This is a genomic window from Mesorhizobium sp. WSM3626, from assembly GCF_000513935.1.
GTDB lineage: Bacteria > Pseudomonadota > Alphaproteobacteria > Rhizobiales > Rhizobiaceae > Mesorhizobium > Mesorhizobium salmacidum.
Window position 1 is genome coordinate 57345 of sequence record NZ_AZUY01000008.1, and the last position, 110101, is coordinate 167445.

The following is a 110101-nucleotide window of genomic DNA, read 5'->3' on the forward strand; positions in this document are numbered from 1 at the left end:
CTTCGGAATCTCCGGCAAACGAGAAGCCTGATAGGCGTCGCCGACGAAAGGCTTCTGCAATTCCAGCTTCTCGTCGATGCCGGCAAGGCCGGCCGCGATCAGCGCCGCGAAGGCCAAATAAGGATTGAGGTCGGCGCCGCCGATGCGGCATTCCATGCGGATGCCCTTGGTGCCCTCGCCGCACAGGCGGAAGCCGGCGGTGCGGTTGTCCTCGCTCCACATGATCTTGGTCGGCGCGAAGGTGCCGGCCTGGAAGCGCTTGTAGGAGTTGATGTAGGGCGCCAGGAACCAGGTGAAGTCCTTGGCGTATTTCAATTGTCCGGCCGCCCATTGCTGGCCGAGCGTCGACAAGGTCCAGTTGGCCTTCTTGTCGAAGAACAGCGGCGTCTTGCCATCGGCGCTCCACAGCGAGTTGTGGATGTGGCTGGAATTGCCGGCGAGCCCGTAATTGTACTTCGACATGAAGGAGATCGCCTTGCCTTCGGACTCGGCGATTTCCTTGGCGCCGTTCTTCAGGATGACGTGGCGGTCGGCCATGTCGAGCGCTTCGGCATAGCGCACATTGATCTCTTCCTGGCCCGGGCCCCACTCGCCCTTGGAATTCTCGATCGGAATGCCGGCCGCTTCCATCTCGTTGCGAAGCCGGCGCATGACGCCTTCTTCCTTGGTGGTGATGCCGATCTGGTAATCGCCGATATAGGGCGAAGCGGTGTCGAGACCTTGCCAGTGCTTCTTGCGGGCGGAATCATAGGTCTCGTTGAACAGGTAGAATTCGAGCTCGGAAGCGAAATAGCCGATATAGCCGCGCTCGCTCAGCCGCTTGACCTGTTTCTTCAGGATGGCGCGCGGCGAATGCGGCAGGTCGTCATGGGTGTGGTGGTCGAGCACGTCGCAGATCACCAGCGCCGTCTTCTCCAGCCATGGAATGCGCCGCAGCGTCGCCAGGTCCGGCTTCATGACGAAATCGCCATAGCCCTTCGACCAGCTTGCCGCCTTGTAACCCGGCACCGGTTCCATATCGATGTCGGCCGCCAGCAGATAGTTGCAGCCATGCGTCTCGTCATGCGCGGAATCGACGAAATATTGCGCCAGGAACCGTTTTCCCGCCAGTCGGCCCTGCATGTCGACGATGCAGGCCAGCACCGTGTCGATCTCGCCATTGGAGACCGCTTTCTTCAACTGATCGAACGAGAAATTTCCGGCCATTCCTTTGGCACTCCAGTGCTTGGTCGTTGAAAGGGAGAAACAAAACCATGGCCGGCGCGATGCCGGCCATGGCCATGATGGCGGATGTCAGTGGCCCGTTTCGCCGACCGCCTGCTCCGCTGCTTTGATCGCCGCCTGGCGCGCCGCGATGATGTCGCCGAGCGGCGGACCCTGGAAGCGGTTGCGCTCGAAAGCGAACCAGACGATCGCAGTCAGGATGAAGAAGCCGACAGTGATGTAGAGCGCCCAGTCATTCGGCGGCTGGATGCCGATGATGAAGATCAGGACCATCGACACAATCGACAGGAAGCCGAACAGCATGAACACGCCGCGCCCCATGTTCCACGGCCCCATCTTGTCCCACTTCGGTGTGCCCCAGGCCAGCATGCCGAGCACGATCGGCACGATGAAGGATAGGAACAGGAAGATGACGGTGCAGGACACGACGATGGTGTAGGCCGAGGTGCCGGCGACCGAAACCAGCGTCGAGCCCCAGACGAACAGCACCGACAGGATCGACGCCGTCCAGATCGCCGCCACCGGCGTTCGGTAAGTCGGGCTGACCTTGGCAAGGGCCGATGAACCGGGCAGGCCGCCGTCGCGCGAGAAGGCGAAGATCATGCGCGAGGCCGACGTGACGGTGGCAAGGCCGCACAGCAGCTGAGCGACGAAAACGACGAGATAGACGAATTCCTTGATGCCGGGGCTGACGCGCTGGTCGAAGGCCCAGAAGAACACGTTCCAGCCCTGCTTGGCGGCGTCGTCCATGTTGGGGATCATCAGCACGAAGGCGACGAGGAACAGATAGCCGAACAGTGCCGACCAGATCACCGACATGACCATGGCGCGCGGCACCGAGGAAGCCGCCTTGATGGTTTCCTCGGAAGTGTGCGCCGAAGCGTCGTAGCCGGTGATCGTGTAGATCGGGAGCAAGAGCCCGAGCGCGAACACCCAAGCGTTCGAAACCTGCGGCCAGACGCCGCCGCCGGCATCGCCGGAGTAATTGTGGAACGTAAACAGCCGGCCGAAATCCCAATGTTCCGCCGAGATCAGGCAGACCACCGCGATCAGGATGGCGCCGAAGAAGATCAGATAGCCCGAGAAATCAGTCAGCTTCGCCGTCAGCTTGATGCCGAGATGGTTGATCAGGGCCTGGGCGCCGGTGATGATGATCAGGAAGATCATCTGGTTGGTCAGCGTGCCCTCGATGCCAAGCGCTGGCCCGAAGGCGCCGACGAAGAACGTCCAGGTGCCGACATTGATGGCACCGAGCACGGTGATCAGGCCGAGCAGATTCAACCAGGCTGTCACCCAGCCGGTGCCACGGTTGCCGAGGATGGAACCCCAGTGATAGAGGCCGCCGGCGGTCGGATAGGCCGAGCTGATCTGCGACATGGCGACGGCGAAGGTCAGCGAGACAAAACAGCCGACCAGCCAACCGATGCCGATGCCGATGCCGCCGGCGCCTGAGGTGCCTTGCGCCAGCGAATTGATGCCGCCCGACAGGATGCAGATAATGGAGAAGGAAACCGCGAAATTCGAAAAGCGGCTGAGGCGCCGCTCCAGTTCCTGGGCGTAGCCCATGCTGTGGAGGGCCTTTACGTCCTCCGCTTTGTCAACGTCTGTATAGCCCGGTGCTGTCATTGGAAGTCCCCTGTTTGTTTCTCAGCTGGCCGATTGGACTGACTTTCTGACTGAATGCGATCTGGGCCGCGTGGCCTCCTCTGGCTCCAGATTGGAAAAAATGCCGGTGAGCAGATCCGCCCATTTCCGCTGCCCGGTCTCGCCGGAGATTTCGTCGTTGCGGATCTCGATCATCGCACAGGGCAAGCCGCGCGAACGTGCGTGCCGTTCCAGCGTGAAATAGACGCGGTCGGCCGGCGAATAGGGCTCGTTGACGCCGACGGTTACGCCGGCAAGCCGCTTGAGTGCCGCGATCAGCGGCGCCGCCAGGCGGCGATCCTCGTCATGGATAATGCCGATGTGCCAGGGCCGGTTTTTGGACTTGTAGACCGGCGTGAAGGAATGGACGGAGACCAGCCGCGTCTCCTGGCCGCGCGCCAGCCGCTCCTCGACGATGCGCCCGATCGTGCTGTGAAATGGCTGCCATGACAGGGCCACCCGCGCCGCGAGCTGCTTCTGGGACAGGCCGGTATTGCCCGGTATGGCTGTCGTTTCGCTGACCTGCGGCACCAGGTCCGGCGCGTCGAGCGGCCGATTGCAGTCGACGACCAACCGCGAAATCCGGGTTTCGACCAGCGTGGCATCGAGTGCCTGCGCCATCCGCGACGCAACCGGCAGCGCACCGGGATCCCAGGCGATGTGGCGCGTCAGGTCCTCGGCGGCGAGGCCGAGCGTGCCGAATTCGGTCGGCAGGAAATTGGAAGCGTGGTCGCAGGTCAGTACGAAAGGGCTCGATCCGCCGGCGTTCATCACCCGCACGGTATCAGACGATGCAAGGCTGGCGGGCCGTGCTTTCTCCATAGTCTGCCGTCCCCGGGGAGCGCTGTATCGTATGTTACGTATTTTGCCTCATTGCGTCCCTACGGATGATTTCATACAGTTTGTTTGGCTTTGTCAAATGCGATCTGGGGAAAAGATCGTCGACGGCCAGGGTGGGAGAAGATGATTTCCAACATTGCCGAATTGATCGCCGACCGCATCGGCGCGATGCCCGCCGGCGAACGGCGAGCGGCGCAGACGCTGATCGCGAACTATCCGATGATCGGCCTGAAGACGGTCGCCGAATTCTCATCCGCGGCCGGCGTCTCCTCGCCGACAATCCTGCGTTTTGTCGCCCGGCTCGGCTTCCAGAACTATCCCGAGTTCCAGTCGGGCCTGCAGGACGAACTGGCGGCGCAATTGCAGTCGCCGGCGATACGAACGCTCAATCCGCCCTCGCCCAATGGCGGCACGGTGTCGCCCATGCTGGAAGCGACGCTCGACAACATGCGCGAGACCTTCAGGCATCTATCCGACAGGCAGCTTGCCGACATTGCCACCAGGCTGGCCGAGCGGCGCGGCAAGACCTTCCTCATCGGCGGCCGCTTCACCGATCCGCTGGCGCGCTACATGGCAGCCCATCTGGCCGTCATCCAGCCCGATGTCTTTCACCTCGCCGGCCAGGAGAGCATGTGGCGCGACAGGCTGATCGACATGGGCAAGCGCGACGTGCTGGTGATCTTCGACATCAGGCGCTACCAGGGCAGCCTCCTCCGCTTTGCCGAGAAGGCGCATCAGCGCGGCGTGCAGATCGTGCTGTTCACCGACCAGTGGCTGTCGCCGATCGCCCGCTTTGCCCGCCACGTCATCGCCGGACGAACCGCAGTGCCTTCCGCATGGGACTCCTCGGCGGCGCTTTTTGTCGTCGCCGAAACGCTGATCGGCGCCGTCACAAGACAACTCGAGGCCGACGGTGCCCGGCGCATCCGCGAGATGGAAGGCCTGCGATAAGCAGATCCCCCGGGGGCATCGCATCGGCTCCGCTGCAGCGTCCCGAATTCACGTTACCGAGATTTAATGTGCACGATTGCGTGATAATTGCCATAAACCGATGATATCGGGGCGTGGCCGGTTGTTGCCGCCAGCCCGCATCGTCGCTGCATCCGCTTCCACCTGGAACCCAGCGGACGATTGTTGCCGCTGGAGTATCGATGTCGAGCTGGAAACAGATTGTCCTTGCATTTGTGATCGTGGTCGCCGCCGTGGCTGCGTGGGCGCGTTTCTACCCCGGCGCTCCCGAAGTGCTGTCACGCTGGGGGATTGACTGGGCATATGGCGCGATGCCTCCAGCAAAGGACACCGCAGCGGCTGGCGCCCGGCAGACGGAGCGCACCCGGATTGCCACGATCGTCGCGTCGCCAGCCAGCATGGCCACGATCAACGACCGCTTGCAGGCGATCGGCACCGGCCGCGCCAACGCCTCGGTGACCGTCAATCCCTATAGTTCCGGCCGCCTTGCCGAACTGCTGGTCGAATCCGGCAGCCACGTCGATAAGGGGCAGATCATCGCATCGCTCGATTCCGATACGGAGATCATCGCCCAGAACCGGGCCAAGCTCGCTTTGCAGGATGCCCAGTCCAAGCTCGACCGCGTCAAGTCGTTGCGTGCCTCAAACGCCGCGACGCCGGTCGCGGTCGCCGATGCCGAAGTGGTGCTGGCCGGCGCCAAGCTGGCGCTTCAGGATGCCGAGCTTGCGCTGCAGCGCCGCTCGATCCTGGCGCCTATCGCCGGTACCGTTGGCATCCTGCCGATCTCGGCCGGCAACTATGTGACCAACCAGTCGGCGATCGCCACGCTTGACGACCGCTCCTCGATCCTGGTCGATTTCCAGGTGCCCGAGCGCTTCGCCGCCGCCGTCAAGGTCGGCGCGCAACTGACGGCGACGCCGATCGCCAATCCGAGCAACGCCTATACCGGAACGGTGTCGGCGATCGACAACCACATCGACGAAAAGAGCCGTACCCTGCTGGTCAAGGCCAAGATCGCCAACCCGGCCGATTCGCTGCGCGCCGGCATGTCGTTCTCCATCACCATGAAATTCCCCGGCGAGACTTATCCGGCCGTCAGCCCGCTGGCGATCCTGTGGGGATCGGAGGGCGCCTATGTCTGGCAGATCGAGGACGGCAAGGCCAGGCGGTTGCCGGTTCGCATCATCCAGCGCAACACCGAAACCGTATTGATCGACGCGAAGATCGACAGCGGCGACATGGTGGTCATCGAAGGCACCCAAAGTGTCAGCGAAGGCGGCGAGGTTCGCATCGCCGGCCAGGACCAGCGCGCCGCCAACGCCGCGGAAGGCTCATGACCGGCTCCGCCAACGCCTCCAGCGACACCGGCTTCACCGCGCTGTTCATCCGCAGGCCGGTCATGGCCTTCGTGCTGAACACCCTTATTGCCGTTGCCGGCCTCGCTGCCTTTTACGGTGTCGAGATCCGCGAATTGCCCGACGTCGACCGTGCCGTCGTCACGGTCTCCACCACCTTCGAAGGGGCCGCCGCCGAAACCGTCGATCGCGAATTGACCGACACGATCGAGGGCGCCGTCGCCCGCGTCTCCGGTGTCAAGTCGATCTCGTCATCCTCGTCCTTCGGCTCGAGCCGTGTCACCATCGAGTTCAACGACGGGGTCGATCTCAACGTCGCCGCCTCGGACGTGCGTGACGCGGTCGGCCGCGTCGCCAACCAGATGCCGGACACGGCCGATCCGCCGCGCATCGTCAAGGCCGACGCCAATTCCGACGCGGTGATGCGCCTGGCGGTGACCTCCGACACCATGTCGATCCAGGACATGACGGTGGTGGTCCAGGACCAGATCGAGGACGAACTGGCCGCCGTGCCTGGTGTCGCCGACGTCCAGGTCTATGGCGATCGCGACAAGATCTTCCGCATCGACGTCGACCAGAACAAGCTGGCCAGCCTTGGCTTCACGGTCGCCGATCTCCGGGCGGCGCTTGCCTCCGTCGCCTTCGATTCCCCGGCCGGGTCGATCACCACGACCAACCAGGACCTGATCGTCCGCACCACGGCCGACGTGACGACGCCTGAGGAATTCGAGAACATCATCATCGGCGGCACGACGCGCATCCGCGATGTCGCGACCGTCACGCTCGGCCCCGATATCGGCCAGACGACGCTGCGCTCGGACGGCAAGACCGGCATCGGCATCGGCATCATCCGGCAGGCGGAATCGAACACGCTGGACATTTCGACCGGCGTCCAGGCCGCCGTCGCCAAGCTGCAGGAGAACCTGCCCAAGGGCATGTCGATCAAGATCACCAGCGACGACGCTGTCTTCGTCAAGGGTGCGGTGCACGAGGTCGAGATCGCGCTTGGCCTGTCGGTCACCATGGTGCTGATCGTGATTTATGTCTTCCTGCTCGACTGGCGCGCCACGCTGATCCCGGGCTTGTCGATGCCGGTCGCCATGATCGGCACCATAGCCGCCATCTATCTGGCCGGCTTCTCCGTCAACATCCTGACGCTGCTTGCTTTGGTGCTGGCCACCGGCCTTGTCGTCGATGACGCCATCGTGGTGCTGGAAAACATCGTGCGACGGCGCAACGAAGGCATGGGCCCGCGCGCGGCCGCCGTGCTCGGTGCACAGGAAGTGTTCTTCGCCGTCGTCGCCACGACGCTGACTCTGGTCGCCGTCTTCGTGCCGATCTCGTTCCTGCCGGGCCAGACCGGCGGCCTGTTCCGCGAATTCGGCTTCGTGCTTGCGATGTCGGTGCTTCTGTCCTGCGTGGTGGCGCTGACGCTTTGTCCGATGCTTGCCTCACGCATGCTGACCAGCGCGTCGCTCCACCACGAAGGCGGTCACGGCATTGGCGCACGCATCGGCGGCGTCCTGAATGCCGGCTACAAGCGTGCGCTCCATGCATGTCTCGACGCGCCGTGGATCGTGGTTCTGGTCGCGGTGCTGTTTGCCGGCATTGCGTTTGCGCTGTTCGGCACCATCCGCCAGGAGCTGACGCCAACCGAGGACCGCGCCGCCGTGCTGTTGCGCATCAACGCCCCGCAAGGCGTCAGTCTCGACTATACGACGCAGCAGATGCAGAGAATCGAGCGCCTGATCCAGCCCATGCGCGATTCCGGCGAGATCCGCTCGACCTTCGAAAACGCCGGCCAGAACGGCTCCTACAACTCCGGTTTCATGGTGATGACGCTGGCGCCGTGGGACGAGCGCAGCCGCAGCCAGCAGGAGATCATGGCCGAGATCAGCCAGTTGACCAGGCAGGTGCCCAGCGTGCGCATCTTCCCGGTCCAGCCCAACAGCCTCGGCATCCGCGGCGCCGGCAATGGCCTGCAATTCGCGCTGGTCGGCAACGACCGCAAGGCGCTTGGCGACGCGGCGGTCAAGATCATCGCCGAGATGCAGAAGGATCAGCGTTTCCAGACGCCGCGCCTGTCGATCGACCCGACGCAGCCGCAGCTCGCCGTGGCCATCGACCGCGAGCGCGCTTCCGATCTCGGCATCGACATCACCGGGCTCGCCAACACCATGCAAGCCATGCTCGACGGCAACGACGTCGTCGATATTTACATCGCCGACCGTAGCTACGGCGTGAAGCTGGTCTCGACCACCAACCCGATCAACGACCCGACCGATCTGGAAAATGTCTTTCTCAAGACGGCGGATGGCCGCTTCGTGCCGATGTCGACCATCGCCACGCTGACCGAGCGCGCCGTGCCGCCGTCGCTCTCGCGCGAACAGCAGCAGCCTTCGGTGGCAATTACCTCGAACCTCTCAGGCAATTTCGCGCTTGGGGACGCGCTGACACGCGCGCAGGAGATCGCCGCGCCGCTTCTGCCGCCCGGCAGCCGCATCCTGCCGCTGGCCGAAGCCGCGACTTTGGGCGAAACCAACAGCGCCATGGTCACCATCTTCGGCTTCGCGCTGGTCATCATCCTCTTGGTGCTAGCCGCCCAGTTCGAGAGTTTCGTCAGCGCCGTCATCATCATGGCGACGGTGCCGCTCGGCCTTGCCTGCGCCATTTTCGCCTTGCTGCTCTCGGGCACCAGCCTCAACGCCTACAGCCAGATCGGCCTGGTGCTTCTGGTCGGCGTCATGGCCAAGAACGGCATCCTGATCGTCGAATTCGCCAACCAGCTGCGTGATCGCGGCCTCGGCGTGCGCGAAGCGATCGAGCAGGCTTCCACCATTCGCCTGCGGCCGGTGATGATGACGATGATCTGCACAATTCTCGGCGGTGTGCCGCTTGTGCTGGCCGCCGGCGCGGGCGCCGAGGCACGCGTGGCGCTCGGCTGGGTCATCGTCGGCGGGCTTGGCCTGGCCACCGTCTCGACGCTGTTCCTGACACCGGTCGCCTATCTCCTGCTTGGCCGCTTCGTCACCCCGAAGACCCACGAGGAAGCACGGCTGAAGCGCGAACTCGAGGAAGCCGTCTACACCAATGTGGAACCGGCGCAATAGAGATAGTTATTTCAGCAGCCGGCCTTCGATCGACCAGCGGGCGGCAAGGAAGTTCAACACAGCCGCTACGATGACGCCGCCGATCTTTGCCGGCCACACACCGGTGATACCGGCGAAGAGTGCGATCGACAGGCTGGAAACGCCGAGCGAAATCAACGCCCCAGCCGTGACAAACCGCAGGAAGGCGTCATGCAGCCGGATGGCGTGATTGCGCTCGAACGACCAGAAGCCATTCGCCACGAAAGAGAAGATCACGGCGATCGACCACGAGACGACATTGGCGGACAGCGGCGGGACGTGCAGCTTGAGCAGCAGGGAAAAGCCGGCAAGATCGATGGCCGTGTTCGCCAGTCCGACAAGCGCAAAGCGGACGATCTTGCTGCCGGTCGAACGCTGGGGCTGTTTGCCGCCGCTCATCCCATGCCGTCCATGATCTCGACACCGGCGCGGGCCAGGTGTGCGCCGAACGCATCCGAGGCCAGAACCCCAAATTCCACTTCGCGCACGCTTTGCATCGGGTCGCGCGCGCACAGTGTTTCGTCGACATGGCCAGGGTGGCACATGAACAGTCCATGGTCCGGCAGCGCTTCGACCGCAGCCTCCAGCAATGGGGCAAATTTTTCGGGTTGCCGCCAGTCATAGATGCCGGCGAGCGGCTTCCAAACGGCAAAGCCGGCGCGCTGCATCGATCGGTTGAAGCCGGCGGCCACGGCAGCGATTGCCGCGATCTTCGGTGCGACGGCGGCATCACCCAGCGCGGGAGCGCCGCGCAACACCGGCCTGCCCGCAGCTTCACGAAAATTCGCCCGCAGCCATCCGCGCACGACGGGCAGGAAATGCACGTGCTGATGTCCATCGATGAAGTCGGGCTTGCGGCCCAGCGCCTCGACGAAATGACTATATTGCGCGCCGAGTTCGGCATGGACGTCGCGCTCATCGATCCGGCTGCGCAAGACCGGCAGGGCCAGCGAACGAAGCGGCGGCAGCCGGCCCTCAGGCGCCAGGCTCGATTTGCCCGTGACGGCTGGCTGGTCCGTAAGGGTCAGGTGCAGTCCGATCGCCGCGTGACCGCACAGTGGCCTTATACGCGCCGCTGCCCCGGCCCATTCCGGAAAACCGGTCATGCAGCTGGTGCCGGTCAGGCGTCGCCGGTCGAGCAGGTCGAGAATCCCGGCGCAAACCCCTGGCGCCAGGCCGTAGTCATCGGCGATCAGGCGAATGCGCCGCGTCATCCGCGGGACGCGCCCGCGGCGCCGTCCGAAACGTCGCTGCGCACGACATCGCGCACGATATACACCGGACGGTCCTTGCTCTCCGACAGCGTGACCCAGACATATTCGCCGATCAGGCCAAGGAGGGTGAGGTTGAGGCCACCGAGCAGGACGACGGCGACCATCAGGCTGGGATAGCCAGGCACTGCAATGCCGTAGAACATCACTTCGAAGAACACCTTGGCGCCATAAACGACGCCCGCCAGCGCCGCCAGCATGCCGCTCAAGCTGATGATGCGCAGCGGGATGACGGAAAACGACGTAAAGCCTTCCAGCGAAAAGGCGATCAGGTTGAGCCGGCTCCATTTCGATGTGCCGATGGCACGGTTTTCCGGCGAATAGGGTATGGCTTTCTGGCGGAAGCCGGCCCAGGCGAACAGGCCCTTGTTGAAGCGCCGCTTGTCGCGCAAGCTTGTCAGCGCGCGCGCCACGGTACCGCGCATGACGCGAAAGTCTCCCGCATTCTCGGGGATATCGAAACGCTGGCTGCTGTTGATCAGGCTATAGAACAGCTTCGCCAGCTGGCTGCGCCGCCAACTGGCCTCGCGCCGGTCGTTCTGGGCGTAGACGACGTCGATATCGGGGTGTTCCACCAACTCGGCAATCATCTGCAGGCTGACATCCATGGAATGCTGAAGGTCGGAGTCCATGATCAGCACCATGTCGCCGCGCGAATGGTCGAGGCCGGCGAGCACCGCGACCTCCTTGCCGAAATTGCGGCTGAGCCGCACGACCTCCCAGGAACCCGACAGCGCCAGCGAAAACCGCTCGGCGCCATCGTCGCGACTGCCATCGTCGATCAGGATCTTATGGACGGCCATGCCGAAACGGCTTGATACCGCTTCCTCGAGCCTCTCGAGCAGCCCGGCAAAGGCCGACGCCGACTGCGCCTCGTTGAAGAAGGGCGCTACGATATCAAGTTTCTGCCGCGACTCAGCCATGTGCAACGGGTCCGACATTCACCGCCTTGTCGCGCGCCTTGGCCCAGAACCACCAGATCAGCGAACAGGCGATGAAGGTGACCGCGAGCGGCCGGAACCAAGGGTAGAAGAAATTATGCATGTGGCGCTCGACGCTGGTCAAACCTGTGAGGAACAATACCGTCGACAGCACCGAAGCCAAGACGCCACTACGCTCCTCCCGCCACAGTGTGGCGATAGCGAGACCGGCAGGCACGGCGATCATGGCATAGGTATTTGGCTCGACGCGCGGATTGAAGACGCACATGTAGAAGGCGGCCGTCAGTAAGATCGCCAGTCCGGCCATCCCGGGCTGGAGCTTGCGGTCGAACCAGAGGACGATCGATAGCGTAAGCAGTGCCACGACGACGCGCACGATCGTGGCGGCGAATTCAGGCATGGGCACTCCTGCCGAGGTGAAAGGCGCCGTGAAGTCGGTGGGGACAAAGTGGCCGGACTGGTCGACGGCCATCGAGGTCAGCATGCGGGCGAAATCACCGTACTGCGCGTTGAGATAGCCGGCAGGTGCGAAGGCATACGGTATGGCGAGCACGAACAGCACCGCCAGCACGAGCATGGGTATCAGCCGTAGGCGCAGGGCTCCCACCAGCAAAAGCATGATGATCGCGGTCGGTTTGGCAATGATGGCGACCGAAGCCCAGAAGAAGGTCTCGGCGCGCCGCCCTTCGAGCGCCGACAGGGTCAGGAGCCAGCAGGCGCCGGTCAAGAGGATCGTCGCCTGGCCGTTGCGGATCGCACCCAGCGCCATCGGCAGGGCAAGGAAGAGCCCGAAGGAAAGCAGCCACGGCAATTCCCCGCCGCCGATTTTGCGCACTTGCCGCATCGCCGCGAAGGTGAGCGCCGCGAAGCCCACCGCATGCCACACCACGCCGCCCAGATACGGTCCAAGCTTCAGCACCGGAATGTAGAGTGCGGCAAAGGCCGGCGCGTAGAGATAGCCCATCTCCGACTGGAGATTGTACAGCGGCTGGCCGCTGAGGAATGCCTCGCTGCCATATCCGTAGGCCTGCATCACCGTGCGCGTGTGGGGCGACCATAGCACCAGGCCGAGAACGACCAGGAACGCCCCGACCCACATGCCCAGCCCCAAACGGTCGAAAACCGGCTTGGAAATCGTCATCAACACACCCCGCACGCCATCGCGGAAGACGCCCCAGCCTGGCGTCGTCCCGGCATTCGATGGCGGCGGCATATCACGGACAAAGCGACCAGGCATAGGGGGGCACAATGGCGCAAACGGCGATCCGGCCGTTCCGATAGCGCCGGACACGTGATTGTGTCGAGCGTCGAGAGCAAGGTCACCGCTTCAAGGCCGGATGAAGACCTTGCCGTTGGGCTTGGCCAGTTCCGCCGGCACGCGTGCCATTGCCTCGGCCAGCGGAATGACCGCCGTCACGTCGGTCGACCAGCGTCCATCGGAAAAACGCTTCTGCGCCTCGAGGATCGCCGGACCACGCCGATCCCTAGATTGCCGCATCCATTCGCTCAGCCAGAAGCCCTCTATGTGCTTGTGCTGGAAGATCAGTTGGCCGGGTTCGCGGATGACCGTGGCCTCGGGATCGAGCCGGCCATAGATGATCCAGCGCGCCCGTTTCGGCATTGCATTGAAGATGGCTGAAGCCAGCGGGCCCGTGACAGCATCGAGGAAGATGCGCGGCTGTTCGACCTTCATCACCTCGCGCAGCGTGGCCTCGAAATCCGGTGCCTTCTCGTTGAGGACATGCGCCGCGCCAAGCTCTTTAAGCATGGCGATCTGCTCTTCGCGGCGCACGGTGACAACAGGCCGGAACCCTTCCTCGCTGGCAAGGCCGATGATCAGCTTGCAGAGCTGGCTGGCGCCGGCGGTCATGACGAAGGCCTTCTCGCCTTCCTGTTTGACGATGTCGAACATGGCGATCGCGGTCAGCGGATTGACGATCATCGCGGCGCCGTCCTCGTCACGAACCGTATCGAGCAACGGAATGCAGGCCGCCGCCTCTGCGACTGCATATTCGGCCCACGAGCCCCAATTGCTGAGACCAGTGGCGAAAGCGACACGCTTGCCGACGAGGCTTTTGGGATAGGCCTCCTCGCCAGCCGCGACGACCGTGCCGACGCCCTCGAAGCCGGCCGGCTGACCCTTGGCGCGAGGCTGGCCATACTGGCCCTTGATGAAGGCGACATCCGATGGATTGATCGAAGCCAGGCTGACCTTGATCAGCACCTGGGTCGGTCCGGGCGCAGGCACGGCGATGCTGCCCCGCTCGAGATAGGGCTCCATCGCCTCGAGCGCACTGCCGCTCGGCGTCCTGGTATAGCCGTCACCGACCAAGAGCAGCGCCTTCATTTCGGAGGGGATGGTCATCACTGACACTCCTTGGTTGCCGCGGGAAAACCCGTATGTGGCCAGCCGAACTGCCGCTCAGAGCTTCTCCTGCGTGTATTTCTTCAACTCCGTACGCGCCACCTGGCGGCGATGGACTGCGTCAGGCCCGTCGGCGAGACGCAGCGTCCTCAGATGCGTCCACGAGCGCGCCAGTGGCGTATCCTGGCTGATGCCCTGGGCGCCGAACATCTGCACCGCCTCGTCGGTGACCTTGAGCGCCACGCGTGGCGCGACGACCTTGATCTGGCTGATCCAGGGAGCGGCGGCCCGCGCGTCTCCCTGGTCGATCATCCATGCCGCCTTGAGGCAGAGCAGGCGGGCCATCTCGATCTCCATGCGGCATTCGGCGATGATGTCGAAATTGGCGCCAAGCTTCGCCAGCTTCTGGCCGAAGGCCTCGCGGCGCACGGAACGCTGGCACAGCATCTCCAGCGCCATCTCGGCTTGGCCGATGGCGCGCATGCAGTGATGGATGCGGCCGGGGCCGAGCCGGCCTTGCGCGATCTCGAAGCCCCTGCCCTCGCCCAGGATCAGGTTCGAGGCCGGTACCCGGACATTGTCGAAGCGAAGATGCATATGGCCATGCGGCGCGTCATCGTCGCCATAGACCTGCATGGCGCGGACCTTGGTCACGCCTTTCGTGATCGAGGGTACCAGGACCATCGAGTGGCGGCGGTGCTGCGGCTCGTCATCGCCGCCGGTCCGCACCATGACGATGTAGATGGCGCAGCGCGGATCGCCAGCGCCCGACGCCCACCATTTCTCGCCGTTGAGCACATAGTCGCCGCCCTGCCGCCCGCAGCGCATGGAAATGTTGGTGGCGTCGGAGGAAGCGACATCCGGCTCCGTCATCAGATAGGCCGAGCGGATTTTTCCGTCCAGCAACGGCTCGAGCCATTCCCGTTTGTGCTCGGCCGAGCCGTAACGTTGCAGAACCTCCATATTGCCGGTATCCGGTGCCGAGCAGTTGAATGTTTCGGCGCCGAGATGCGCCTTGCCCATCTCCTCGGCCAGATAGGCGTATTCGACAGTGGACAGGCCGTAGCCACGTTCCGAGCCGGTCAACCAGAAGTTCCACAGGCCGCGCTCCCGTGCGGTCTTCTTCAGCCCTTCGAGGATCTCGCTCTGGCGTTTGCTGTAGACCCAGCGGTCGCCGGCCTTGCCGACTTCGCCCAGGAACTCCTTGTCGAGCGGCATGATCTCGTCGCGCACCATGGCCGCGACGCGTGCGTGGATCGGCTTCAGCCGCTCGGTCATGCCGAGATTCATCTGCGTCATCGGTCGCTAACCCTTCATGCAGGCCGGGCATTTTATCCGTGGCAAGGATGACCGTACTTCGGATAGCCTTGTCAACGCGAACTGTTTTGCCCGCGGGCGAAGGCGCGGAGATTTGGATGAGCTATCTGGATGAGCTGTTTTCGGTTGCCGGCAAGACCGCGCTGGTGACGGGAGCGGCGACCGGCATCGGCCGCATGGCGGCAACCGCGCTGGTCAAGGCCGGCGCTAGCGTCATGATCGCCTCGCGTAAGGGCGAGGACTGCATCAAGGTCGCCAGCGAGTTGAACGGACTTGGCGCCCCGGGCCGGGCGGAAGGCTTTGCCGCCGACGTTTCGAGCGAGGCTGGCATTGCCGCCCTGGTCGGTGAGGTCAAGGCACGGACCGAAAGACTGCATATTCTGGTCAACAATGCCGGCGTGTCCTGGGGCGCGCCGCTGGAGAGCTTTCCCTATCACGCCTGGGCCAAGGTGTTCGGCGTCAATGTCACCGCGGTCTTCCATCTGACACGCGAATTGCTGCCGCTGCTTGATGCTGCCGCAAGCGAAGCCGATCCGGCCCGGGTGATCAATCTGGGATCGGTGATGGGCACGCAGCCGCTGGCCGACGATGCCTATTCCTACACCGCCTCCAAGGCCGCCGTGCATCATCTGACACGCACGCTGGCGTTCGAATTCGCTGACCGCCGCATCACCGTCAACGCCTTCGCACCAGGCCCATTCCAGAGCCGCATGACCGCATTCGCCACCGGCACGGACGAACAGGCCAGGCATGTCGGCGTCCATGTCCCGATCGGCCGCATCGGCACGCCGGATGACATTGCCGGCGCAACGCTCTATTTGTGCAGCCGTGCAGGCAGCTATGTCACCGGCGCCATCCTGCCGATCGACGGCGGGCAGTCGGTGCAGCATGGGTTGACCTTATTCAAGGAATGACATTCTCCGGCCGCAGAAGCCGGGAGTGAAACAGGAGGACATGAGCGTGGAACCGATCAGTCTCGATGTGCTTCTGGCCAGTGTCGGCAAGGAGGTCGGCGTTTCGCCCTGGCGCGTGGTCACGCAACGCATGATCGACCAGTTCGCCGACGCCACCGATGATCACCAGTTCATCCACTGCGATCCGGAGCGGGCCAAGCGCGAAACGCCGTTCGGTGGCACCATCGCGCACGGCTTCCTGTCGCTGTCGCTGTTGTCGGCGATGACGTTCGAGACCATGCCGCCGCTGGAAAACGGCAAGATGGGTGTCAACCATGGCTTCGATTCGCTGCGCTTCCTGGCGCCGGTGAAGACCGGCGCGCGCATCCGCACCCGTTTCGTGCTGGCCGACGTCAAGGTCAGGCCATCGGGCTGGGTGCAGACGGCGCATGACGTGACCATCGAGATTGAAGGTTCCAAAAAGCCGGCGCTGACCGCCCGCTGGCTGACGCTGACCTTACTTGAACGTCAGCCCGAGACGGTATGAGCGACCCGAACGCGCTCGATCAGGCGGCGCTTGCGCCTTACCTCGAGGCGCACATCCCGGGCTTTTCCGGGCTCGCGGCAATCGAAAAATTCAAATCCGGCCAATCCAATCCGACCTATCTCCTGACAGCGGCAAGCGGCCGTTACGTGCTGCGCGCCAAGCCGCCAGGCCAACTCTTGAAATCGGCGCACCAGGTCGACCGCGAATTCCGGGTGATGGAGGCGCTTTCGGGCACCGCCGTGCCGGTGCCCAAAATGCTGCATCTGTCGGCAGAGGGCTCGCCGATCGGCCGTATGTTCTACGTCATGGATTTCCTCGATGGCCGCATCTTCTGGGATCCGGCGCTGCCTGTGATGCGCGGCAACGATGAGCGCGCCGCGATCTACGATGCCATGAACGGCACGCTTGCTGCCCTGCACGATGTCGATGTCGAGGCCGTGGGTCTCAGCGATTTCGGCCGCCCCGGCAATTACTTCGAGCGGCAGCTGGCACGCTGGACCAGCCAGTACCGTGCCTCCGAAACCGGCACCATTGCCGACATGGATCAGCTGATTGCCTGGCTGGAGATGGATATGCCGGCCGATGATATCAGGGCCTCGCTGGTGCATGGCGACTATCGGCTGGACAATCTGATCTTCGCGCCGGACCAGCCGAGGGTACTGGCGGTGCTCGACTGGGAATTGTCGACATCAGGCCACCCCTTCGCCGACATCGCCTATCAATGCATGCAATGGCGCCTGCCGCATGCATCCGGCTTTCGCGGCCTGGGCGGCATCGATCGCTCGGCACTCGGCCTGCCTTCCGAGGAAGACTATGTCGCCGCCTATTGCCGGCGACGTGGGCTGACCGGCATCGGCAATTGGACATTCTTCCTCGCCTTCTCCTTCTTCCGCCTGGCTGCAATCTGCCAAGGTGTCTACAAGCGGGCGCTCGACGGCAACGCTTCCAACCCGGAGAAGGCCAGAACCTATGGCGAGGCGGTGAAATTGCTCTCGCACCTCGCCGCTCAACTGATCAACAAGCAGGCGTAAGGGGAGACGGGATGGGTCGCTTCTGACGCCTGCCGCTTGGGAACCCACGGCGCCCTTGTTCGTTTCCGTACAGCGTATATAATTTAGCCGAGGCACCAACCAGACAAGGGCAACGGACTTGCCGCTGAGCGTCCAGAAACGCCGCGAGAAACAAAAGGCCGAACTGCGCTCGGAGCTTGTCGCGGCCGCACACAAGCTCGTCCAGGAAGAAGGCTATGAAGGCCTGACCATCCGCAAGCTGGCCAAGCGGGTCGGCTATGCGCCGATGTCGGTCTATTCCTACTTCGCCGACAAGCAGGACATCCTCTTCGCGCTGGCCGAGGACGCATTTGAAACGCTCGCCCGGCGCATCGAGGAGCACCCGTCCGACGATCCGATCGAGGCCTTGCAGGCGGTGATGACCGAATATGCGGCCTTCGGGCTCGGCAATCCCAATGAATACCGCACTGTCTTCATGACCGAAAAGACCAAGCTGCCGGAAGGCAGGAGCTACGAGGACATGGAGGAAGGCAACCCGGCGATGAAGGTGCTGATCAGCAGGGTCGAGGCCTGCGTCGCCGCCGGCAAATTGCGTGGCGATCCGCGCGCCATCGCCACCATGCTGTGGGCGGTCGGCCATGGCACGATCTCGCTGCTGATCACATTCCCCTTCTATCCCTTCGGCGACGCGCAGGCTTTCGTGAAGCGGATGTGCGATTTCACCCTTGCCACGCTCAGCACGCAAGATGTGCCGCCGTTGACCGAAACACCGGTCAACTGCTGAGCGCGACCTCTTCGTTTTTCCAGATTTCCTCACCGCCTCTCCCAGCCAGAATGGGGCGGATTTCTTGGTTAACAAAAAGTCTACCGTACGTGTACAATTTCTCTTGAACTTCGCGATCGACGGACGTATTTGTACAGAGCAACGTACATGTACGGAACAAATTCACCCCGTCGAACACGGAGACTGACCATGAAAAAGACACTCCTCACCCTCGCCGCCGTCCTGGCGCTTTCGGGTTCGGCCTTTGCCGCCAACAACACCCCCCACGCGGTCAAGCATTCGACTGCAGCGACCTGCGTCGACACCAAGACCAATGTGAAGCTCGATTGCGCTTCGACCGGATCGGTCGACAAGAAGGCTTCCACGGGAGCCACGACCGACGGCAAGGGTCCCAGGCTCGGGATCACGGTGAACCCGTGGATTATGCCGAGCGCCTACTGAGATTTTCCGAAAGTCTGGCCGGCTCAGCCGGCCAGATGGTGATTTCAGGCGATCAAGACCGGCAGCTTGGCCGCTGAACTTTCGAAGGCCGCGTCGATCAGCTTCTGCATGTCGGCGGCGCGCCGGAACGACGGATCGCCGTTCCGTCCCGTGTCCAGCGCATCGGCGAAGCGCCGGGCATTGTGCTTGACGTCAGGCGGCGTCAGCATCCGCCAACGGTGCTGATCGACGTCGTCACCCAGGCAGGCCGACAGCCGCGAAACCTTGCCGTCGGTCTCGACCTTGATCGCGCCCTTGGTGCCGTGCAGGGCCAGCGACAAATCATTGCCATGGCCCGTCGTGTAGCGGCTGGCCATGATCGTGGCCAGCGCGCCTGAGCTGAGCCGCGCCGTTACCGCCAAACTGTCATTGACGTCGAGCACATAGTCACCGATGCGGTCGCCCTCCGCCTTCGGAAACGTCACCAGATCGGCATGCAGCGAGACGATATCCTGGGCCGCGCCATAGGTCGCGAAGTCGAGGATATGGATGCCGACATCGCCCAGAACACCCGTCGAACCGTGCCGGCTCGACAGGCGCCACAGCCATTTGTCGTCGACCCGCCAGTCACCCCAGAACTTGCTGACCAGCCAGCTTTGCCGGTAGTTCGCCTCGACATGGCGCAGCTCGCCGATCTCGCCGGCCTCCACCATGCGCCGCGCCTCGTGGATCACCGGCGTGTTACGATAGGTCAGGTTGACCATGTTGACGAGCCCGGCCGCCTCGGCGGCTTCGCTCATCGCAAGCGCATCGGCATGGTTCGGCGCCAGTGGCTTCTCGCAGAACACATGTTTCCCGGCGGCCAGCAGGGCGAGCGTCGTCGCCTTGTGGACCTGGTCCGGCGTCGCGTTGATGGCGGCATCGAACTCGCCCCAAGCGATCGCAGCTTCGAGGCTTTCGAAGAAATTGCCTATTTTGTTGGCGGCGGCGAACGCCGCCGCGCGGCCCGGCAGATGATCGACGCAAGCGACGATGGTACAGCTCGGAACCTGACCGAACTCCTCGATATGATGTGCCGCGATCCAGCCGGTGCCGAGCAAAAGCAGGCGATGCATCAGCTCAGCCCCCTCTCACCGTCGGCATGCAGACGCAGGCCTTTCTGGACGATCTTCTCCTTGGCCTTGTCCGTCGGCACATTCGGCGCGTTGGTGATGCCGGACCATGCCGGGGCGGGGTTGTGCGCCCAGTGCACGGCGTTGCGCAGCACCTGCTGCACGCCTTCATTGTGATAGATCGGATAGGTCTCGTGGCCCGGTGAGAAATAGAAGATTTTTCCCGCTCCCCGCTGATAGGTCAGGCCGGAGCGGAACACCTCGCCGCCCTCGTACCAGGAGATAAACACCGTCTCCAGCGGCTCCGGCACCGCGAACGGCTCGCCATACATTTCCGTCTCGCCGATCTCGAGGCATTCGCCGATGCCTTGCGCGATCGGGTGGCCGCGATTGATCGCCCAGACACGCTCGCGCTCGCCCGCCTCGCGCCATTTCAGCGAACAGGGCGTGCCCATCAGCCGCTTGAAAATCTTCGAGTAGTGGCCAGAATGAAGCACGATCAGCCCCATGCCTTCCCAGACCCGCTTCTGGACGCGCTCGACGATCTCGTCCTTGACCTCGCCATGGGCGGCATGGCCCCACCATAGAAGCACGTCGGTGGCCGCCAGGCGCGTGTCGCTCAGGCCGTGCTCGGGTTCCTGCAAGGTGGCGGTGGTCGCTTCGATGCGCTTGTCCTGGTTGAGCGCGGCGGCGATGGTACCGTGCATGCCCAAGGGATAGAGGTCGCGCACGGCGGCATTGGTCTGTTCATGGACGTTCTCGCCCCAGACAACGGCTTTAACAGGCATTTTTCCTCCCCAAAGCGCTTTGAGTACCGTATCCGATGAGGTCTTGGGAAGATGTCTGTCAACCAAAATTTGTGAAATCAGGGCTTCCGCGTTTTCCGTCCGGCGACGATCTTGGCTTTGCCAGGCCTGGCGGGCGCGCCGGGGATTGCCGATCCGGTGATGGACACCGGGTCGCTAGCCGGAAACGTGTCCTCGAGGCCTTCCTCGAGTTCCTCTTCGGCGTAGGCCTCGTGATGCCGCTCATGTTCGAGCGAACGGACCGCCGCGGTTTTCGGCGATTTCGGCGCGGACTTCGACGGCATCGGCAGTTCTCCCTCGATTTGTCGCCGCACAATGGACGCGGGCGGCAAACGTTCCGGGGTCAGCCGGCGGCGTCGCGGGCTCCCTCGGACAGGAAAGTAAAGACATAATCTGAGAAAGAACGCCAGCACTCGACCCTGAAGGCCTCGTCGGCCGTGCGCAACAGCACGATCTCGGCCTTGCCCAAAATGGTGCGCGAAGCGGCGCCCACCGGGAAGGCTTCGAGCGACAGATCCTGCGGGCAGCCCGAATTGATCGCCGCTTCCGCCGCCGGGCCGGTGACGGAAATCGCGATGTTGCGATGCGAGATGCCGACCGACGAGTGCAAGGCTGAAACCTTCGCGCAATTGGCGAGCGGGTCCTTGCCGGCCTCATCGATGACAAGCCACTCGTCCGGCCCAAGCCACAGCGCCGTACGGCCGGCTTTCGACGCCGAGGTTTTCGGCTGCTTCGGCAGGGTCACACCGAGCGCCTTCGACAAAGCGGCGACCGAAGCTTCCGGCGCGCGCAGCGAAATGCGCAGGGCCGGCGGCAGCACTTCGACCTTGACACCCGTTGCGGAGACAGTGCGCCCGGCCAATGCCGGACGCCGCTCCGCCGAGGGCGAAGCCGTCGCGGCCGTCTTTGCAGCAGCTTTAGCCATTGAGGCGCCCTCCCGTCTCGTCGAAGAACACCATGCCGGCAACCTCCACTTCAATCACCCCGTCCGGCATCGGCACGTAGAGCGTATCGCCCATCCGGTCACGCCCGCCGGCGACCAGCGCCAGGGCGATGGAACGGCCGCAATTCTGCGACCAGTAGCTCGAGGTGACGTGGCCGATCATCTTCATCGGGATTGCCTGCTTCGGGTCCTCGACGATCTGAGCGCCTTCTTCCAGCACCACCTTGGGGTCCTTGGTCTTCAAGCCGACCAGTTGCTTGCGGCCCTTGGCGACCAGGTCCGGCCGCGCCATGCCCCTGATACCGACGAAGTCGGCCTTCTTCTTGCCGACCGCCCAGTCGAGGCCGGCATCGTTTGGCGTCACCGTGCCGTCCGTATCCTGGCCGACGATGATGTAGCCCTTCTCGGCGCGCAGCACGTGCATCGCCTCGGTGCCGTAAGCGGTGGCGCCATGCTTCTGGCCCTCGGCCCACAATACTTCCCAGACGGCCTGGCCATAGTCGGCCGGGACATTGACTTCGAAACCGCGCTCGCCGGTGAACGACATGCGGAACAGCCGTGTCGGCACGCCACAGATCTTGCCTTCGCGCACCGACATGTGCGGCAGCGCTTCATCAGACATGTCGATGCCTTCGACCAGCGGCGCGATGATGTCGCGGGATTTCGGACCCTGCACGGCAATGACCGCCCACTGCTCGGTGATCGAGGTCAGCCAGACATTGAGATGCGGGAACTCGGTCTGGAGGTAATCCTCCATGTGGTTCATGACGCGCGGCGCGCCGCCCGTCGTCGTCGTGACATGGAAGCGGTCCGGCGCCAGCCTGCCCACGACACCGTCATCATAGATGAAGCCATCCTCGCGCAGCATGATGCCATAGCGGCAGCGGCCTGGCTCCAGCTTCTCCCACGGATTGGTGTAGAGCAGTTCCATGAACTTGGCCGCGTCCGGGCCGACCACTTCGATCTTGCCCAGCGTCGAGGCATCGAACAGGCCGGCTTGATTGCGGACCCCAACGCATTCGCGGTCGACCGCCGCATGCATGTCCTCGCCGGCTTGCGGGAAATACCAGGCGCGCTTCCACTGGCCGACATCCTCGAACACCGCGCCTTGCGCCTCGGCCCACGGATGGATCGCGGTTCTGCGTGTCGGGTCGAACAGCGGCCCACGCGCATGGCTGACAATCGCGCCGAAGGTGACAGGCGTGTAGGGCGCGCGGAACGTGGTCAGGCCGACCTCCGGGATCGGCTTGCCCAGCGTTTCGGCGGCAATCGCCAGGCCGTGCATGTTGGAGGTCTTGCCCTGGTCGGTCGCCATGCCGTTGGTGGTGAAGCGCTTGACATGCTCGATCGAGCGCATGCCTTCATGCACCGCCTGGCGGATGTCCTTGGCGGTCACGTCGTTCTGGAAATCGACGAAGGCTTTAACCGTCGTGTCCGGTCCGGCGCCGGGCGCCGCACCCAGCATGCCGCGCGACCAGCTCTCCGAGGCGTCCACCTTCGGCTTCACACCCTTGGCGGCTTTCGCGCCGGCATCCTTGGCCGCCCTGGCGCCCGCCGCATAGGCCTCGTCGACCGTCGCCGCCAGTCCGTCGGTGCCGTTGCAGGCGCCGACCGAGACGCAGTCCTGCGCGTAGGTGCCGGGCACGAACCGCTTGGTCTCGTCGTTAAAGGCGACCTTGCCGCGCGACTGCGAGAACAGATGCACCGACGGTGTCCAGCCGGCCGACATCAGGATCGCATCGACCGGAATTGTGCGTTCGCCCCCACCATTCTTCGGCTGCACCGTCATCGACGACACGCGCAGCTTGCCGCCGGCGCGGATCACAGCACGCCCGGAATTGATCTCGATGCCGAGCGCCCTCGCCTCGTCGATCACAGGGCCGGTCGGGTTGTCGCGCAAATCGACGATCGCCGCCACGTTGACGCCGGCCTTCTTCAGGTCGATCGCGGCGCCGTAGGCCGAGTCATTGGCGGTGTAGATACCGACATTTTTTCCGACCGCGACACCATAATGGTTGAGGAAGGTGCGCGCCGCGGCCGCCAGCATGACGCCTGGCCGGTCGTTATTGGCGAACACCATGTGGCGCTCGATGGCGCCGGAGGCCAGCACCACGCGCTTGGCTCGGACCTGCCATAGCCGTTCGCGCGGCAGGTCATGGCCGGGAGCCTTCAGGTGATCGCTGACGCGCTCGACCAGGCCGACGAAATTCTGCGCGTAATAGCCGAACGCCGTGGTGCGCGGCAGCACGCGAACATTGTCCATCGCACCCAGCCTGGCGATCGCCGCTTGCGCCCAGGCAAAGCCGTCCTTGCCGTCGATCTTCGCGCCAGACTCGAAGCGCAGGCTGCCGCCGAACTCGGCCTGCTCGTCCGCAAGGATGACACGCACGCCGGTCTCCGCCGCGGCAAGCGCCGCCGCGATACCAGCCGCACCGCCGCCCAGTACCAGAACGTCGCAATGGGCGTAGCGCGAGGAATAATGGTCGGGATCCGGCCTGTCGGGGGAAACGCCAAGACCGGCTGCTTCGCGGATCTTCGGTTCGTAGAGGCTCTTCCAGGCCGCCTTCGGCCACATGAAGGTCTTGTAGTAGAAACCGGCCGAGAACAGCGGTGATGCCAAATCGTTGACCGCGCCGACGTCGAAGGACAGCGACGGCCAGCGGTTCTGCGAATTGGCGGCAAGCCCGTCATAGAGCTCCTGCACGGTGGCGCGCACGTTGGGCGTCTTGCGCGCGTCATCACGCACGATCTGCACCAGGGCGTTGGGCTCTTCCGCGCCGGCCGAGAGGATGCCGCGCGGGCGGTGGTACTTGAACGAACGGCCGACCAGATGCACGCCGTTGGCAAGCAGCGCCGAAGCCAATGTGTCGCCCTCGATGCCGGCATAGGACTGGCCATCGAAGCTGAAGCGGGCGGTCTTGGCCTGGCTGAGGCGTCCGGCGCCGGGAATGCGCAACGCGCCGCTCATTTGGCAAGCCCTTCGTTGGAGTTTTTGGGCAGCTTGGAAGGTTTCGGCTCGCCGGCCCTGTAGGTCATGACGAACTTGTCGGTGACGGTGTCGCGCACCGCGTTGAAGAAGCGCGCGCAGCCATGCATGTGCCGCCAGCGCTCATAAATGATGCCCTTGGGATTCGAGCGGATGAAAAAGAACTTCTCGAAATCGTCGTCGCTCTCGCCGACCATGTTGGCCGAACGCGCGACATGCGCCTCGCCGGCGTTGCGGAATTCGAGTTCCGGGCGCTCTTCCTCGCAATAGGGGCAGCGGATGAGAAGCATCGTGTTTGTTCCTACAATTCGCCGTGGCCGACGCGCGCGCCGGGGAGTTGGTCGCAAAGCTTCTGGCCCATAGTCATGAAGGGAGCGACGAGTCGCAGCCGCTCCTCGACGCTCGTCGCCGCACTGAAGAGATCGCGGTTGGCCATGTTGCCGAGCGTCAGCTGCATCGGATCGGTCGTAATGATGACGCCACGCGGTTGGAAATCCTCGTCCTCATCCAGCCCATGCGGCCTGCCCTCGAAGAACATCACCACTTTCTGGCCGACACTCCAGACGCAGGCGAGCATTCCCTCGTCGACGGAAAACGGCCAGCCGGCCTCGTTTCCGGCACGGCTGATCGGCTGTAGCCGCACCTCCTGCGCCGTGGGAACATGGAACATGCCTTGTTCCCCCGCCAGCATCAGCGGCATCGCGACTGCCACTTCGGCCATCATCAGTGCGCCACCGCCGCCGCCGCTGCCTCGTCGATGAGGCGGCCGGTGCGGAAGCGCTCGATGGTGAAGGGCGCGTTGATCGGATGCGGATCGTCCTTGGCGATGGTGTGGGCGAAGACATGGCCCGAGCCAGGTGTCGCCTTGAAGCCGCCCGTGCCCCAGCCGCAATTGACGTAGAGGCCGGACACCGGCGTCTTGGCCAGGATCGGCGAGCGGTCGGGCGTCACGTCGACGATGCCGCCCCACGAACGCAGCATCTTCATGCGCGTGAAGATCGGGAACATCTCGCAGATGGCGTCCAGCGTATGCTGAAGAATGTGAAGTCCGCCGGTCTGCGAATAGGAGACATACTGGTCGGTGCCGGCGCCGATCACCAGTTCGCCCTTGTCGGACTGCGAGATATAGGCGTGCACCGTGTTCGACATCACAACGCAAGGCACGACCGGCTTGACCGGCTCCGATACCAGCGCCTGCAGCGGATAGCTCTCCAGCGGCATGCGCACGCCGGCCATGTTCATGATGACCGAGGAATGGCCGGCGGCGACGACGCCAACCTTCTTGGCGCCGATGAAACCGCGCGTCGTGTCTACACCCATGACCGCGCCATTGGCCGCCCGCTTGACGCCGGTGACCTCGCAATTCTGGATGATGTGGACGCCGCGCGCCGAGGCGCCGCGCGCATAACCCCAGGCAACCGCGTCGTGGCGCGCCGTGCCGCCGCGGCGCTGCAAGGCAGCCCCGACGACCGGATAGCGCGCGTCTTTCGAGGTGTTGAGCGGCGGACAGAATTCCTTGGCCTGCTCCGGCGTCAGCCATTCATTGTCGATGCCGTTCAGCCGGTTGGCATGGACATGGCGCTTCAGCACCTGGATGTCGTGCACATTGTGGGCGAGCATCATGACGCCGCGCGCCGAATACATGACGTTGTAGTTGAGCTCCTGGGAGAGCCCGTCCCACAGCTTCAGCGCATGGTCGTAAATCCCTGCGCTCTCGTCATAGAGATAGTTGGATCGGATGATGGTGGTGTTGCGGCCGGTATTGCCGCCGCCCAGCCAGCCCTTTTCCAGCACCGCGACATTGGTGATGCCGTGCACGGTTGCGAGATAATAGGCCGTCGCCAGGCCATGACCGCCGGCGCCGACGATGATGACGTCGTATTCCTTCCTGGGCTCAGGCGAGGACCATTGTTCCTCCCAGCCCTTGTGGCCGCGCATGGCCTCGCGGGCGATGGCGAATACAGAGTATTTCTTCACGGTCCAGCCTCGCGCCAAAAGGTCTCGCGGATTGCAGCCGGGTCTTCCTTCGGCCCAGCGCGCGAGGTGTATCACTAGCGAAACGGCGCTGCCATCCTTGCGCTGTTTGCGACGGCGCTTGCCGTTTTGCGCCGTGCTGAAAAAGAGCTATCCGGTCTGGCCCCTGTGATTGGCTTCAGTCACACTTCCCGGCGTCGGGGATTCGGAGGATGATGGTGGGCAACGCCTGGTGGAATCTCACATTGCGCTTCCTGCTGGAGCTGGCGGCCTTGCTTGGCCTCGGCATGGCGGGCTGGAGCCTTTTCGAGGGCTGGTGGCACTGGATCCTGGCCCTTGCCTTGCCACTCATCGCTGCAGCGTTGTGGGGGATTTTTGCCGTGCCCGGCGATCCGAGCCGTTCAGGGAATGCACCGGTACCGGTGCCCGGCGCTGTCAGGCTGGCGCTGGAATTCGTCGTCCTGTTCGGCGGCGCGGCGGGTTTCCATGTGGCGGGCCATGCCGCCACGGGCACCATCATGGCCGTGCTGATCGTCATCAGCTACGCGTTCTCGCTGGACCGATTGGCTTGGCTGCTGCGGCAATAGTTGGTGCGAGCCTCTGCGGCTTTCGGGTGGCTCTCGCACCGCCGACCTGCGACCAAGCATCCGGTCGCCGGCAAAGCTGGCGCGAAGGACAAGGATGCCAGACATGCTCGCACTCGCCAACAAGATCGCCATCGTCACCGGTGCCAGTTCCGGCATCGGCCGCGCCACCGCCAAACTGTTCGCGGAGGAAGGCGCCAAGCTGGTCATTTCCGCTCGCCGCCAAGCGGAGCTTGATGCACTCACCGTTGAAATCGAGGATGCCGGCGGCACGGCCGTCGCTCTCGCGGGGGATGTCACCGACGAGACCTACGCGAAAGCTCTCGTCGAACTGGCGGTCGGCAGCTTCGGTGGACTCGACATCGCGTTGAACAATGCCGGCTCCGTCGGACCGATGGGTCCTGTCCCCGACGTGTCGGCACAGACATGGCACGGGACGGTGGACACCAATCTGACCAGCGCCTTTCTCGGTGCGAAGTATCAGATACCGGCCATGCTCGAGCACGGCGGCGGCTCGCTGATCTTCACGTCGAGCTTTGTCGGTTACACAGCCGGCATGCCGGGCATGGCCGCCTACGCCGCGGCCAAGGCCGGCCTGATCGGATTGACGCAGGTGCTGGCCGCCGAATACGGACCGAAGGGGCTGCGCGTCAACGCGCTGCTGCCCGGCGGGACCGACACGCCAGGCGCGACGACGACCACGCCTGAGGCCCGCGCCTTCGTCGAGGGCCTCCACGCCCTGAAGCGCATGGCGCAGCCGCAAGAGATCGCCCGCTCCGCGCTTTACCTCGCCTCCGACGCCTCGAGCTTCACCACGGGAACCGCGCTGTTTGCGGATGGCGGCGTGTCGATCAACCGGACGTGAAGGATTTTTTGCGGGGACAGGCCTGTTCGTCGTTGTGACGCAGGCCGCCGGTCTTGCTTTTTCGGCGCGATTTGGCGATTCCGTTTCTATCTAAACGGGTCTTCTTGCCAAGACGGGTCCTGGAACCATGATGCTGATCCGAACCTATGTCGCCCAGAGTGCAATCGAAGGCGTCGGAATGTTCGCCGCCGAGCCCATCCGGAAGGGCGCCTCGATCTGGCGCCTGGATCCGGATTTCGATCGGCTGATCCCGATGGACAAATACGAGACGGCGCCGCAACCCCTGAAGGAATTGCTCGACCGTTATGCCTATCCGAGCCCGGACAAGCCCGGCTTCATCGTCTATGAGGTCGACAATGGCCGCTTCATGAACCATTCGGCGACCCCGAACACCGATTTTTCGCAATATGGCGGCGCCACCGCGACCCGGGATATCGCCGTCGGCGAGGAGATCACCTGCGATTACGGTGAGTTCTTCGAGGATTTCGAGCGGCTGCACCTGGCCACGGCGTAACAGGCACACTATCTCCAGGCGACCGTGGCAATTTGGCTGTCGTCCGTCATTTCGACTGTGGACAGCGAGGCTTGATTCTGCTATCAGCCGCCACAATTCGTGGTGTCGAGCGCCGCGGAGGCTTGTGGCTATGGCTACTTGCCTGTTGATATCAAACCCGAAAGACAGGATTGCCCGTGCAGGTACTCGTCCGCGACAATAACGTTGATCAGGCGCTTCGCGCGCTGAAGAAGAAGATGCAGCGCGAAGGCATTTTCCGCGAAATGAAGATGCGCGGCCACTACGAGAAGCCTTCCGAGAAGCGCGCCCGTGAAAAGGCCGAAGCCGTTCGCCGCGCCCGCAAGCTGGCTCGCAAGCGCGCACAGCGCGAAGGCCTGCTGCCGATGACCCCGCGTCCGGTTGCTGCTGGCGGTGCCGCCGGTGCAGCGCGTCCGCCGCGCTGATTATCGCCAATATTTCGTCCTTTTCGAAGGATACCAGGGTGGCGCGATGCGGAATCGCCGCCACCCTTTTATTTTGATTGTGACCCGGCCCGGAGGGGGGAACCGGACCTGAACGACGGCGCAAGTGAGGACAGGGCAGACATGAACGCAACAAGCGTGGAGCGCGGGACCGCATTGCGTGGTTTCGCCCTGACAGCGGCCCTGCTTTCCGGACTGGTGCTTGCGGGCTGCCAGACATCGGGCCCGGCCGGCGAGTTCAACAACATCGACAAGGCGCAAGGGTCGAGCGAGAACATCTCCTCGCTATCGGCGGTCATCCAGCGCAATCCCCAGGATCCTGAAGGCTACAATGTGCGCGGTTCGGCCTATGGCCGCGGCGGCCAGTACCAGCAGGCGCTCAAGGATTTCAACCAGGCCATCCAGCTCAATCCGAATTTCTATCAGGCCTATTCGAACCGGGCCCTCATCCAGCGCTTCCTCGGCAACCAGGAAGCCGCACTCGCGGACTACAATCGCTCGATCCAGATCAACGGCAATTACGACGCCGCCTATATCGGCCGCGGCAATCTCTACCGCAAGGCGGGCCGCACCCAGGATGCCTTCACCGACTTCCAGAAGGCGATCCAGCTCGACACGACGGATGCCCGCGCATACCACAATCGCGGCCTGATCTATCAGAGCCAGGGCCAGCACAAATTCGCCATCGAGGACTTCTCGACCGCCATCTCGCTGGCCCCTGACGCCGCCGAGCCCTACAACGGCCGTGGCCTCTCCTATCTTGCGACCGGCGACGAGGACAACGCCTTCTCCGACTTCAACATGGCCATCAAGCTCGACGGCCAGAACGCCGAGGCCTGGGCCAACCAGGCGCTGATCTACGAACGGCGCGGCGACAAGGCAAAGGCGGCGAAGGCCTATCGCGAGGCCGTGCGCCTCAACCCCACCTATCAGCCGGCCAAGGACGGCCTCGCCCGCGTCAGCTGACATCGGCTTCCTCAAGCCCGCGCCAAGCGCCCCATTGCATCGTGCGTGTCCGAAAGGACACGCGGCGCGGCGGATCGCCGCCAATCCGGCAACCCTGTGTTAACCCCCGCGACAAGCCGTTAACCCCTGCCTTGTTCGCGCCAAGTTTTCGGCGGAACGGTCGCGGCGCCCGAGACGTTACTGAAGACTGATTGCGAAAGGACCCTCCCCATGATCAAGAAACTCGTCTGCGCCGCTGCTCTTGCAACGACCGTTTTCGCTGCCGCCCCGGCCAGCGCCGGCAGGCTGCAACTCGGCACGCTCGACTGCACCATCGATGGCGGCACCGGCTATATCGTGACGTCCAACAAGGGCGTGTCCTGCGTCTTCCGGCCCCATCATCACGGGCCGTCGGAAATCTATACAGGTGTCATCTCGAAGCTCGGTGTCGATGTCGGCAAGACGCATCAGGGCCAGCTCATCTGGGCGGTTTTTGCCGCGACGCGCGACCGTGACGCGGGCGACCTTGCCGGCAGCTACTACGGCGTCAACGCCGAGGCGAGCGTCGTGACTGGCGGCGGCGCCAACCTGCTGGTCGGAGGCTTCGACAGCGCCTTCATGCTGGAGCCGCTCAGCGTCCAGGCGCAGACCGGCGTCAATCTCGCCGTGGCGGTGACTTCGCTGGAGCTGATCCACTCGCTCAAATAAGCGGTTTGGGGCCTCGGCTCCAGACCCTTCACTCTGCGGCGCGGAACCGGATAGGATGGTTCCGCGCCGTCTGTTTTTTGGGGACGCCATGCCGAGGACAGCTATCGCCGCTGCCATGATTGCAAATCATGCTTGCCGGCAAGCGGTGCATCCAGGACGACGCTGGTCCAAACATATCTCGAAAAAATCGCTTGAGCTCAATCGCGGTTGAGGTTCTACAAACCCGTCCCGAGCAAAACAGCATCTCGACGCCGCGCGCATGGTCCTGCCGGACGCCTCGCGCTGGCTTCTGGTGCCGTGCGGCTGCATCAAGATATGCAAAGCAGGGATGACATGACCGAGATCAGCACAAACAGGGTAGACTGGCGCGCATTGTGGGCAAGCGGCGACCTGGCGCGCTTCTGCTTCATCAGCCTCGGCATCCTGCTTCATGCCACCAATGAGACGATGGTGGCGACCGTCATGCCGGCCATGGTCGGCGAACTGGCCGGCGTGCAGCTCGTCGGCTGGTCGCTGGCGATCTACGAACTCGGCGCCATCGTCGCCGGTGCCGCGGCGGGACGGCTGGTGAGCTATGTGGCGCTGCGCACCAACATGATGGTCGCCGCCCTGCTTTACGCCGCCGGGGCGCTGATCTGCGCCACCTCGCCTTCGATGCAATTGTTCCTGGCCGGCCGGCTGATCGAGGGGCTGGGCGGTGGCGCGCTGGTGTCGCTGGCCTTCGTCTCGGTCGAGCGGCTGTTTTCGCGTGCCATCTGGCCGCAGCTTTTCGGCATCATGTCGGCGATCTGGGGCGTCGCGGCGTTCAGCGGCCCGCTCCTCGGCGCTGTTATGACCGAATTGCTGTCGTGGCGCTGGGCCTTCGGCGTCTTCACTCTCGGCGGCACCGCCATGGCGCTGGCAAGCTTCCTCGTACTCGACACGCCGGAAGCGACAAGACCCAGCACGAGCGCCGGCAAGGCGCCGCCTTTTCCGTTCATGGCGCTTGGCTGCCTTGCTATTGCCGTGGTGCTGATCGCCTCGGCCGGCGTCGACATCGCCCTGCTGCGTTCCTCGCTGCTGATCGTGCTGGGGCTGGCAGGTCTCGCGCTGTTCTTCTACATCGATGCGCTGAAGCCGCGCTCCCGGCTTTTCCCGGCGCGGCTGTTCTCATGGCGCACGCCGGTCGGCGCCGGCATGACCATGGTGGCCGCCTTTTCCATCGCGACCTGCTCCTTCGGCGTCTACGGGCCGCTGCTGCTGACCAGCCTGCACGACATTCCGCTGCTGACCACCGGCTACATCATCGCCGCCGAATCGATCGCCTGGTCGATCCTGTCGATCCTCGTCGCCAACGCGCCGCCGCGGCGCGAAAGGCTGATCATCGTCTGCGGCGCACTGATGATCGCGGCGGGCATCGCCGGCTTCGCGTACACGATACCACTGGGCTCGATCGCGCTGATCCTGGTCTGCGCCCTGTTGCAGGGCGGCGGCTTCGGCATTGCCTGGCCGTTCCTCACCCGCGTCATCGTCGCCTCCGCCCCGGACGACGAACAGACCATCGCCTCGGCCGCGGTGCCGACCATGCAGCGCATCGGCTATGCCGTGGGCGCCGCCCTTGCCGGCATCGTCGCCAATGCCAGCGGTTTTTCGCAAGGCCTGAACCATGACGCGGCCGCTGGTGTCGCGAGCTGGCTGTTCCTTGCCTTCGTGCCGCTCGGCGTTCTCGGCTGCCTCGCCGCCTTGCGGATATCGGCGGCGGCAAATCGGCCGCTCGCAGCCATCGGCTGACGCAGGTTCTATCGGACGGCTAATTCACTCGACACGCAGGCGGTAGCCGACACCGGTCTCGGTGGTGATGTAGCGCGGCTGGTCGGGGGTTTTTTCGATCTTCTGCCTGAGCTGGCGCACATAGACCCTGAGATACTGCACGTCGGTCGAATCGTCCCAGATCTGCTTCAGGATGAAGTGGTGGGTCAGCACCTTGCCGGCGTGCTGCACCAAGATGCGCAGTATGTCGTACTCCTTCGGAGAGAGCTTCACCTCCCTGTCCTCGACCTTGACGATGCGCTTGACCAGATCAACGCTGAGGTCGCCGCTCTGGAAAACCGGCTTTTCGCCCTGTTGCTGGAACTTGTGGCGCAGCGCAACGCGGATGCGCGCCACCAGTTCGTTCATACCGAACGGCTTGGTGACATAATCGTCGGCGCCGAGTTCGAGCGCGCTGACGATACCGGCCTCGTCGGTGCGGCTGGAAAGGATGACGACGGGAATGTCGACGCCCTCGTCACGCCATTTGCGCAGCAGGTCGTGGCCCCCTATGCCGGGCAGGCCGAGATCGAGCAACACCAGGTCGGGCTTTTCCTGTTCCATCAGCTCGATCGCCACCTTGGCGTTGGGCGCCTCGCTGACCGTGTAGCCTTGGCTGGCAAGGCCGACCCGAAGCAGCTTGCGGATCGGCGGCTCGTCATCGACAACCAGTATCCTGACATTCGAATTGGTCATCGAGGCTGGTCCACGCCGGGTTCGTCGCCGCGGTTGCCGACACCGCGCGCTTGCGCCGGCACTGGCATCCTGATGGTGAAGGCGGCACCGGGGCGGTCGGTCCGGTTGGCGGCCGCGATCGTGCCGCCCATCGCCTCGACGAAGCCACGGCAGATCGACAGGCCGAGCCCGGTGCCGGCGCGCACCTGATCGCCCTTGCGCACCCGGTAGAAGGTGTCGAACACGCGTTCCAGGTCCTGCGCCGGAATGCCCGGCCCCTCATCCATGATCTGCACGACGACAGAGCCATTGTCGGCCCAAGCCTGGACGCGGATCGCCGAGCCCGGCGGCGAATATTTCGACGCATTGTCCAGAAGGTTGAACAGCACCTGCTCGAACAACACGGGATCGAGCTTCAGCATCGGCAGGTCGGGCGGAATATCGACCTCGATCTTGTGTTCACTGGCGATCTTGCGGGCACGATCGAGTGCCGTACCGACGATATCTCCAAGATAGTGAAGGGCGTAGTTCGGCTCCATCGCACCGGACTCGATCTTGGTCATGTCGAGCAGATTGGCGATGAAGCGGTTCAGCCGTTCCGATTCGTCGATCACCGTCGACAGAAGCTCCGCCCTGTCCTGCTCGGGCAGGTCGGGCGCGAACTCCTTGAGTGTGCCGGCCGCCCCCATGATGGCCGCGAGCGGCGTCTTCAGGTCATGCGAAATCGATGTCAGCAGCGCCGAGCGCAGCCGGTCGGCTTCGGCGGCCAGCTTGGCGCGGTCGACATCGGCGACGAGCTGGACGCGTTCGATCGCCACCGCCGCCTGGTCTGCCAGCGCGTCGAGCAGCCGCTGTTGCTCGGGCGTCAAAAGCGGGCCCTGCTTGTCATTGTCGAGACCGACGACGCCGATTGCCGTGCGTCCCGTGCGCAAGGGAAGATAGAGGCGCTTGGCGCCGGGCAGCGTGTCGGCGCCGCGTCCGGCGGCACGGTTGTGCTCCCAGGCCCAGCGGGCGGCGGCGATGTCGGCCTCGGCCAGCGTGTCGTCGGGCGGATAGCCTGCCTTGACGGTGATGGTGCCGTCTTCCGGCAGCAGCAGCACCACGCGCAGCTTCAGCATGGAGGCTATCTGGAAAGCGGTGGCCCAGAGCACGTCATCGAGCGTGCCGGCGCCGGCGAGCTTCTTGGAGAACAGATAGATGTCCTCGGTTGCCCGCGCCCGTGAGCGGGCGGCGGCGGCCTGACGCTGGACGCGCGCCGTCAGGTTGCTGGCGATGACGGCAACGGCGACGAAGACGGCAATCGCGACGATGCTCTCGGGATCCCGGATCGTCAGCGTGTAGCGCGGCTCGAGGAAAAAATAGTTGAAGGCAAGGACACTGAGGAAACAGGCGTAAAGCGCCGGCCAGAGACCACCGGCCACCGCCGATGTCAGCACGGAGAGCAGGAAGACGATCGCCAGGTTGCGAACGTCGAGGAACTGGTCGAGAACAGTGCTGAGGGCCAATGATCCGGCAACGTAAGCCGTGGCGAGCAAATACGGCTTGGCCTGAAACTGCCTCTGCTCGGCTGCCGCGCTCACTCTCCTGGAAGGCGTCTCGGTGTCCCGCTCCGTTCCGGAGATGACATGGACGCTGATGTCGCCGGCATTGCGGATCAGATCATAGGTGAGCGATCCCTCGATCAGTTCCCGCCAGCGCGACCGGGTCGGCCTGCCGACCACGATGTGGGTGAAATTGTTCGCCGTCGCATGGCGAACGATGTCCTGCGCCACGCTCTGGCCCGGAATGGTCGTCACCTCGGCGCCGAGCTGCTCGGCCAGGCGCAGGAGTGTGGCGAGCCTGTCCTTGTCGTCCTCGGACATGCCGGCCGAGCGAGGCGTGTCGACATGAAGTGCCGTCCATGGCGCACGAAGCCTGTCGGCCAGCCTGCGTGCGTAGCGAATGCGGGCCGCCCCGCCCGGACGCGCATCGACGCAGACGAGAACCCGTTCCCCGGCAGCCCAAGGACCCTGGATGGCGTGGGACTGCATGTGGTTGAGCAACTGCTCGTCGACGCGCTGGGCGGTACGCCGCAGCGCCAGTTCCCGTAACGCCGTCAGATTGCCCGGCGAAAAATAGTTCTCTACGGCACGCTGCGCCGTGTTGGGGAAATAGACCTTCCCCTCCTCCAGCCGCTTGATCAGGTCGTCGGGCGTCAGATCGATGATTTCGACATCGTCGGCCTGGTCGATAATGGAATCGGGCACCGTCTCGCGCACCCTGACCCGCGTGATCTGGGCGACGATGTCGTTCAGGCTTTCGACATGCTGGATGTTGAGCGTCGTATAGACGTCGATGCCCCGCGCCAGGATTTCCTGGACGTCGAGATAGCGCTTGGGGTGGCGGCTGCCGGGCGCGTTGGTGTGCGCGAGTTCGTCGACCAGGACCAGCGCCGGACGCCGGGCAAGGATGGCATCTATATCCATCTCGTCGAGGACACGCCCCCTGTAATCGACCTTGCGGCGGGCAATGACTTCATAGCCCTCGACCAGGGCCCGGGTTTCCTTGCGGCCATGCGTCTCGACCACGCCGATCACCACGTCGACGCCGTCGGCCAGCCTGGCGCGGCCCGACATCAGCATCTCGTAGGTTTTGCCGACACCCGGTGCCGCGCCCAGGAATATGCGCAGACGGCCGTGCCCTTCCCGCCCGGCATGCTCTAGCAGCGCGTCGGGAGATGGTCTGTTTTCGACGTAGCTTCTGTTGTCCGGCATCGGGTCCGATCATGAATGGCGCCGGGGACCGTGTCGATCCCCGGCGCCGGCCATCACCTATTTCGCGGCATCCAGCGCCAGGTTGAGAGCCAGCACATTGACCGCCGGCTCGCCGAGCACGCCCAACTCCCGGTCCACGACCTGGCTGTCGACGAGCGCCTTGACCTTGGCTTCGTCGATGCCCCTTGCCTTGGCCACGCGCGGAACCTGGAAATAAGCGGCCTCGGGGCTGATCTGCGGATCAAGGCCGCTGCCGGATGTGGTCATCAGGTCCATCGGCACCGGCGCATTCGGATTTTCCGCCTTCAGCTTCGCGGCATCGCCCTTGATGCGCTCGATCAACTTCGGATTGGTCGGGCCAAGATTGGAGCCGCCCGAGGCGCCGGCATCATAGCCATTGCCCGCCGCCGAAGGTCGTCCGTGAAAATACTTGTCGCTGGCGAAGGCCTGGCCGATCAGTTCGGAGCCGACCACCTTGCCGTCCTTCTCGATCAGGCTGCCATTGGCCTGGCGCGGGAACAGCGCCTGGGCGATGCTGGTCATGCCGATGGGATAGACGAGCCCGGTCAGCACGGTGAAGAAGATGATCATGATGATCGCGGGTCTGATTTGCTTGAGCATCGGAATGATCCTTATGCAAGGCCGAGGGCCGTGATGGCCATGTCGATTATCTTGATGCCGACGAACGGCACGACGATGCCGCCGAGGCCGTAGACGAGAAGGTTGCGGCTGAGCAGCGCACCGGCGCCGATCGCCCGGTATTTCACGCCGCGCAGCGACAGCGGGATCAGCGCGATGATGATCAGCGCGTTGAAGATGATGGCCGACAGGATGGCGCTCTGCGGTGTCGCAAGGTGCATGATGTTGAGCGCCTGCAACGGGCCCGTCCTTTGGCCTGGCGCGATGTAGAAGATGGCGAACATGGCCGGAATGATGGCGAAGTACTTGGCGACGTCATTGGCGATCGAGAAGGTGGTCAGCGATCCGCGCGTCATCAACAGCGCCTTGCCGATCTCGACGATCTCGATGAGCTTGGTCGGATCACTGTCGAGGTCGACCATGTTGCCGGCCTCGCGGGCGGCGACCGTGCCGGTGTTCATGGCCACGCCGACATCGGCCTGCGCAAGGGCTGGCGCGTCGTTGGTGCCGTCGCCGCACATGGCGACCAGCTTGCCCTTGGCCTGTTCGTCGCGGATCAGCTTCAGCTTGTCCTCGGGCGTTGCCTGGGCGAGGAAGTCGTCGACGCCGGCTTCCGCCGCGATGGCTGCCGCCGTCATCGGATTGTCGCCCGTGATCATCACCGTGCGGATGCCCATGCTGCGCAGTTCGGCGAAGCGCTCGCGGATGCCGCCCTTGACGATGTCCTTGAGGTGGACGACGCCGAGCAGCCGCCCGTCCCTCTCGACCGCCAGCGGCGTGCCGCCCGATTTGGCGACCTCGTCGGCGATCGCCTGCAGGTCGCGCACGGTATCGCTTCCGGGCCGTGTGCCATGCGTGGCTGATGTCGGCTGGCTGACATAGGTCAGAATCGAATCGACCGCGCCCTTGCGCACCGAAGAGCCGTCTACGTCGACGCCGCTCATGCGGGTCTGTGCCGTGAAGGGCACGAACGTGGCGTGCAATGTCGCCATGTCGCGGGCACGGATGGCATATTTCTCCTTGGCCAGCACCACGATCGAGCGGCCTTCCGGCGTCTCGTCGGCGAGCGAGGCAAGCTGTGCCGCGTCGGCCAGTTCCTGCTCGCTGACGCCCTTGACCGGGCGGAACTCGGTCGCCTGGCGATTGCCGAGCGTGATGGTGCCGGTCTTGTCGAGCAGCAGCGTGTCGACGTCGCCGGCGGCTTCGACGGCACGGCCCGACATGGCCAGCACATTGAAGCGCACCAGGCGGTCCATGCCGGCAATGCCGATGGCCGACAGCAGCGCGCCGATCGTGGTCGGGATAAGGGTCACGAACAGCGCGACGAGCACGGTCACCGAGATATAGCCGCCTGAGTAGGAGGCAAAGCTCGGGATGGTCGCGGTGGCCAGCACGAAGATCAGTGTCATGCCGACGAGCAGGATGTTGAGCGCGATTTCGTTCGGCGTCTTCTGGCGCTCGGCGCCTTCGACCAGCGAGATCATGCGATCGAGGAAAGTATGGCCGGCGGCGGCGGTGATGCGCACGCGGATCCAGTCGGAGAGCACCTGCGTGCCGCCGGTGACCGCCGAGCGATCGCCGCCGGATTCGCGGATGACCGGCGCGGACTCCCCTGTGATCGCCGCCTCGTTGACCGAGGCGACGCCTTCCACCACCTCGCCGTCGGACGGGATGATGTCGCCGGCCTCGACGAGAACGATGTCGCCGACCTTCAAACCGGTGCCGGGCACCAGCTTGAATTTCGTCCGGTCCTCGCCGGCCAACAGCTTGGCCTGGGTTTCGGTGCGCGCCTTGCGCAGCGAATCCGCCTGCGCCTTGCCGCGCCCTTCGGCGACGGCTTCGGCGAAATTGGCAAACAGCACCGTGAACCACAGCCAGATGATGATCTGCAGCGTGAAGCGCAGATCGCCGCCACCGGTGACGAGGTCCTTGACGAACAGCACCGATGTCAGCGCCGACACGACGGCGACGACGAACATCACCGGATTGCGGGCCAGCGTGCGCGGATCGAGTTTGCGGAAGGCACCGCCGATGGCGGGCCACAGGATGCCGGCATCCATGATGCTGGCCGATTTTGACTGGCTCATTTTGAAGCTCCGGCTTCAGTATTGATGTGCGGCACCGATTGGTCGGATGCCGGAAAGAGATGAGGAAGCCCGTAGGCCAGAAGCCAGAGCGCGATCATGGCGGCGGCAAGCCCAAGAAATGTCGACAGGGTCGGGAAAGGAGGCGGCATTCCCTCCTTCCCCGGATCGGCCCGATGCCTGACATTGCGGCGCTTGTTGCTGAACCAGGACATGTCTGCCTCAGAATATCTGTCCATGAATCGTTGCCAGGTGCTCGACAACAGGTCCGACGGCGAGCGCCGGGAAGAAGGTCAGGCCGCCGACGATGACGATGACGCCGACCAGCAGCCCGACGAACAGCGGGCCGTCGGTCGGGAAGGTGCCGGCCGAGGCGGGCACGGTCTTCTTCGCCGCCAGCCCGCCGGCGATGGCGAGCGCCGGTATGATGACCAGGAAACGGCCCATCAGCATGCCGATGCCGAGCGTGATGTTGTACCACGGCGTGTTGCCGCTGAGGCCGCCGAAGGCCGAACCGTTGTTCGCCGCCGCCGAGGTGTAGGCGTAGAGGATTTCGGAGAAGCCGTGCGGTCCGCCATTGGCGATCGAGGCCACCGCGCTCGGCAGCACCACCGCGATGGCGGTGAAGACCAGCATCGCCAGAGGCAGGCACAGGATGGCCAACATCGCCATCTTGACCTCCTTGGCCTCGATCTTCTTGCCGAGATATTCGGGCGTTCGGCCGACCATCAGGCCGGCGACGAAGACGGCGATCAGGATGAACATCAGCATGCCGTAGAAACCGGCGCCGACGCCGCCGACGATGACTTCGCCGAGCTGCATGTTGATGAGCGGGATCATGCCGCCGAGCGCGGTGAAACTGTCATGCATGGCGTTGACCGCGCCGCAGGAGGCAGCCGTGGTGATGACCGCGAACAGCGCCGAGAGCGCGATGCCGAAACGGGTCTCTTTGCCTTCCATGTTACCGCCGTCGATGCCGAGCGCATGGACCAGCGGATTGCCCGCCGCTTCCGCCCAATAGCAGACGGCGACGCCGGCGATGAACAGCACGCCCATGGCGGCCAGGATCGCCCAGCCCTGACGCTGATTGCCGACCATGCGGCCGAAGACGTTGGTCAAGGCAGCGCCGACGACGAAGATCGACAGCATCTGGATCAGGTTGGAGATGGCATCGGGGTTTTCGAATGGATGTGCCGCGTTGGCATTGAAGAACCCGCCGCCATTGGTGCCGAGCATCTTGATGGCGACCTGCGAGGCGACCGGGCCGAGCGCGATCGTCTGCCTGGCGCCCTCCAGCGTGGTGGCGTTGACGTAAGGCCCGAGCGTCTGCGGCATGCCGAGCCAGACATAGACAAGGGTAAGCACGACGCAGAGCGGCACAAGCACATAGAGCGTGGCGCGCGTCATATCGACCCAGAAATTGCCGATCGATCTTCCGGAAGCGCGGGCAAAGCCGCGGATCAGCGCGATCGCAATGGCAATGCCTGTGGCGGCCGAAACGAAATTCTGGACAGTCAGGCCGGCCATCTGCACGAGGTAGGACATCGTGCTTTCGCCGCCGTAGTTCTGCCAGTTGGTGTTGGTCATGAAGCTGGCGGCGGTGTTGAAGGCGAGCGCCGGGTCGACCGCGCTCATGCCCGCCGGATTGTAAGGCAGGCCGCCCTGCAGGCGCTGCAGGACATAGAGCACCAGGAAGCCTGCCAGGTTGAACAGCAGCAGCGCCACCGCATAGCTGGCCCAGTGCTGTTCCTCGCGCTCGCTGGTTCCGCAAATGCGGTAGAGCCCCTGTTCGAGCGGGCGGAAGATCGGCGAAAGCGGCGTGCGATCACCTTTGAAGACGCGGTGCATGTAGAAGCCGAGCGGCTTCACCAGCAAAACGAGGATCCCGCAATAGAGGAGGATCTGTATCCATCCGTTCATGGTCATGATGTAGCTTCCGTGCGCCGGTGGATTAGAAACGCTCTGGACGAATGAGGGCGTAGGTGAGGTAGGCGAGCAGGAACAAGGTCACGCCACCACCGAGGATGTAATCGAAAAGCATGATTCGACCCTTCCGCTCAGATTCTGTCGCAGGCTTTGACGTAGACGAAGGACAGGGCGAAGAACAAAACCCCGATCCCGAGAACAATGACGTCCATGATTGCGTTCCTTGCTTTCACTTGTGTCTTTCAGCCACAATCGAACAGGCCAAACCGCTCGCGCTTGCTCGTCGCTTCGATGGCGACGGCATTCAAAGCTTCTGTCGGCGTGTTATATGGACCCGATCGCCATAAAGGTTCGAGACGGGATGGATGGGAAAGAAATAGGAATTTTATAAAGGTTTTCGGGGTGGGCGGCGGGCCACCGGCGATAGGGGTCGCCTTCGACGACGACCAGCGAGCCACGGTTTGGAGGTGGCACCGATTATCAGGATTGTGAAAGCGGCAAAGGACCATCCCAAGCCAACGCCAGGCGGGAATTGCGGCCTAACGCAGTGAGGCGCTGTAGGATGCTGTTGCATGCAGTCGCATCCCATGGCATTTCCGATGACAGGGCTTCTTGGCGGGCAAGGTTTGAAAAATTTTCAAATTACCCAGGAAAATCAAGCGGTTATGGCGGAGAGAGCGGGATTCGAACCCGCGTTACGGTCTCCCGTAAACACACTTTCCAGGCGTGCGCCTTCAACCACTCGGCCACCTCTCCGTCCTTGCATTTTTCGCGTTGGCCGGTTTCGCCGCGCGGGTTGGGGACAATGCAGTCCCTTCAGGGAGGCCGGCACGCGATATCAGCGCCGTGGGTGCCGCCAACCAGCAAACACCTTCCCTTCGCACCTGAGCCGTCAAAGCAACAGGCGCGGGGCTCATCTAGTCGATCCCGCGCCGAATGCCAAGCCATAACGGCGGTCTATTCGCTTTGCCGGCCACACACCGCTTCGCCAAGCTGCGTCGCACCCGTTTTTCAAGCCGCCGCCGCCCGAATGATGTGCACAGCCATGGCCGTAGGGCCGGCCGCGCTTGACTTCGCCGCGGCCCACCTGTCGAGTGAAGCGGAGGCTTTGCGGGGGGGCATCGTCCGGAGATGTCTTCAAGCAGTGAAAAACCGGGCGGAACGCCGGACAGTGGACAGACGCCGACAGGGCACCCGGACAGCGGGCTGTCCTACGTGCCGGTGGGCTGGCTCATCTTCGTCATGGCCTGGTCGGTCTACGGCCTGGCCTCGGCCTGGTGGCTGACCGGCAATTCCGGCCTGCCGGACAGGATCTTCTATTTCCTCCTCGGCGGGCTTGCCGTCGACATCATCACCATTCTGTGGGGACTCTACCTGCTCGGCCTTGCCTTTGGCCGCTCGGCGCGCTTCCCGCGCCACTTCATCATCTGGCAGGTGGCGACCATCGTCTGGGTGCTGGCGAGGCTGGCTTATGTGCTTGCCGTGCCCGATTTCGTCTTCTCCGCCAGGAGCTTGCTCATAAGCAGCGCCGAAATCGCCATCGGCCTGCTCTGCATCTATCTGCTGCGCCGCGGCTCCGGCGCCGAAGGCGTCTATGCCAGGCCGCGGGCGGAAGCGCCATCGGTCTTCGTTTCCATCGTCGCTGCCTTGCTCGGCATCATCCTGGGCGCGGTCATCGGCGCCGTTGGCGGCTTCCTGGCCGGCTCGGTGATCGCCGATCTCGCCGAGGTCAGTTGCTTCGAGGGCGGCTGCGGCTACTTTGCCGCCTTCATCGGCTTGGCCGGGCTGGTGGTCGGCGCCATTGCCGGGGGCATTCTTGCCGTCTTGCTCGTTCACCGCCGCCGGCGCGAGCCGGCCGCATAGGGTTCAGCAAGCGCGGGGCTTCAAATTCGCGTATCGCGATTGCGGACAAGCCGCACGCATTCTATTTCTGGTATCGGGACATGTGCCGGAGGTCTCCTGGTTAGCGTCCAGGAGGGACCGGGGGAGAGCCTTGATGTTTCGCTTCGTCTTTCGTCTTGCAGCCATGGTCGCGCTGTCGGTTTCCGTCATCATGGCGGTGCTCGACACGACGCGCACGGTGGCGGCTTCGGCCCTTGTGCTGACCCCGCTCAACGCGAGCTGGCTGGCCGTCTCGCCGGACACGCGGGCCGCCTTCGAAAGCTTCGTCCGCACCAAGGCCAGTCCGCTGCTGTGGGATGGCGCCATCGCCTGGGTGCTCAACCAGCCGGGCTTTGCCGTATTCGCGGTGCTGGCCTTCCTGCTTTACGCCATCGGCTACCGGCGGCAGCGGCGCACCGGACGGTTCGCGGCGAACTGACCCCATCGCCTGCACCATTCGGGCCGCCTCCTCACGGCTTGCACACAAGGTCAGATCGCTGTGTGGCTTGCCCGCGGCACGCTTTTCCAAAAGGTCAAAATTCCGCGTGAATTTTGTTTCGGGCCGTGCCAGATTGCCCGGGAGCGGGAGGGGAATACACTCCTGGCTGACGTCGTTTGCCGGCCGGAGAACCGGGCAGGCAGGCGGTGCGTAACGGAAAAAAATAACCGACAGGGTGTGGATCACATGAAACGTATCGTTCTCGGCCTCCTGGCCGCAACCGCAATGGTTCTTCCGGCTTTCGCCGCGGATGTCCAGCCGGCCATCCTTTACGATCTGGGCGGCAAATTCGACAAATCCTTCAACGAGGCTGCCTATCACGGCGCCGAGAAGTTCAAGACCGAGACCGGCACCCCTTACGTCGAGTTCGAAGTGTCCAACGCCTCGCAGCGCGAGCAGGCGCTGCGCCGCTTCGCCGAGGACGGCCACAACCCGATCGTCATGGCCGGCTTTGCCTGGGAGGATGCGCTGAAGAAGATCGCGGCCGAATACCCGGACCTCAACTTCGCCATCATCGACGATGCCGTCGACCTGCCCAATGTCCGCTCGCTGGTGTTCAAGGAGAATGAAGGTTCCTATCTCGTCGGCATCATGGCGGCGATGGCGTCGAAGTCGAAGAAGGTTGCCTTCGTCGGCGGCATGGACATCCCGCTGATCCGCAAGTTCGAATGCGGCTATGTCGGCGGCGCCAAGTCTGCCGGCGCGACCGACGTCATCCAGAACATGACTGGTGACACGCCGGCGGCGTGGAACGATCCGGCCAAGGGCGGCGAGATCGCCAAGACGCAGATCGACCAGGGCGCCGACGTTGTATACGCGGCCGCCGGCGGCACCGGCGTCGGCGTGCTGCAGGCAGCGGCGGATGCCGGCAAGCTCGGCATTGGCGTCGATTCCAACCAGAACGGCCTGCAGCCCGGCAAGGTGCTGACCTCGATGCTGAAGCGCGTCGACGTTGCCGTGTACACCGCCTTCATGGACGGCAAGAACGGCACCTTCAAGGGTGGCGTCGAGAATCTCGGCCTCAAGGAAGGTGGCGTCGACTACGCCATGGACGACAACAACAAGGCGCTGGTAACGGCCGAGATGAAGGCGGCGGTCGAAAAGGCCAAGGCCGACATCATCGCCGGCACGGTCAAGGTCCACGACTACACCGCCGACAACGCCTGCCCCTATTGATCGGCGGCGCCATACGGCAATGACTGGAACCGCCGGGCAACGCCCGGCGGTTTTGCTTTTGCCTGATCGGACGAAGCTCGCAAATGACACAGGAGCGAGGAATGCAGCCAACGATCGAACCCATGCGCGAGCATGATATCGACGTCGTGGCGCGACTGCGGATTGCCGCCTTCTTCGAGGGCACGGGAAGGACGCTGGAAGAGGATGCGGCAGGGCTCCGCAACCTTCTGACCAGAGACGGCTTTGAAACGGCTCTGGTTGCCCGTGTCAACGATGTGCCGGTCGGCACCTGCCTGCTGGTGCACCATGAACTGGAACCGGCGCATGATGTGACACCATGGCTGGCCGGGCTTGTCGTTGATGCCGGCCATCGAGGCAAGGGAACCGGCACCGCGCTGGTCAAGGCGATCGAAGCGCATGCGGCGTCAGTCGGCGTCGAGATGCTCTACCTCTACACATGGCAAGCGCGCGAGTTCTACGCGGCACTCGGCTGGGAAACGGTCGAGATGTGCGAGCAGGGCGGCGAAACGATGATGCTGATGTCGCGCCGGCTGGATCACAGTTTCCCCACGAGATAGCCGAGCGCGAAGACCACTATCAGCCCGATGGCAATGACGTACCCACGCCTGCCGCCAAGCGCGTGCACGCCAACGCCGTGTGGTGGCCGGGACAGGCTTCGGATCACTGTCGGTGACCTGGCATCGTTGCCGCCCAGGCCAACGCTGCGCATTTGCGGCAATTCGGCGAGGCGTTGCGTAACCAGCGCCCAATGATTGGCGCCGGTCGGTTTTTCGGCGCGGTCGAAAACATGCATGCGTTCGGCGAGACGCACCACCGCGTCGCGGAAGGCAGGATCGATCTCGAGATCGCGCTCGGCCCGCTCGCGCTCGGCATCGTTCATCAGGCCGAGCACATAGTCGCCGGCCCTCGCGATGCGGTCGCTTTCACCTGCCATGGCCAAGACCCTCCCCTTTTGCTCACCAGTGTGGCGGTTTGGTCACTGGCACGTCCGGTGCCGCCTGCTCTTCGAGCGCCAGGAAGCGGTCGGTCAGCGCATCGAGCTTGCGCTGCATGCGTTCGATCACCTTCCATTGCTCGGCGATCTGGCCCGACAGTTCCTCGATGGTCTTTTCCTGCTCGGCGGCGCGGATCTCCAGCGTCGTCAGCCGGTCGGTGGGCATGATCATGCAAAGTCCTCAGTTTTGTACCGCGACACCTTGCGCCGCAATGTCAAATCGACCTCTGCATATTAGCGAATGCGAGAGTTTCGGCCACGTTCGAAATTGACAAGAGTGCGGGGATTTGTCGAGAGTGGAGGCTGCTCCGGACAATTGGCACGGGCGGAGCGTCATGCTAGGCGTCTTGACCAAGCGATAAAAAATAAGAGTGGGACGGGCTGCATGGCGCAAGCCGCAATCGAACTGATCGGCATCAACAAGAATTTTGGCGCTGTGCGCGCCAACCGCGACATCAATCTGGAGATCGCGCGCGGCACCATCCACGGCATCGTCGGCGAGAACGGAGCCGGCAAGTCGACGCTGATGTCGATCCTCTATGGTTTCTACCAGGCCGACAGCGGCGAGATTCGTGTCGGCGGCCAGCCGGCGTCGATCAAGACCCCCAACGACGCGATCGCGCTCGGCATCGGCATGGTGCACCAGCATTTCATGCTGGTCGACAATTTCTCGGTGCTGGAGAACATCATCCTCGGCGCCGAAACCGATGCGCTTCTGAAGAGCAGCATCGCGAAGGCGCGCTCCGAGCTTGACCGGCTGGAGCGCGAATATGGGCTGGAAGTCGATCCCGATGCGATCATCGAAGAACTGCCGGTCGGGCTGCAGCAGCGTGTCGAAATCCTGAAGGCGCTTTATCGCGGCGCCGAAATCCTGATCCTCGACGAACCGACGGGCGTTTTGACGCCGGCCGAGGCCGACCACCTGTTCCGCATCCTCAGGCAATTGAAGGAACAGGGAAAGACGGTGGTGCTGATCACCCACAAGCTGCGCGAGATCATGGCCATCACCGACACCGTGTCGGTGATGCGTCAGGGCACGATGGTGGCGACCAGGGAGACCAGGAAAACCACTGTCGAGGAACTGGCGGAACTGATGGTCGGGCGGCGCGTGCTGCTGAGGGTCGAAAAGGGCGAGGCCGAAGCCGGTGCCGTCAAGCTCGTGGTCAAGAACCTGACGGTCAGGGATTCCCGCGGCGTCACCATGGTCGACGACGTCTCCTTCGATTTGCGCGCCGGCGAGATCGTCGGCATCGCCGGCGTCGCCGGCAATGGCCAATCCGAACTGCTCGAGGCGATTTCCGGCATCAGGCATGCCGTTTCCGGTTCCGTGATGCTCGAGGGCAAGCCGATCGATCTCACCGGCAAGGCCGATCCCGGCGAATTGCGCGACCGCGGCCTCGCCCACGTGCCGGAAGACCGCCATCATGTCGGGCTGGTGCTGGCCTTCGAGGAAAACGAGAATTCCATTCTCGGTTACCATGACGATCCCCGCTACCTCAAAGGGCCGTTCCTCAACATCGATGCCATCATGGCCGATGCCAGGGACAAGATCGAGAAATACGACATCCGTCCCGGCAATCCGCGCCTGAAGACCGCCAATTTCTCCGGCGGCAACCAACAGAAGATCGTGCTCGCACGGGAAATCGAACAGGACCCGGGCGTGCTGATCGTCGGCCAGCCGACGCGCGGCGTCGATGTCGGCGCCATCGAATTCATCCACAAGCGCCTGATCGCCATGCGCGACCAGGGCAAGGCGGTGCTGGTGGTCTCGGTCGAGCTCGACGAGATCCGTTCGCTTTCCGACCGTATCCTGGTGATGTTTGCCGGCCGCATCGTCGGCGAGCGCGGCCCCGACGCAACCGAAGGCGAGCTTGGCTTGCTGATGGCCGGTGTCGAACATCAGGAGGCCGCGCAATGAGCACCCCTTACGCCAAATTGCCGGCCTGGGCCGACTACGGGCTGATCCCGCTGATCAACCTGTCGGTCGCCTTCATCGTCGCCGGCTTCGTCGTCATGCTGGTCGGCGAAAACCCGTTCCGCGCCGCCGTCATCCTGGTCGAAGGCGCCTTCGGCAAGGGAACAGGCATCGCCTTCACCCTGTTCTATGCCACGACCTTCATATTCACCGGGCTTTCGGTGGCGGTGGCGGCGCATTGCGGCCTGTTCAACATCGGCACCGAGGGACAGGCCTACATCGCCGGTCTCGGCATCGCCATCGTCTGTCTTTCCTTCGACAGCACTCTGCCCTGGTGGCTGACATTTCCGCTGGCCATCGTCGCTTCGGCGCTTGTGGGCGCATTGTGGGCGCTGATCCCCGCCTACCTGCAGGCCAGGCGCGGCTCGCACATCGTCATCACGACGATCATGTTCAACTTCATCGCCGCATCGATCATGGTCTACCTGCTGGTCGGTCCGTTGAAGCCGGCGGGGTCGCAGGCGCCGCAGACGCGCAACTTCCTCGCCGGCGCGGAACTGCCGAAGCTAAACTGGATCATCGAACTGTTCGGCGCCAAGATCCGCTCGGCGCCGCTCAATGTCTGCTTCCTGCTGGCGCTGGTGATGGCCTTCCTGGTCTGGCTGCTGATCTGGCGCACCAGGCTCGGCTACGAGATGCGCACCTATGGCCACAGCCCGAAGGCGGCTCGCTATGCCGGCATTTCGGAAACCCGCATCATCATTACCGCGATGATGATCTCGGGCGCGCTGGCCGGCATGATGGCGCTCAATCCGGTGATGGGCGACCAGCACAATGTCGCGATCGACTTTGTTTCGGGCGCCGGTTTCGTCGGTATCGCCGTGGCGCTGATGGGCCGCCTGCATCCGGTCGGCATCGTGCTGGCGGCGATCCTGTTCGGCATGCTCTACCAGGGTGGTGCCGAACTCGCCTTCGAGATGCCGGCGATCAGCCGCGACATGATCGTCATCATTCAAGGGTTGGTCATCCTCTTCGCCGGCGCGCTGGAGCACATGTTCAGGCCCTATATCCAGGCTCTGTTCGCTTCGTTCAGCCCCAAATCGGTGGGCATGCAGGCGGTCACCGGGAAGGGAGCCTGAAATGGATATCTTCAACCCAATCATCCAGGTGCTGGACTCGACCATCCGCCTGTCGGTGCCGCTGCTGCTTGCCTGCCTCGCCGGCCTCTATTCGGAGCGGGCCGGCATTTTCGACATCGGCCTCGAAGGCAAGATGCTGGTCGGCGCCTTCGCGGGTGCTGCCGCGGCTTCCGTGTTCCATTCGGCGCTCATCGGTCTCGGCATGGCGATCCTGATCTCTGTCGCCTTCGCGCTGGTGCACGGCTTTGCCTCGATCACCCATCGCGGCAACCAGATCGTTTCGGGCGTGGCGATCAACTTCGTCGCCGCCGGATCGACCATCATCCTTGGCCAGGCCTGGTTCCAGCAGGGCGGCCGCACGCCGGCGCTGCAACCGGGCGAGCGGTTCGAGGCGATCATCTGGCCTGGCGCCGACGCGGCCAGGGACGTGCCTGTCATCGGTCCGATCTATGCCGAACTGATCTCCGGCCATTCGATCCTCGTCTATTTCGCCTTTGCGATGGTGCCGTTCACCTGGTGGGTGCTGTTTCGCACGCGCTTCGGTCTCCGGCTGCGCGCGGTCGGCGAAAATCCGGCCGCGGTCGATACCGCCGGCATCTCGGTCGCCTGGCTGCGCTACCGCGCGCTGATCTGCACCGGCATCCTCACCGGCGTCGCCGGCGCCTATCTGTCGATGGTGCAGAATGGTGGCTTCGTGAAGGACATGACCGCCGGCAAGGGCTACATCGCGCTGGCCGCGCTGATCTTCGCCAAATGGAAGCCGGTCAACGCCATGTTCGCCTGCTTGCTGTTCGGTTTCCTCGACGCGGCGTCGATCCGCCTGCAGGGGACACCGCTGCCCATTGTCGGCAAGGTGTCGGTGCAGTTCATGCAGGCCCTGCCTTATGTGCTGACCGTCATCCTGCTCGCCGGCTTCATCGGCAAGGCCATACCGCCGCGCGCCGGCGGCGTGCCCTACGTCAAGGAACGCTAAGGGTCGACAGTTCGGCGGACGAAGCACCGGGTTTTGGACACGATCATCGGAGAAACAACTGAATGTCGCATGATCTGTTCGAAGCGGCCAAGTCAGCCATGGCCAAGGCCTATGCGCCCTACTCGAAATTCCCGGTGGGGGCCGCCTTGCGCACCGAGGACGGACGTATCTTCACCGGCGCCAACATCGAGGTCGCCTCCTATCCCGAGGGCTGGTGCGCCGAGACCACCGCGCTTGGCCATTACATCATGGGCGGCGGCGGCAAGATCGTGGAAATCGCCGTCCTTGCCGAACGCATGGCCAAATGCTCGCCTTGTGGCGGCTGCCGCCAGCGGCTGGCCGAATTCTGCCGTCCGGAAACGAAGCTCTATCTGTGCGATGCTACGGGCATCGCAGAGACAGTCACGATGGGCGACATGCTGCCCTATGGTTTTCGCGGCGATATTCTCAAATGATAAGCTGGCTCAAAATGAAAAGCTGGCTCAAATGAAACGTAGGCCGACATGACGGAAAAGGCGCTGGACCATCTTATCGAAAGGCTCGATGGCCTGGCGCCGTCGACCGCGCTGGTGCTGGGTTCGGGCCTGGGCGGCCTGGTCGACCGGATCGAAAACCCCATCCGCGTCTCCTATGCCGACCTGCCGGGCTTTCCCCGGAGCGGTGTCAGCGGCCATGCCGGCGAAGTGGTGGCCGGGCTGTTTGCCGGCGTTCCGGTGCTGATGCTGTCCGGCCGCGCCCACTACTACGAGCATGGCGTTGCGGCGGCGATGCGGCCGGTGCTGGAAGTGCTTGCCGGCATCGGCATCACGAAACTGATCCTCACCAACGCAGCCGGTTCGGTCGATCCGGATATGCCGCCGGGCTCGGTGATGCTGCTCACCGACCACATCAACTTCTCCGGCACCAATCCGCTGATCGGCGAGCCGAGCGACCGCCGTTTCGTCGGCCTCACCGAAGCTTATGATGCCGGCATGCGCGACGCGATCGAACGCGCGGCGAAGGCGACCGGCACAGCGCTGCACAAGGGCGTCTATATGTGGTTCTCGGGCCCCTGCTTCGAGACGCCGGCCGAAATCCGCATGGCGCGCATCATGGGCGCCAACGCCGTCGGCATGTCGACCGTGCCGGAAGTCATTCTCGCCCGCTTCCTCGGCCTGCGCGTCGCCGCCTGCTCGGTCATCACCAACCTGGCCGCCGGCATGACCGGCGCCGAGCTTTCGCACCAGGAAACCAAGGACATGGCGCCGGTTGGCGGTTCGCGGCTGGCAACGGTGCTGCAGCGCGTGTTCCGTGACGGGCTGCTGGAGAGCTGATGCTTCCGCAGGAAATCATCCGTCACAAGCGCGACGGCCATAGGCTGGCGCCTCACGAAATCGCCGCCTTCATCGACGGCGTGACGTCGGGCACCGTAACCGACGGCCAGGTCGCGGCCTTCGCCATGGCGGTATTCTTCAACGGTATGAACCGCGACGAGGCCGTGGCGATGACGCTTGCCATGCGTGATTCCGGTGACGTGCTCGACTGGTCGGATTTGCCGGGCCCCGTCACCGACAAACATTCGACGGGCGGTGTCGGCGATAATGTCTCGCTGATGCTGGCGCCGATCGTCGCCGCCTGCGGTGCCTATGTGCCGATGATCTCGGGCCGAGGTCTCGGCCATACTGGCGGCACGCTGGACAAGATGGATGCCATTCCCGGCTACATCAGCCAGCCCGACATCGCGCTGTTCCGCAAGGCGGTGCTGGAAACAGGCTGCGCCATCATCGGCCAGACCGCCGATCTGGCACCTGCCGATCGCCGGCTTTACGCCATCCGCGACGTCACCGGAACCGTGGAATCGGTGCCGCTGATCACCGCATCGATCCTGTCGAAGAAGCTCGCGGCAGGCCTGCAATCGCTGGTGCTCGACGTCAAGGTCGGCAATGGCGCCTTCATGGAGAAATCCCGCGATGCGACCGCGCTCGCCAACAGTCTGGTCGAGGTCGCCAGCGGCGCCGGGCTGAAGGTCTCGGCGCTGATCACCGGCATGAACGAACCGCTGGCTTCGGCCGCCGGCAATGCCGTCGAGGTGCGCAACGCCGTCGATTTCCTGACCGGCCGCTTCCGCGACCGGCGGCTGGAGGACGTGACGCTGGCGCTTGCCGCTGAAATGCTGCAGTCGGCAGGCTTGGTATCGTCCAACCAGGACGGGATGCGCCGCGCCACCGAGACGCTCGCCAGCGGCCGCGCCGCCGTCACCTTCGCGCGCATGGTGACCGTGCTTGGCGGCCCTGCGGATTTCATCGAGAAGCCGGAAAAGTACCTGCCCGGGGCGGCAACGGAATTCGCGGTCAAGGCGACGACGGACGGCTTCGTTACCGGCATAGCCACCCGCGACATCGGCCTCGCGGTGGTCGGGCTGGGCGGCGGGCGCACACGGCCCGACGACAAGGTCGACCCCGCGGTCGGCATCACCAGGCTGCTGCCCATAGGCGCGGAAGTAAACGCCGGAGATGCGCTGGCGCTGATCCACGCCCGCTCACCCTCCGATGCCGAGGCGGCTGCCGCGGCCGTGCTTTCAGCCTATGCGATCGGTGCTTCGAAGCCTGCCGCCGACAAGTCGGTCATCCGGCGGATTCTGCCGCGCGACTGAGTGGACCCTACTGAACCAGCAGCAATGTGCCGTTCTCGGCCTGATACTTGCCGAGCCGGTTGAGAAAACTCATGCCGATCAGGTTGGTGCGCAGTGCCTTGTCGTCGAGCACGATCGCCTGCACACCGTCGACGCTGATGCTGCCGATCTGCAGGCGGTCGATCATCACCACCGCGGCCTTGATAACGCCGTTGGCGGTGCTGACCTCATGACTGAAATCGGAAGGATTGAGCGACAGCCCGATCCTGCGCGCCGTCGACGTATTGACCGCCACCAGCGTCGCGCCAGTGTCGATCATGCCGTCGACCTGACGGCCGTTGAGCTTGAAGGTGGACGAGAAGTGTCCGCGCCCGTCAGCCGCAACCACAACCTTGCGGCCGGTCGGCAGCGGCGCCACCGGCTTGTCGGGAACAGATGCCAGACTGGCCTCGGGTTGCGTCTCGGCCGCAGGCTTGGCCGTCACCGCCGATTTCAGCAGGTTTTCGAATATTCGCGGATTTGACTGGTAGACAACCGGGATCGATGCCGACGCACCGGCAAAAACGCTGAGAATGAGAAGCTTGCGCAGCATGGATCGGCCTTTGTGAAAGTCGACATTTACCACGTCATGATGTTTGCTTTTTTAACGCGGGCCGAAACCGCAGGTTTTCGTAAACAAACCGTATCGGGCCGGGGAATCGCCAGCCTGTATCAGTAGTGTTGCTCCTNGCCTATGCGAATTTATGGATCAATGACGGCTTCGCTATTCGTGAAAACGCCTGCTGAAACATGGATTCGCTAACGCCTGGCATTAGAGACGACAGTTTGCCAAATAGGTATTGGGGATCCGTTGCGCTACGTGGGAAGGAGATTAGCGTCGTTGGAATGTCGTTTCTTGACAATGATTCAATCAGATTTGCGAACTTGCGATACAAAACGTCAATCTGTTCATCCGCATGGTCCGTCTCCCACAGTCCTCCCGCAACCGGGGAGCCGTCTGGCGAGCCAGTTGTTATTTCCTGCACGTAAGCTCGACTGGCCGCGGCATCCTCAAACCGTCGGACCGGAATGACGACGTGATCTATCTTAATGCCAGCAGCCAAGACCGCGTCCACATTCTCACATAGAAATGGACTCTTGATTATTCTCGGGCCACACGGATCAAAGATCCCTCTTTCCAGGCCGGCTCGGGCTTTCGGAGAATAATCTGTCGCCGACCATTCGCCGGTATCCAGACCAAGCTCTGTTAGCAGCTCGACAAGATAAGTGGTTCCAGCCCTCCCCGTCCCACTGATGAAGATCCGCCTTGTGTCTTTCGTGGGGCGCCTTAATCGAGGCAAGAATCCGAGTATGGGTAACATGACGAAAATACCTGGAGGCCAGAAAACTACTGCTCAATTCGCCGGTACGGGGACGTTCTATAGACCTAAGACGATCAGACAGTCTATTTCGTCCCGTACATGCGGTCGCCGGCGTCGCCGAGGCCAGGCATGATGTAGCCCTTCTCGTTGAGTTGGCGATCGATGGACGCGGTGAAGACCGGAACATCCGGGTGCGCCTTGGTAAAGCGCTCGATGCCTTCGGGCGCCGCCAGCAGGCACAGGAACCGGATATTGGTGGCGCCGCGCTCCTTCAACTTGTCGATCGCCGCGATCGCCGAATTGGCTGTCGCCAGCATCGGGTCGACGACGATGACCAGCCGGTCGCCGAGGTCGCTCGGCGCCTTGAAGAAATACTCGACAGCCTCCAGCGTCTCGTGATCGCGGTAGAGGCCGACATGGGCGACGCGGGCCGCCGGCACCAGGTCAAGCAGGCCTTCGAGCAGGCCGTTGCCGGCGCGCAGCACCGAGGCGAAGACCAGTTTCTTGCCCTCCAGCGTCGGAGCTTCCATTGTCTCCATGGGCGTTTCGATCGTGGTCGTCGTCAGTTCGAGATTGCGGGTGACCTCATAGCCGAGCAGCAGCGAAATCTCGCGCAGCAGCCGCCGGAAGCCGGCCGTCGAGGTCTCCTTCTTGCGCATGATGGTCAGCTTGTGCTGGACAAGCGGATGGTCGACGACGGTGACGCCCTTCATGATGTTCTCCTGATGCGGTGTCGCCCGAAACCGCGCGCATGGACCCTTTCGGACGTGTCGCGCTTCAAGCTGCTTGGGCGAACCCTAGCGGTATTGGACCGGCCAAGGAACCGCTTGGCCCGCATCGACCACAGCTTTGTCGGAAGAAATCAGCGAGCGGCGCTGTTCAGCCGGGCAAGAAGCGCCGCTTTGGTCTTGCGGTCGACGAAAGCCGCCTCGATGGCCGTCCTGGTGACCGCGGCGAGCGCTTTCTCATTCATCGCGAAATGCTCCGCCGCAATGTCGTATTCGCGCTTCAGCGAGGTCCAGAAATAGGGTGGGTCGTCGGAGTTGAGCGTCACCTTGCAGCCCGCCGCCTGCAGGGCCGGAAACGGATGGTCGGCGAAACTGTCGAAGACCTTGAGCGCGATGTTGGAACCGGGGCAGCACTCCAGCACGACGCCCTCGTCAGCGATTCGCCGGACAAGGTCGGGATTTTCGATGGCGCGCACGCCATGGCCGATGCGCGACGGGCGGATATGGTCGAGTGCCGCCTGGACAGTCTCCCAGCCCGTCAGTTCGCCGGCATGGACGGTGATGCCGAGCCCGGCCTCCCGCGCGATCTCGAAAGCCCTGACATAGTCTTCCATGTCGCCCGTGCGCTCGTCGCCGGCGACGCCGAAACCGGTGACCAGCGGATGGCCGCAGCGCGCCGCGAAGCGTGCCGCCCGCTCGATCGATTCGACGCCGACATGGCGCACGCCGGTGACGATCATGCGGCCCTCTATGCCGGTCTTGGCCTTGGCGCGCAGCATGCCTTCGCCGAGCGCATCGGTGTAGGCCTTGGGCGACAGCCCGGCTTTCGTCGCGTGGTCCGGCGAGGTGAACACCTCGGAGTAGATTGCCCCGTCGCGGGCCAGGCTGGTCAGATAATGGTCGGCCAGCCGCGCGTAATCCTCCTCGGTCCGGAACAGGTCGGCGGAAAAATCGTAAGCCGCGAGAAAGGAGGTGAAATCCTGCCAGACGAAGGACCCGTTCTGGATATAGGGCGAGGTATCCTTGCCGTATTTCTGCGCCTGGCGGATGACGAGATCTGGCGCCGCTGCCCCTTCGATGTGGCAGTGCAGTTCCGCTTTCAAAGGCATTCAAACATCCCGTCGGTCAGTCCAGGTCTTGAAAACCCACCACCTGGAAGCGCGGCTGAACACCGCGCCTTAAACAATAGCGCCCGCATCATCGATCGGCTATGGTCCCGCCGGTTTTATGACGGATCAAAAAAATGTCAGTTGAGAGAACCACGGCCGCCGGCGGCATGGAAACCTCCTATGGTTTCAAGCGTGTAGGGGAAGGCGAGAAGCAGTCCTTGGTCAATGAGGTTTTCCGCAAGGTCGCCAATCGCTACGACCTGATGAACGACCTGATGTCAGGCGGCCTGCACCGGCTGTGGAAGGATGCCATGGTCGCCTGGCTCAATCCGCCCAAGCGCTCGGGCTGGCGTGTGCTCGATGTTGCCGGTGGCACCGGCGACATCGCCTTCCGCATCGTCGATGCCAGCCATGGCCATGCCCATGCCACCGTGCTCGACATCAACGGCTCGATGCTCGCTGTCGGCCGTGACAGGGCCGAAAAGAAGGGCCTGTCCGGCAACACCGATTTCGTCGAGGCCAACGCCGAGGAACTCCCCTTCCCTGATGCCAGTTTCGACGCCTACACCATCGCGTTCGGCATTCGCAACGTCCCGCATATCGACGTGGCCCTGGACGAGGCGTTCCGCGTGCTGAAGCCCGGCGGCCGCTTCCTGTGCCTGGAGTTTTCCGAGGTCGAGATGCCGTTGCTCGACAAGGTCTACGAAGCCTGGTCGTTCAATGCCATTCCCAGGATCGGCAAGTTGGTCACCGGCGACGGCGAGCCCTATTCCTATCTGGTCGAATCGATCGCGAAATTCCCCAATCAGCAAAACTTCGCGGCGATGATTTCCCGCGCCGGCTTCGATCGCGTTTCCTTCCGCAACTATTCAGGCGGCATAGCGGCCCTGCATTCGGGCTGGAAGCTTTGACGCCGTCGCCCATCTCCAACACGCGACGTGCCTTGCGCCAGTTCAATGAACCGGTGGGGCGGACGCGGCCATGAGCACCGTCAGCGCGGGGTTCCGGCTCGTACGGGCCGGTTGGGTGCTGGTGCGCGAGGGCGTCGTCGCTGCCTTGCCCGGCGAGGAACTGTCCGGCCTGCCGAAATTCGGCTGGCGGCTGGCGCGGCTGTTCACCCGCCGCCGCGCGCTTGCCTATGAGCGCAGCGACCGGCTGGCCAAGGCAGTGGTCCGGCTCGGCCCATCCTATGTCAAGCTTGGCCAGTTCCTGGCGACGCGGCCCGATGTCGTCGGCAACGACATGGCGCTCGATCTCGCCATGCTGCAGGACAAGATGCACACCTTCCCGACGGCCGAGGCGGTCGCGGCGATCGAAGCCTCGCTCGGACGCAAGCTCGGCGATCTCTACAAGCAATTCGGCGACCCGGTCGCCGCCGCCTCCATCGCTCAGGTCCATGCCGCTGAAACCGTCGATGGCGGCGTCGCCAGGAAGGTAGCGGTCAAGGTCATCCGGCCAGGCGTGCGCCGCCGCTTCTTCCACGACCTCGAAAGCTATTTCCTCGCCGCCCGCCTGCAGGAAAAATACATACGGTCGTCGCGCCGGCTGAGGCCGGTCGAAGTAACCGAGACGCTGGCGCAGACCACCAGGATCGAGATGGACCTGCGCCTCGAAGCGGCCGCGCTCTCGGAACTTGGCCAAAGCACCAGGGAAGACCCTGGCTTTCGCGTCCCTTCGGTGGACTGGGAACGCACCGGTCGCGACGTGCTGACCATGGAATGGGTCGACGGCGTCAAGATGAACGACCTCGCCGGCCTCGAAGCCGCCGGCCATGACCTGAAGGCGATCGCCGCCAATCTCATCCAGTCCTTCCTGCGCCATACGCTGCGCGACGGCTTCTTCCATGCCGACATGCATCCGGGCAATTTGTTCGTCGAGGCAAACGGCACCATCGTCGCCGTCGATCTCGGTATTGCCGGACGCCTCGGCAAGAAGGAGCGCCGCTTCCTCGCCGAGATCCTCTACGGCTTCATCACACGCGACTATCTGCGCGTCGCCGAGGTGCATTTCGAAGCCGGCTATGTGCCGCGCCAGCACAACGTCTCCGCCTTCGCGCAGGCGATCCGTGCGATCGGCGAGCCGATCCACGGCCAGCCGGCCGAAACCATTTCTATGGCCAAGCTTTTGACGCTGCTGTTCGAGGTGACCGAACTCTTCGACATGGCGACACGGCCTGAATTGATCCTGCTGCAGAAAACGATGGTGGTGGTCGAGGGCGTGGCGCGTACGCTCGATCCGGCTTTCAACATGTGGAGGACCGCCGAGCCGGTAGTCAGTGGCTGGATAGCCGGTAACCTCGGGCCGCGCGGCTTGCTGACCGACGCGCGCGACGGCGGCAAGGCGATGCTGGCGCTGATCCGCCAGGCGCCGGAACTCGCGGCCCGTACGGAACGGCTGTCGAGAGAGATCGACCTGATGGCCGAGCACGGCCTGCGCTTCGATGAGGCGACCGCCCGCGCCATCGGCAAGGCCGAGGCACGCTACAGCCGTTCTGGCCGTGTGGCGCTGTGGGTGATCGCGCTGACGCTGGTCTATATCGCCTGGAAGCTTCTTTAGCCCCGCCGCCGCTTCGAGTCCTGCGGCTTGCGGCAACTTGATTGCATTGCTATCATCGCTATCAGGTAAGACGAGTAGAGTGCAATCATATGGCCAGCATCACGATCCGCAACCTTGATGATGAGGTCAAGGAACTGCTGCGCCAGTTGGCGGCGGAAAACGATCGCTCCATGGAAGAACAGGCGCGGGTGATGATCCGGGCCGCTGTCGACGGCCAGATCGGCCCGGTTGGCCGTCTCGATCAGATCGAGAAAGCCCTCCTTGAACTCGCCAGTTCGCAAGGCGCCCCGACCGTGGCGTCGGCCTTGGCAGTCAAGAGCTTGCCGCGAGGCACACTTTCCAACAAGCGCATCCTGCTCATCATCGGCGGCGGCATCGCCGCCTACAAGGCGCTCGATCTGATCCGCCGGCTGCGCGAGCGTGGTGCGGCGGTGCGGGTGGTCATGACGTCGGCGGCGCAGGAATTCGTGACAACGCTGTCGGTCGGGACGCTCTCCGCCGACCATGTCTTCACCGACATGTTCGACCGCAACGATGAACACGATGTCGGCCACATCAGGCTATCGCGCGAGGCGGACCTCCTGGTGGTGGCGCCCGCAACCGCCGACCTGATGGCCAAGCTCGCCAATGGCCATGCCAACGATCTGGCCTCGACCGTGCTCATCGCCACCGACAAGCCGGTGCTGATGGCCCCGGCCATGAACCCGAAGATGTGGTCGCATCCCGCCACCCGCCGCAACCGCGCGACCTTGGGCAAGGACGGCATCACCTTCGTCGGCCCCGCCAAGGGTGAGATGGCCGAGAGCAACGAGGCCGGCGAAGGCCGCATGTCCGAACCGTTGGAGATCATCGCCGCGGTCGAGGCGCTGCTCGATGCCGGCCCCAAGCCGCTGGCGGGGCGCAGGATCATCGTCACCTCAGGCCCGACGCACGAGCCGATCGATCCCGTGCGCTATATCGCCAACCGGTCGTCCGGCAAGCAGGGCCACGCCATCGCCGCGGCATTGGCAAAGCTTGGCGCCGATGTCCGACTTGTCTCCGGTCCCGTAAGCATTGCCGATCCAGCCGGCGTGAAAACCATCCATGTCGAGCGAGCGCAGGAAATGCGCGACGCGGTGGAACAGCTTCTGCCTGCCGACGCCGCGGTATTCGTCGCCGCCGTTGCAGACTGGCGCACCGAGAATTCGGCCGGTGAGAAGATCAAGAAGGTCGCGGGCGAAGGCCCGCCGGTGCTGCGCATGGTCGAGAACCCCGACATCCTGGCTGGTGTCGGTCACCACGAGCAGCGACCCGGCCTGGTCGTCGGCTTTGCCGCCGAGACGCAGGATCTCTTGCGCAACGCCGAGGCCAAGCTCAGCAAGAAAGGTGCCGATCTCATCGTCGCCAACGATGTGTCGCAGACCAGCGGCATCGGTCCTTCAGGCGTGATGGGCGGCGATCGCAACCGGGTCCGGATCGTGTCTAGGACCGGCATCGAGGAATGGCCTGAAATGACCAAGGACGAGGTGGCGGCGCGGCTCGCCGCGCTCATCGCCGCGCGGTTGAAAACGATCGTCGTCTGACAAGTGTTGGCGGAGCCGCCAACATCCTGTTGCGTGCTGTGCGCTAAGCCGTCAGTTGGCTAAAAGCTCAGCCGTGCGGGCAAGCGCCCCGCCGAAGCCATTGAGCGGAATTGAAAAGCTTACGACTTGCCCGGTATCGGCCGCGAACGCGTCGATCTTGAGCGTGGTGCCGTTCTTCAGCAGCGGCGTGACATTGGCATCGAACGCCACCGGCACAAGGCAGCCGACCACCTGGCAGGTGTTGAACGGCAGGCTGCCATCGAGCTTCTGGTCGTCTATGGTCAGCGCGACACCCTTGGCAAGCGCCAGGCCGAACGGCAGGGCAAGAGTTCCGGTCGCATCCTCGCCGGTCTTGCTCGACAGCTCGATCGCCAGCAGCCGCTGGTTGCTTTGCTTGTTGAACTGCTGATGCGACAGGCTGCAGACCTTGTTCGTGCCCGATATCTGGCAATTGACCGTCCAGTCGCCGTGAGTTTCGGACAAGGCCAATGCACCGCCGGGCAGCTGCGGCGCGTCAACTGCGGCGGGCGGTGTTGCCGTCACCTTGTCGCTCTTGGTTTGCGCCGCCATCGCCGGCAGGCCGGCGATACAGGCGGCACCCAGCACTGCTGCGAAATACGCGTATTTCCTCATCAAGACCTCTCCCGGCTCCGCCTCGAGCCAGTCTAGAAACTGGCCTTGAGAGACGCGCTGACTGCATTCTGTTTGACCGTTTCCCCGAAGGCGCCATTATACCTGACGGACATGCCAACGCATTGACGCCTTTCGGCTCGAGGCCGGCGCCGACCCGATAGAGCGGCGAATCGATCGCTTCCGTCAAGTGCAATGCCGGATAGCCGGGCAGATTCTCCGCAGCCGCAAAGCGGCCACTGCGCCATCTGGAACACGCCCGGATCGGTGAGTGCCGGAACCCGGATCCTGCGCCAGTTCGAGGAAGGTCGGATCGTCGGCGTAGAGAACGAGATCGGTGCCGTTATCCACCTTGAACTGGACGTTGAAGTCCACTGCCGGATGCAAGGTCTTCGCCTCGATGCCGGAATCGGCCATCGCCGAACCCTTGGCCACCACATATTCGGTGAACAGCTTGTCGATCGACAGGAAGTTCAGCGGAGCTTCGCCGTCGAGGTCGCCCGCACCTGATCAGCGCTGGGGCATCGGTGATCTGGTTGTTGAGGTCCACGTCGCATTCCCGCCATGGCATCGCAGGACAAACACCCTATATATCTGGTGTGATGAGGTTTTTCTGCAGGAATGAGCGGATGTACATGCGTCGTACAGCTATGAGTTTCGTACTGGCGGTGCTGGCCGGGGCGGCTTTCGTCGGCTTTGCATCGCCTGCTTCCGCGCAGGTGCTCGATCCTGCGGCCAGAAACAATGTGCTCATCCAGCAGAATGACCTGCAGGCCTTGCAGAGCCGGGTTCAGCGGCAGCAATTTCAGCAACAGCAACAGCAGTATCGTGCCCAGGATCGCGTCATCGTCCAGCAGCCGCCGCCTCTCGTTCCGCAGGTCAGGCCGAGCTGCCAGACGCAGATAATCGGCAACACCGCCGTCAGCACCTGCCGCTGATCGACGGGCATCTTCTTTTATTTAGCCGACTTACATGGTAGGGCACTTTAGGTGCCCTTGCGGCAGTTTGGATTTTGCAGAGGCGTCGCATCACGCTAAGGGGCATTGGAGCGACTGGATTATCAAGATGGCAGCCACCAAGAAAAAGGCCGTGCGCCAGGCCAAGAAAGGCGAAAGGATCCGCCAGGTGGCGGCCATTCCCTTTCGGCTGAACCCGCGCGGCGGCATCGAGGTGATGCTGGTCACATCGAGAACGACGAGACGCTTCATCGTGCCCAAGGGGTGGCCGATGAAAGGCAAGAGCGGGCGCAAGGCAGCCACCATCGAGGCATTGGAGGAAGCCGGGGTGCTTGGCAAAACGCTGAAGCAGCCGGTGGGCACCTATTCCTACTGGAAACGCTTGGCCAACCGCTTTGTCCGCGTCGACGTCATCGTGTTTCTGCTGGAAGTGACGGAAGAGCTTGCCGACTGGCAGGAGGCCAAGCGGCGGCAGCGGGCCTGGCTGGCGCCGGCCGAGGCCGCGATGCTCATCGACGAGCCCGATCTCTCGACACTGGTGAACACCTTGGCGCTGCCCAAGCCTGCGCCGCTCGAGCAGGCATAAGCCTCAATTATCCGTCCCCTCATCTGCAGGAAGCGGTCGTGCCGGCGGGCCGCTATAGGCCCACAGCCATTCGCGCGGAAAGGTGTGGGCGGTTTCCCGTCCATATTGCGTCGCAACAAAGAGTTTGAAGCGCTCGAAAGCGCTCAGTTCAACTTGACCAGAACCACCCGACGGTTCTTGGCGCGGCCGGTCTCCTCGTCATTGCTGGCGACGGGCGCCATCATGCCGGCTCCGGCCGCCGTAAGCCGCGACGCATCGATTCCGTATTTCGCCACGAGCGCCGCCTTGACCGCCTGCGCCCGCCGGGACGACAGATCGAGATTGTAAACGAAGGCACCCTGATTGTCGGTATGGCCGACGACGATCACGGTCATCCCGGGCTCATTGGTCAAAAGCGTCGAAATCTCCTTCAGCGTCGGCTCGGACTCCGGCTTGATGTCAGCTTTGTCGGTGTCGAAGAAGATGCCGTAGAGGGAGATGCTGCCGGTGGCGGAGAGCGAGTCCGCCATCTTGGCAGCTTCGACGACCACCATTTTCCTGTCGCGCGCCTTGGGTTCCAGCACCTGCACTACGGCGACGGTGCGACCGTTGAGTTTCTTGCAGTAGAGATCGTCGGTCAACGAATAGGTCTGCACGGTGACATAGGCGTCGCCGCCGTCCTGCGGCACCTTGGCCGAGAAATAGCGCTGGTCGTTGATGCCGGTAGCCAACGCGCAAGCGCCATTGGAGAATGCCGCGTCCTTGAGATCGCTTTCATGGAAGGAATACATCGTCAGGCTCATGTCGCCGCCGCCGCCGCTCGACGAGCGGTCGGCAGCGCCGCCACATTCCTCCTTCTTGCATTCGAACAGGACTTCGCCGCCTGCAGCCTTGATCACATCCTGATAATTGCGCAGCACCTCGAGCGGCGAGCGCTCGGCCGGCAGCACATAGGCGATACGGGTCAGGGCACCCTCCACCTCGGCCTTCTTGTCCGGCGCGAAAACGCGATTGTTCATGGCGTCGCGCGCGTTGGGATCTGCACTTGGCTTCAGGGGCGACAGCGGTACGCTGAAGTCGGTAAAGGCAAGCTTTGCGTAGGACACGATGAAAGAGCCTTCGTAGCGCTTGGCCAGTTGATTGTCGGCGGCGCCCGCGATATCGGCGGTCGGCACCGTCGCGTCGGCTGCCGCCAGCCGCATTACCAGCGCGAGAACAAGCCCCGCCCAGAAAAACCTCATGATTGTCGACTTTAATGCATGCATCGATCGATCCCCTCGCTTGATGATCGATGCTAGCAGAGCGGCTATGTCCAGTCGATGACGCCGCTCAGGGCAGCCGCTCCAGCAGGATGGTTGGCGCGTCGTGATAGAGGGTCTGCGTCAGCTCGGTATAGCCGCACTTCCTGGCGACGTTCAACGAAGCCGTATTTTCGGGATCGATGATGCAGACGGTTCTGGCACGTCCGAACGTCTCGTCGCCCCAGCCATGCACGCGGCTGACGATCTCCGTGGCAAGGCCGGCGCCGTGCGCGGCCGGAACGAGCGCCCACCCCGCCTCGGGGATACCTTCGATCGACGGCTCCATGTCGCGCTTCAGATCGTGGAACCCGGCCTCGCCGAAGAAGCGGCCAGTCGCTTTCTCCTCGATGGCCCAGAAGCCGTAGCCGAGCAGCGACCACAGGCCGGCGTGACGCAGGAAGCGCATCCAGCTTTCTTCACGTGTGCGCGGCTTGCCGCCGATGAAACGGGTGACGACGGGGTCGGCCCACATCGTGGCATAGGCATCGAAATCGCCGAGCCGGTGTGCCCGCAGGATGGTTCGCGGCGTCTCGATGACCGGAGCGATGGTCGCTTGCGTCGTGTTCATTGGATTTGCCTCGCGTTACGGCCTGCGGTTAGCAAATCGCCGGCGCGGTGCAAGAGCCAGGAAACCAGGAACCATCATCCAAGGCGCAACGTCCGGCAGCCTTCACGACATCCGGGCGCTATGGGATTTTCGCGCGGCGGTGTTATTTTCGACGCAGGCTGATTCAGCGCGTCCCAATTTTTCAGGCGCCGGCCACTGCCGCCGATCCAAGGAAACCCGCATGGACACCACCGACCTCGTGCTCGCCATCATCCACCATCTGCTGGTGTTCTCGCTAGCCGGGATCATCGGCGCCGAATTCGTGCTGATCCGTGGAGACCTGCCCGCCGCGACGCTCAAGCGGCTCGCCGGCATCGACCGCCACTACGGCATCATCGCCGCGCTCATCATCATCGTCGGCATCGGCCGTGTCGCCTGGGGGCTCAAGGGTTGGGAGTTCTACGTCTACAACTGGGTGTTCTGGGCCAAGATGGCGGCATTCGGCACCGTCGGCCTGCTGTCGATCATCCCGACCGTGCGTTTCATGTCCTGGAGCCGGCAGGCGAGCGCCAATCCTGCCTTCGCCGTACCTGTCGGCGAACTGGCCTCGGTGAAGACCTATATCCGCGCCGAGGCGTTCGTCTTCCTGCTGATCCCGGTTTTCGCCGCGGCGATGGCGCGTGGCTACGGCTACTGATCGTCGGCGGCAATCGTTTCAAGCGGAGCGGTCGGCACCAGCGGTGCCGGAATGCTGGTCGTCTTCACCTCCGCCTTGCAGATATCGGCGATAATGCAGGCCGGACAATCCGGCTTGCGCGCCTTGCAGACATAGCGGCCATGCAAGATCAGCCAGTGATGCGCATGGCGCATATATTCGTCCGGGATGATCTTCAGAAGTCCCTGCTCGACCTGTTCCGGGGTCTTGCCGGGCGCCAGGCCAAGCCGGTTGCCGATGCGCAAGATGTGGGTGTCGACCGCCATCGTATGCTGACCGAAGGCCATGTTGAGCACGACATTGGCGGTCTTGCGCCCGACACCGGGCAGCTTGACCAGCTCATCGCGGTCATTGGGCACCTCGCCGCCATGGTCGCGGATCAACGCCTCCGATAGTGCGATGACGTTCTTGGCCTTGTTGCGCCAGAGCCCGATGGTCCTGACATAGTCGCCGACCTTGGCTTCACCCAGCGCCAGCATCTTTTGCGGCGTATCGGCGGCCTTGAACAAAGCCCGCGTCGCCTTGTTGACGCCGGCATCGGTCGCTTGCGCCGACAGCACCACCGCCACCAGCAGCGTGAAGGGGTTGACGTGTTCGAGCTCGCCCTTCGGCTCTGGCCGCTGCACCGAAAAGCGCCGGAATATCTCGTGCACTTCGGCCGGGCTGTAGCGCGAAATCCACCGCGCGGGCCGTGGACGCGGCTTGGCATTGGAGCCGTCGCGCCGTCCGGACGGCGGCTCTTTTTCGGGCATGGAAGATTCTTTGGACTTGGGACTCGCCATTTCCCTCCTATAATATCCTGCCATGAGCGACACAAACGCCTCGTTTCAGGCTGATGAGCCCTTCTTTCACGCATTGCTGACCCCACACCGGTCGCTGGGCCGGACGGGCTTCCTGATCCTGATGGGCGCACTGATGTTCGGCTGGCTGGTCACGGGTGCGTTTTTCCTGTCGCGCGGGGCCTGGCCGGTGTTCGGCTTCTTCGGCCTCGACGTGATTGCCGTCTATATCGCCTTCCGCGTCAATTATCGGGCCGCACGCGCCCGCGAGGAAGTGTCGGTGTCACGCACCAGCCTCGATATCCGCAAGACGGCCCCCTCGGGAAAATCGGAAGCGCATCGCTTCAACCCTTTCTGGGCGCGGTTTTCGGTCGCCCGTCACGCCGAGATCGGCATCACCAGAATGATCGTGGAAGCACAGGGCCAGAACGTGCCGATCGGCGGCTTCCTCGACCCCGATTCCCGCGAGAGCTTCGCCACCGCCTTCGCGCGCGCGCTGGCGACCGCCAAGGCGCGCTAAAGCAATTCCAGGAAAAGAAGCGGTTTTCCGGCCGGGCTCGAACCCGGAGTCTATCTGGGCAAGAGCTGCAAGAAGGCAAGTTTCGGGTGGCGATCGGCGCCCCAAGAGGCGATATTCCGGCCCAAGGAGACAGGTCCATGAGCACACACACGGCAGTCCTCAAGAAGGACATCACGCCCGAGGGCAGCGACTACGAGATCGTGCGCCGCGCCATCGAGAAGATCAGCCTCGACTATCGCGACCAGCCATCGCTGGAAGAACTGGCCGAGGAAGTCGGCGAGACGCCGACCGGCTTGCAGAAACTCTTCACCCGCTGGGCCGGCCTGTCACCCAAGGCTTTCCTGCAGGCGGTGACGCTGGACCATGCGCGCAAGCTGCTCGATTCCGGCATGCCGCTGCTCGAAACCTCATTCGAACTGGGCATGTCCGGTCCCGGCCGGCTGCACGACCTGTTCGTCACCCATGAAGCGATGTCGCCGGGCGACTACAAGACGCGCGGCGCTGGCCTCACCATCCGCTACGGCTATCACCCCTCCCCGTTCGGCACTGCCCTGATCATGGCCACGGATCGCGGGCTTGCCGGCCTCGCCTTCTGCGACGTCGGCGAGGAGCGCGCCGCCTTCGCCGACATGTCCGGCCGCTGGCCCAACGCCCTCTATGTCGAGGACAGGGAAGCGACAGGCCCTTATGCCGCGCGAATCTTCGAGCCGACGCTGTGGCGCGCCGACCAGCCGCTGCACGTCGTCATGATCGGCACCGACTTTCAGGTCCGCGTCTGGGAAGCCTTGCTGCGGATCCCGATGGGCAAGGCCCGCACCTATTCCTCGATCGCGGCCAGCATCGGCGCGCCGAGCGCCAGCCGCGCGGTCGGCGCCGCCAACGGCGCCAACCCGCTCTCTTTCGTGGTGCCTTGCCACCGCGCTATCGGCAAATCAGGCGATCTCACCGGCTATCACTGGGGCCTGACCCGCAAGCGCGCCATCCTCGGCTGGGAGGCGGGGCAGATTTCGTCCTGAAATGTCGATTTTTAATTCGGGCTCCAAGGAATATATGAATATTCGCATTTTGAAGTATTAGTGGGAATTATTTCGAGAATTTCTGGATACAACCGGCGACAACCATCGGTTTCTTCACAGCCGTTGTTTTGACGGTTTATTTAGGTTTACGCTAAATTAACCATGCTAACGCGATGATGACCCGTATTAATTCGGACATTCCGACTTAATAGGAGGGTTTCGATGACGTTTTTTCGCGCCGCTTTCGGCGCAACTCTGCTGGTCGCGTGCCTGGACCAGGCTGCGATGGCCACACAGCAGAATGTCATTTTCAACGGCACGGTCACCGCGACCTGCACGCTTGTCGTCGCCACCAACGGCACGATGACGGTAAGCCCCGACCTTCAGTCGCTGAGCTCGCACAACAGCGGCGGTTCGGCTGGAACAGTCACGCTCACCACCACCGGGGGTGTTTCGCTGAGCGTCGATCCGGTGACCCTCACCACCGTGCCGGCCGCCGACAGCACGGCCATCACCTGGACACCGACCTATTCTGCCAGCGGCGCCCACACGATCGCGGAAACTGGTTCCTCCACCGCTCTGACTGTCCCCGGCGCCGATCTTGTCTCGGTCCATCTCGCCGGCACCAAGGGCGGCAGCAATCGCTTCGCGAACGGCAACTATCAGGCAACGGTAACGCTGCGTTGCGAATGACGTCCCCGCGAAGGAAAGGGGTCCTTGAAACATGTTCTGAACCTGGCGACGGCGCTGGCCGTCGGATTGATGCCCATTGTCGCGGGCGCCCAGTCGATGTCGCCGATGCGGGGTGAGGTCAACAGTTTCACCGACGCCTTCGCGGTCCGCGTGTTCCCCGCCAATCCCTACGGCCAGAAGATAAAGGTCGAAATCCACGTCTACGATCAGAATTTTCAGCCAGTGGACGCCAAGATCTCTCCGAACGTCTTCCAACTGGGCTCTCAGGCTTCCCGACCCGTCCTTGTGGTCGTGCCCTTCGGCGGCGCTGCCGAGCGTAAAGTGCGTATCTGTACCGAGAGCATCCCCTTTCCCAATCAGCAGACGCAGATAAAGGCACAGATATGCGGAAAGTTTTTTGGGCACCGCAAGTCCTGACACTCGCGTTTGCGGCAATGTGGGCGGGGATCTCGCCGGCGCTGGCCGAGGATGTCTACAACCTCAATCAGAACGAGAGCGGCTTCAATTTGCCGGGCGTGACGTTGCCTCAGGGCCAGGACGAGGTCCACGCTTCCGACGGCACCACCTGCCGTTCGGCGGTGTCGGGCACCGGCGCCTATTTCGACCTCGGCGTTATCAGAGGCAACAGCCAGTCGAACAACGACGTCGCCACCTACAGCCGCGTGGTGATCCCGATCGGTCGCACGCCGAAACGTGTCGATTGCAGCCGCCTCTATGAACTCGAGGTCGAGCGCCTGCAACTGGAGCTGAAACTGCTCAAGATGGGCCTCGGCGGCGACGGCCCGACGGCGAGCGTGGCCGCCAGCGCTCCCACGCCCGTGGCCGCATCACCCGGATGGGACAACGAAGGCTGGAGCATCAGGACCGGAAGCGGTGATGGCAAGAAAAAGAAGAAGAAATAACCGGGCGCTGCTTGCGATGGCCGCGCTCGCCGGCTTCTGCCTTCCGGCGCAGGCGGCGATCATCGGCACCTGCACCATCATGGTCGGGGCATCGGGAACGATGACCGCAAATCCGGCCATCGGCATACTCGGATCCAAGCAGGCAGGCGGATCGAGCGCCAGTGCCACCGTGGTAGCAAGCTCCACGCTGTGCTCGCTATTCAACCTGCTGGACTGTTATTCGGTTTCAGCGCCGGCGCCTGTGGTATTCTCGTCCGCGCCGAGCGGCGGCGGCACCAACGTGACCTTCGTCTCGGTCTTCCGCCTCGATGGCTCGGGCGTCGACAACAATGGGGGCGTGCCGCAAAGGGTCGTCAACGGCACCCACGCCATGCAGGTCGACCTCACCGCCACCAAATCGAGCGGCATCTTCCCGGCCGGCAGCTATCAGGGCATCGTCACAGTGCTGTGTGAGTGAGGCGGCAAATCGCGCTGGACCATTCGCGTGGTCTGGCATCGAGCGGCCTGGCAGGATAGCTTCCCCTGCATTCAGCAGGAGGCATTTCTTGATTATCGTAGTCGGCTCGATCAACCTCGACCTTATCGCCAATGTCGACCGCTTGCCGAGCCCCGGTGAGACGGTGAGCGGTTCCGGTTTCACAACGGCGCCCGGCGGCAAGGGCGCCAACCAGGCGCTCGCCGCCGCACGTGCCGGTGCTCAGGTGCGCATGGTCGGCGCCGTCGGCAAGGACAATTTCGCACCAGAAGCTCTGGCGTTGCTGCGCGAGGCCAAGGTCGACCTGTCGGGCGTGGGAGAGACCTTTGCCTCGACCGGCACGGCGCTGATCATGGTCGGTGACGACGGCGAGAACATCATCGCCGTGGTTGCCGGCGCCAATGCTTCCGTGGTGCCCGGCGACCTCTCCAAAGCCTTTCTGAAAGAGGGCGACGTCGTGCTGCTGCAGCATGAAATTCCGCTCGCGACGATCGATGCGGCACTCGACCAGGCAAGGGCGGCCGGCGCGGTCACCGTGCTCAACACGGCTCCGTTCCACGCCAAGGCGGCAGGCTTCCTCGGCAAGGCTGATTACGTCGTCGCCAACGAAACCGAGTTCGACCTCTATGGCGAGGCGCTGGCGCTCAGCGGCCGCGATCGGAAGGCGCGCATGCGCGATTTTGCCGGGAAAACCGGACGCGCCATCGTCGTCACGCTTGGCGGCGAAGGCGTGATGGCGGCGACGCCGAGCGATTTCCTGACCGTTCCCGCGTTGAAGATCACGCCGGTCGACACGGTCGGGGCCGGCGACACATTCTGCGGCTATTTCGCGGCCGGCCTGGCGTCGGGCCTCACGCTCGAACAGGCATTGGCGCGTGCCGGCGCCGCCGGCTCGCTGGCTTGCCTCAAGCCCGGCGCCCAGCCGGCAATCCCGCTGGCGAAAGACGTCGACCAGGCCTTGCAGGAAACCCGTTGAGATGATGCGCCCGCGCACCAGACATGCCGTACCCGCGGCCAGCGACATCTGCCGCCTGTCGGCTGTCGAACTCGCCGACGCGATCCGCCGAAAGAAACTCTCCGTGCGCGAGGTGGTGACGGCGTTCCTCGATCGCATCGATGCGGTCAACCCGCTGGTCAACGCCATTGTCTCGTTGCGCGACCGCGCCGACATCCTGCGCGAGGCCGACGCCGCCGATATCAGGCGGACGGATGGAAGCGGCTCCCTCTTTGGCCTTCCCATTGCCATCAAGGACCTTGCCTCCACAACGGGCCTCAGAACTTCGTTCGGCTCGCCGATCTTCGCCGATTTCGTGCCGCAGGAAGACGACTTCTTCGTCGAACGCATCCGCGACGCCGGCGCCATCATCATCGGCAAGACCAATGTTCCCGAATTCGGGCTCGGCTCCAACACCTATAACAACGTGTTCGGTCCGACGCTGAATGCTTTCGATCCATCGCTCACCGCCGGCGGCTCGAGCGGCGGTGCGGCGGTGGCGCTGGCACTGGACATGGTGCCCGTCGCCGACGGCAGCGATTTCGGCGGCTCACTACGCAACCCGGCAGCCTGGAACAATGTCTACGGTTTTCGGCCGTCGCAGGGGCTCGTGCCCGGCGGTCCCGACTTCGAGGTTTTTCAGGCGCAGATGGGCGTCGAGGGGCCGATGGGCCGCAACGTCGCCGACATGGCGCTGTTGCTCGACGTGCAGGCCGGCTATCACCCGCAGGCGCCCCTCTCCTATGAGAAGCAAGGCTCCTTCCTTGAAGGGCTCGCGATGGCGGCGACCGGCGGCCGCATCGCCTGGCTGGGCGATCTCGGCGGCCATCTGCCGATCGAGCCCGGCATCCTCGACCTTTGCGAGGCAGCACTCGCACGGTTCACGGATGTATCCTTCCTGGCCGAGCCCTTGCGACCGGATTTCGATTTCGAAGCACTCTGGCTGGCCTTCGTGACGCTGCGCCAGGCCAGCAGCGGCTGCGCCCTGAAAGTGCATTATGACGATCCCGCCAGGCGCGGCCTGCTGAAACCGGAAGCCGTCTGGGAAGTGGAGAACGCCATGAGGCTGACGGGGCCGCAAATCCGCGCGGCTTCGGTCGTGCGCACCTCCTGGCACCGGATGCTGTTGTCGATCTTTGACCGCTTCGACCTCATCGCGCTGCCAACCGCGCAGGTCTTTCCCTTCGACGTCGGCACCCATTGGCCCCGCGAGGTCGCCGGGCGGGCGATGGACAGCTACCATCGCTGGATGCAGGTTTCAGCCTTCGCCACCTTGGGCGGTTGCCCGGCGGTCAATGTGCCGGTCGGCTTCGACCACAGGGGCCGGCCCATGGGCATGCAGCTGATCGGCCGGCCACGCGGCGATCTCGCCGTGCTGAAGGCCGCGGCCGCCTATGAGACGACGTTGCCCTGGCCGATCGGCGCCTGAGCCAGGCACGGCGCGCACCGGCTTGCGTCGTTATCGCCGCCATGCATTGATTGTCGCCTGACAGGCCGCGGTAGCGGCATTGCGAGGAAAAATCATGTCGCTGGAACTCTACGCCGCCTATGTTCTTGCCTGCATCGTCATTATCCTGGTCCCCGGGCCGACGGTCACCTTGATCATCGCCAACAGCATCCGCCACGGAACTCGTGCCGGTCTCGCCAATGTCGCCGGCACACAGGCGGGTCTCGCCGTCATGATTGCCATCGTCGGCATCGGCCTCAACACGCTGATCTCGGGCATGGGCCACTGGTTCGAGTGGGTGCGTCTGATCGGCGCCGCCTACCTGATCTGGATGGGCGTGCAGATGTTCCGCTCGAAGGGCACGCTGAACGCCGACGGAACCGCCCGGAAACCACGCGGCGGCTTCTTCCTGCAGGGCCTGCTGGTGGCGCTGAGCAATCCCAAGACGCTGATTTTCTTCGGCGCCTTCTTCCCGCAGTTCATCGCGCCGCAGGGCAATTATTCGCTGCAGATCGTCGTCATGGGCCTAACCGCCATGATCTTCGCCGCCATGTCGGATTCGACCTATGCGCTCGCCGCCGGCCGCGCCGGCCGCATGCTCTCGGCCAGCCGCGTCAAGCTCCTGTCCAGGATCAGCGGCAGCTTCATGGTCGGCGGCGGCCTGTGGCTGGCGTTTTCGCGGTCGAAGTAACCACGAAAGCGCCTTCTTCATATATTTTCGCAGAGACATATTGAAGAATTGTACGCCGCTGCACAATTCTTCACTATGCGCAAATCAAACGTTTCCTTTCGGGATCGCTTGCTTATTTGGCAATACGAGTACAGCGACGCAGTGGTCGGCATCGCTTTCTTTTGCGCCTTTGCGCTGATGAAATCCGTCGCGATTGTAGAGCTTCAGGCCAATCCGGTCGTCGCCACCCAACGCGTGATGGCCGTGGGCGAATACATTAGAGTGAAGCCTATCAGCCCGTATGCTATGGTAGGTCACAATTTATACTATACCTACGATGTACGCCTTGATGACGACAACACGCGGATATCGATCGACGACGACGTCGAGCGACCGCATCTTCTTGGCTCCCTCGTTCCTATTGAACGGCAGCACCACAAGCACGGCGTCGACACCTATCGATTGCTCAATGGGTGACAACGCGCGCTGGTGCCAACGCGCGCTGTCCAAAAAACGTCAGTTAAGCCGCCTCAGCCTCTCCACCAGCAGCGCAAAAAACCCGTCATGGTCGATGTCGCGCATCACCATGGCGTTCTTTTCCCGCTTGGTCACGCCCCACCAGTCGATCACGGTCATGCCCATGGTCAGTTCCGAGGCGGTTTCCACGCTGACGTTGCAATGGCGGCCCTTGAACAGGTCCGGCTTCAGCAGGTAAGCGATAACGCAGGGGTCGTGCAGCGGCCCGCCGTCGGTGCCGTACTTCTCCTCGTCGTAACGCTCGAAGAATTCGAGCATGTCTGCCGTGGCGATGCCGACCTTGCTGCCAAGCTTGCGGAAAGCGTCGATGCGCTTGGACGTGGTCAGCGCCTTGTGGGTGACGTCGAGCGGCATCATAACGATCGGGATGCCGGACTTGAACACCAGATCGGCGGCCTGTGGATCGACATAGATGTTGAATTCGGCGGCCGGCGTGACATTGCCGCCTTCGAAGAAGCCGCCGCCCATCAGCACGATTTCCTTGATGCGCGGTGCAATGCGCGGTTCGCGGATTAGTGCCAGCGCTATGTTGGTGAGCGGCCCGAGCGGGCAAAGGGTGATGGTGCCGCTCTCTTCCTTCATCAGCGTCTCGACGATGAAATCGACGGCATACTGCTCCTGCAGCCTCATCGTCGGTTCGGGCAGTTGCGGCCCGTTGAGACCGGTCTTGCCATGCACTTCCTCGGCGGTGACCAGTTCGCGCGCCAACGGACGGATGGCGCCGGCATAGACCTTGATATCTGGCCGGCCGGCCAGTTCGCAGATCTTGCGGGCGTTCTTTTCGGTCAGTTTCAACGGCACGTTGCCGGCAACGGCAGTAATGCCGATGATGTCCAGTTCGCTACTGCCGAGCGCCAGCAGAATGGCGACGGCATCGTCCTGGCCGGGATCGGTGTCGATGATGATCTTGCGTGGTTGGGGCATTTCAATTCCTTGTTTGGCTAGCCATCAGCTCACCGGACCGATCGTGCGCCCGAAAAACGCCAACCGGCTGCAAGCTGCCGAACCGCTCGACGGGGAACGGTCCCGGCCTGCGCGCTTCTCCTTGCATCCGCGCGTCGTTTCAAGCGCCATGTCGATTATTCCTGTGAGTCCACGGCTTGGTCTTTTTGGGCGGGTCTTTTGGTGGCTTGAACTTGGTCGTGGGGCGGACCATATCAAGGCCATCGGGAAAAATGCCATTTGGGTTTTTCCAGTTTATGTCGCTCTTGAGAGGACAGTGTAACATGAGCCGAATGACGCCTTTCTCCAGCCCGCTTCTCCTGGGTTTCGACGCCATGGAAAAGACCCTGGAGCGTCTGGCGAAGTCCGGTGACAGCTACCCTCCCTACAACATCGAGCGTCTCAGCGGTGCCGACGGCAAGGCCGAAAGGCTACGCATTACGCTCGCTGTCGCCGGTTTCGCCGAAAGCGAGCTCGATGTGACAACGGAGGAAAACCAGTTGGTCGTGCGCGGCCGTCAGACCGACGATACCGAGCGCGAATTCCTTCATCGCGGCATTGCCGCACGCCAGTTCCAGCGCTGCTTCGTGCTGGCCGACGGCATGCGCGTGATCGCGGCGGAGCTGAAGAACGGCCTTTTGTCGATCGACCTCGATCGGCCGGAGTCTGAACGGCTGGTACGGAAAATAAATATATCGGTGAAAGACTGATCTTCACTGATGGCTCTCATGCGGGATGGCCTTAAGCGGCGTCCTCGCGCCAAGGAGGCTTGAAATGACCAGAACTGACGAAACCATAACCATGACCAGCGGCGAGTTCGCCCATCTCGGCGAAGGCTCGGTCGCCTATCTGCGCAAGGTCTCGAGCGATGAACTGCTCGGCCGCTTCCCCAACATCGGCGAAATCGCGCCCGGTATGGAGCTGTGGGCCCTGTTTGGCGCCAACGGCCAGCCGATCCTGCTTTCCGATGCGCGTGACCGTGCCTTGGCCGGTGCCATGGAAAACGACCTGACCACCGTCGCCATTCATTAAAGTCGGCCAGTGGGTAACTGAAAAGGGCCGCTCACAGCGGCCCTTGGGGTGATATCTTAAAAAAGATGGCTTCAGGCCGCGTGCGAGGCCTGCGTGTCCGACAAAAGCGCGTGGATCGCCGCGGCGTCGCGCGTCCCCCTGACCTTGGCCACCGTGTCGGCGTCGCGCAGCACGCGCGCGATGCGCGACAGCGCCTTAAGGTGATCGGCACCCGCCCCTTCAGGCGCCAGCAGCAGAAACACCAGATCAACCGGTTGGTCATCCAGCGATTCGAAATCGACCGGGGTTTCCAGCCGGGCGAAAACGCCGGCGATGCGCTTCACGCCGGCGAGCTTGCCGTGCGGGATGGCGATGCCGTTGCCGACGCCGGTCGAACCCAGGCGTTCGCGCTGCAGGATGGTGTCGAACACCTCCCGTTCCGGGATGCCCGAAATCGCCGCGGCCCGCTCGGACAGCAATTGCAGAAGCTGCTTCTTGGAGTTCGCCTTCAACGCCGGCAAGATCGCCGGAACGCTGATAAGATCGCTCAGATCCATGCTTGAAATCCTTGTTCGCCTGCCGCGCCAGTCCCCACCCCTCGTGCGGCCGGCTTTTATCCCTGTGCGACTTTGGTCGTGGACGGATCGATCCAGCCGATGTTTCCGTCGGGCCGGCGATAGACGATGTTGAGATGGTCGGTTCCGGCATTGCGGAAAACAACCACCGGACTGTCCTTGGTATCGAGCTCGATGACGGCTGAGGCCACCGACATGGTCTTCAGCGTCATGGTTGATTCGGCGACGATGGCCGGTGCGAAATCCTCCGGGATTTCCTCATCGTCGTCGGCAAGCGGTGCCATCACGGTATAGGCAATGTCGGTCAACTCGCCATTGGCATTGCCCGAATTGTGCGATTTCAAACGGCGCTTGTAGCGCCGAAGCCGGGTCTCCAGCCGATCGGCGGCCGCCTCGAAGGCGAGCGTCGGATCCTGGGCATCGCCGGTGGCCTGCAGCGAGGCGCCGGAATCCAGCCTGATCATGCAATCCGCCGAATAGCGCGAGCCCGATTTGATGACGGTGACGTGCCCCGCGAAGCCGCGATCGAAATATTTGCCGATCGCTTCACCGACACGATCGTTGATGCGTGTGCGGAACGCATCGCCGATATCCATGTGCTTTCCCGAAATGCGCAGATTCATCTGAAAACTGACCTTCCTTGCTCAGGCTTCAAACTGGCCCGAGTTTATACTCGTGATCCGTGCGCACAAGCTTTGCGGCGTCACTCGCGCCGATTTAAATCCGAACTTTCCGGTTGATCACAAGCCGCCTTCTTGACCGTCCCGGGTCATTGTCGTGACGGACCATCCGCTAGCGGGCATCAAGCCCGTCTCATGCGGGCGGGCTTCTAGCCACTTCACCGTGGCTTGTCAATGAAACTCGAAAACTGTGAAAATCGCGAGCGCCTAACGGCCGGCGCTGGCGAGCGCCCGCTTCTCGCGCCGGCGCTGCACCGATGAGGGAATATTCATGCCTTCCCGGTACTTGGCGACCGTGCGACGGGCGATATCGACGCCGCTTTCCCTCAGCATGTCGACGATAGCATCGTCCGACAGCACATCGACGGGCTTCTCTTCGTCGATCATTTGCTTGATGCGATCACGCACCGCTTCGGAGGAATGCGCATCGCCACCACCCGATGCCGCGATCGAGGCGGTGAAGAAATACCGCAGTTCGAACACGCCGCGCGGGGTGAGCATGTATTTGTTCGCGGTGACCCGGCTGACCGTCGATTCGTGCATGCCGATGGCGTCCGCCACCGTGCGCAGGTTGAGCGGCTTCAGGTGGCGCACGCCATGCACGAGGAAGGCGTCCTGCTGGCGTACGATTTCCGAGGCCACTTTGAGGATCGTCTTGGCCCGCTGGTCGAGGCTGCGTGTCAGCCAGTTGGCGTTCTGCAGGCACTCGGCCAGGAAGTCCTTCTCGGCCTGGTTCTTCGCGTGCGGCGACACCTGGGCGAAATAGATATGGTCGACCAGCACGCGCGGCAGCGTTTCGGCGTTGAGTTCGACGGTCCAGCTGCCGTCATTGGCCGCCCGCACCTCGACATCGGCGACGATCGAGTTACTGGCGCCGCCCGAAAACGCCATGCCCGGCCGCGGGTCGAGCGCCCGGATTTCGGCCAGCATGTCGAGCAAATCCTCCTCATCGACGCCGCAGAGCCGCTTAAGCGTCTGGAAATCGCGGCGCGCCAGCAATTCGAGATTGGCGATCAGGACCTTCATGGCCGGATCGAGCCGGTCACGCACGGCAAGCTGCAGGGAAAGGCATTCCGCGAGATCGCGGGCAAACAGGCCGGCCGGCTCGAAGGTCTGGCATACGGCCAGCACCTTGCCCACCGCCACGCCGTCGGTGCCAAGCCGCCCAGCGATCTCCGCCAGATCGGCCCTGACATAGCCGGTCTCGTCGAGCCCATCGGCAAGTTCTCCGGCGATCAGCCGCGCTACGGGATCGGTGAAGGCGAGCGCGATCTGCTCGCCGACATGGTCGCGCAGCGTGATCGCGCTCGCCGCCATGTCGCCGGCATCGAGCCCCTCGGAAGAGGAGCCGCCGCCACTGCCCGAAGCCGATTTCCATTGCGCCGTCAGGTCGGGCCCGAGCCGTTCGCTGGTGCCGGGATCATCGGGAAACAGGTTTTCCAGGGACGTATCGAGCTTTTCCGAGATCGCCTCGGCGCTCCATGCCGTCTCGTTCTCGAACCAGTCGCCATCGGGCGCCGCTTGCGGCTCAGCCTCGAGCTTCTGCGCCTGATCGCTCGCGGCATCGTCCTGCGGCTCGGCGCGCTCCAGGAGCGGGTTGCGCTCGATCTCCTCGTCGATGAAATGCTCGAGCTCTGCATGGGTAAACTGCAGCAGCCGAATCGACTGCATCAGCTGCGGCGTCATCACCAGCGACTGCGACTGTCGGAGCTGTAGTTTCGCCGCCAATGCCATGGTTCGGTTTCAAACGCCTCCTCTACGCGTCCGGACTTCCGGAATGAATTTCTCGGCCGGCCATAGAAACTGGCCCGGCTTTTGCTTGTCAAGGCAAAGCCTAGCAAAACTCGCTTACCGGAGCGTTATTGCGGATCAAAATCGCGGAAAACAGGTCGTCGGCGCGAAAAAAATCGTATCAGGAAACAAATTTCACGCTGAGAGCGATTCCGGGAGCCGGGGAAAAATGGCTTTCCGATCGGAATTCCGTGAAAAAGAGCCGGGGCGGTTCGCTGTTTCAGACAGCGAACGTCTCAGAGCGTGAAGCCCTCGCCGAGATAAAGCCGCCGCACGTCGGGATTTGCCACCACTTCGTCGGCGCGGCCATGGGTCAGCACCTGGCCGGCATGAATGATATAGGCACGGTCGATGAGGCCGAGCGTCTCACGCACATTGTGGTCGGTGATGAGGACACCGATGCCGCGCGCCGTCAGGTGACGCACCAGTTGCTGGATGTCGGCGACGGCGATCGGATCGATGCCGGCGAAGGGTTCGTCGAGCAGCATATAGGCCGGGCGCGTCGCCAGCGCACGCGCGATTTCCAGGCGCCGCCTTTCGCCGCCCGAGAGCGACATGGACGGCGCCTTGCGCAGATGGCTGATGTGAAATTCCTCGAGCAGTTCGTCGAGGCTGCGCTCGCGAACCTTGCGGTCCTTTTCGACCACTTCGAGCACGGCGCGGATGTTCTGTTCGACATTGAGGCCGCGGAAGATCGAGGCCTCCTGTGGCAGATAGCCGATGCCGAGGCGCGCGCGGCGATACATTGGCATCGAGGTGACGTCGAAGCCGTCGATCTCGATCGTGCCTTCATCCACCGGCACCAGGCCGGTGACCATGTAGAAACAGGTCGTCTTGCCGGCGCCGTTGGGGCCGAGCAGCCCGACGGCTTCGCCAGCGCGCACGCCCAGCGTGACGCCGCTGACGACCTTGCGGCCCTTGTAGCTCTTGGTCAGGCCCTTGGCGATCAAGGTTCCCTTGAACTTCGCCTTGTCGACAGTGATCGCGGCCGGAGCCGAAAGCTTGCCTGCGGCCCGTCCCGGAAGACGCGCCGTCAGCGACGACAGGCTGGCCATCAGGGGTTCGTCGCTCCCGATTTCGACGCATCCGATTTCGGCGGTGGTGTGATCGACATCACGACGCGTTTGCCAGCGCATGGATCAACCTGGGCCAGCCCGGTTTTCATCTGCACGACGAGTTTGCAGCCGACCAGGACATTGTCGTTTTGCGAGAGCACCACCTTCTGACCCGAAAGCACCAGAACCTGGGTCTTCATGTCGAAGCTGCCTTGATCGGCGGTGGCGACCTGCGCATCCGACTTGATGTAGACCTTGTCGGAGATCTCCAGGTGATCGATGTTGGCGGAGCCGGTCATCGCCGCACCTGCCGCTTCCGACCCCTTGGCAGCGGCATTGGGATCCTTCACGTAATAGACCGTCATCTTGCCGGCCTTCATCAACGTCGGCCCCTGGACGACGCTGACATTGCCTGTGAAGATGGCGACACTCTCGGCCTGACGAACCTCCAGCTTGTCGCTTTCGATCTGGATCGGCTTGTCGCCGGACAGTTTGAGACCTGATTGGGTGGTGGACTGCGCCAGTGACGGCACCAGTCCGAGCAGCAGCAACGCCGAAGTTGCAGCCGCGAGCCGCGTCGAACTACTGAGCCGCATTGGTTTCTCCGCTGTTTCCCTCTGCCGTCTTCATGGCGGCGGAATCGATGTTGACGCGCACTTTATTCTCAAAAACCAGAACCTTGCCATTGTCCTGGACCGACATCGTATTCGCCGTGATCCGCGACCCGTCATGGCTGACGTCGACCGGATCGCCCGTCTTCATAGTGCCTTTGCCCATGTCGAGGAAGACCGATTTGAACTTGGCTTGCATGCCGTCGGTCGTGGTGATGATAACGTCGCTGGTCAGGTTCATCGTGTTGCCGTCGCGATCGTAGGTACCGTGCGAGGCTTTTACCGCGGCGACATTGTCTGGCGCGATCGGCACCTTGGCGTCGATGCCTTCGAGTTCGATGATGCCTTGCGTGCTCACATCCTGTATCGCCCGCAGCGCCGTCATCGAATAAGGCTGCTTCTGCTTGGTGAAACCGTTGAGTTTGGGATTGGCCATCACCAGCTTGCCGTTGGAGAAGGCGGTGCCTTCGGCCTGCACCGCGACGGAGACGGGCGCGGCGAAATAGGAATAGACCGGGAAGGCCACGGCGATCAACGCCGCGGCCAAGGGCACGGCGAATTTGAGCACGCGCACGCGGCGCGAATGACGCTGGGCGCGGTCGAAAGCTTCGCCCCGCGTCCAGCCATCCGCCGGGGGAGCCAACTCCGTCTCCGGGCTGGTCGGTTCATTCGGTCGCGCTAACATGACTGCTTTCTTCCAAAACCCTGCCCAGGAGCCCCGCCTATAGGTGGGACGCCAGCGCCCTCACGCAAGCACAAGCCGACGAAAACCGCAAAAATGTGCCAGCTGCCGTGCACAAACAAAACCGGGTCAGCGCAACAGCCAGTGCTTCATAGCAGAAATAGACGCCCTTGCGTCTTTTTTCATCACTGAAGTTCTTCGCACCTACCTTGCATCGCTCGCATAGGCCAGTCACAAAAAAGACAGCATATGGACCGTCGCGCGCAGATCGCCGTGCCATGTGCGGGACGGAACTGCTTCCCGATGAAGACATCATGGTCTAAAAGCGTCTGTTCCCGCTGACTGTGAGGCTGACGATGGCATTGAGAGCCGACGACCTGATCGACCGCCGCCGCTTGCGGCGCAAACTGACTTTCTGGCGTGTTGCGGCCTTTGGCATCGTGGCGCTCGGCGTGATTGCGCTGTCGACCTGGTTCTATGGCGACGATTTCGGGGGCTCTGCCGTCGACCACATCGCCAAGGTCAGGGTCGAAGGCACCATCACCGAGGACGACGAACTGATCAAGCGGCTGGAGACCATCCGCCAGTCGCCGAAAGTAAAAGGCGTGATCCTGGTGGTCGATTCTCCTGGCGGCACGACCGTCGGCGGGGAGTCGATCTACGAGGAGGTGCGCAAGCTCGCCGCCGACAAGCCTGTCGTGGCCGAGGTCGGCACGCTCGCCGCGTCGGCGGGCTACATGATCGCCAGTGCCGCCGACCATATCGTCGCCCGCAAAACCTCGATCGTCGGCTCGATCGGCGTGCTGATCCAGTATCCCGACGTCAGCGGTCTGATGGACAAGCTCGGCGTCAAGCTGGAGGAGGTGAAATCCTCGCCGCTGAAAGCCTCACCCTCGCCCTTCAAGCCGACCAATGACGACGAACGCGCCATGGTCCGCAAGCTCATCCTCGACAGCTACGACTGGTTCGTCGGCATCGTCGCGGAACGCCGCAAGATGACCCACGAACAGGCGCTGGCGCTCGCCGACGGTTCGATCTTCACCGGCCGCCAGGGTGTTGCCAACGGGCTGATCGACGCCGTCGGCGGCGAGTCCGTGGCGATCGACTGGCTGGCGACCAAGGGTGTCGATGCCAAACTCAAGGTGGTCGAGTGGAAGGACACGGAACGGCGCGGCGGTTTCCTGTGGTCGAAGGCGATGGCACGCACGGTCGCCGGCGCGCTCGGCCTGCCGGACTCCGGCGGCGACGTCATCCATGAACTTGGCGCCGACCGCTTGTTTCTTGACGGTCTCGTTTCCGTCTGGCACCCTTGAGACGCGTTGGGACAGCTGAAAAAGCAAATAAAATCATCCTGATAATTTTGGCCGAACTGCTTTCACGGGGACCCGTCTGATGATCAAGTCCGAGCTTGTGCAGATTATTGCCACGCGCAATCCGCATCTTTTCCTGCGCGACGTCGAAAACATCGTCGGCGCGATCTTCGATGAAATCACTGACGCGCTTGCCGAGGGCAACCGGGTCGAATTGCGCGGTTTCGGCGCTTTTTCGGTGAAGAACCGACCTGCCCGCACCGGCCGCAACCCGCGCACCGGCGAATCCGTCGAGGTCGAGGAGAAATGGGTGCCGTTCTTCAAGACCGGCAAGGAACTGCGTGAAAGGCTGAACGGCGGCAAGTAGCCGGACGGCTTGTCCCGGCCCGCTTGCGACGGAAAATATCATGCTCAACCGCTTCCTACTTATCGTGATCTTCGTGCCCCTGGCGATCATCCTGATCGCTTTGGCCGTCGCCAACCGCGAACTCGTCGCCTTCACGCTGGACCCGTTCAATCCCGGCAATCCGAAGCTGACGCTGACCTTGCCGCTGTTTATTTTCCTGTTCCTGGCGCTCGCCGTCGGCATGGTCGTCGGCAGCCTGGCGACATGGGTCAAGCAGGGCCGCTACCGCAAGCTGGCGCGCCAGCGCGCCGTCGAGGCGGAAAACCTGCGCCAGGCGGTCCGCGCGCCTTCAGTGCCGCAAGCCCCGGTCCAAGGGTCGGCCCCAGGGTCAGCCCCAGGGTCAGCCCCAGGGTCAGCCCCAGGGTCAGCATTGCCGAAGCCCACCAATTGAAGCGTGGGCCGGCGCATTTTTTTTCACGGAGCCTTTATGCTGACCATTTCGGCCGCGGAGGTCGATCGTGCGCTGACCTTTCCTGGACTGGTCGAGACGCTGCGCACGGCATTTCGCGAGGGCGCGGTGCAGCCGGTCAGGCATCATCACGCGGTCGAAAGGCCTGACGGTGCGGCGTCGACCCTGCTGCTGATGCCGGCCTGGACCGACTTTCAAGCCGCGGGCGGTTCCGCCGGCGGCCATATCGGAGTCAAGATCGTCACCGTCTCGCCCGACAACAACACCATCGGCAAGCCCGCCGTGATGGGGCTCTACCTCCTGCTCGACGGCGGCACCGGCGAACCGGAAGCCCTGATCGACGGCCAGCGGCTGACGCAGTGGCGCACGGCCTGCGCCTCGGCGCTCGCGGCGTCCTATCTCGCCCGTGACGATGCCTCGCGGCTGCTGGTGGTCGGCGCCGGCGCGCTGTCACCCTTCCTGGCCAAGGCGCACAGCGCCGTGCGGCCAATCAAGACCATCCGCATCTGGAATCGCACCTCGGCCAACGCCGAGAAAGTCGCGGCCGATCTGTGCGCCGAGGGCTTCGCGGCCAGCGCGGCGACCGATCTCGATGCCGAGCTTGGCCAGGCCGACATAGTCTCCTCGGCGACAATCACCACCACGCCGCTGATCAAGGGTGCGCTTCTGCGGCCGGGAACCCATGTCGATCTGGTTGGCGGCTTCACCCCGACGATGCGCGAAAGCGATGACGATGCGATCATGCGCGCCCGCGTCTATGTCGACACACGCGCCGGCGCCACCAAGGAGGCCGGCGACATCGTCCAGCCACTGGCCTCCGGCGTGCTGAAGCCGGAAGCCATCGTCGCCGACCTGCACGAACTGGCGCGCGGCCAAAGGGAAGGCCGCGGCAGCCCTGACGAGATCACGCTGTTCAAGTCGGTTGGCGCGGCACTCGAGGACTTGGCCGCCGGCATTGCCGTCTACAAGGCGCTCAGGGGCTAATCATCATTGGCGCGCCGCTGGATGTCGCGGCGGTCGCCTGCCCGGGACTGCTCGCATGGTTGCTGCGCGAGGATCGGCCGGCGTTCTGGTTCGCACTCGGCGCCACCTTGCTCTATGCGCTATCCCTGGTGCTTTGGTTCGTTCTCGTCAAACCGGCCAATAACGTTCTCGCCACCTGGGTGCCGGGCCCGATTCCGGACAATTTCGAAGCCATACGGCTGCGCTGGGAGACCGGCCACATGGCCGTCACGGCGGCCAAGGCTGTCGGCTTCGTTTCGCTGGTTGTCGCCCTGCTTTCGATCGTGCGTGGCTGAGCCATCCGCAACCGCAATGTCGCGCGGGTTTGTTGCGCCGATGGGCATAGCTGTGGCAGAAGCGGGCCGAACCGCCGGAGAAGCTGCCTCTTGAAGTCTTTTCGCGACAAACGCCGCGACGGCCGACCGCACCCAGCGAAGAGCGGGACCGTACAGCCGCGCCAGGCCGAGAACCGTTCCGCGGTCAAGCCAGATGCCAGGCCGCGCGAACAACACAATGTGAAACCGGAAAACCAGTTCGAGCCGAAATCCGCGCCGCGCATCCTCGCCCGCCGCGAAGGCGCCCTGCCCGCTGAGCACCTTCCGGTAATCCTCGAAGTAGCTCCCAACGCAGATTACGCGCTGCTCGACAGCGGTGCCGGCCAAAAGCTTGAACAATACGGTCCCTACCGCATCGTGCGGCCCGAGGGCCAGGCGATCTGGCAGAAGGCTCTGCCGGCAAGGGACTGGGAGCGGGCCGACGCGATCTTCACCGGAGACACCGACGAGGAGGGCATCGGCCGCTGGCGTTTTCCCAAGACACCGCTCGGCGAAACCTGGCCGATGAAGCATGACGGCATTGACTATCTCGGCCGTTTCACCTCGTTTCGCCATGTCGGCGTCTTTCCCGAGCAGGCCTCGCACTGGGACCATATGGCGGACCTGATCGCTGCGGCCAGGCGCCCCGTCAAGGTGCTCAACTTGTTCGGCTATACCGGCCTTGCCTCGCTGGTGGCGGCGCGCGCGGGTGCGGAGGTCACCCATGTCGACGCCTCGAAGAAGGCGATCGGCTGGGCGCGGGAGAACCAGGAGATGGCCGGTCTTGGCGCCAAGCCGATCCGCTGGATCGTCGACGACGCGGTGAAGTTCGCCGAACGCGAGGAGCGTCGCGGCAGCCGCTACGACATCATCCTCTTCGACCCGCCGGCCTATGGCCGCGGCCCCAAGGGCGAAGTGTGGCAGTTGTTCGAGGACCTGCCTGATTTGACGGACCTCTGTCGCTCGATCCTGACCCCAAAACCGCTTGCCGTGGTTCTGACCGCCTATTCGATCCGTGCCTCCTTCTTCGCCATCCACGCTCTGATGCGCGACACCTTTGCCGGCATGGGCGGCAAGGTTGAATCGGGCGAGCTGATCATCCGTGAAAAGTCCGTCGGCCGGGCGCTTTCGACTTCACTGTTTTCGCGCTGGGTGGCCTGACATGAACGAACGGCATGTCGGCGCACCAGGCCAGGTGAAGGAAGTCACCAGCCTTGCCAATCCGCTGGTCAAGGACATCAAGGCACTTGCCTTGAAGAAATTCCGCGACCAGCAGAACGCCTTCATGGCCGAGGGGCTGAAGCTGGTCATCGATGCGCTCGATTTGGGCTGGCAGATCAGGACGCTTGTTTTCGCCAAGGCCGGACGCGGCAACGCGGCCGTGGAAAAGGTCGCGGCGCGCACGGTTGCCGCCGGCGGCACCGTGCTCGAAGTGTCGGAAAAGGTGCTTGTCGCCATCACCCGCCGCGACAATCCGCAAATGGTGGTCGGCGTCTTCTCGCAAAAATTCCTGGCCCTGAAGGACATCCGTGCCGACAATGGCGATGTCTGGGTGGCGCTCGACCGGGTGCGCGATCCAGGCAATCTCGGCACCGTCATCCGCACCGTCGATGCCGTCGGCGCCAGGGGCGTCATTCTGGTCGGCGATACCACCGATCCGTTTTCTGTGGAAACTGTACGCGCCACCATGGGTTCCATTTTCGCCGTGCCAGTGGCGAAGGCAACGACCGAGGCATTCCTGGCCTGGCGCGGCGGCTTTTCGGGTCTCGTTGCCGGCACGCATCTGAAAGGCGCGGTCGACTACCGCTCGGTCGATTTCTCCCGCGGGCCGGTGCTGCTGATGATGGGCAACGAGCAGCAGGGCTTGCCCGAAAGCCTGGCGGCAAGCTGTGACAGGCTGCTCAGGATTCCGCAGGCGGGCCGCGCCGATTCGCTCAATCTCGCGGTCGCCACCGGCATCATGCTGTTCGAGATCAGGCGCGGTGCGTTGAAACTCGAACCAATCCCGGACCAGCAATGAGGGTTGCCCAATCGTGAAATCATGGTCTCCTTACGCGCTGCTCGTCATCGTGGCCATCGCGCTCGACCAATGGATAAAGGCACTGGTCGAGGCCGGCCTGCCCTTCCAGGAAAAGCTAGACCTCCTGCCCTTCCTGGCGCTGTTTCGCACCTATAATACGGGCATCGCCTTCTCGATGTTCTCCTCCTTCGGCGATACCGGTCTCGTGGTCATCGCCGTGCTGGTCGTCGCCTTCGTGCTTTACCTCGCCACGCGCACGCCATCGGGCCATGTCATCGCCCGCATCGGCTTTGCCCTGATCATCGGCGGCGCGCTGGGCAATCTGATCGATCGTGCCGTCTACGGCCATGTCATTGATTACATCCTGTTTCACACGCCGGTCTGGTCCTTCGCCGTCTTCAACCTTGCGGACGCCTTCATTTCCGTGGGCGCGGCGCTGGTCGTCTTCGACGAACTCATCGGCTGGCGGCGTGAACCCACGCCTTCGAACGATTGACCCCACGCTGCCATCGCCGCACAGTCACACGCCAAGCAAGTTCGCGGAGAAAAAGATGACCGAAACCTTCAAAGCCATCCTCGTTTCGCGCGATGCCGAGAAAAAACAGTCGGTCGCCGTGACCGATCTCACCGATGCCGATCTGATGGAGGGCGACGTTACCATCGCGGTCGAGGCGACGACGGTGAACTACAAGGATGGACTGGCCATCTCGGGCAAGGCTCCGGTGATCCGCCGATGGCCGCTGGTGCCGGGCATCGACCTTGCCGGCACCGTCATCTCCTCTTCCAATCCCGACTGGCGCAAGGGCGACAAGGTCATCCTGAATGGCTGGGGCGTTGGCGAAACCCATTTCGGCGCCTATGCCGGGCGCGCCCGCGTGAAGGGCGACTGGCTGGTGCCTCTGCCGGAAGGCATGAGCGCGCATGATGCCATGGCGGTCGGCACCGCCGGCTACACGGCCATGCTCTGCGTCATGGCCCTGGAGCGGCACGGCATCCTGCCCGATCGCGGCCCTGTCGTGGTTACGGGCGCCGCCGGCGGCGTCGGTTCCGTCGCTGTCTCGATCCTGTCCAGCCTCGGCTACCATGTCATCGCCTCGACCGGCCGCAATGCCGAAAGCCCTTATCTGATCAACCTCGGCGCCGCCGAGGTGATATCGCGTGACGAGCTCAACCAGCCCGCCAAGCCGCTGGCCAAGGAGCGTTGGGCCGGCGGCATCGATTCGGTCGGCAGTCACACGCTGGCCAACGTCCTGTCGATGACCTCCTATGGCGGCGCGGTCGCCGCCTGCGGCCTGGCCGGCGGCATGGATCTGCCGTCGAGCGTGGCACCCTTCATCCTGCGTGGCGTCTCCCTGCTCGGCATCGATTCAGTGATGGCACCGAAGGCCGTACGCCTCGAGGCGTGGCGGCGCATCGGTGCCGATCTCGATGTCGACAAGCTCGCCAGCCTGTCCACGACCATCGGCTTCGACGGCATCATCGATGCGGCACACGACATCGTCGATGGCAAGATCCGCGGCCGTGTCGTCGTCGACATGTGACCCGTCGGGGTCGCGACGCCGGACGGAATTGCCACATCAGCTGGCAAATCCGTCGCCGCCGAGGCAAAAACACCCAATCCGCTAAAATTCGAACGATCCCCCGCAATTTTCCATAATCTCTGTCTGGCAAAGGATTTCGCATGATCGCGGAATCCGACAGCCAACCGGTCGACGCAGGCGACGGTATCGGTGCAGGTGACGACATCGATGCGGCACCGGCGCAAGCGCCGGCGTCTGCGCGGCGGTTTATCGCCGCGCCGCCGCTGGTGCCCGATCAGCAACCGGTCAAGCGGGAAGGCCTGCCGATCCTGACCTTCGTTGTCATGGCGCTGGCAGGCCTCTCCTACCTCACCGGGGCGCCGGCCTTCATCGGCGTGGCGTTGCTGGCAACCGGCCTTGCCGGCCTGGCCATGCATCTGCACGCCAGACGCAGCGTGCGCCGCAATACGGTCATGCTTGACGAAACCACCGCCCGCAACCGCGCCGAGATCGAGACGCTGGCCGACCGCATGTGGGAGATGCAGGAAAGCGAGGAGCGCTTTCGCGGTCTCATCGATGCGCTTGGCGACCTCGTTATCCATCGCGACCGCGACGGTTACATCGTCTATGCCAACAAGGTGTTCGCCGACCTTGTCGAAACCGATCAGCGCGACCTTGCCGGCAAGACGCTGGCCGAGCTCGGCATCGAGGTCGGTATCGTTCCCGATGCCGCTTTCTCGGACCATGAATGCCTGAGTTCCACCGACGTTGAAATCCGCACGCCGACCGGCCCGCGCTGGTTCTCGTGGATCGAGCTGTCGGTGCGCGACAAGGACAGCAATGCCGTCTCGCATCGCGCCATCGCCCGCGACATCACCGCACGCAAGCGCGCCGAATCATCCATGATCACCGCGCGCGAGCGCGCTGAGTTCGCAAGCCAGGCCAAGTCGCGCTTCCTCGCCACGGTCAGCCATGAGATCCGCACGCCGATGAACGGCATCATGGGCATGGCCAGACTGCTCGCCGACACCAGGCTGTCGCCGGAGCAGCAGACCTATGTCGGGGCCATCTCAACTTCGGCCAGCGCCTTGCTTGCCCTGATCGAGGATCTGCTCGACTATTCCAAGATCGAGGCCGGACGCTTCGATCCCGAACCGCAGCCGATGTCCGTGCGCGAGATCGCCGACAACATCATCGAATTGATGGCCGCACGCGCCTTCGCCAAGAATATTGGCCTCGGCTGCCATGTCGAACCGGATGTGCCGCAATTGATCACAGCCGATCCGGGCCGGGTCAGGCAGGTGCTGCTCAACCTCATCGGCAACGCCATCAAGTTCACCGACAGCGGCGGCGTTCTGGTCAGCGTCGCGCGCGCCCGCGCAGAGACCACCGACCGCATCTGCTTCACCATCGCCGATACCGGTCCCGGCCTGCGCGACGAGGACATGGAGCGCATCTTCGAGGAATTCGAGCAGGCCGACGGCACCTCGACGCGCCCGCATGGCGGTGCCGGACTGGGACTTGCCATCTCCAAGCGCCTGGTGGCCGCCATGGGCGGCGCGATTTCGGTTTCCAGCCGGCTTGGCCAGGGATCGGAATTCGTCTTCGAAATTCCCGCCATATCAGCCACCGAGCCGCCGCAGGGCCGGTTGAACGCGCTTGCCGGGCGACGCGCCGTGATCCTGTCCAAGAACACCGTCGAGGCCGACGCCATCGCCCGCACCATCCGCGCCAATGGCGGCGCGGCCGGCATGGCCACCACCGTGGCTCAGGCCGCTTCCTTTGCCGACGGCTGCGACGTGCTTCTGGTCGACGCGGCCCTGGAAGAGAGTGACGGAAGACTGCTCAAGCGGCTTCGTCAACATGGGTTCGCCAATTGCGAAGCCATCACGCTGATTGCCCCCACCGATCGCGGCATGCTTGGCGAGTTTCGCGGCAGCGGCTACGCGACATTCCTTGCCCGGCCAGTGCGCGGAGGAACACTCTTGCGTGTCCTTTTGAGCAGCCACGCACCGGTCCTTGCCCCGCCGCAGCCGGAAAAACGACGCGCACCGGCGCTTCGTGCGTCAGGCGAACGCCAGCAGGGCCTGTCCGTGCTGATCGCCGAGGACAACGACATCAATGCGATGCTGGCCCGTGCAACGCTGCTGAAGGCCGGGCATCGCGTCAAGGTGGTCGGCAATGGCAAGGCCGCCGTCGAGGCGGTCACTGGCGCCGGCCACAACCGCCGTTTCGACGTGGTGCTGATGGATCTGCATATGCCGGTCATGGACGGGCTGGACGCCATCGCCGCGATTCGTCGCCATGAGGAGGAGACATCCGTGCCGCCCGTGCCGATCATGGTGCTGTCGGCCGATAGCCAGGAAAAGACCCGCCATGCGGTGCTTGCCCACGGCGCCAGCGGCTTCGTCACCAAGCCGCTTGACCCCGAGGCGCTGGTCAGCGCCGTCGAAGGCCAGGTCGCCGCTTGAGCCGTCTTTTCCCGTGCGTGGCTGACGAAGGCCACCAAAAAAGCAGCCCGGTTTCGGCGCCCGCGAACACGACGCACCTGGGGCCTTGTGACGCAACATAGCCGGTTGACCGCTTTCGCCAGCCGACGAAGTATTGCCCGCGACGCCGTATCACGGTACTGTCACAATCCTGTTGCACCTACACCGTATCCCCGTGCCAAGAGGGATGGCTCGAAGGAGAATCACTCGTGCATACAGTTATGCCGGAATGTGACACTCGGCCGAACGCCAGCAGCGCCTTGCTCGCCGGACGTAATGTCGATTCCGTCATAAAAGGCGCAGCGCTCGGCCGTATCGGCAACCTCGAAGTGCGGCTTGCCCGCAACGAGGCCGAGATCGCGGCCGCGCAGGAAGTGCGTTACCGTGTATTTTATGATGAGCTTGGCGCCAGGAAGGATTTGTTCCAGGCGCAGGACCGCCGCGACGCCGACCGTTTCGACCCGCTCTGCGACCATCTGCTCGTCCTCGATACCACGCTTTCCGGCCCTGAGCACCGCCGCATCGTCGGCACCTATCGCTTGCTGCGGCAAGAAATCGCGGCAACCGCCGGCGGCTTCTATTCCGAAGGCGAATTCGAGCTGACCAAGCTCATCGCCCGTCATCCCGGCCAGCGTTTCCTCGAACTCGGCCGCTCCTGTGTTTTACCCGAATACCGTTCGAAGCGCACCATCGAGGCGCTGTGGCAAGGCATCTGGGCCTATATCAATCATTACGAAATCGGCGTGATGACCGGTTGTGCCTCATTCCACGGCACCGTGCCTGCGGCGCATGCCGAGGCGCTCACCTATCTCGCCCATCATTGCCGCACAAACTCGGCCTGGGACGTGCGTGCTGTGTCCGAACGTTATTGCTCCATGGACCTGATGCCGATCGAGGCGGTCAACACCAAGGCGGCGATCGCGGCGATGCCGCCTCTGGTCAAGGGCTATCTGCGGGTAGGCGCTCGCATCGGCGATGGTTGCGTCATCGACCGCGAATTCTCCACGGTCGACATTTTCGTCGTGATGCCGGTCAAGGAGATCGGCGCACGCTACGTCAATTATTATGGCGGGGAAGCGCAGCGCTTCGCCGCGTGACGATAGCGAATAGCGAATAGCGAATAGCGAATAGCGAATAGCGAATAGCGAATAGCGAATAGCGAATAGCGAGAGTTATGCCGCAGCCGTGTAGGCTGCCAACCCTATTCGCTACTCACTACTCGCTATTCCCTTCTTTTCACGGAATGTCTTCCGGCCGCCGGCCGGGCCGGCTCTTGTAGGATGGAAAGGTCCAGCCGAAACGGAGCGCACCGCCGCGCACCGCGAATGCCGCGGCGAAGCCGGCCAGCTCAGAAACGATCGGCGGCAATCCTGTGACATCGCCAGCCGTGAAGATTGCAGCGCCCGCGAGAGCGGCCGTAACATAGATCTCCGGCCTCAGCAGCACCGAGGGTTCGCCCGCCAACAGATCGCGCAAGATGCCGCCCGACGTGGCGGTGAGCACGCCGGTGATGACGGAAACGACCGGCGAACCGGTAATGGCCAGGCCCTTGGCCGCACCCATAACCGAAAAAGCGGCCAATCCGATAGCGTCGAGCCAGAGCAGCCACTTCCAGCGTGATTCGACACGGTGCGCACCAAAGAACACCAGCACCGCGACCGCCGCGCAGATCAGCACGTAGCTGGAGTTGGCGACCCAGAAAACCGGCAGATTGAGGATGACGTCGCGAAGCGTGCCGCCGCCGATACCGGTGACGCTGGCCAGGAACAGGAAACCGATGATGTCGAGCTGTTTGCGCGACGCCGCCAACGCCCCTGTCGCCGCGAAGACGGCAACGCCGGCATAGTCGAGAAGGGCGATGGGGTTCATGGGCCGAGCGAGTAGCGAGTAGCGAGTAGCGAGTAGCGAGTAGCGAGTAGCGGAATATCACGAAGCCGCAGCTTAGTGTCAGCCCCTATTCCCTATTCCCCATTCGCTACTCACTACTCACTATCCTCACGCATCTTTCTCGGCCTGCTCATTGACCGGCCCTGGCTCGACCGGCGCGTCGGCCGCGATTTTCGGGCCGCCCTTGGCGACGCCGACCATGGCTGGGCGCAGCACTCGCTCGCCGATCGAATAGCCCGGCTGCACGACCTGGACCACGGTGTTGGCCGGGACATCGGGATTGGGAACTTCGAACATCGCCTGGTGGAAATTAGGATCGAACTTCTCGCCTTCCGGAGCGAGTTTCTTGACTCCATGCCGTTCCAGCGCCGACAGCATGGCGCGCTCGGTCAGATCGACGCCTTCGATCAGTGCCTTGAAGCCGGCATCCCCCGACGCCTTGGCCTCGGCGGGAATGGCATCCAGCGCGCGGCGCAGATTGTCTGACACCGACAGCATGTCACGGGCAAAATTCGCCACCGCGTAGGTGCGCGCGTCGTGCACGTCGCGCGCGGTGCGGCGGCGCAGGTTCTCCATCTCGGCCGCGACGCGCAGTGCGCGGTCCTTCAGCTCTTCGTTTTCCTTCAGCAGCCGCACAAGCGCTTCATAGTCGCCATCGATGCTGCCTTCCGTGCGCTCGACATTGGCCTCGGCCGCCTCGGCTTCACTGGGCGCGCGTTCGTCTTTTGCCTGGTCGCTCATCGCCGTTTCCCGTCATCTCGAATGGTATGGATTTGTGCCCGATATCGAGGTTCGCAGGCCAAAAATCAAGGGGAAAGCGACCGTAACGACCTTTCACCGGACCTGGAAGGCGCCAAGGCGGTAGTCCGATTTTAATTCAAATTTTACCGTGCTTGCCGGCTTTGCTTGCCACAAGGCCGTGATGCGGGAACCATTCCGTCGCTGGAGGAGTTTGGGACCCGACGCAGGACTTGAACCGATGACCCGCAACAAGCTCGAAAAAACAGAAAGGCTCGCTGCGGAGGTTCGGCGCCAGATCGGCGCCGAGGCGATGAAGCGCTTTCTGCGCACCTTGCCAGCCTTCCGCACCGAAACCGACATCCCGGACCGCTTCGGGCAATTGCTCGACCACCTCGACAGGGTCGAGGATGGCGACGTCGGCTGGCGACGGGCAGTGAGGATCGACTAGGCCTTACGCGACAATTACGCACAGTAACTTTACGTGATCATCGGCTTGCGGTGGCGGCGCACCCCGCCTATGCTTCCTGATGAACATGATTTCCCCCGAAGCGGCGGCCAATAGCAAGCGCGCCTGGCTCAAGATCCTGGCGCGCTACAAGAAGCCTGACAGGCGGCGCAGCGCACTCGAACTTGCCATCACCCTCATTCCCTTCGCCACTCTGTGGGCTCTGTCGTCCGCGGCCTATGCCTATGGTCATTGGTGGGGACTGATCCTCATCTTGCCCGCGGCCGGATTCCTGGTGCGGATTTTCATGATCCAGCACGATTGCGGCCATGGCTCCTTCTTTGCCAATCGCCATGCCGATGACTGGATCGGTCGTGCGCTGGGCATCCTGACGCTGACGCCTTACGACTGCTGGCGGCGCGCCCATGCCACGCATCATGCCAGCGCCGGCAATCTCGACGAGCGCGGCATGGGAGACATCAGGACGTTGACCGTCGCCGAATACCGGCGGATGTCCTGGCGGGGCCGTCTGGCCTACCGTCTCTACCGCCATCCCCTGGTGATGTTCGGCCTGGGGCCGGTCTGGCTGTTCATCTTCTCGCAAAGGCTGCCCGTCGGCATGATGCGCGGCGGCCTGACGCCCTGGGTTTCGTCAATGACCACCAATCTTGGCATCGCGCTTGCCGCGGCCATCCTCATCTGGGTCATCGGTCCCGGCGCGTTCCTGATTGTCCATCTGCCGATCGTCATTCTCGCCGGTTCGGCCGGCATCTGGCTGTTCTATGTCCAGCACCAGTTCGAGGAGACCGAGTGGGCGAAGGATGGGGAATGGGAGTTCCAGCACGCCGCCCTGCATGGCTCGTCCTATTACGACCTGCCGCCGGTGCTGAACTGGCTCACCGGCAATATCGGCGTTCATCACGTCCACCACCTCTCCGCCAGGGTGCCCGGCTACCGGCTGCAGGAAGTGCTGCGGGACTATCCCGAGTTGCGCGGTATCGGCCGCGTCACGCTGATCGAGAGCCTGCGCTGCGTCAAACTGGCCTTGTGGGACGAAAGCCGCAGCAAGCTGATATCGTTCCGCGAGGCACACGCGGCGCTATAGGCGGTCCACGCAGCGGACGAAACGCCAATTGCTTGGCTTTTCGTCCGATGACCAAGGGCCGGATGAGAGGCAGCGCAAAGCTTCTCAACCGTCCGGCCAGCCCTCAAAGCCTCAGGCCGCCTGCCGCTCGTCGCGCATCAGGATCTCGCCATGGCGGATCTCAGTACCCAGCACCTTCAGGCATTCGCGGATGAAATTGGACAGGCCCGGCCAGCCCTTGGCCGAAACAAGATTGCCGTCGACATGGGCTCCGTTCGGCGCGACGTCGATATAGATGCCGCCCGCCAGCGTCACCTCCGGCTCGCAATAGTGAAGCGCAGCCACTTCCCTGCCCCGCACCACGCCGTCGACCGCGATCAGGATCTGCACGCCATGGCAGATGGTGAAGATCGGCTTGCCTGTCTCATGGAAGTGCCGCACCAGCGCCTGCACGCGCTTGTCGATGCGGATGTATTCGGGACCGCGGCCGCCCGCCGCGTAAACGGCATCGTACTGGGCCGGATCCACCTCGGAAAACGTCTTGTTGAGGATGTAATCGTGGCCGGGCTTTTCGGTGTAGGTCTGGTGGCCTTCGAAATCGTGCAGCGATGTCTTCAGCACGTCGCCGGCCTTCTTGTCCGGGCAGACGACATGCACGGTGTGGCCGACGGCATGCATGGCTTGCTCAAAGACGAAAATTTCATATTCCTCGCTGAACTCGCCAACGAGCATCAATATCTTCTTGCCAGCCATTCCCGGTTCCTCCCTTGGTGGCCATTATTTCGCGTCGCGAAATAACAGCATCATCCTAAGGGCAGGATCACGTAAGGAAAAGCGCAAATCGCACAATGGTAAGACCAGTTTGCGTCGTCCTCGCCCTCCTAGAAACGAAAATAGTCCCGGTGCGCTGTGTCAGCTGCTGCGAAGGCGCCGCCAGGAATATTTCGAACCCTTGGGCTCCGCTATAGCGGCCGGCTGGTAGTAAAGCCCCAACCCGCCGGTACGGCCCTCTTCCAGGCGCTTCAAGAGCACTGGATTCGAGATCTCGAACTCGTCGAAGCCAAGCCGCAGCATATGCGGCAACGGGTCGACCAGAACCTGCCCGGTAGCACGCAGCGCGCCCGTGAAATGATAGCGGCTGCGTAGCAGTTCGCCTTTGGAGAAGGAGCGGCCATCACCGAAGGCCGGGAAGGCCAGCGCCACCAGCGACAGCTGGTCGAGCAGGTCGGCGATCTTCTCGAGCTGATCGCCGGGCTGCAGCAAGACGCCGAGCCGCTCCTTCGCCGAGCGGCGCACCTCCGGGTCGAGGTCGAGGAACGCCTGCAGCGGCAGGATGAAGCGGCCATTACCGGAAAGCGCATCGGCGCTTTCGGCATGGGTCCACTCATCCTCGCGAAAACCCTCCGGGGTCCAGAGCCGGGTCTCCGGTGTCGTCGGTTCAGTCATCAAAATTCCTAAAAATTCGAAGCGCTCAAGGGTGTGTTGAAATTCAGGTCAGGCCGCGTCGAAAACGGCTGCTTCCGAGAACCGGAGCGGAGCGTACTTGAAGTACGTGAGCACCGGAAGCTCAAGAAGTGGCGGTTTGCAGGCCGGCCGAATTGCGACATACCCTATAGTGATGCGTCGGTCAGCGACACTTCCAGTCCCGACAGGTGAATGCCGCACTCGGTCTTGGCATGACCGGCCCAGCGGCCGCTGCGCGCGTCCTCGCCCGGCTGCACCGGCTGCGTGCAGGGAAAGCAGCCGATCGACAGATAACCATAGGCGACCAGTGGATTTTCGCGCAGCGCATGCGCGCGCATGTAGCCGGCCTGATCCGACGTCGTCCAGCGCGCCAGTGGATTGATGCGGATGCGCGGGCCGACCGCCTCGAACACCGGAAGTGCGGCCCGTGTCGAGGCCTGGAAGCGCTTGCGGCCTGTGAACCAGGCGCGGAAGGGTGCGATGCCACGTGCCAGCGGCTCGACCTTGCGCACGTCGCAGCAGGCATCGGTGTTGTTCTGGTGCAGATTGCCGGTCGGATCGATCCGTTCGAGCGCCGCTTCGTCAGGCTTGATGACCCGGATGTTGGTCAGCCCGAAATCGGCGACCAGCGCGTCGCGATAGCCGAGCGTCTCCTCGAAATGCTTTCCGGTATCGAGGAAGACGACCGGCAGCGTGCGGTCGATCTTGGCGATCATGTGCAGCAGCACCGCCGAATCCGCGCCGAACGAAGACACGGCGGCGATCTCGTCGTGAAACAGCTCATTGGCCGATCGTTCGATGATCTCGATCGGGCTGAGATGACCGTAGAGCGCGTCAAACCCCGCCGCCTTGGCGGCGGCGCCGTCCTCGACGTCGACAATATGGTCAAGCGGCCTTGGCTTCGCCAGCATAGAGCGCCTCCTTGAACGGCGCGGGACCGACACGGCGGTAGGCGTCGATGAATATTTCGTGTGGGTTGAGCCGAAGGCCGAGATAGGTATCGACGATCGTCTCGATGGCGTCGGTGATCTCTTCCGACGAGAAGCCGCGGCCGATGATTTCGCCGACGGAGGTGTTCTCGTCGGCCGAACCGCCGAGCGTCACCTGATAAAGTTCGGAGCCCTTCTTCTCGACACCCAGGATGCCGATATGACCGACATGATGGTGGCCGCAGGCATTGATGCAGCCGGAGATCTTCAGCTTCAGCTCTCCGATCTCGCGCTGCCGCTCCAGCGAAGCAAAACGTTGCGAGATTTCCTGCGCGATCGGGATCGAGCGCGCGGTCGCCAGCGCGCAATAGTCAAGGCCCGGGCACGAGATGATGTCCGAGATCAGGTTGGAATTGGCCGTCGCCAGCCCGATGTCGACCAGCGCGTCATAGACTGTCTTGAGGTCGGCGCGCGCCACATGCGGCAGGATCAGGTTCTGCTCGTGGCTGACGCGAAGCTCGTCGAAAGCGTATTTTTCGGCGATGTCGGCGACTGCTTCCATTTGGCTGTCGGTCGCATCGCCCGGCACCTCGCCGATACCCTTGAGTGTGATCGTCACCGCCGCGTAGTCGGGGTGGCGGTGCGTCACCACGTTCTGGTCGAGCCAGTCAGAGAAGCCCTTGGAATCCAGGCGCGCCACCTTGACCGCCGTGTCGCCGTCCGGCCGCCCGGTCAGCGCCGGCGGGGCGAAATAGGCTTCGATGGCGCGAATGTCGGCCTCCGGCAGCTTCTGCTCCGCGTCCTTCAACTCCTGCCACTCGGCATCGACCTGGCGGGTGATTTCCTCGGCGCCGGTCTCGTGGACCAGGATCTTGATGCGCGCCTTGTACTTGTTGTCGCGGCGGCCATAGAGATTGTAAACGCGCAGGATCGCCGTGCAGTAGGACAGAAGGTCGGCTTCCGGCAGGAAGTCGCGGATCTTCCTCGCCACCATCGGCGTGCGACCCTGGCCGCCACCGACATAGACGGCGAAGCCGAGCTCGCCGGCGGCGTTCTTCTTCAGGTGCAGGCCGATGTCATGCGTCTGGATGGCGGCTCGGTCGCGCTCGGCTCCCGTCACGGCGATCTTGAACTTGCGCGGCAGGAACGAGAATTCCGGATGCACCGACGACCATTGCCGCAGGATTTCCGCATAGGGGCGCGGATCGGCGACCTCGTCGGCGGCCGCCCCGGCAAAATGGTCGGCGGTCACATTGCGGATGCAATTGCCGCTGGTCTGGATGGCGTGCATCTCCACGCTGGCCAGGTCCGCCAGGATCGCCGGAATGTCCGACAACGCCGGCCAGTTGAACTGGATATTCTGGCGCGTGGTGAAGTGACCATAGCCCTTGTCGTATTTGCGGGCGATGTGGCCGAGCATGCGCAGTTGCTTGCCGTTCAGTGTGCCATAGGGCACGGCGATGCGCAGCATATAAGCGTGCAGTTGCAGATAGACGCCGTTCATCAGCCGGAGTGGCCGGAACTGGTCCTCGGTGATCTCGCCGGACAGCCGGCGCTCAACCTGGTCGCTGAACTCGGCGACGCGGGCCTGGACAAAATCGTGGTCGAACTCATCGTAACGGTACATGCTTCGTCTTTCAGGGCGCGTCCGCCCGTGGCTGGTTAGGCTGCCCGCGCAGCCTGCTTGCCGAGATCGTTGCGGATGGTGGGACCGGCGGCGCGGATCTTCTCGCGCAGCCGCACCGGCTCGACAATGCCGTCGACGACTTCCGCGTCGATCAGATTGACGTCGACCACTTCATTGTCGGCGTGGGCCTTGGCGCCGATCGCCTCCAGCCGATCCTCTGCCGCTTTGTCCTGGGCAAGGTCTGCATGGTCCACCGTCTCGGCCCAGCCGCCATGGGCGTACCAGACGGCAATGCCGTCGCCGAGGCGATTGGCGGTCAGTATCTTCATGGCTGAACTCCCTCGGCGGCCGCTACGGGCGCACTCTCATGCCTGTGCGCCGCGAGCGGCTCGGACCGCTCGAAATTGGCGCCGGCGACAGCGTCGCCGATGATGGTCATGACCGGGCCCGACAGATCGGCGCGCGCCTCCAGCGACGGCAGGTCGGCAAGCGTGCCGTGGAAGCGTCGGCGATTGGTCAGGCTGGCATTCTCGACCACCGCGACCGCCGTGTCCGGCGACAGGCCGGCCTCGATCAGCCGGCCGGCAACTTCCGCGGCGACCGAGCGGCCCATGTAGACGGCGACGGTAGCGCCGGAAATGGCGAGCTTGGCCCAGTCCGGCAACGAATTGCCCTTGAGGTCGTGGCCGGTGGTGAACACCATCGACGACGACACACCGCGTAGCGTCAGCGGCAGTTCGAAATCGGCGGCAGCGGCGAAGGCCGCGGTGACGCCCGGAACCACCTCATAGGCGATGCCGGCATCGCGAAGTGCTGCCATCTCCTCGCCGGCGCGGCCGAACACCAGCGGATCGCCCGATTTCAGCCGCACGACGCGCTTGCCCTCACGGCCAAGCTCCACCAGCAACGCATTGATTTCGGCTTGGCTCTTGGTATGGCAGCCCTTGCGCTTCCCGACCGGCAGGCGCTCGGCATCGCGGCGGCCCATGGCGACGACCGCCTCCGGCACCAGCGCGTCATGGACGATGACGTCGGCCTCCATCAGCAGGCGATGCGCCCGCAGGGTGAGGAGGTCCTCGGCGCCGGGACCGGCGCCCACCAGGGCGATGTGCCCGCAAACGGGCGCGTCGGACAACAGCAGATCGGTGGCGGCTTCGTGCGCCCGCGAAAAATCGCCGGCCTCGACGGCGCGGGCCGGCGCTCCGCCGAAGAAGTCACTCCAGAAACGGCGGCGCATATTGCCCCGGGGTAATCTCTCGGCGGCATTGCGGAACGACATTGCAAGCGCCGCCAGCGCGCCAAGCGACGGCGACAGCATGCGGTCGATGCGGCCGCGCAGCATCTGCGCCAGCACCGGACCTGCACCTTCGGTGCCGATGGCAATGGCGACCGGTGCGCGGTTGACCAGCGCCGGAGTGAAGAAATCGCAGAGATCCGGCCGGTCGACGGCATTGACGGGAATGCCCAGCCGGCGCGCGTCGGCGGCTACGCGACGATCGAGCGCTTCGTCGCCGCTGGCGGCAAATACCATCACGGCGCCTTCGAGCTGCGAGGCATCATACGCGGCGGTCGCATGCTTCGCGCCGGCTTCGGCGATGAAGGTCAACAGCTCCGGCTCGGCATCTCTGGCGATGATGTGCAGAACGGCACTCGACTGGGCAATCAGCCGCGCCTTGGCCAGAGCCTCCTCGCCGCCGCCGACTATGGCCACGGCTTCGCCCTCGACCCGCATGAAGACGGGAAAGGCGTTGAGCTTGGTGGTGGCTTGCGGCATGATAATAGCGATCCAGGACAGTTTCGCAGTTTTACGCCGAGGCGTAAAAAAGCAGAAGCAAAGCACTCGCGCATCCGGTGATGGCAGGCAATCGCTTTTTCGCAACCGCGAAGGGCAGGAGAAAAATATTCCACGCCCATGCCCATGGGCACGCCGGGTCGCCGAAATCGGCCCTGATTTCAGGCGCTTTTAGCTGCCGGCGACCTGTCTCGCAAAACAGTTTTTTTCTAATTTCTATCAATTTAGTAGATTAAAGCCGTCCGGTGGCGATTTCATGTTCAGCGCCCGGCCTGCACGGCTGTTCGGTCCGCCGCGTGGGTTGGAACGTTGACGGGCTGAAACGCGTTCCCGGTATAGCCACAACTCAACAAGGAGCGTCCTCATGAACACGATCAAACTGAAGCATGGCATTTGGGTTCTGGTGGCAGACGGTGAAAAGGCGCTCCTGCTCAAGAACGTCGGCGACACCAAGTTTCCCAACCTTGAAGTCGTTCATCTGATGGAACAGGAAAACCCGCCCACACGCGAACAGGGAAGCGACAGCCCCGGCCGGTACAATGACGGCCCATCCGTGCACCGCAGCGCGGTCGAGGAGACCGACTGGCACCGTATCGGCAAGGAACGCTTCGCCGAGGAGATTGCCGCCCGGCTCTACAAGCTTGCCCATGACGGCGAGTTCGACAGCATCGTGCTTGTCGCCCCACCAGTGGTGCTCGGCGCCATGCGCAAGAAGCTGCATAAGGAGGTTGGTGACAAGGTGACGGCCGAAATCCCGAAGACCATGACCAACCACGGCATCCCCGAGATCGAGGCCCTGTTGCAGGCAGCCTGATCGCCGGCAACAAGGCGAATGCCATCGCGAGCTCAAACAGATCGGCGGCATCACGGCCGCCGGTCCGGCATTTTGTCGCCGCGCCGTCGCTTTTCGCACCTTGCGGGTTGCATCACCGTTGCCCCTTCCACCATATTGCGAAACAGGCGACGGCTCTCGGGCGCCGCATATCCGACATCGCTAGCTTGAAAGGCGCTCCATAGACAATGCCGCATGACACGCCCCTTATCGCCACCATCGTCGCCGGTCTGGGGCTGGCTTTTGTCTTCGGCGCTCTCGCCAATCGCTTCCGTATTCCCCCATTGGTCGGCTATCTCGTAGCCGGCGTTCTGGTCGGTCCGAACACGCCCGGTTTCGTCGCCGATGCAGGGCTTGCCAACGAATTGGCCGAAATCGGCGTCATTCTCCTGATGTTCGGTGTCGGCCTGCATTTCTCGCTCAAGGACCTTCTGTCGGTGCGCGCTATAGCCGTGCCTGGCGCCATCGTTCAGATTGGCTTTGCCACCGCGCTCGGCGCCGGGCTGTCCTGGATGCTCGGCTGGTCGATGGGCGCGGGCGTGGTGTTCGGCCTGGCGCTGTCGGTCGCCTCGACCGTTGTGCTGCTGCGCGCGCTTCAGGAACGCCGCCTGATCGAGACCGAGCGCGGCCGCATCGCCGTCGGCTGGCTGATCGTCGAGGACCTGGCCATGGTGCTGGCGCTGGTGTTGCTGCCGGCGCTTGCCGGTGTACTCGGCGGCCAGGAACACGCCAATGCCCATTCAGGCGACCTGCTGTCGCTGCCGGCCAGCTACGGCATATGGGGTGTCGTGGGCATCACGCTGGCCAAGGTCGCCGCCTTCGTGGTGCTCATGCTGGTGGTCGGCCGACGGGTCATTCCCTGGATCCTGCACTACGTTGCCCATACTGGGTCGCGCGAACTGTTCCGTCTCTCGGTGCTCGCCATTGCGCTCGGCGTCGCCTTCGGCGCGGCAAAACTGTTCGGCGTCTCGCTGGCGCTGGGCGCGTTCTTCGCCGGCATGATCATGAGGGAATCCGAGCTCAGCCACCGCGCGGCCGAAGAATCGCTGCCGCTGCGCGATGCCTTCTCGGTGCTGTTCTTCGTCTCCGTCGGCATGCTGTTCGATCCGTTCAGCCTGATCAGCAACGGCCTGCCGATCCTGGCGACGCTGGCCATCATTGTCATCGGCAAGTCGCTGGCGGCGTTCGTGATCGTCGTAGCCTTCGGCTATCCCCTGGCCACGGCCTTGATGATTTCGGCCAGCCTTGCCCAGATCGGCGAGTTCTCCTTCATCCTGGCCGAACTCGGCGTCGGGCTGAAACTTCTGCCCGAGCAAGGCCGCGATCTGATCCTGGCCGGCGCCATCCTGTCGATCGTGCTCAACCCGTTGATGTTTCTGGTTATCGACTGGATGAAGCCGTGGCTGGAGGCCCGCGCCATCAGGACGGCGCCACCAGCGGGCACCAAGCCGGTCGGCCCGGCGACGGAACCGGGCCAGGTGGCCTCGGTCGCCGGGACGTCGAGCAAGGAAGACGGCCCGCCGCCGACGACGACGCTTGCCGGTCATGCCATCCTGATCGGCTATGGCCAGGTCGGTGGCCTCGTCGGTGCCGCGCTGAAGGAAGCGGCACAGCCTTTCCTCGTCATCGAGGATGCCGATAAGACGCTGGCGAGGCTGAAAGCAGACGGCATCGAAACCATCGCCGGTAATGCCGCCAATGCCGAAGTGTTCGCCGCGGCCAATCCTGAAGGCGCAAAGCGGCTGATCCTTGCCATCCCCAACGCCTTCGAGGCCGGCCAGATCATGCTGCGGGCACGCGCCGCCAATCCCAACATCAATGTCATCGCCCGCGCCCATTCCGACGCCGAGGTCGAGCATCTGAAGGGACTCGGCGCCGATACCGTGATCATGGGCGAACGCGAGATCGCGCGCGGCATTGTCGAAGAGGTGCTTGGCCACGAGCCGCGGGTTTCTGAACCGTCCGCTGCCTGAGTCGACGCTACCCACAGGCGCGTTCAATCATGCCACGAATGCCGAGCCGCCATTTTGCGCGACACCGCCGAGATATTTTGCTGGGGGCTTGCCAAGCGCCTTCTTGAACATGGTGATGAAGGCGGTAACCGAGCTATAGCCGAGGTCGCCCGAGACTTGCTGCACGCTGGCACCTGACGCCAGCTCCCGAATGGCGACGATCAGGTGCAATTGCTGGCGCCAGCGCCCGAAGCTCAAGCCAGTCTCCTTGACGACGAGACGCGCCAGACTGCTTTCGCTGAGCGCGACGCGGTTGGCCCATTGTGCCAACGTACTGCGATCGGCAGGGTCTTGCGCCAGCGCCTCGGCGATCCGCCTCAAGCGCGGCTCGGATGAAATCGGCAGATGCAGCTGCTGGACAGGCATGCGCGGTAGTTCTGCAAGCAGGGTCCTGGTCAGGAGCTCATCCCTTGCCTGGTCGTCCTGCACGCTGTCGGACAGCTCGACGATCAATTCGCGCAGCAGCGGCGAGATCGAAAGCGTGCAGCACCGGTCCGGCAATTCGGCGGCTCCCGGCTCGATATAGACGAAGAAGATCCGCGCGTTGGCAGTCACGATGTTGCTGTGCTCCATGCCAGCCGAGATCCATACGCCGCAATGCGGCGGCACCATCCAAAGGCCGCTCGGAACGCGGCATGTGACGCCGCCTCCGAGCGCAAAGACGAGCTGGCCTTTGCGGTGCCAATGGGCGGGCACCTCCGCTCTGGTCTCGGTGACGTCGACACGCACGGCGATGGCTGGCGCCAGCACGTCATCGACATCGAAATTGACCCATGGGTAGCGAAGAGGCTGTCTCATGATTGACTGCTTTTAGCGATTAAATGCCATGATAGCTAAATTCCTCAAGCAGGGAAGTCGATAAGTTCCGGCCTCCAGCAAGAAGGTACGCACCCATGCTCGCCTTAGTCATATCTTCCGACAGCGCCACGGGATTGAGGTTAGCCGAGGTCGAAGAACCTCGGCCCCTCGCGGACGAGGCGCTCGTCTCGGTCCACGCAACCTCGTTGAACCGGGGTGAACTGCGCTTGCTCACCATCCGTCCGAACGGCTGGACACCCGGCCAGGACATCGTCGGAATTGTCGAACGCGCGGCCGCCGATGGCTCCGGGCCGATCACGGGCACCAGGGTCGCGGCTTTGGTCGACCAGGCCGGCTGGGCTGAACGGGTCGCCGTTTCAACAGACCGTCTCGCCGTCCTGCCGGATGAGGTCAGCTTCGCCTCGGCAGCCACGCTGCCGGTCGCCGGCACGACGGCGCTCAGGACTTTGCGCCACGGCGGTGACCTGGCCGGCCTAAAGGTCCTGATCACCGGTGCAAGCGGCGCCGTCGGTCGCTTCCAGATCCAGATCGCCCGCGAGCAGGGTGCGTCGGTGACCGCCATCGCCGCCGCCAGGCACCACGAGGATTTGCGTGAACTCGGAGCCGAGCAGATCGTGGAGTCGATCGAGCAGGCCGAGGGGCCGTTTTCGCTGATCACCGAGTCGGTCGGCGGCGAAAGCCTCGCACGCGCGATCGAACGCATCGCCCCTGGCGGCACAATCGTCATGTTCGGCTCGAGCAGCGGTGAACTCACGCCGGTGGGGTTCCGTCAGTTCGTTCCGGGTCACGAAGGGGCGAGGCTCCAGACGTTCGCCTACTACACGTCCGGTTCAGCCATCGGCGCCGACATCGCCGCGCTGCTCGCCCTGGTCGCAGCTGGTCGGCTGGACACCCGCATTGCCTTGACCGTGCCATGGACGAACATCGGCCAAGCCCTGGACGCACTGCGACAGCGCAGCTTCAGCGGCAAGGCTGTCGTCACCATAGGCGGATGAGCCGGCCTTAGCCCGAAGTCGACCAGTTCATACGTGCTGGCCGCCATTGATGTGGATTTCCGAGCCGGTCACATAGGACGCCTGCCCGGAGCACAGGAAAAAAATGATGTCGGCGACCTCCGCCGTGGTGCCCAGGCGCCGAAGCGGAATGGTCTCGACGATCTTTTCCGTGCCCGGCGACAGGATCGCGGTGTCGATCTCGCCCGGCGCGATGGCGTTGACACGGATGCCGTGCGGGCCGAAATCATGCGCCATCTCGCGCGTCAGCGAGCCGAGCGCCGCCTTCGACGTCGCATAGGCGGTGCCGGCGAAGGGATGCACGCGGGTGCCGGCGATCGACGTCACATTGACGATCGAGCCTCTGGCAGCCGCCAATTCCTTGAACAGGCCGCGCCCCAGCATGATAGGCGCGAAGAAATTGACCTGGAACACGTCGCGCCAGACATGCATCGGCGTGTCGATCGAGTCCATCCGGCTGTTGCCATCCTTGAGCTTGGGCGAAATGCCGGCATTGTTGACCAGCGCGTGCAACTGCCCGCCATGCGCTTCGAGCCGATGACGGATCTCGGATACCGCAATACCGACATCTTCCTGATCGGCGAGGTCGACCTTGATGTGGTCCTCTGGACCGGCCGGCCACGGGCAGTCCTCGGCAAAGGCCTGGCGCGAGCAGGTGATGACGCGCCAGCCCTCGCGCGAAAAGCGCTTCACCGTGGCATGGCCGATACCGCGGCTGGCGCCGGTCAGCACGATGGTTTTTCTGGTGTCTGTCTCGGTCATGTCGCGGTCTCCAGCCAGGACATGTAGCCGAACGCCGCCGGGGTGGCGAGAGGCGGATTGACGCCGCTAGCCGGCTGCTCAGCCGCCGCCAAGAATATCCAGGATCGAGGTCTGCCGCTTCTTGAGCCGACCGCCGACGCTGCCTGGCGGCACCGGGTGCCCGACCGAAGCCGTGGTGCCGCCATCCGCTGGCATGTTGAAGCCATCGGCATCGACGGTCTGGGCAGGCCGCGCCGCACGGACCGGCGCCGGCGGTGCCGCCGCCTGCGCGGCCGGCGCCTGCTGTCCAACCGAAGCCGAGGGAACCGGTGCCGGTTGGTTGTTGTCGGCCGAGGGAATGTCGTCAGGCACGATGGTGTCCGCCGGTGTCGACTTCCAGGTGCCGGGCAGCGGCCGCACCGGCACGCCCTCATGCGCGGCGACCATGAATTCGTGCCAGGCCTGCGCCGGCAGCGCGCCGCCGGTAACCTTCTTCATCGCCGTGCCGTCATCATTGCCGAACCAAACGCCGGTGGTCAGATTGGCGGTGTAGCCGACGAACCAGGCGTCGCGCGAATTCTGGCTGGTGCCGGTCTTGCCGGCCGACGGCCAGGCGAAGGCCGCCTTCTTGGCGGTGCCGACCTCGACCGTCCCGGTCATCATCGAATTCATCATGCCAACGATCTCGGGCTTGATCACGCGCGGTGCGCTGCCGCCAGCGCTGTCATAGAGCACCTTGCCGTCGGATGTCGTGACGCGGCGGATGAAATGAATGTCGGGCTTGTAGCCGCCATTGGCGAAGGGCACATAGGCCGAGGTCAGTTCCAGCGGCGTCACTTCCGAGGTGCCGAGCGCGATCGAGGTGTTGGCCAGCAGGTCGGACTGGATGCCCATGCGGTGCGCGGCTTCCACCACCGCGTTCGGCCCGACTTCCATGGTCAACTGCGCGGCAACCGAGTTGAGCGACTTGGCCAGCGCCGTCGCCAAGGTGACCTTGCCAAAGTACTTGCCGCCGTAATTGTCGGGTGTCCAGTTGCCGATCTTGATCGGTGCGTCGTTGCGGATGCTGTCGGGCGTGCGGCCGGCCTCGAGCGCAGCCATGTAGACGAACGGCTTGAACGCCGAGCCCGGCTGCCGGCGCGCCTCGGAGGCGCGGTCGAACTGGCTGGTCGAATAGTCATAGCCGCCGACCATGGCCCGCACCGCGCCGGAATCGTCGATCGACACCAGCGCGCCCTGGGTGACGTTGAGCTTCTTGCCGCTGTCGTCGATCAGCCGGCGGATCGACTGTTCGGCGAGTTTCTGCAGGTTCAGGTCTACGGTAGAATCGATGACGATATCGCCGCGCACATCGCCGATCAGGTCGGGCAACTCTTCCATGATTGTATCGGCGACGTAATTTTCCGAGCCGGTCCAGTAGGATGGCGAGCGCGTCGCCGGTGCGCTCAGCGCCGTCTTCAGCTCTTTCTCGCTGATCTTGCCCTCCTCGCGCATGGCGGCGAGCACCAGCTGCGAGCGCTCCTCGGCGGCCTTGGGATCACGCGCCGGCGATAGCCGCGACGGCGCCTTCAGCAGGCCCGCCAGGAGTGCCGCTTCCGACAAGGTGACATCGCGCGCGCTCTTGCCGAAATAACGGCGCGAGGCCGCCTCGACACCATAGGCACCCGAGCCGAAATAGACCCGGTTGAGGTACATTTCGAGGATCTGGTCCTTGGTGTGCTTGTGCTCCAGCCACAGCGCCAGCAGCACCTCCTGCACCTTGCGTTCCAGCGTGCGGTCGGGCTTCAGGAAAAGGTTCTTGGCCAATTGCTGCGTCAGCGTCGAACCACCTTGCGAGAAGTGCCCGCCGATGAGGTTGGTCACCATGGCGCGCGACAGGCCGATCGGATCGACACCGAAATGCGAATAGAAGCGGCGGTCCTCGATGGCGATCACCGCCTCGGGAATATAGGGCGACATTTCGTGCAGGCCGACCGCTTCGCCGCCGCTCATGCCGCGATTGGCCAGCAGCTGCCCGTCGGCCGAGACGATCTTGATGTTGGGCGCACGGTCGGGGATCGACCAGGTCGTGGCCGCGGGCATCTTGGCGCCGTAGTAGATAACGACGCCCGCCACCGCGATGCCGCCCCATATGGCGAGCACGAAACACCAGTAGACCAGCCGGCCGAGCACGCCGAACAGGCCGCGTCCACTCCCGCCGCGCCTCCCCCGCGACGATTTCCCCTTCGATGATTTGCGTTTGGCGGAGGCTTTGCGATTGCTCGGCACGACGCGGTCCTCCTCGCTCACCGAAAGACCCGTCTGGGATTTCGCCCGTGGCGGTCCCTCGAAGCTGGGCTCGATGCGACTGTCTCTGCGGTTCGCCATGCGCTGCGCTTGATGTCCCCGGTGCCAATGGCGCTCCGGTTGAAGAGTAGATGCGGCGATTTAAGGGCGGGTTAAGCAGAGGTTCGGGCAACCGTCTGAATTCCGTTAGGAATTTGTTAATCTGTTGTCCATTGCCAGCGTCGCGCAGCGCGACGGATGTGACAGGCTCCGCGCACCCGAAGCACCGTCGGCGTCCGAACGCTCGTGGCGAGCCCTCATTTGTGGCCTTGGCGTTTTTCTATCTCGTAGCTCAGCCACCGGCAGAACATACCCATGACCGACGCGGCGGCGCCGACAAGCAGGCAGACCACCAGCAGCGGGCTTTTTGAAGCGCTCGACCAACTCACTATGGCCAGCAGGACGACACTGGCGGTGGAAATCAGATAACCCACCCCCTTGAGCAAGTGCAGAGAAGCTGTCGTCATGCCTGAAACATCCTCCGCCTGTCCTATGGAACATTCATTTCGCCTTGGAGTTCCATTCAGAGCAAACCCGGACCCCACGACGCCGATGAAGCGCGCAGGGTGATCAATAAGGGTATGAAGGCCTTTGCCGCCAGGATGCGGATGCAGGCTAGCGGCCCAACCCGGGTCTCTTCATAATCCGCTCGAATTTCACATCCGGTTAGCCGGGATCACCAGCCTGCCGTAGCAAGGCGACGAGACACTCGCGCTTGATTCTTCGAGCAGGCGCACGGTTGCGGAGCGGAAGGCTCCGACTCGGCCCCGATTTCAATGGCGTCAGGCTATGCGAAAGCGCCCGGCCAGCGGCGCGCTCATTGGTCGTCGTCGTCGCCGGCGGCGGGCCGCCAGCTGGTCGGCTCGACCTTCTTTTGCGTGTGGCTGTCGATGTAGACCCACCAACCTTCGTCGCGGTATTGCGCGATGGATTCATTGAGGACGCCGTCGCTGTCCTTCCAGGTGACGGTGACCTTGGAGCCGTCGGTCGGCGCGGTCGATATCGGCTTTCTGTCCGCCATCTCATCCCCTTCTTCCAGCCGGTTGATCGCCACGAGGGCCATCAGCTGTGAGCGAAGATATCCTCTTCGTCCCAGCCCATCAGGTCAAGCTTGGCCCGCGTCGGGAGAAAGCGGAAACAGGCGTCCGCCTCCTTCGTGCGCCCCTCGCGCGCCAGCCGCCCGGCCAGCACATCGCGCAACCGATGCAGATAGAGCACGTCCGAGGCCGCGTATTCAAGCTGCTCGGGCGACAACGTTTCGGCCGCCCAATCCGACGATTGCTGCGCCTTGGACAGGCCGACGCCGAGAAGCTCGAAACAGATGTCCTTCAGCCCGTGCCGGTCGGTGTAGGTGCGCGTCAGCCGCGACGCGATCTTGGTGCAGAACACCGGTTCGGCCATCACGCCAAACGCATGGTAGAGCACAGCGAGGTCGAAGCGACCGTAGTGGAACAGCTTGGTCACGCTGTCGTTTCCCAGCAGCTTGACCAGGTTCGGTGCTTCCTTCTGCCCCGGCGCGATCTGGATGACATCGGCACTGCCGTCGCCAGGCGAAATCTGCACCACGCAGAGCCGGTCACGGTGGGGATTGAGGCCGAGCGTTTCCGTATCGATGGCCACCGCGGCGACATCGTAGCGGGAGAGGTCAGGCAGATCGTTTTTATGGAAGCGGATGTCGCTCATCGTCTTCTCCGGGTCGCGGCCTTCGGCGTCGCGCATCCATCGAAGAAGCGCACACGCGCTCCAACAAATTGCGCTGTCGACCCGTCCTCGCCGTGATCGGCGGAAAAATCAACAGAAAGTTGATTTTCCGCCGTCCAGGGTTGTCCGCCTTACCGTGTCAGCGCGTCCAGAATGCGCGCCCAGGAGCGCTGGCCCTTGTGGAAGGAGCTGAGTTCGTATTTCTCGTTGGGCGAGTGGATGCGGTCGTCGTCGAGGCCGAAGCCGACCAGCAGCGATTCCATGCCGAGATAGGTCTGGAAGTCGCCCACCACCGGAATGGAACCGCCGCTGCCGGTCGTCACCGCGGGCTTTGGCCATTCGTCCGAAAGCGCGGTCTTGGCCTTGGCCAGGAACGGCGAGTCGTAGGAAAGCTGGATTGCCGGTGAACCGCCATGAGCGTGGAATTCGACCGAGCAATCGGCCGGGATGCGCTCCTTGACGAATTTCTGGAAAGCCGCGCGGATTTTCTTCGGATCCTGCTTATGGACGAGGCGGAAAGACACCTTTGCCGAGGCTTCCGCGGCGATCACCGTCTTGAAACCCTTGCCGGTATAGCCGCCGATGATGCCGTTGAACTCGGCGGTGGGCCGCGCCCAGGTCAGTTCCAGTACCGAGCGGCCTTTTTCGCCCGACGGGATCGACAGGCCGACAGGTCCGAGGAAGGTCTCGGCCGTCTCGCCCAGCGTCTCCCATGATTTCAGCACCTGCGAAGGCGTTTCCTCGACACCGTCATAGAAGCCCGGAATGGTGATATGGCCGTCCTTGTCGTGGATGTCGGCCAGCACCTTGGCCAGGATGCGGATCGGGTTCGCGGCAGCGCCGCCATAGAGGCCCGAATGCAGGTCGCGGTCGGCGGCCTTAACCGTGATTTCCTCGCCGACCAGACCGCGCAGCCCGACGCAGATCGACGGCGTGTCGCGGTCCCACATGCTGGTATCGCAGACCAGCGCGAAGTCGGCCTTGAGCTCCTCGGCATTGGTCTCGAGGAACGGCTTCAGCGAGGGCGACCCCGATTCCTCCTCGCCTTCGAACAGGATGGTGACGCGGCACGGCAGACCACCATGCACTTGTTTCCAGGCACGGCATGCCTCGACGAACGTCATCAGCTGACCCTTGTCGTCGGCCGAGCCGCGCCCGGTGATGATTTTGTGACCAGGTGCAATCTCCTTGATCGCCGGGGCGAAGGGATCGTTTTCCCACAGCTCGATCGGGTCGACCGGCTGCACGTCATAATGGCCGTAGAACAGTACATGCGGCGCGCCCGCCGGCCCGTCGTGATGCGCAACCACCATTGGGTGCCCGCGCGTGTCGCGCACGCTGGCGTCGAAGCCGATCAGCTTGAGTTCCGCCGCCAGCCATTCCGCCGCCTTGCGGCAGTCGGTGGCATAGGCTGGATCAGTGGAGATCGACTTGATCCCGAGCAGGCCGAAGAGCCGTTCTAGGCTGTGGTCGAGGTTCTGGTCGAGACGGTCGAGGACAGGGAAAACTGCGGACATTTGCATAGCCTTTCGATTCAGTGCCGGAACCGTAAAGGCAGAGCGGCGAAACGAAAAGCCCGGGACGATTGGACCACGGCCCGGGACGGTCGCCGCGGGCAAAAAAATGCCGCCGTGGTGGAGGGGGAACCACGGCGGCCTTTTACTCGAAACGATGCGGCAGCCCGGAGAGGGGGGATAGGCTGCCGCAATTGTCCGGTATAGGCGGGGGACGGGCCTTGCTCCGGACTTCGGCGAAAACTGCCGATGAACTGTATTTGGGTCCCTGAACGTGGCGATTCAAGGGCACCAACGTTACACTTTTGTAACGTGCCCGTGAGCGGACTTGTATAACCCCCGATCTGTCGGGGTCCCGATCTGTCAGGGTGTTGACGGAACCTATATCTGGCGATGTCTTTGGCATGGACCAAGCCATCGCGCCGCGCTATCCCTGCCGGCATGAAACACGGCGATCATCTCTTCCTCATTGACGGCTCTGGCTACATCTTCCGGGCCTATCACGCACTGCCGCCGCTGACCCGCAAGTCCGACGGCCTGCCGGTCGGTGCCGTTTCCGGCTTCTGCAACATGCTTTGGAAGCTGATGCAGGATGCCCGCAACACCGATGTGGGC

The 110101-nt window shown here is 63.5% G+C and carries 117 protein-coding genes and 1 tRNA gene (2 of these 118 only partly in view); 61 read left to right on the top strand and 57 right to left on the bottom strand.

Annotation, left to right across the window (positions count from 1 at the left end; genetic code table 11):
- The 3 genes from M653_RS0108515 to M653_RS0108525 form a co-directional block, all read right to left on the bottom strand.
- On the bottom strand, nt 1–1206 hold the 5' portion of the coding sequence (locus M653_RS0108515) for a glutamine synthetase family protein (RefSeq protein WP_027142960.1). Its footprint begins 165 nt before the window's first position; the window shows 1206 of its 1371 coding nt (coding positions 1–1206); its start codon is at nt 1204–1206; the stop codon falls past the left edge of the window.
- A gap of 87 nt (nt 1207–1293) precedes the next feature.
- Nucleotides 1294–2850: an amino acid permease gene (locus M653_RS0108520; protein WP_027142961.1), complete on the bottom strand. Its 1557-nt coding sequence runs from the start codon at nt 2848–2850 to the stop codon at nt 1294–1296.
- A 21-nt stretch (nt 2851–2871) separates the two neighbouring features.
- Complete coding sequence (locus M653_RS0108525; RefSeq protein ID WP_027142962.1) at nt 2872–3690, bottom strand: N-formylglutamate amidohydrolase; 819 nt, start codon at nt 3688–3690, stop codon at nt 2872–2874.
- Nucleotides 3691–3831: 141 nt separating this feature from the next.
- Here M653_RS0108525 and M653_RS0108530 point away from each other — a divergent pair, with 141 nt between their 5' ends.
- The 3 genes from M653_RS0108530 (at nt 3832) to M653_RS0108540 (ending at nt 9142) form a co-directional block, all read left to right on the top strand.
- Nucleotides 3832–4659, top strand: coding sequence for a MurR/RpiR family transcriptional regulator (locus tag M653_RS0108530; RefSeq protein WP_027142963.1), 828 nt, complete (start codon nt 3832–3834; stop codon nt 4657–4659).
- A gap of 200 nt (nt 4660–4859) precedes the next feature.
- Nucleotides 4860–6014 carry an efflux RND transporter periplasmic adaptor subunit gene (locus tag M653_RS0108535; protein WP_027142964.1) on the top strand — a complete coding sequence of 385 codons (1155 nt, stop codon included), beginning with the start codon at nt 4860–4862 and terminating at the stop codon, nt 6012–6014.
- Complete coding sequence (locus M653_RS0108540; protein WP_027142965.1) at nt 6011–9142, top strand: efflux RND transporter permease subunit; 3132 nt, start codon at nt 6011–6013, stop codon at nt 9140–9142. Before M653_RS0108535 ends, M653_RS0108540 begins: the two co-directional genes overlap by 4 nt.
- Before the next feature lie 6 nt (nt 9143–9148).
- On the opposite strand, the gene M653_RS0108545 is transcribed toward M653_RS0108540, so the two are convergent.
- The 6 genes from M653_RS0108545 to M653_RS0108570 form a co-directional block, all read right to left on the bottom strand.
- Complete coding sequence (locus M653_RS0108545; protein ID WP_027142966.1) at nt 9149–9559, bottom strand: GtrA family protein; 411 nt, start codon at nt 9557–9559, stop codon at nt 9149–9151.
- Entirely contained in the window at nt 9556–10374 is an 819-nt protein-coding gene (locus M653_RS0108550; RefSeq protein ID WP_027142967.1) for a ChbG/HpnK family deacetylase, read from the bottom strand. Before M653_RS0108550 ends, M653_RS0108545 begins: the two co-directional genes overlap by 4 nt.
- Complete coding sequence (locus tag M653_RS0108555; protein WP_027142968.1) at nt 10371–11354, bottom strand: glycosyltransferase family 2 protein; 984 nt, start codon at nt 11352–11354, stop codon at nt 10371–10373. The genes M653_RS0108550 and M653_RS0108555 overlap by 4 nt, the downstream gene beginning before the upstream one ends.
- Nucleotides 11347–12513: a glycosyltransferase family 87 protein gene (locus tag M653_RS0108560; RefSeq protein WP_027142969.1), complete on the bottom strand. Its 1167-nt coding sequence runs from the start codon at nt 12511–12513 to the stop codon at nt 11347–11349. The genes M653_RS0108555 and M653_RS0108560 overlap by 8 nt, the downstream gene beginning before the upstream one ends.
- Before the next feature lie 186 nt (nt 12514–12699).
- Nucleotides 12700–13737, bottom strand: a complete 1038-nt coding sequence (locus tag M653_RS0108565) for a zinc-binding dehydrogenase (RefSeq protein WP_027142970.1) — start codon at nt 13735–13737, stop codon at nt 12700–12702.
- Nucleotides 13738–13794: 57 nt separating this feature from the next.
- Nucleotides 13795–15036, bottom strand: a complete 1242-nt coding sequence (locus tag M653_RS0108570; protein WP_027142971.1) for an acyl-CoA dehydrogenase family protein — start codon at nt 15034–15036, stop codon at nt 13795–13797.
- 116 nt (nt 15037–15152) lie between these two features.
- Here M653_RS0108570 and M653_RS0108575 point away from each other — a divergent pair, with 116 nt between their 5' ends.
- The 5 genes from M653_RS0108575 to M653_RS0108595 all read left to right on the top strand — a co-directional run bounded on the left by M653_RS0108575 (nt 15153) and on the right by M653_RS0108595 (nt 18729).
- The gene (locus M653_RS0108575) at nt 15153–15968 is read left to right on the top strand and encodes an SDR family oxidoreductase (RefSeq protein ID WP_027142972.1); all 816 of its coding nucleotides are present in this window, start codon (nt 15153–15155) and stop codon (nt 15966–15968) included.
- 40 nt (nt 15969–16008) lie between these two features.
- On the top strand, nt 16009–16494 hold the full coding sequence (locus M653_RS0108580; RefSeq protein WP_280940097.1) for a MaoC family dehydratase: 486 nt from the start codon (nt 16009–16011) through the stop codon (nt 16492–16494).
- A complete protein-coding gene (locus M653_RS0108585; protein ID WP_027142974.1) occupies nt 16491–17525 on the top strand; it encodes a phosphotransferase in 1035 nt (344 codons plus the stop codon). Before M653_RS0108580 ends, M653_RS0108585 begins: the two co-directional genes overlap by 4 nt.
- 118 nt (nt 17526–17643) lie before the next feature.
- Nucleotides 17644–18288: a TetR/AcrR family transcriptional regulator gene (locus M653_RS0108590; protein ID WP_027142975.1), complete on the top strand. Its 645-nt coding sequence runs from the start codon at nt 17644–17646 to the stop codon at nt 18286–18288.
- A 189-nt stretch (nt 18289–18477) separates the two neighbouring features.
- Nucleotides 18478–18729, top strand: coding sequence for a DUF680 domain-containing protein (locus M653_RS0108595; RefSeq protein ID WP_027142976.1), 252 nt, complete (start codon nt 18478–18480; stop codon nt 18727–18729).
- A gap of 44 nt (nt 18730–18773) precedes the next feature.
- On the opposite strand, the gene M653_RS0108600 is transcribed toward M653_RS0108595, so the two are convergent.
- The 8 genes from M653_RS0108600 to M653_RS0108635 form a co-directional block, all read right to left on the bottom strand.
- On the bottom strand, nt 18774–19823 hold the full coding sequence (locus M653_RS0108600) for a Gfo/Idh/MocA family oxidoreductase (protein WP_027142977.1): 1050 nt from the start codon (nt 19821–19823) through the stop codon (nt 18774–18776).
- Nucleotides 19823–20608 carry a ThuA domain-containing protein gene (locus tag M653_RS0108605; protein ID WP_027142978.1) on the bottom strand — a complete coding sequence of 262 codons (786 nt, stop codon included), beginning with the start codon at nt 20606–20608 and terminating at the stop codon, nt 19823–19825. Before M653_RS0108605 ends, M653_RS0108600 begins: the two co-directional genes overlap by 1 nt.
- A 77-nt stretch (nt 20609–20685) precedes the next feature.
- Nucleotides 20686–20910, bottom strand: a complete 225-nt coding sequence (locus tag M653_RS0108610; protein ID WP_027142979.1) for a hypothetical protein — start codon at nt 20908–20910, stop codon at nt 20686–20688.
- A 59-nt stretch (nt 20911–20969) separates the two neighbouring features.
- Entirely contained in the window at nt 20970–21551 is a 582-nt protein-coding gene (locus M653_RS0108615) for a sarcosine oxidase subunit gamma (RefSeq protein ID WP_027142980.1), read from the bottom strand.
- Nucleotides 21544–24537, bottom strand: coding sequence for a sarcosine oxidase subunit alpha (locus M653_RS0108620; RefSeq protein WP_027142981.1), 2994 nt, complete (start codon nt 24535–24537; stop codon nt 21544–21546). Before M653_RS0108620 ends, M653_RS0108615 begins: the two co-directional genes overlap by 8 nt.
- The gene (locus M653_RS0108625; protein ID WP_027142982.1) at nt 24534–24845 is read right to left on the bottom strand and encodes a sarcosine oxidase subunit delta; all 312 of its coding nucleotides are present in this window, start codon (nt 24843–24845) and stop codon (nt 24534–24536) included. Before M653_RS0108625 ends, M653_RS0108620 begins: the two co-directional genes overlap by 4 nt.
- Before the next feature lie 11 nt (nt 24846–24856).
- Nucleotides 24857–25279 carry a hypothetical protein gene (locus M653_RS0108630; RefSeq protein WP_027142983.1) on the bottom strand — a complete coding sequence of 141 codons (423 nt, stop codon included), beginning with the start codon at nt 25277–25279 and terminating at the stop codon, nt 24857–24859.
- Nucleotides 25279–26532, bottom strand: a complete 1254-nt coding sequence (locus M653_RS0108635) for a sarcosine oxidase subunit beta (protein ID WP_027142984.1) — start codon at nt 26530–26532, stop codon at nt 25279–25281. Before M653_RS0108635 ends, M653_RS0108630 begins: the two co-directional genes overlap by 1 nt.
- Before the next feature lie 209 nt (nt 26533–26741).
- Between M653_RS0108635 and M653_RS0108640 the strand changes: the two genes are divergently transcribed.
- The 7 genes from M653_RS0108640 to M653_RS0108670 all read left to right on the top strand — a co-directional run bounded on the left by M653_RS0108640 (nt 26742) and on the right by M653_RS0108670 (nt 32376).
- The gene (locus M653_RS0108640) at nt 26742–27116 is read left to right on the top strand and encodes a DUF2568 domain-containing protein (protein ID WP_245262081.1); all 375 of its coding nucleotides are present in this window, start codon (nt 26742–26744) and stop codon (nt 27114–27116) included.
- 103 nt (nt 27117–27219) lie between these two features.
- Entirely contained in the window at nt 27220–27978 is a 759-nt protein-coding gene (locus M653_RS0108645; protein WP_027142986.1) for an SDR family oxidoreductase, read from the top strand.
- A 127-nt stretch (nt 27979–28105) separates the two neighbouring features.
- Complete coding sequence (locus tag M653_RS0108650) at nt 28106–28492, top strand: SET domain-containing protein-lysine N-methyltransferase (protein WP_027142987.1); 387 nt, start codon at nt 28106–28108, stop codon at nt 28490–28492.
- Between the two features lie 176 nt (nt 28493–28668).
- Complete coding sequence (gene rpsU / locus M653_RS0108655; protein ID WP_010911429.1) at nt 28669–28935, top strand: 30S ribosomal protein S21; 267 nt, start codon at nt 28669–28671, stop codon at nt 28933–28935.
- 141 nt (nt 28936–29076) lie between these two features.
- Complete coding sequence (locus M653_RS0108660) at nt 29077–29919, top strand: tetratricopeptide repeat protein (protein ID WP_027142988.1); 843 nt, start codon at nt 29077–29079, stop codon at nt 29917–29919.
- 210 nt (nt 29920–30129) lie between these two features.
- A complete protein-coding gene (locus tag M653_RS0108665; protein WP_027142989.1) occupies nt 30130–30606 on the top strand; it encodes a DUF992 domain-containing protein in 477 nt (158 codons plus the stop codon).
- 333 nt (nt 30607–30939) lie between these two features.
- Nucleotides 30940–32376 carry an MFS transporter gene (locus M653_RS0108670; RefSeq protein WP_027142990.1) on the top strand — a complete coding sequence of 479 codons (1437 nt, stop codon included), beginning with the start codon at nt 30940–30942 and terminating at the stop codon, nt 32374–32376.
- Between the two features lie 24 nt (nt 32377–32400).
- On the opposite strand, the gene M653_RS0108675 is transcribed toward M653_RS0108670, so the two are convergent.
- The 8 genes from M653_RS0108675 to M653_RS0108715 form a co-directional block, all read right to left on the bottom strand.
- Nucleotides 32401–33090 (bottom strand): response regulator transcription factor, encoded by a 690-nt coding sequence (locus M653_RS0108675; protein WP_027142991.1) that lies wholly within the window; start codon nt 33088–33090, stop codon nt 32401–32403.
- Nucleotides 33087–35822: a sensor histidine kinase KdpD gene (locus M653_RS0108680; RefSeq protein ID WP_027142992.1), complete on the bottom strand. Its 2736-nt coding sequence runs from the start codon at nt 35820–35822 to the stop codon at nt 33087–33089. Before M653_RS0108680 ends, M653_RS0108675 begins: the two co-directional genes overlap by 4 nt.
- A 57-nt stretch (nt 35823–35879) precedes the next feature.
- Nucleotides 35880–36443: a potassium-transporting ATPase subunit KdpC gene (kdpC, locus tag M653_RS0108685; protein WP_027142993.1), complete on the bottom strand. Its 564-nt coding sequence runs from the start codon at nt 36441–36443 to the stop codon at nt 35880–35882.
- 11 nt (nt 36444–36454) lie between these two features.
- Entirely contained in the window at nt 36455–38548 is a 2094-nt protein-coding gene (gene kdpB, locus M653_RS0108690) for a potassium-transporting ATPase subunit KdpB (RefSeq protein WP_027142994.1), read from the bottom strand.
- The gene (locus tag M653_RS0108695; protein WP_027142995.1) at nt 38545–38760 is read right to left on the bottom strand and encodes a hypothetical protein; all 216 of its coding nucleotides are present in this window, start codon (nt 38758–38760) and stop codon (nt 38545–38547) included. The genes kdpB and M653_RS0108695 overlap by 4 nt, the downstream gene beginning before the upstream one ends.
- A 7-nt stretch (nt 38761–38767) precedes the next feature.
- Nucleotides 38768–40471, bottom strand: a complete 1704-nt coding sequence (gene kdpA / locus M653_RS0108700) for a potassium-transporting ATPase subunit KdpA (RefSeq protein WP_027142996.1) — start codon at nt 40469–40471, stop codon at nt 38768–38770.
- Between the two features lie 25 nt (nt 40472–40496).
- Nucleotides 40497–40586 (bottom strand): K(+)-transporting ATPase subunit F, encoded by a 90-nt coding sequence (kdpF, locus tag M653_RS01000000132240; protein ID WP_032919213.1) that lies wholly within the window; start codon nt 40584–40586, stop codon nt 40497–40499.
- A gap of 551 nt (nt 40587–41137) precedes the next feature.
- Nucleotides 41138–41227: transfer RNA gene (locus tag M653_RS0108715), tRNA-Ser, on the bottom strand.
- A gap of 375 nt (nt 41228–41602) precedes the next feature.
- On the opposite strand from M653_RS0108715, the gene M653_RS1000000134335 reads away from it, so the two are divergent.
- The 4 genes from M653_RS1000000134335 (at nt 41603) to M653_RS0108735 (ending at nt 44605) form a co-directional block, all read left to right on the top strand.
- Nucleotides 41603–42334, top strand: coding sequence for a DUF2569 domain-containing protein (locus M653_RS1000000134335; protein ID WP_245262082.1), 732 nt, complete (start codon nt 41603–41605; stop codon nt 42332–42334).
- A 133-nt stretch (nt 42335–42467) separates the two neighbouring features.
- Entirely contained in the window at nt 42468–42791 is a 324-nt protein-coding gene (locus M653_RS0108725) for a hypothetical protein (protein ID WP_027142997.1), read from the top strand.
- A 246-nt stretch (nt 42792–43037) separates the two neighbouring features.
- Nucleotides 43038–44027, top strand: a complete 990-nt coding sequence (locus tag M653_RS0108730) for a BMP family ABC transporter substrate-binding protein (RefSeq protein ID WP_027142998.1) — start codon at nt 43038–43040, stop codon at nt 44025–44027.
- Between the two features lie 101 nt (nt 44028–44128).
- On the top strand, nt 44129–44605 hold the full coding sequence (locus M653_RS0108735) for a GNAT family N-acetyltransferase (RefSeq protein WP_027142999.1): 477 nt from the start codon (nt 44129–44131) through the stop codon (nt 44603–44605).
- Here the strand turns inward: M653_RS0108735 and M653_RS0108740 are convergent.
- Nucleotides 44584–44982 carry a hypothetical protein gene (locus M653_RS0108740; RefSeq protein WP_027143000.1) on the bottom strand — a complete coding sequence of 133 codons (399 nt, stop codon included), beginning with the start codon at nt 44980–44982 and terminating at the stop codon, nt 44584–44586. The genes M653_RS0108735 and M653_RS0108740 overlap by 22 nt on opposite strands.
- A 22-nt stretch (nt 44983–45004) precedes the next feature.
- Complete coding sequence (locus M653_RS0108745) at nt 45005–45211, bottom strand: SlyX family protein (RefSeq protein WP_181165827.1); 207 nt, start codon at nt 45209–45211, stop codon at nt 45005–45007.
- A 216-nt stretch (nt 45212–45427) separates the two neighbouring features.
- Here M653_RS0108745 and M653_RS0108750 point away from each other — a divergent pair, with 216 nt between their 5' ends.
- From M653_RS0108750 to deoA, 6 genes are all read left to right on the top strand, one after another.
- Entirely contained in the window at nt 45428–46960 is a 1533-nt protein-coding gene (locus M653_RS0108750; protein ID WP_027143002.1) for an ABC transporter ATP-binding protein, read from the top strand.
- Nucleotides 46957–48096: an ABC transporter permease gene (locus M653_RS0108755; RefSeq protein WP_027143003.1), complete on the top strand. Its 1140-nt coding sequence runs from the start codon at nt 46957–46959 to the stop codon at nt 48094–48096. The genes M653_RS0108750 and M653_RS0108755 overlap by 4 nt, the downstream gene beginning before the upstream one ends.
- A 1-nt stretch (nt 48097) precedes the next feature.
- Nucleotides 48098–49069 (top strand): ABC transporter permease, encoded by a 972-nt coding sequence (locus M653_RS0108760; RefSeq protein ID WP_027143004.1) that lies wholly within the window; start codon nt 48098–48100, stop codon nt 49067–49069.
- Between the two features lie 62 nt (nt 49070–49131).
- The gene (cdd, locus tag M653_RS0108765; RefSeq protein WP_027143005.1) at nt 49132–49524 is read left to right on the top strand and encodes a cytidine deaminase; all 393 of its coding nucleotides are present in this window, start codon (nt 49132–49134) and stop codon (nt 49522–49524) included.
- Nucleotides 49525–49572: 48 nt separating this feature from the next.
- On the top strand, nt 49573–50382 hold the full coding sequence (locus M653_RS0108770) for a purine-nucleoside phosphorylase (RefSeq protein ID WP_027143006.1): 810 nt from the start codon (nt 49573–49575) through the stop codon (nt 50380–50382).
- Nucleotides 50382–51701, top strand: a complete 1320-nt coding sequence (gene deoA, locus M653_RS0108775; RefSeq protein WP_027143007.1) for a thymidine phosphorylase — start codon at nt 50382–50384, stop codon at nt 51699–51701. The genes M653_RS0108770 and deoA overlap by 1 nt, the downstream gene beginning before the upstream one ends.
- Before the next feature lie 7 nt (nt 51702–51708).
- Here the strand turns inward: deoA and M653_RS0108780 are convergent, their stop codons facing one another.
- The 3 genes from M653_RS0108780 to M653_RS0108795 form a co-directional block, all read right to left on the bottom strand.
- Entirely contained in the window at nt 51709–52272 is a 564-nt protein-coding gene (locus M653_RS0108780) for a TIGR02281 family clan AA aspartic protease (protein ID WP_027143008.1), read from the bottom strand.
- Nucleotides 52273–53124: 852 nt separating this feature from the next.
- Nucleotides 53125–53754 carry a uracil phosphoribosyltransferase gene (gene upp, locus M653_RS0108790; RefSeq protein ID WP_027143010.1) on the bottom strand — a complete coding sequence of 210 codons (630 nt, stop codon included), beginning with the start codon at nt 53752–53754 and terminating at the stop codon, nt 53125–53127.
- Between the two features lie 149 nt (nt 53755–53903).
- Complete coding sequence (locus M653_RS0108795) at nt 53904–54878, bottom strand: adenosine deaminase (protein WP_027143011.1); 975 nt, start codon at nt 54876–54878, stop codon at nt 53904–53906.
- 134 nt (nt 54879–55012) lie between these two features.
- On the opposite strand from M653_RS0108795, the gene ubiE reads away from it, so the two are divergent.
- From ubiE to coaBC, 3 genes are all read left to right on the top strand, one after another.
- Nucleotides 55013–55789, top strand: coding sequence for a bifunctional demethylmenaquinone methyltransferase/2-methoxy-6-polyprenyl-1,4-benzoquinol methylase UbiE (gene ubiE / locus M653_RS0108800; RefSeq protein ID WP_027143012.1), 777 nt, complete (start codon nt 55013–55015; stop codon nt 55787–55789).
- A gap of 70 nt (nt 55790–55859) precedes the next feature.
- Nucleotides 55860–57434 (top strand): 2-polyprenylphenol 6-hydroxylase, encoded by a 1575-nt coding sequence (gene ubiB, locus M653_RS0108805; protein ID WP_027143013.1) that lies wholly within the window; start codon nt 55860–55862, stop codon nt 57432–57434.
- A gap of 89 nt (nt 57435–57523) precedes the next feature.
- Nucleotides 57524–58996: a bifunctional phosphopantothenoylcysteine decarboxylase/phosphopantothenate--cysteine ligase CoaBC gene (coaBC, locus tag M653_RS0108810; RefSeq protein WP_027143014.1), complete on the top strand. Its 1473-nt coding sequence runs from the start codon at nt 57524–57526 to the stop codon at nt 58994–58996.
- A 51-nt stretch (nt 58997–59047) separates the two neighbouring features.
- Here the strand turns inward: coaBC and M653_RS0108815 are convergent, their stop codons facing one another.
- Nucleotides 59048–59629 carry an invasion associated locus B family protein gene (locus tag M653_RS0108815; RefSeq protein WP_027143015.1) on the bottom strand — a complete coding sequence of 194 codons (582 nt, stop codon included), beginning with the start codon at nt 59627–59629 and terminating at the stop codon, nt 59048–59050.
- Between the two features lie 183 nt (nt 59630–59812).
- The gene (locus M653_RS1000000137580; protein WP_245262083.1) at nt 59813–60043 is read right to left on the bottom strand and encodes a hypothetical protein; all 231 of its coding nucleotides are present in this window, start codon (nt 60041–60043) and stop codon (nt 59813–59815) included.
- Between the two features lie 212 nt (nt 60044–60255).
- Between M653_RS1000000137580 and M653_RS0108825 the strand changes: the two genes are divergently transcribed.
- Both M653_RS0108825 and M653_RS0108830 read left to right on the top strand, forming a co-directional pair.
- On the top strand, nt 60256–60564 hold the full coding sequence (locus tag M653_RS0108825) for a hypothetical protein (RefSeq protein WP_027143017.1): 309 nt from the start codon (nt 60256–60258) through the stop codon (nt 60562–60564).
- Nucleotides 60565–60691: 127 nt separating this feature from the next.
- Entirely contained in the window at nt 60692–61168 is a 477-nt protein-coding gene (locus M653_RS0108830; RefSeq protein WP_027143018.1) for an NUDIX hydrolase, read from the top strand.
- A gap of 143 nt (nt 61169–61311) precedes the next feature.
- Here M653_RS0108830 and M653_RS0108835 read toward each other — a convergent pair whose 3' ends face one another.
- On the bottom strand, nt 61312–62388 hold the full coding sequence (locus tag M653_RS0108835; RefSeq protein ID WP_027143019.1) for an OmpA family protein: 1077 nt from the start codon (nt 62386–62388) through the stop codon (nt 61312–61314).
- An 88-nt stretch (nt 62389–62476) separates the two neighbouring features.
- A complete protein-coding gene (locus tag M653_RS0108840; protein ID WP_027143020.1) occupies nt 62477–63016 on the bottom strand; it encodes a GNAT family N-acetyltransferase in 540 nt (179 codons plus the stop codon).
- Nucleotides 63017–63236: 220 nt separating this feature from the next.
- Here M653_RS0108840 and M653_RS0108845 point away from each other — a divergent pair, with 220 nt between their 5' ends.
- Complete coding sequence (locus tag M653_RS0108845; protein ID WP_027143021.1) at nt 63237–63692, top strand: DUF2214 family protein; 456 nt, start codon at nt 63237–63239, stop codon at nt 63690–63692.
- Here the strand turns inward: M653_RS0108845 and nth are convergent.
- On the bottom strand, nt 63686–64492 hold the full coding sequence (gene nth / locus M653_RS0108850; protein WP_027143022.1) for an endonuclease III: 807 nt from the start codon (nt 64490–64492) through the stop codon (nt 63686–63688). The genes M653_RS0108845 and nth overlap by 7 nt on opposite strands.
- A 22-nt stretch (nt 64493–64514) precedes the next feature.
- Between nth and M653_RS0108855 the strand changes: the two genes are divergently transcribed.
- The 10 genes from M653_RS0108855 (at nt 64515) to M653_RS0108900 (ending at nt 71683) form a co-directional block, all read left to right on the top strand.
- Nucleotides 64515–65009, top strand: coding sequence for a DUF2244 domain-containing protein (locus M653_RS0108855; protein WP_027143023.1), 495 nt, complete (start codon nt 64515–64517; stop codon nt 65007–65009).
- 137 nt (nt 65010–65146) lie between these two features.
- Entirely contained in the window at nt 65147–66025 is an 879-nt protein-coding gene (locus tag M653_RS0108860; RefSeq protein ID WP_027143024.1) for a bifunctional helix-turn-helix domain-containing protein/methylated-DNA--[protein]-cysteine S-methyltransferase, read from the top strand.
- A 222-nt stretch (nt 66026–66247) separates the two neighbouring features.
- Nucleotides 66248–66718: a hypothetical protein gene (locus tag M653_RS0108865; protein ID WP_027143025.1), complete on the top strand. Its 471-nt coding sequence runs from the start codon at nt 66248–66250 to the stop codon at nt 66716–66718.
- Nucleotides 66719–66742: 24 nt separating this feature from the next.
- The gene (locus M653_RS0108870; RefSeq protein WP_027143026.1) at nt 66743–67135 is read left to right on the top strand and encodes a hypothetical protein; all 393 of its coding nucleotides are present in this window, start codon (nt 66743–66745) and stop codon (nt 67133–67135) included.
- A complete protein-coding gene (locus M653_RS0108875) occupies nt 67102–67620 on the top strand; it encodes a hypothetical protein (protein WP_027143027.1) in 519 nt (172 codons plus the stop codon). Before M653_RS0108870 ends, M653_RS0108875 begins: the two co-directional genes overlap by 34 nt.
- A complete protein-coding gene (locus M653_RS0108880; protein WP_027143028.1) occupies nt 67595–68077 on the top strand; it encodes a hypothetical protein in 483 nt (160 codons plus the stop codon). Before M653_RS0108875 ends, M653_RS0108880 begins: the two co-directional genes overlap by 26 nt.
- Nucleotides 68078–68165: 88 nt before the next feature.
- A complete protein-coding gene (locus M653_RS0108885) occupies nt 68166–69071 on the top strand; it encodes a ribokinase (protein WP_027143029.1) in 906 nt (301 codons plus the stop codon).
- A 1-nt stretch (nt 69072) separates the two neighbouring features.
- Nucleotides 69073–70518 (top strand): amidase, encoded by a 1446-nt coding sequence (locus M653_RS0108890; RefSeq protein WP_027143030.1) that lies wholly within the window; start codon nt 69073–69075, stop codon nt 70516–70518.
- Nucleotides 70519–70612: 94 nt separating this feature from the next.
- A complete protein-coding gene (locus tag M653_RS0108895; protein WP_027143031.1) occupies nt 70613–71227 on the top strand; it encodes a LysE family translocator in 615 nt (204 codons plus the stop codon).
- A 48-nt stretch (nt 71228–71275) separates the two neighbouring features.
- Nucleotides 71276–71683 carry a hypothetical protein gene (locus M653_RS0108900; protein ID WP_027143032.1) on the top strand — a complete coding sequence of 136 codons (408 nt, stop codon included), beginning with the start codon at nt 71276–71278 and terminating at the stop codon, nt 71681–71683.
- A 39-nt stretch (nt 71684–71722) separates the two neighbouring features.
- On the opposite strand, the gene M653_RS0108905 is transcribed toward M653_RS0108900, so the two are convergent.
- The gene (locus tag M653_RS0108905) at nt 71723–72667 is read right to left on the bottom strand and encodes a nucleoside hydrolase (protein WP_027143033.1); all 945 of its coding nucleotides are present in this window, start codon (nt 72665–72667) and stop codon (nt 71723–71725) included.
- On the opposite strand from M653_RS0108905, the gene M653_RS1000000136625 reads away from it, so the two are divergent.
- The 3 genes from M653_RS1000000136625 to M653_RS0108915 all read left to right on the top strand — a co-directional run bounded on the left by M653_RS1000000136625 (nt 72642) and on the right by M653_RS0108915 (nt 73717).
- A complete protein-coding gene (locus tag M653_RS1000000136625) occupies nt 72642–72968 on the top strand; it encodes a hypothetical protein (protein ID WP_156938169.1) in 327 nt (108 codons plus the stop codon). The two genes, M653_RS0108905 and M653_RS1000000136625, sit on opposite strands and share 26 nt — an antisense overlap.
- Nucleotide 72969: 1 nt before the next feature.
- Entirely contained in the window at nt 72970–73395 is a 426-nt protein-coding gene (locus M653_RS0108910; RefSeq protein ID WP_027143034.1) for an Hsp20 family protein, read from the top strand.
- 64 nt (nt 73396–73459) lie between these two features.
- Entirely contained in the window at nt 73460–73717 is a 258-nt protein-coding gene (locus tag M653_RS0108915; RefSeq protein WP_015315721.1) for a DUF1150 family protein, read from the top strand.
- Between the two features lie 71 nt (nt 73718–73788).
- Here M653_RS0108915 and ptsN read toward each other — a convergent pair whose 3' ends face one another.
- From ptsN to lptC, 6 genes are all read right to left on the bottom strand, one after another.
- Nucleotides 73789–74253 (bottom strand): PTS IIA-like nitrogen regulatory protein PtsN, encoded by a 465-nt coding sequence (gene ptsN / locus M653_RS0108920; RefSeq protein WP_027056629.1) that lies wholly within the window; start codon nt 74251–74253, stop codon nt 73789–73791.
- 56 nt (nt 74254–74309) lie between these two features.
- A complete protein-coding gene (gene raiA / locus M653_RS0108925; protein WP_027143036.1) occupies nt 74310–74894 on the bottom strand; it encodes a ribosome-associated translation inhibitor RaiA in 585 nt (194 codons plus the stop codon).
- A gap of 264 nt (nt 74895–75158) precedes the next feature.
- Nucleotides 75159–76685, bottom strand: a complete 1527-nt coding sequence (gene rpoN, locus M653_RS0108930) for an RNA polymerase factor sigma-54 (RefSeq protein ID WP_027143037.1) — start codon at nt 76683–76685, stop codon at nt 75159–75161.
- A 293-nt stretch (nt 76686–76978) separates the two neighbouring features.
- A complete protein-coding gene (lptB, locus tag M653_RS0108935) occupies nt 76979–77797 on the bottom strand; it encodes an LPS export ABC transporter ATP-binding protein (protein ID WP_027143038.1) in 819 nt (272 codons plus the stop codon).
- Nucleotides 77797–78393 (bottom strand): LptA/OstA family protein, encoded by a 597-nt coding sequence (locus M653_RS0108940; RefSeq protein ID WP_027143039.1) that lies wholly within the window; start codon nt 78391–78393, stop codon nt 77797–77799. The genes lptB and M653_RS0108940 overlap by 1 nt, the downstream gene beginning before the upstream one ends.
- Nucleotides 78380–79093 (bottom strand): LPS export ABC transporter periplasmic protein LptC, encoded by a 714-nt coding sequence (gene lptC, locus M653_RS0108945; RefSeq protein ID WP_027143040.1) that lies wholly within the window; start codon nt 79091–79093, stop codon nt 78380–78382. Before lptC ends, M653_RS0108940 begins: the two co-directional genes overlap by 14 nt.
- 353 nt (nt 79094–79446) lie before the next feature.
- Here lptC and sppA point away from each other — a divergent pair, with 353 nt between their 5' ends.
- The 11 genes from sppA to M653_RS0109000 all read left to right on the top strand — a co-directional run bounded on the left by sppA (nt 79447) and on the right by M653_RS0109000 (nt 89657).
- Nucleotides 79447–80403 carry a signal peptide peptidase SppA gene (gene sppA, locus M653_RS0108950; RefSeq protein ID WP_027143041.1) on the top strand — a complete coding sequence of 319 codons (957 nt, stop codon included), beginning with the start codon at nt 79447–79449 and terminating at the stop codon, nt 80401–80403.
- A gap of 79 nt (nt 80404–80482) precedes the next feature.
- Complete coding sequence (locus M653_RS0108955) at nt 80483–80767, top strand: integration host factor subunit beta (protein ID WP_006200394.1); 285 nt, start codon at nt 80483–80485, stop codon at nt 80765–80767.
- A gap of 40 nt (nt 80768–80807) precedes the next feature.
- Nucleotides 80808–81197 carry a LapA family protein gene (locus M653_RS0108960; protein ID WP_027143042.1) on the top strand — a complete coding sequence of 130 codons (390 nt, stop codon included), beginning with the start codon at nt 80808–80810 and terminating at the stop codon, nt 81195–81197.
- A gap of 36 nt (nt 81198–81233) precedes the next feature.
- Nucleotides 81234–82199 (top strand): ornithine cyclodeaminase family protein, encoded by a 966-nt coding sequence (locus M653_RS0108965; protein ID WP_027143043.1) that lies wholly within the window; start codon nt 81234–81236, stop codon nt 82197–82199.
- A 59-nt stretch (nt 82200–82258) separates the two neighbouring features.
- Entirely contained in the window at nt 82259–82513 is a 255-nt protein-coding gene (locus tag M653_RS01000000132255) for a hypothetical protein (RefSeq protein ID WP_245262084.1), read from the top strand.
- Nucleotides 82514–82603: 90 nt separating this feature from the next.
- Nucleotides 82604–83692: a class I SAM-dependent rRNA methyltransferase gene (locus tag M653_RS0108975; RefSeq protein WP_027143044.1), complete on the top strand. Its 1089-nt coding sequence runs from the start codon at nt 82604–82606 to the stop codon at nt 83690–83692.
- A 1-nt stretch (nt 83693) separates the two neighbouring features.
- Nucleotides 83694–84551 (top strand): RNA methyltransferase, encoded by an 858-nt coding sequence (locus M653_RS0108980; RefSeq protein ID WP_027143045.1) that lies wholly within the window; start codon nt 83694–83696, stop codon nt 84549–84551.
- A gap of 13 nt (nt 84552–84564) precedes the next feature.
- The gene (lspA, locus tag M653_RS0108985; protein WP_027143046.1) at nt 84565–85047 is read left to right on the top strand and encodes a signal peptidase II; all 483 of its coding nucleotides are present in this window, start codon (nt 84565–84567) and stop codon (nt 85045–85047) included.
- A gap of 55 nt (nt 85048–85102) precedes the next feature.
- The gene (locus M653_RS0108990; protein ID WP_027143047.1) at nt 85103–86092 is read left to right on the top strand and encodes an MDR family oxidoreductase; all 990 of its coding nucleotides are present in this window, start codon (nt 85103–85105) and stop codon (nt 86090–86092) included.
- 140 nt (nt 86093–86232) lie between these two features.
- Nucleotides 86233–88542: a PAS domain-containing hybrid sensor histidine kinase/response regulator gene (locus M653_RS0108995; protein ID WP_027143048.1), complete on the top strand. Its 2310-nt coding sequence runs from the start codon at nt 86233–86235 to the stop codon at nt 88540–88542.
- A 239-nt stretch (nt 88543–88781) separates the two neighbouring features.
- Complete coding sequence (locus tag M653_RS0109000; protein WP_032935138.1) at nt 88782–89657, top strand: GNAT family N-acetyltransferase; 876 nt, start codon at nt 88782–88784, stop codon at nt 89655–89657.
- 139 nt (nt 89658–89796) lie between these two features.
- Here the strand turns inward: M653_RS0109000 and M653_RS0109005 are convergent, their stop codons facing one another.
- Together M653_RS0109005 and grpE are read right to left on the bottom strand one after the other, a co-directional pair.
- Nucleotides 89797–90429 (bottom strand): trimeric intracellular cation channel family protein, encoded by a 633-nt coding sequence (locus tag M653_RS0109005; RefSeq protein ID WP_027143050.1) that lies wholly within the window; start codon nt 90427–90429, stop codon nt 89797–89799.
- Between the two features lie 126 nt (nt 90430–90555).
- Nucleotides 90556–91188, bottom strand: a complete 633-nt coding sequence (gene grpE / locus M653_RS0109010) for a nucleotide exchange factor GrpE (protein WP_027143051.1) — start codon at nt 91186–91188, stop codon at nt 90556–90558.
- Between the two features lie 238 nt (nt 91189–91426).
- Here grpE and M653_RS0109015 point away from each other — a divergent pair, with 238 nt between their 5' ends.
- Together M653_RS0109015 and M653_RS0109020 are read left to right on the top strand one after the other, a co-directional pair.
- Complete coding sequence (locus M653_RS0109015) at nt 91427–91636, top strand: hypothetical protein (RefSeq protein ID WP_027143052.1); 210 nt, start codon at nt 91427–91429, stop codon at nt 91634–91636.
- A 79-nt stretch (nt 91637–91715) separates the two neighbouring features.
- Nucleotides 91716–92738, top strand: a complete 1023-nt coding sequence (locus tag M653_RS0109020) for a fatty acid desaturase (protein ID WP_027143053.1) — start codon at nt 91716–91718, stop codon at nt 92736–92738.
- Nucleotides 92739–92849: 111 nt separating this feature from the next.
- Here M653_RS0109020 and M653_RS0109025 read toward each other — a convergent pair whose 3' ends face one another.
- From M653_RS0109025 to cysG, 6 genes are all read right to left on the bottom strand, one after another.
- The gene (locus tag M653_RS0109025; protein WP_027143054.1) at nt 92850–93470 is read right to left on the bottom strand and encodes a DJ-1/PfpI family protein; all 621 of its coding nucleotides are present in this window, start codon (nt 93468–93470) and stop codon (nt 92850–92852) included.
- A gap of 159 nt (nt 93471–93629) precedes the next feature.
- The gene (locus tag M653_RS0109030) at nt 93630–94163 is read right to left on the bottom strand and encodes a DUF934 domain-containing protein (protein ID WP_027143055.1); all 534 of its coding nucleotides are present in this window, start codon (nt 94161–94163) and stop codon (nt 93630–93632) included.
- A 164-nt stretch (nt 94164–94327) separates the two neighbouring features.
- A complete protein-coding gene (locus M653_RS0109035) occupies nt 94328–95092 on the bottom strand; it encodes a phosphoadenylyl-sulfate reductase (protein WP_027143056.1) in 765 nt (254 codons plus the stop codon).
- Nucleotides 95067–96737 carry a nitrite/sulfite reductase gene (locus M653_RS0109040; RefSeq protein ID WP_027143057.1) on the bottom strand — a complete coding sequence of 557 codons (1671 nt, stop codon included), beginning with the start codon at nt 96735–96737 and terminating at the stop codon, nt 95067–95069. Before M653_RS0109040 ends, M653_RS0109035 begins: the two co-directional genes overlap by 26 nt.
- A 35-nt stretch (nt 96738–96772) precedes the next feature.
- Nucleotides 96773–97066: a DUF2849 domain-containing protein gene (locus tag M653_RS0109045; protein ID WP_027143058.1), complete on the bottom strand. Its 294-nt coding sequence runs from the start codon at nt 97064–97066 to the stop codon at nt 96773–96775.
- Nucleotides 97063–98511: a siroheme synthase CysG gene (gene cysG / locus M653_RS0109050; RefSeq protein ID WP_027143059.1), complete on the bottom strand. Its 1449-nt coding sequence runs from the start codon at nt 98509–98511 to the stop codon at nt 97063–97065. The genes M653_RS0109045 and cysG overlap by 4 nt, the downstream gene beginning before the upstream one ends.
- Before the next feature lie 382 nt (nt 98512–98893).
- Between cysG and M653_RS0109055 the strand changes: the two genes are divergently transcribed.
- Nucleotides 98894–99343 (top strand): host attachment protein, encoded by a 450-nt coding sequence (locus M653_RS0109055; RefSeq protein WP_027143060.1) that lies wholly within the window; start codon nt 98894–98896, stop codon nt 99341–99343.
- Between the two features lie 206 nt (nt 99344–99549).
- A complete protein-coding gene (locus M653_RS0109060) occupies nt 99550–101334 on the top strand; it encodes a cation:proton antiporter (protein ID WP_027143061.1) in 1785 nt (594 codons plus the stop codon).
- A 27-nt stretch (nt 101335–101361) separates the two neighbouring features.
- On the opposite strand, the gene M653_RS0109065 is transcribed toward M653_RS0109060, so the two are convergent.
- Complete coding sequence (locus M653_RS0109065; protein WP_027143062.1) at nt 101362–102171, bottom strand: helix-turn-helix transcriptional regulator; 810 nt, start codon at nt 102169–102171, stop codon at nt 101362–101364.
- 95 nt (nt 102172–102266) lie between these two features.
- Here M653_RS0109065 and M653_RS0109070 point away from each other — a divergent pair, with 95 nt between their 5' ends.
- Nucleotides 102267–103187 carry a zinc-binding dehydrogenase gene (locus tag M653_RS0109070; RefSeq protein WP_027143063.1) on the top strand — a complete coding sequence of 307 codons (921 nt, stop codon included), beginning with the start codon at nt 102267–102269 and terminating at the stop codon, nt 103185–103187.
- Nucleotides 103188–103214: 27 nt separating this feature from the next.
- On the opposite strand, the gene M653_RS0109075 is transcribed toward M653_RS0109070, so the two are convergent.
- The 6 genes from M653_RS0109075 to M653_RS0109100 all read right to left on the bottom strand — a co-directional run bounded on the left by M653_RS0109075 (nt 103215) and on the right by M653_RS0109100 (nt 109495).
- On the bottom strand, nt 103215–103967 hold the full coding sequence (locus tag M653_RS0109075) for an SDR family oxidoreductase (protein ID WP_027143064.1): 753 nt from the start codon (nt 103965–103967) through the stop codon (nt 103215–103217).
- Nucleotides 103968–104045: 78 nt separating this feature from the next.
- On the bottom strand, nt 104046–106313 hold the full coding sequence (locus tag M653_RS0109080) for a transglycosylase domain-containing protein (RefSeq protein ID WP_027143065.1): 2268 nt from the start codon (nt 106311–106313) through the stop codon (nt 104046–104048).
- 215 nt (nt 106314–106528) lie between these two features.
- On the bottom strand, nt 106529–106738 hold the full coding sequence (locus tag M653_RS1000000136630) for a hypothetical protein (RefSeq protein ID WP_027143066.1): 210 nt from the start codon (nt 106736–106738) through the stop codon (nt 106529–106531).
- 350 nt (nt 106739–107088) lie between these two features.
- Nucleotides 107089–107292, bottom strand: a complete 204-nt coding sequence (locus M653_RS0109090) for a hypothetical protein (protein WP_027143067.1) — start codon at nt 107290–107292, stop codon at nt 107089–107091.
- Between the two features lie 41 nt (nt 107293–107333).
- On the bottom strand, nt 107334–107954 hold the full coding sequence (locus tag M653_RS0109095) for a ribonuclease D (RefSeq protein ID WP_027143068.1): 621 nt from the start codon (nt 107952–107954) through the stop codon (nt 107334–107336).
- Between the two features lie 149 nt (nt 107955–108103).
- Nucleotides 108104–109495, bottom strand: a complete 1392-nt coding sequence (locus tag M653_RS0109100; RefSeq protein ID WP_027143069.1) for a M20/M25/M40 family metallo-hydrolase — start codon at nt 109493–109495, stop codon at nt 108104–108106.
- Nucleotides 109496–109927: 432 nt separating this feature from the next.
- Here M653_RS0109100 and polA point away from each other — a divergent pair, with 432 nt between their 5' ends.
- On the top strand, nt 109928–110101 hold the 5' portion of the coding sequence (gene polA, locus M653_RS0109105) for a DNA polymerase I (RefSeq protein ID WP_027143070.1). It continues 2784 nt past the right edge of the window; 174 of the gene's 2958 nt are visible here — the first part of the coding sequence; the start codon lies at nt 109928–109930; the stop codon falls past the right edge of the window.

What these genes read in the sequence shown, in the direction of transcription:
- M653_RS0108520 (WP_027142961.1), bottom strand. Translation starts at nt 2,850, where the DNA reads ATGACAGCACCGGGCTATACAGACGTTGACAAAGCGGAGGACGTAAAG.
- M653_RS0108525 (WP_027142962.1), bottom strand. Translation starts at nt 3,690, where the DNA reads ATGGAGAAAGCACGGCCCGCCAGCCTTGCATCGTCTGATACCGTGCGG.
- M653_RS0108530 (WP_027142963.1), top strand. Translation starts at nt 3,832, where the DNA reads ATGATTTCCAACATTGCCGAATTGATCGCCGACCGCATCGGCGCGATG.
- M653_RS0108535 (WP_027142964.1), top strand. Translation starts at nt 4,860, where the DNA reads ATGTCGAGCTGGAAACAGATTGTCCTTGCATTTGTGATCGTGGTCGCC.
- M653_RS0108540 (WP_027142965.1), top strand. Translation starts at nt 6,011, where the DNA reads ATGACCGGCTCCGCCAACGCCTCCAGCGACACCGGCTTCACCGCGCTG.
- M653_RS0108545 (WP_027142966.1), bottom strand. Translation starts at nt 9,559, where the DNA reads ATGAGCGGCGGCAAACAGCCCCAGCGTTCGACCGGCAGCAAGATCGTC.
- M653_RS0108550 (WP_027142967.1), bottom strand. Translation starts at nt 10,374, where the DNA reads ATGACGCGGCGCATTCGCCTGATCGCCGATGACTACGGCCTGGCGCCA.
- M653_RS0108555 (WP_027142968.1), bottom strand. Translation starts at nt 11,354, where the DNA reads ATGGCTGAGTCGCGGCAGAAACTTGATATCGTAGCGCCCTTCTTCAAC.
- M653_RS0108560 (WP_027142969.1), bottom strand. Translation starts at nt 12,513, where the DNA reads ATGACGATTTCCAAGCCGGTTTTCGACCGTTTGGGGCTGGGCATGTGG.
- M653_RS0108565 (WP_027142970.1), bottom strand. Translation starts at nt 13,737, where the DNA reads ATGACCATCCCCTCCGAAATGAAGGCGCTGCTCTTGGTCGGTGACGGC.
- M653_RS0108570 (WP_027142971.1), bottom strand. Translation starts at nt 15,036, where the DNA reads ATGACGCAGATGAATCTCGGCATGACCGAGCGGCTGAAGCCGATCCAC.
- M653_RS0108575 (WP_027142972.1), top strand. Translation starts at nt 15,153, where the DNA reads ATGAGCTATCTGGATGAGCTGTTTTCGGTTGCCGGCAAGACCGCGCTG.
- M653_RS0108580 (WP_280940097.1), top strand. Translation starts at nt 16,009, where the DNA reads ATGAGCGTGGAACCGATCAGTCTCGATGTGCTTCTGGCCAGTGTCGGC.
- M653_RS0108585 (WP_027142974.1), top strand. Translation starts at nt 16,491, where the DNA reads ATGAGCGACCCGAACGCGCTCGATCAGGCGGCGCTTGCGCCTTACCTC.
- M653_RS0108595 (WP_027142976.1), top strand. Translation starts at nt 18,478, where the DNA reads ATGAAAAAGACACTCCTCACCCTCGCCGCCGTCCTGGCGCTTTCGGGT.
- M653_RS0108600 (WP_027142977.1), bottom strand. Translation starts at nt 19,823, where the DNA reads ATGCATCGCCTGCTTTTGCTCGGCACCGGCTGGATCGCGGCACATCAT.
- M653_RS0108605 (WP_027142978.1), bottom strand. Translation starts at nt 20,608, where the DNA reads ATGCCTGTTAAAGCCGTTGTCTGGGGCGAGAACGTCCATGAACAGACC.
- M653_RS0108610 (WP_027142979.1), bottom strand. Translation starts at nt 20,910, where the DNA reads ATGCCGTCGAAGTCCGCGCCGAAATCGCCGAAAACCGCGGCGGTCCGT.
- M653_RS0108615 (WP_027142980.1), bottom strand. Translation starts at nt 21,551, where the DNA reads ATGGCTAAAGCTGCTGCAAAGACGGCCGCGACGGCTTCGCCCTCGGCG.
- M653_RS0108620 (WP_027142981.1), bottom strand. Translation starts at nt 24,537, where the DNA reads ATGAGCGGCGCGTTGCGCATTCCCGGCGCCGGACGCCTCAGCCAGGCC.
- M653_RS0108625 (WP_027142982.1), bottom strand. Translation starts at nt 24,845, where the DNA reads ATGCTTCTCATCCGCTGCCCCTATTGCGAGGAAGAGCGCCCGGAACTC.
- M653_RS0108630 (WP_027142983.1), bottom strand. Translation starts at nt 25,279, where the DNA reads ATGATGGCCGAAGTGGCAGTCGCGATGCCGCTGATGCTGGCGGGGGAA.
- M653_RS0108640 (WP_245262081.1), top strand. Translation starts at nt 26,742, where the DNA reads ATGATGGTGGGCAACGCCTGGTGGAATCTCACATTGCGCTTCCTGCTG.
- M653_RS0108645 (WP_027142986.1), top strand. Translation starts at nt 27,220, where the DNA reads ATGCTCGCACTCGCCAACAAGATCGCCATCGTCACCGGTGCCAGTTCC.
- M653_RS0108650 (WP_027142987.1), top strand. Translation starts at nt 28,106, where the DNA reads ATGATGCTGATCCGAACCTATGTCGCCCAGAGTGCAATCGAAGGCGTC.
- M653_RS0108660 (WP_027142988.1), top strand. Translation starts at nt 29,077, where the DNA reads ATGAACGCAACAAGCGTGGAGCGCGGGACCGCATTGCGTGGTTTCGCC.
- M653_RS0108665 (WP_027142989.1), top strand. Translation starts at nt 30,130, where the DNA reads ATGATCAAGAAACTCGTCTGCGCCGCTGCTCTTGCAACGACCGTTTTC.
- M653_RS0108670 (WP_027142990.1), top strand. Translation starts at nt 30,940, where the DNA reads ATGACCGAGATCAGCACAAACAGGGTAGACTGGCGCGCATTGTGGGCA.
- M653_RS0108675 (WP_027142991.1), bottom strand. Translation starts at nt 33,090, where the DNA reads ATGACCAATTCGAATGTCAGGATACTGGTTGTCGATGACGAGCCGCCG.
- M653_RS0108680 (WP_027142992.1), bottom strand. Translation starts at nt 35,822, where the DNA reads ATGCCGGACAACAGAAGCTACGTCGAAAACAGACCATCTCCCGACGCG.
- kdpC (WP_027142993.1), bottom strand. Translation starts at nt 36,443, where the DNA reads ATGCTCAAGCAAATCAGACCCGCGATCATCATGATCATCTTCTTCACC.
- kdpB (WP_027142994.1), bottom strand. Translation starts at nt 38,548, where the DNA reads ATGAGCCAGTCAAAATCGGCCAGCATCATGGATGCCGGCATCCTGTGG.
- M653_RS0108695 (WP_027142995.1), bottom strand. Translation starts at nt 38,760, where the DNA reads ATGTCCTGGTTCAGCAACAAGCGCCGCAATGTCAGGCATCGGGCCGAT.
- kdpA (WP_027142996.1), bottom strand. Translation starts at nt 40,471, where the DNA reads ATGACCATGAACGGATGGATACAGATCCTCCTCTATTGCGGGATCCTC.
- kdpF (WP_032919213.1), bottom strand. Translation starts at nt 40,586, where the DNA reads ATGCTTTTCGATTACATCCTCGGTGGTGGCGTGACCTTGTTCCTGCTC.
- M653_RS1000000134335 (WP_245262082.1), top strand. Translation starts at nt 41,603, where the DNA reads ATGTCTTCAAGCAGTGAAAAACCGGGCGGAACGCCGGACAGTGGACAG.
- M653_RS0108725 (WP_027142997.1), top strand. Translation starts at nt 42,468, where the DNA reads ATGTTTCGCTTCGTCTTTCGTCTTGCAGCCATGGTCGCGCTGTCGGTT.
- M653_RS0108730 (WP_027142998.1), top strand. Translation starts at nt 43,038, where the DNA reads ATGAAACGTATCGTTCTCGGCCTCCTGGCCGCAACCGCAATGGTTCTT.
- M653_RS0108735 (WP_027142999.1), top strand. Translation starts at nt 44,129, where the DNA reads ATGCAGCCAACGATCGAACCCATGCGCGAGCATGATATCGACGTCGTG.
- M653_RS0108740 (WP_027143000.1), bottom strand. Translation starts at nt 44,982, where the DNA reads ATGGCAGGTGAAAGCGACCGCATCGCGAGGGCCGGCGACTATGTGCTC.
- M653_RS0108750 (WP_027143002.1), top strand. Translation starts at nt 45,428, where the DNA reads ATGGCGCAAGCCGCAATCGAACTGATCGGCATCAACAAGAATTTTGGC.
- M653_RS0108755 (WP_027143003.1), top strand. Translation starts at nt 46,957, where the DNA reads ATGAGCACCCCTTACGCCAAATTGCCGGCCTGGGCCGACTACGGGCTG.
- M653_RS0108760 (WP_027143004.1), top strand. Translation starts at nt 48,098, where the DNA reads ATGGATATCTTCAACCCAATCATCCAGGTGCTGGACTCGACCATCCGC.
- cdd (WP_027143005.1), top strand. Translation starts at nt 49,132, where the DNA reads ATGTCGCATGATCTGTTCGAAGCGGCCAAGTCAGCCATGGCCAAGGCC.
- M653_RS0108770 (WP_027143006.1), top strand. Translation starts at nt 49,573, where the DNA reads ATGACGGAAAAGGCGCTGGACCATCTTATCGAAAGGCTCGATGGCCTG.
- deoA (WP_027143007.1), top strand. Translation starts at nt 50,382, where the DNA reads ATGCTTCCGCAGGAAATCATCCGTCACAAGCGCGACGGCCATAGGCTG.
- M653_RS0108780 (WP_027143008.1), bottom strand. Translation starts at nt 52,272, where the DNA reads ATGCTGCGCAAGCTTCTCATTCTCAGCGTTTTTGCCGGTGCGTCGGCA.
- upp (WP_027143010.1), bottom strand. Translation starts at nt 53,754, where the DNA reads ATGAAGGGCGTCACCGTCGTCGACCATCCGCTTGTCCAGCACAAGCTG.
- M653_RS0108795 (WP_027143011.1), bottom strand. Translation starts at nt 54,878, where the DNA reads ATGCCTTTGAAAGCGGAACTGCACTGCCACATCGAAGGGGCAGCGGCG.
- ubiE (WP_027143012.1), top strand. Translation starts at nt 55,013, where the DNA reads ATGTCAGTTGAGAGAACCACGGCCGCCGGCGGCATGGAAACCTCCTAT.
- ubiB (WP_027143013.1), top strand. Translation starts at nt 55,860, where the DNA reads ATGAGCACCGTCAGCGCGGGGTTCCGGCTCGTACGGGCCGGTTGGGTG.
- coaBC (WP_027143014.1), top strand. Translation starts at nt 57,524, where the DNA reads ATGGCCAGCATCACGATCCGCAACCTTGATGATGAGGTCAAGGAACTG.
- M653_RS0108815 (WP_027143015.1), bottom strand. Translation starts at nt 59,629, where the DNA reads ATGAGGAAATACGCGTATTTCGCAGCAGTGCTGGGTGCCGCCTGTATC.
- M653_RS1000000137580 (WP_245262083.1), bottom strand. Translation starts at nt 60,043, where the DNA reads ATGGCCGATTCCGGCATCGAGGCGAAGACCTTGCATCCGGCAGTGGAC.
- M653_RS0108825 (WP_027143017.1), top strand. Translation starts at nt 60,256, where the DNA reads ATGTACATGCGTCGTACAGCTATGAGTTTCGTACTGGCGGTGCTGGCC.
- M653_RS0108830 (WP_027143018.1), top strand. Translation starts at nt 60,692, where the DNA reads ATGGCAGCCACCAAGAAAAAGGCCGTGCGCCAGGCCAAGAAAGGCGAA.
- M653_RS0108835 (WP_027143019.1), bottom strand. Translation starts at nt 62,388, where the DNA reads ATGAGGTTTTTCTGGGCGGGGCTTGTTCTCGCGCTGGTAATGCGGCTG.
- M653_RS0108840 (WP_027143020.1), bottom strand. Translation starts at nt 63,016, where the DNA reads ATGAACACGACGCAAGCGACCATCGCTCCGGTCATCGAGACGCCGCGA.
- M653_RS0108845 (WP_027143021.1), top strand. Translation starts at nt 63,237, where the DNA reads ATGGACACCACCGACCTCGTGCTCGCCATCATCCACCATCTGCTGGTG.
- nth (WP_027143022.1), bottom strand. Translation starts at nt 64,492, where the DNA reads ATGGCGAGTCCCAAGTCCAAAGAATCTTCCATGCCCGAAAAAGAGCCG.
- M653_RS0108855 (WP_027143023.1), top strand. Translation starts at nt 64,515, where the DNA reads ATGAGCGACACAAACGCCTCGTTTCAGGCTGATGAGCCCTTCTTTCAC.
- M653_RS0108860 (WP_027143024.1), top strand. Translation starts at nt 65,147, where the DNA reads ATGAGCACACACACGGCAGTCCTCAAGAAGGACATCACGCCCGAGGGC.
- M653_RS0108865 (WP_027143025.1), top strand. Translation starts at nt 66,248, where the DNA reads ATGACGTTTTTTCGCGCCGCTTTCGGCGCAACTCTGCTGGTCGCGTGC.
- M653_RS0108875 (WP_027143027.1), top strand. Translation starts at nt 67,102, where the DNA reads ATGCGGAAAGTTTTTTGGGCACCGCAAGTCCTGACACTCGCGTTTGCG.
- M653_RS0108880 (WP_027143028.1), top strand. Translation starts at nt 67,595, where the DNA reads ATGGCAAGAAAAAGAAGAAGAAATAACCGGGCGCTGCTTGCGATGGCC.
- M653_RS0108890 (WP_027143030.1), top strand. Translation starts at nt 69,073, where the DNA reads ATGATGCGCCCGCGCACCAGACATGCCGTACCCGCGGCCAGCGACATC.
- M653_RS0108895 (WP_027143031.1), top strand. Translation starts at nt 70,613, where the DNA reads ATGTCGCTGGAACTCTACGCCGCCTATGTTCTTGCCTGCATCGTCATT.
- M653_RS1000000136625 (WP_156938169.1), top strand. Translation starts at nt 72,642, where the DNA reads ATGATGATCTTGCGTGGTTGGGGCATTTCAATTCCTTGTTTGGCTAGC.
- M653_RS0108905 (WP_027143033.1), bottom strand. Translation starts at nt 72,667, where the DNA reads ATGCCCCAACCACGCAAGATCATCATCGACACCGATCCCGGCCAGGAC.
- M653_RS0108910 (WP_027143034.1), top strand. Translation starts at nt 72,970, where the DNA reads ATGAGCCGAATGACGCCTTTCTCCAGCCCGCTTCTCCTGGGTTTCGAC.
- M653_RS0108915 (WP_015315721.1), top strand. Translation starts at nt 73,460, where the DNA reads ATGACCAGAACTGACGAAACCATAACCATGACCAGCGGCGAGTTCGCC.
- ptsN (WP_027056629.1), bottom strand. Translation starts at nt 74,253, where the DNA reads ATGGATCTGAGCGATCTTATCAGCGTTCCGGCGATCTTGCCGGCGTTG.
- raiA (WP_027143036.1), bottom strand. Translation starts at nt 74,894, where the DNA reads ATGAATCTGCGCATTTCGGGAAAGCACATGGATATCGGCGATGCGTTC.
- rpoN (WP_027143037.1), bottom strand. Translation starts at nt 76,685, where the DNA reads ATGGCATTGGCGGCGAAACTACAGCTCCGACAGTCGCAGTCGCTGGTG.
- lptB (WP_027143038.1), bottom strand. Translation starts at nt 77,797, where the DNA reads ATGGCCAGCCTGTCGTCGCTGACGGCGCGTCTTCCGGGACGGGCCGCA.
- M653_RS0108940 (WP_027143039.1), bottom strand. Translation starts at nt 78,393, where the DNA reads ATGCGGCTCAGTAGTTCGACGCGGCTCGCGGCTGCAACTTCGGCGTTG.
- lptC (WP_027143040.1), bottom strand. Translation starts at nt 79,093, where the DNA reads ATGTTAGCGCGACCGAATGAACCGACCAGCCCGGAGACGGAGTTGGCT.
- sppA (WP_027143041.1), top strand. Translation starts at nt 79,447, where the DNA reads ATGGCATTGAGAGCCGACGACCTGATCGACCGCCGCCGCTTGCGGCGC.
- M653_RS0108955 (WP_006200394.1), top strand. Translation starts at nt 80,483, where the DNA reads ATGATCAAGTCCGAGCTTGTGCAGATTATTGCCACGCGCAATCCGCAT.
- M653_RS0108960 (WP_027143042.1), top strand. Translation starts at nt 80,808, where the DNA reads ATGCTCAACCGCTTCCTACTTATCGTGATCTTCGTGCCCCTGGCGATC.
- M653_RS0108965 (WP_027143043.1), top strand. Translation starts at nt 81,234, where the DNA reads ATGCTGACCATTTCGGCCGCGGAGGTCGATCGTGCGCTGACCTTTCCT.
- M653_RS0108980 (WP_027143045.1), top strand. Translation starts at nt 83,694, where the DNA reads ATGAACGAACGGCATGTCGGCGCACCAGGCCAGGTGAAGGAAGTCACC.
- M653_RS0108990 (WP_027143047.1), top strand. Translation starts at nt 85,103, where the DNA reads ATGACCGAAACCTTCAAAGCCATCCTCGTTTCGCGCGATGCCGAGAAA.
- M653_RS0108995 (WP_027143048.1), top strand. Translation starts at nt 86,233, where the DNA reads ATGATCGCGGAATCCGACAGCCAACCGGTCGACGCAGGCGACGGTATC.
- M653_RS0109000 (WP_032935138.1), top strand. Translation starts at nt 88,782, where the DNA reads ATGCCGGAATGTGACACTCGGCCGAACGCCAGCAGCGCCTTGCTCGCC.
- M653_RS0109005 (WP_027143050.1), bottom strand. Translation starts at nt 90,429, where the DNA reads ATGAACCCCATCGCCCTTCTCGACTATGCCGGCGTTGCCGTCTTCGCG.
- grpE (WP_027143051.1), bottom strand. Translation starts at nt 91,188, where the DNA reads ATGAGCGACCAGGCAAAAGACGAACGCGCGCCCAGTGAAGCCGAGGCG.
- M653_RS0109015 (WP_027143052.1), top strand. Translation starts at nt 91,427, where the DNA reads ATGACCCGCAACAAGCTCGAAAAAACAGAAAGGCTCGCTGCGGAGGTT.
- M653_RS0109020 (WP_027143053.1), top strand. Translation starts at nt 91,716, where the DNA reads ATGAACATGATTTCCCCCGAAGCGGCGGCCAATAGCAAGCGCGCCTGG.
- M653_RS0109025 (WP_027143054.1), bottom strand. Translation starts at nt 93,470, where the DNA reads ATGGCTGGCAAGAAGATATTGATGCTCGTTGGCGAGTTCAGCGAGGAA.
- M653_RS0109030 (WP_027143055.1), bottom strand. Translation starts at nt 94,163, where the DNA reads ATGACTGAACCGACGACACCGGAGACCCGGCTCTGGACCCCGGAGGGT.
- M653_RS0109035 (WP_027143056.1), bottom strand. Translation starts at nt 95,092, where the DNA reads ATGCTGGCGAAGCCAAGGCCGCTTGACCATATTGTCGACGTCGAGGAC.
- M653_RS0109040 (WP_027143057.1), bottom strand. Translation starts at nt 96,737, where the DNA reads ATGTACCGTTACGATGAGTTCGACCACGATTTTGTCCAGGCCCGCGTC.
- M653_RS0109045 (WP_027143058.1), bottom strand. Translation starts at nt 97,066, where the DNA reads ATGAAGATACTGACCGCCAATCGCCTCGGCGACGGCATTGCCGTCTGG.
- cysG (WP_027143059.1), bottom strand. Translation starts at nt 98,511, where the DNA reads ATGCCGCAAGCCACCACCAAGCTCAACGCCTTTCCCGTCTTCATGCGG.
- M653_RS0109055 (WP_027143060.1), top strand. Translation starts at nt 98,894, where the DNA reads ATGAACACGATCAAACTGAAGCATGGCATTTGGGTTCTGGTGGCAGAC.
- M653_RS0109060 (WP_027143061.1), top strand. Translation starts at nt 99,550, where the DNA reads ATGCCGCATGACACGCCCCTTATCGCCACCATCGTCGCCGGTCTGGGG.
- M653_RS0109065 (WP_027143062.1), bottom strand. Translation starts at nt 102,171, where the DNA reads ATGAGACAGCCTCTTCGCTACCCATGGGTCAATTTCGATGTCGATGAC.
- M653_RS0109070 (WP_027143063.1), top strand. Translation starts at nt 102,267, where the DNA reads ATGCTCGCCTTAGTCATATCTTCCGACAGCGCCACGGGATTGAGGTTA.
- M653_RS0109075 (WP_027143064.1), bottom strand. Translation starts at nt 103,967, where the DNA reads ATGACCGAGACAGACACCAGAAAAACCATCGTGCTGACCGGCGCCAGC.
- M653_RS0109080 (WP_027143065.1), bottom strand. Translation starts at nt 106,313, where the DNA reads ATGGCGAACCGCAGAGACAGTCGCATCGAGCCCAGCTTCGAGGGACCG.
- M653_RS1000000136630 (WP_027143066.1), bottom strand. Translation starts at nt 106,738, where the DNA reads ATGACGACAGCTTCTCTGCACTTGCTCAAGGGGGTGGGTTATCTGATT.
- M653_RS0109090 (WP_027143067.1), bottom strand. Translation starts at nt 107,292, where the DNA reads ATGGCGGACAGAAAGCCGATATCGACCGCGCCGACCGACGGCTCCAAG.
- M653_RS0109095 (WP_027143068.1), bottom strand. Translation starts at nt 107,954, where the DNA reads ATGAGCGACATCCGCTTCCATAAAAACGATCTGCCTGACCTCTCCCGC.
- M653_RS0109100 (WP_027143069.1), bottom strand. Translation starts at nt 109,495, where the DNA reads ATGCAAATGTCCGCAGTTTTCCCTGTCCTCGACCGTCTCGACCAGAAC.